The organism is Actinoplanes sp. NPDC051513 (assembly GCF_044454685.1).
GTDB lineage: Bacteria > Actinomycetota > Actinomycetes > Mycobacteriales > Micromonosporaceae > Actinoplanes.
In genome coordinates this window covers 486656-601240 of record NZ_JBITDW010000003.1, presented here as the reverse complement: position 1 = coordinate 601240, position 114585 = coordinate 486656, and the positions used below count along the sequence as shown (strand labels likewise).

Genomic DNA, 114585 nt, shown 5'->3' with positions numbered 1-114585 from the left:
GGCTCTTCTCTGTCAGCTCTGGCTCTGACCCGGCTCTGACCCCCGGCTCTGTTTCTGCTCGGACCGGGCGAAGGCCGAACTCAGGACGGTCTTCGTGCAGTTCAGAGGGCTGGTCGATGATGGGTCGGCAGGGGTCGGATCGAGGCAGGGCACGCCCGGCCGTCGCCCGGCCGCGTGAGGGCTGGGCCAGCCGCCGCTCGGCCTCGCCCGTGGTCCGGCCGGTAGTCACCCGGCCGGGATGGGCCGCCGGATCAGTCGTCGTCCGGCCGGGTCGGGGCGGCCCGGCGACGGCGGACGGGCTCGGGCGCGGCCGGCTCGATCGTTGCTGGGTTCGTAACGGTTCGGCGGCGACGGCGCTGCGCCGAGGCGGCGAGCAACTCGGCGGCCTCCTTCTGATAGCTCGACAGCCCCGACGAGGTCTCGACGGCGGTGGGTTTGGCGGCGGCCTTGGCCGGCTTGCTCCCAGTCGTCGAGCCGGGTTTGGCGGCGGTTGAGGCCGATCGCGCGGTGGTCGACGCCGATCGCGCGGTGGTCGACTTGGCAGGGGCCTTCGCCGCCGGTGCCGCCTTGGCCGCGCGGGCCGACTTCGCGGGTTCGGGCGAGCCTGCCGATCGGGCCGGGGCCGCCTTGGCTGCCCGGGTCGTCGTAGCGCCTTCGGCAGACTTCGCCCTGGTGGCACGGGTCTGCGTCGTCTTGGCCGGCTTGGCCTCTGCGTTCTCACCCTCACCGGCTGGGCCTGCGGTCGCCTCGGGATGGGCCTTGGCGGCGGCCTCAGCGCGGGCGGCCACGGTCTCGGCGGCCTTACGCCAGGCGGCGGGCGCCAGCCTTCCACCAAGCCCGGGGAGCCGACCGGCAAGGCCCGAGGCGGCGCCCTCCTGAGCGCCACTCGGATCGGCCGGCTTCCGCACGCCACCGGGAGTAGGCATCGGACGCTGCGCCAGCGGAAACTCCGGCACCTGGCCCGGCCGCTTCTCGGCCGATTCGGCCAGTCCCGCCGATTCAGCCAGTCCCGCCGATTTCGCCAGTCCCGCCGATTTCGCCAGTCCCGCCGATTTCGCCGGTCCCGCCGATTTCGCCAGTCTCGCCGATTTCACCGGTCCCGCCGGCCCCGCCGATTCGGCTGCTTCGCCTTCGCGGGCAGTTCCCCGGCCGCCCAACCCCGCCGAATCAACCAGCCCCGCTGACTCGGGTAGTCCGGCCAATTCGGCCGTGGGCCCAGCGGCGGTCGATCCACCGATGCGCTCGCCGCGAGCCATCGCGTGCATCACGGCGGACACCTCGGGCACGCCCGCGACCACCCGCATCTGCGGCGAGGTCACATCCGAGGTGATTCCCGACACCTGCGGCGCGACATTCGACTCGCCAGCCTCGACGGATGCCCTGATGGGCGCATTGGTCTTCGCGAGGTGCTCCGCCGAACTCTGCGCGTGCGTCTCGAGCGAGGCAGTTAGGGGCGCGTAGGTGGAGTCGCTCCCAGTCGCGGGCGCCGGCAGTGAGGCGTGCGAGTGGGTAGGCGCCGGCGGTGAAGCATGCGAACCGGTGGGCACTGATGGTGAGGCATGCGAGCCGGTGGGCACTGATGGTGAAGCGTTCGAGCCGGTGGGCGCCGGGGTTGAAGCCTGGGAGCCGACCGTGGTTCGGGCCGGGCCGGAAGGCTGCGCGGGAGCGGCCGTCCGGGCGGGGGCGGGAACTGCGGGCTGCCCGGAGGCCGACGACGGCCTTGGCGACGGCCGCTTGGTGGCATTCTTCGCCGCGCCCTCGGGCTCGGTGCTCTTGGTGCGGGTCGCCTCGTCGGGGGCCGCGCCGGAGGCGGCGATGATCGGGCTCAGCTTGGGAGCGGACACCGGACTGCGGTCTTCGCGACCTGTCCCGGTGTCCGCTCCCGCGGCCTGCCGCGCCCTACTGGCGGTTAGGGGCGGCTCGGCGCCGGCGCTCGCTGTCGTCGCGGAAACGGACGACACTGCGGAGGCTGCCGGCGTGGCGGGCTGTACCTTCTCGGGGCCGGCGGACATCGGGGGCGGGCCGGCCACGGGCGTCGCGAGAGAAGAAGCTGCCGTGGGTGACGAAGATTCCTCGCGTTGCACGCTAGTCCGTGCCGGGGCCGCCGTCCCAACGGATGGACCGAGTTCTGCGTCACCAGGCGCCCGCTCCTCGGCCGCGATGGACGCCCGGCCCAGCCCCAGAACCTTCGGGAAAGGCGCCGGTGTCTCCCCACCCGACCGCGCGGACGCCGCCGCCCGCGCGGACCGCGAACCAGGCCCGGCCCCGTTTGCCGAGGTCGCGAGCTCATCCTCGGAGGTGGCCGCCGTTACCGAGGCCGACCGCCCGGACCTCGGCCGCCCACCCGCCGGCCGGCCGGACCCTGGCCGCTCGGTGCTTGGCCTCTCGGTCCCGGGCCGCCCGGCCACCGCCGATTTGTCCGGCGTGGCCGCCGAGGCGCTAACCGACGAACCGGTCGCCCCGCCGTCGCCGGAGCCCGCGCCCGCGCCTGAGCCTGAGCCCGAGACCGAGCCGGAGCCGGAGCCGGAGCTGGAGCTGGAGCTGGAGCTGGAGCCGATCGTGACGCCCGCGTCGGTTCCGATCGCCGCCACGGCCCGGATCTCCTCGACAGGCTGACGTGCCGCGGCCGATTCGGTGGTAGCGGTGGGAGTCACGGTCGATGCGGGCTTGGCGATGGGCGGCTTCGAGGCCGCTCCGGTGTCACGGGGCTGAGCTGGGGACGGCGTCGAAGTCCGGGACCGGGCTCCCTGACCGCCGCCCGAGGACGTCTGCCGACCGACCCGGCGGGCGTCCGCCCGAGTCAGCCCGGTGGCGGCCCAATCGGTGGGCTGGGGGCCCGTGACCACGGTAACGCGCTGTCCGGCCGTACGCGGATCGCGTAGTGACATGGAGTCACGCCCAGCGGCAGTTGGGGTCCTGGCGGAAGTGCTCCCAGCCGGCTCGAGCTCGCCTCTCGCCGCGCGTGCGTCCGCCGCGCCCGCCTCGTAAGCGGCGGCCATCGCCCCATCGCCGGACGTCGCCGGACGGCCGCTGCCCGAGCCTCGCGGCGCGCCACGGTTGGCATCGGGCCGCTGCGGGAAGCCGGGGTCGACGTCGGAGCGCTGCGGGAAGCCACGGTTCGCTGCCGACGCCGGCGATTCGGGCGCTTCCTCGTCGCCGGCGGAGTTCTTGCGTGCCACCTCGGCCATGCGCGCGGCCGCGGTCGCTTCGGTCTCCCGCGCGCGCTCGGCGGCCGTCTCGGCGACCCATGCGTCGACCGCCGAGGCGTGGAACATCGGCAGGTCGCTCGGCTCGGGGTTGCGACGACGGCTACGCTCCCCACGCCGGCCGAAGATCGGGTCCTGCGCGGACGGTGGGTCACCGAGCGGCAGCGACACCGGCCCGCCCGCCGTCGCCGGCTGGATGAAGTTGAGCGGCTCCCCCGGCTTCGGCAGGGGCCCACCCGGCGCGCGCTCCTCGACAATCTCGGCGGAGGGCGCAACGGCCGCGCCCGAACCGGCGGAGGGAACAGCGATCGCGCCCGAACCGGCGGAAGGAGCAACGGCCGCGCCCGAAGCGGTGGACGATCCAGCGATCGCGCCCGAACCGGCGGAGGGCGCAACGACCGCGCCCGGGCCGGGTGTGGCGATGACCCGCCCCAGGACGGAGCCGTCCGCGAATCCCGCGGCGAAAGCCTCGTCAGCGTCCTCGAAGGAACGCCCGGACGAACGGCCCGGAATCGCCGTAGCCGCGGCGTACGCGGCCGCGTCCGGGGCGGCGCGCATCGCCACCGCCTCGGGGCCGGACAGCGCCGGCGTCCCCGCCGGGGGCCAGACGAACTGCGGCGCCGCCGGCGGCAGCGCCGCCATCTTCTGTGCGTCGGCCAGCGTTCGCGGCCGGTGCGCGCCGCCCGGCCGGCCGGCGGTGAGGGCGAGCGGCAGCGGCGCGCCGATGGCCGCCATGAGGTCGGGCACCTGGCTGGGCTCGACCACGTAGACCACCTCGCGCCGCCGGCCGGGCCAGGCCAGGACGATCAGGCCGCTCATCACGAGCAGCGTGCCGAGGGTGATCAGGCCCCACGTGCTGGAGTTCAGCCAGCCGGGGCGGATCTCGGCGGCCGCGGTCAGGCGCAGGCCGGGCTTCGCGCCCGGGTTCATCACGACCAGGCTGTACGGGCCGCCGGTCACCTCGCCGGGCGTCCAGGCGAGCTCGCCGTCGCCGGTGCGCAGCCAGAACGTGGCGCGGGCGGGGATCGTCTCGGGTGCGCGGCGGCCGCCGAGGATCGTGCTGGCGACGGGGAGGGCGCCCGTGCCGATGTCGACGTTCTCGATCGTGCTGTGCGGGACACCGTAGAGGTACTGGTCGACCGCCGCGGTGGGGGCGATGCCGACGAAGGCGGGCCCGTCCTGGGTGCCGGCCGTGATGCGGAGCTGGGTGTCGCCGATCCGGCTGAAGGGGGCGTCGGAGCGCAGCAGGCGGTCGACGTCGGGGACGACGACGGCGTACCCGGGGGTGATCAGCCGCTGGAGGTCGCCGCTGAACGCGCCGCCCTGGTCGCGGTGCTGCATGGCCGCCCACAGCGCCGCGCCGGCCAGCAGCGACGGCAGGCCGATGGTCAGCAGCAGCATTCCGAGGATGGTGCGGAACACCCGCATCAGCTTCTCCCCCTTCTCGGGCCGTACTGCGGAGACCATACAGATCCAAATAACCCCAAAGTGGTCAAATAGCCGCGAAATCCCTCATGGATATGAGAACGGCCCGGACCTCCTCCGAGGGCCGGGCCGTATGTGCGAAGAAATCAGGAGATGTTGGCGGTCAGCGTCAACGTCTGCTGATCGATGTCGCTCGTTCGAGCCGTGAACTTGAAGGTCCACTGCCCGGCGGAGGGCAGCGCGATGTCGCCGACCGCGTGGAAGTCGGTGATCCGCAGCAGCGGGATCTCGATCGGCTCGATCCCCTTGGCGGGCAGCGCCGCCGTCCCGGTCCACTCGACGACCGTCAGCGGCTTGTTGTCGGGCGTGTACGCGTACAGGTGAAGGGAATTGTTGCCCACCGTGGCCGGGAAGATGTCGACCTGGAGCGCCATCGTGCTGCTCGTCAGCGTCTGGCTCACCGTGGAGCTGGTCGAGCCGGTGTCGGCCGCCTGGGCCGTGCGCGGCGGCGCGATCTGCACGAGCGCGGCCGTCACCCCCAGCACCACCGCCGTGATCGCGAGCTCCACCCCGACCACCCGGCGCAGCCGCCCCGGCGACGACTCGGCCCGATGCGACCGCACCAGCCGCCGCGAATACCAGGCCACGCCGAGCACGCACGCCGCCAGCGCCACCTTCACCAGGATGAGCCGCCCGTAAGTGCTGTCGACCAGGCCGCTGAGCGTGGACACCTCGATCAGCGCCTGCACCACGCCGGCCAGGATCAGCGCGCTCACCGCCGTGGCCGCCCAGCGCGACCAGATCGGCAGGATCGCCTCGAGCTCGCGTTCGTTGGCCTCACGCAACAGGAAGCCGACCAGCATCACGAGCCCGCCCAGCCAGACCGACATGGCCGCCAGGTGAATGGCGTCGATCACCACCGAGACGCCGGCCACGGGAGATGCCGTCGGGTGCCCGGTGAGCGGCCAAGTGGCCAGTGCGGCCACGCCGAGCACTCCCAGCAGCGCGAGGTCGGTCTTGGACTCCCCCGACCCGTTGCCACGCAGCAGCGGCCGCAGCAGGAACGCCGCCGCCGCGAGCACGCCGAGCCGCACCAGCATGACCGCGCCGAACGTGCTGCCGAGCACGTCGCGCAGATCGCCGATGCGTACGTCGAACAGTCCCGTACCGAGCGTGTAGGGAACCTGGAGCCAGATCGCCATCAGCGTGCTGAACGTGACCAGCCCCATGCCCGTCCAGACCACCCGGGACGGCCCTCGGCGGCTCAGCCGGTGTGGCCACAGCAGGGCGAGCACCAGCGCCGGGCCCACGAGGAGCACCAGTCCCGCGTACCCGAGGTATTTGCCGACCGGGATGAGCGCCCGGACCACCGGGTCGACCTTGGTGTCGTCGATCGTCGCCGACGGCGGCGTCGACGCCGCGCCCACCGAATAGGTGATGCTGCCGCCGATCGGGTGACTGTCGGCGGAGATCACCCGGAAGCTGACCAGATAGGTGCCGCGGCCGCCGCCGGAGCGCAGCGGGATCGTGACCGTGTCGCCGTTCACCGTCGGGTCGCCCTGATCGGCGCGGGCGCCGTCGGGCCCGAGCACCTGGATCTTGCCGTTGACCAGCTGAACCGACTCGCTGAAAGTCAGGGTCACCTTGTTCGGCGCGTCGGGCACGATCGTGCCGTTGCCCGGATCGGTGGCCACGAGCGCGGCGTGCGCGCTGGCCGGCGAGGCCCCGAGCAGCACGCAGAAGAGCCCGATCAACAGGCCGGCGGCGCCCGCCAGCGCCCGGCGACGATCAAAGGTCATGCGCGCCATGCTCCACGATCCGGTCGGAAGTACCCACCGGCGGGTAGTCGCCGATGCGCCCCACATGGTTCCAGAAGCCTCCGACAATTCCGCTTCCCGTACCATCTCCGACCATGACCGAGGGTGAGAACACCACGGAGCTAGCCATACGGGCGGGCGCGGGGGACGCCGCCGCCCTGGCCGCGTTCGTCCGGGCCACCCAGTCCGAGGTGTGGCGCTTCACCGCCGCGCTGGTCGACACCGGCTCCGCCGACGACCTCACCCAGGAGACGTTCCTGCGGGCGTTCAAGGCTCTGCCCAGCTTCGAGGGCCGGTCCTCCGCCCGTACGTGGCTGCTGGGAATTGCCCGCCGTACCTGCGCCGACCACCTCCGCGCCGTCGTCCGCCGCCGGCGGCTCGACGCGCGCCTCGCCGCGCAGGCCTGCACCGACCTGCCCGCGCCCGACCCGGCACACCGGCTCGGCACCGCCGACCTGCTCGCCCGGCTCAGCGAGGAGCGGCGCACCGCGTTCGTGCTCACCCAGGTGCTCGGCCTCTCCTACGCCGAGGCGGCCGACGTCGAGGACGTGCCGGTCGGCACCATCCGGTCGAGAGTGGCGAGGGCACGCGACGAGCTGGTGACGGCCGTCGCACAGGCGCGCGCCGTTTAGGGCCTCTCCAGCCAGTTCCCAGACAAACCACAGGAGACTGAGGGAACCTCGGCAATGAGGATATCGACTAACAGGGCGTGACGATGGAAACGAGGCAGTTGTCTGCCCGGATGACGGCTGTCTGGCCATGGGTCTCCACGGTGGCCCGGCTCGGCCTCGCCGCGGTCTTCCTGACGGCGGGCCTGCTCAAGGTGGGTGACCTGGCCGCCTCGGGGCGCGCGGTGAACGCCTACCGGCTGTTCTCCTACGACACGGCCAAGGTGATCGGCGCGGTCCAGCCGTTCCTGGAGATCGCGCTCGGCCTGCTCCTGCTGATCGGCCTCGCCGTCCGGCTCAGCGCGGCGATCGCCGCGCTGCTCCTGGTGATTTTCATCGCCGGGATCGTGTCGGCGTGGGCCCGCGGGCTGCAGATCGACTGCGGCTGCTTCAGCAAGGGCGGCGACCTGGCCACCGGGCGCACCGCGCAGTACGGCCTGGAGATCCTGCGCGATGTCGGCTTCCTGGTCCTCGCCGGGATTCTGCTGGCCAAGCCGCGTACCCGGTTCTCGCTGGACGGCCTTTTGATGGGAGAACGATGAGCAAGGGCAATCGGGGGCGGGATCGAGCGGCCGCCCGCCGGATCGTCGAGCAGCAGAAGGTGGCCGCCAAGCGCCGTCAGGTGACGCTCTGGACGTCCGTGGCCGTGGTGGCGGTGCTGCTGATCGCGGGCCTGATCGGCTGGGGTGTCTACGCCAACCAGTCCAAGAACGACGCGAGCAGCGTGGTCACGCCGAGCGTCGCGGTCGACGACGGCACCGCGTTCGCGATCGGCACCGGGCCGGTCACGATCGACCTCTACGAAGACTTCATGTGCCCGATCTGCCACCAGTTCGAGGACGCCTCCGGTGACACGATCGCCCAGATGGTCACCGACAAGAAGGTCACCGTCCGCTACCACACGGTCGCGATCCTCGACGACGCGTCGAACGGCACGAAGTACTCCACCCGCTCGGCCGGCGCGGCGGCCGCGGCGGCCGTGGGCGGCAAGTTCAAGGAGTACCACGACGCCCTCTACGACAATCAGCCCGAGGAGAACAGCGACGGCCTCACCGACGCGAAGCTGATCGAGCTGGGCAAGAGCGTCGGGCTCGGCGACGATTTCGCCAAGGCGGTCACCGACAAGACGTACGACGCGTGGGTCGGCAAGGTCACCGACACGTTCTCGTCCCGCGACTTCAACGGCACGCCGACCGTCGTGGTCAACGGCAAGCAGGTGACCGGCGCCAACGGCGCGGTGCCCACCGCCGACGACCTGACCAAGGCCGTGGAGGCGGCCGAGGGGTGAGACGCCTCGCCCTCCTGGTGATCGTGGCCGGCGCGTTCCTCGCGCCGGCCACGCCCGCGTTCGCGCACGGCGGCGACGCTCCCGACGCGACCGCCTACCGCACGACGATCACCGGGGTCAGCACGCCCGAGAAGGGGCTGAGCGTCCGCACGGTCGAGGCCGGGGCGCGGCTCGAGCTCCGCAACGAAACGGGGCATTCCGTCGAGGTTCTCGGCTACTCCGGCGAGCCGTACCTCGACATCCGCCCCGACGGCACCTGGCAAAACGTCAACTCTCCATCGGCGTACATAAATGAGACATTGACCGGCGACAACCCGGTGCCCGCCTCGGCGGACTCCACCGCGCCACCCAGCTGGCGCAAGCTCTCGTCATCGACGACGGTGCGCTGGCACGATCAGCGCACCCACTGGCTCAGCGCGGGCCTTCCGCCGCAGGCGGCCGCCGACCCCTCCCGCGCGCATCGCCTCCGCTCGTGGACGGTTCCGCTGCGCGAACAGGTGCGCACCTTCGAGCTCCGGGGGACGCTCGACTGGGAGCCGCCGCCGCGCGCCTGGCTCTGGTGGGGCGTCGCGGCCCTCACGGGCCTGGCGGCGTTCGGCCTGCTCATGCGGTGGCCGGCGTCCGTGCGGCCGGTCGCGCTCGCCGGGGCTCTCGCACCTTTCGCGTACGCCCTGAGCACCGCCCTCGACGGCGGCGCCCCCTCCCTGGTGCTCGTCCTGGCCGGGCTGCTCCCGCTGGCGGCCGTGTTCCGCCATCCGCCGTTCTATCTGGCCCTCGCCGGCGCATGCCTGGCCCTGTTCGCCGGCTTCACCCAGGTCGGCGCCTTCGACGCCGCCGTGCTCCCCGCCGCCGGCCCCGCCTGGCTGTCCCGCGTCCTCGTGACGACGGCCCTCGGCGTGGGCGCCGCGATGGCCCTGACCGGCGTCTTCCGGCTACGCGCCGCCCTGCCTCCGCACAACCCGGATGCCCCGGCGGACCGGACTATCGTCATCGCATGACTGAGACCGCCCGACTCTCCGCCGGCGACGCCGCGCCCGAGTTCTCGCTGCCCACCGACAACGGCGACCGGCTCACCCTCAAAGACCTGCGCGGCCGCAAGGTCATCCTGTACGCGTACCCCGCGGCGATGACCCCCGGCTGCACCACCCAGGCGTGCGACTTCCGCGACAACCTGGCCTCGCTGCGGGCCGAGGGCTACGAGGTGGTCGGCATCTCGCCCGACGCCCCCGCCAAGCTGGCGAAGTTCCGCGAGCGTGACGCCATCACGTTCCCCCTGGTCAGCGACGAGGACAGGAGCGTCCTGACGGCGTACGGCGCGTTCGGGGAGAAGCAGAACTACGGCCGTACGATCATGGGCGTGATCCGTTCCACCTTCGTGATCGACGAGAACGGCGTCATCGAGAAGGCCTTCTACAACGTGAAGGCCACCGGTCACGTCGCCAAGCTGCGCCGCGACCTGGGAATCGACTGAGTTTTACGGCAGGGACTTTTCCCGCAGGTCCGCCTCCGACTTGCCGATCATTCCGGCAAGTCACACCGACCGACAGGTCCACCGTCCCACGGCGGCCGTCATGCGGCACAGATCCGCAAGGCGGCCGCCGTGCCGGGCGGGTGCCATCAACCCACGCCGTGACCATGGCTTGACCTGGAACCGTTTAGACTTTGCTCAACGGATTGCCTCGCGGGGCAAATCGGGCGGAAGTGGCGTAATTGGCAGCCGCGCTGGGTTTAGGTCCCAGTGTCCGAAAGGACGTAGGGGTTCGAGTCCCCTCTTCCGCACCGTGACTCATCTCCACACACGCAGTCAGGCCCGGTCTGCCGACCGGGCCTGACGCGTCGTAGGGGAGGTAGGGGATCGGCTCAGACGTCGCTCATTGTGACCGCGTCGACGAAGCCGTCGAATCGTCACTCTCAGTGCCCCACGGTGAAGCCCCCAGGCGTACGCCAGCCCGATGTACCGCCCCAGGCACTCTCGAGGCCCAGAACGAGTGAAGACCCCGACCACCCGATAGAGGACCGACAATCGTCCATAGTGCTCCGATGATCGGCTGAAAGTGATCGCGTCGCCTCGACGCCGCTCGAATCAGGCACCACCCTGTGAGCGCCCCGTCACCCGTCGATCAGGGAAACGTGATGACTTACCAGCCCGGACCCTACGGACCTCCGCCTCAGCACGGCCAGCAGCCGCCCGTGACACCCGGCCCCGGCTGGCCGCAGCAGCCGCCCGGGGGATTTCCTTTGCAGCCGGTGCCACCGAAGAAGCGCAGCCCGCTGCTTTGGGTTCTGGCCGCCGTGGGCGTGGTCGTGGTCCTGTGTCTCGGCATCGGCGTCATCGGGGCGATCGCCGGCGGCGGGAACGACTCTGCCGACATTGGAGCACCGGCGGCAACGGACGAGACCGGCGAGGCCGCACCGACCACCAAGGCTGCCACCAAGCCCGCTGCCACCAAGCCCGCTACGAAGGCGCCGGCCAAGAAGGCGCCGGGCATCGGCGACAAGGTCCGCGACGGCAAATTCGAGTTCACGGTCACCGGGATGGACTGCTCGAAGACCAAGGTCGGCGACCAGTATCTGAACACCGCCGCCCAGGGCAAATTCTGCGTCGTCGCGGTGAATGTGAAGAACATCGGCGATGAGCCGCAGACGTTCACGGGCGGCAACCAGAAGGCGTACGCCGGCAAGACCGAATTCAACAACGACAGCGAGGCCGAGCTCTACATCAACAGCGACGCGGCGACGTTCCTCGAGGAGATCAACCCCGGCAACAGCGTCAAGGGGAAGTTGGTCTTCGACGTGCCGAAATCAACCAAGCTGACCGAGGTCGAGCTGCACGACGGGTTCTTCTCGGGCGGTGTCCGCGTGGCCCTGTAGCCCCGACACGAACAAACGCGGGCCTCCGGCCTGTGGACGGTTTGTCCGCAGGCCGGGGGCCGTTCGCGCTAGTTCGGCGGACGGATTGCGGGGTCGAGCGGTCCGCGGCCGGTCTGCGTTGCAGGAACCACACTCGTGCTTGCAGACTTAACATCTCGGCCTGTTATATTCATCGTGAAATCGCGGTAGCAGCATCGGCAGCGGGGAGCTCGACAGCCCATGGTTCAGTCGTCAACGAGCGCCGGCGAGCCGCTCTGGGCCGGGGTCGACGTGGGCACCCAGAGCCTGCGCGTCGCCGTCGTCGACGCCGATGGCGGGCTCGCCGGGCAGGGGTCGGCCAAGCTCTCCAGCCGGCGGGCTCCGGGGCGCATCCACGAGCAGGATCCGGCTTCGTGGTGGCGGGCGCTCGGTGCGGCCGCCCGGGCCGCGCTCGACGGGCTGGCCGCCGAGCGGCTGCGCGGCGTCGCGCTCTGCAGCACCTCGGGGACGGTGCTGCTCACCGATGGGCACGGGGCCGCGCTCACGCCGGCGTTGATGTATGACGACGCCCGCGCCGAGGCCGAGGAGCGGCGGGCCGCCGAGGCGGGCGGGGCGCTGTGGGCGGCGCTGGGCCTGCCGATGCAGCGCTCGTGGGCGCTGCCCAAGGTGTTGTGGTTGCTGGGCCAGGCCGATGCGGCGACCCGGCAGGCCGCGGAGCGCGGGGGCGTGCGGCTCGCGCACTCCGCCGACTATCTCGCCGGGCGCCTGGTGGGTGCGCCGGTCGCGACCGATTTCAGTCACGCTCTCAAGACGGGGTACGACCTGAGCGCGCACCGCTGGCCCACCGAGGTGCTCGACCGGCTCGGCCTGCCCCTGTCGATGCTGCCCGATGTCGTGCGCCCGGGCAGCCGCCTCGGTGCGGTGAGCGCGCGGGCGGCCGGGGAGACCGGCTTCCCGGCCGGAACCCCGGTGCTCGCCGGCATGACCGACGGGTGCGCCGCGCAGGTCGCGGCGGGCGCGCTCAGCCCCGGCGACTGGAACTCGGTGCTGGGCACCACGCTCGTGCTCAAGGGCGTCACCACCGAACGGCTCAGCGACCCGGGCGGCGCGGTGTATTCGCATCGCCATCCGGACGGCGGCTGGCTGCCCGGCGGCGCCTCGAACGTGGGGGCGGGCTCGATTCCCCCGGAGTTCCGCGACGACCCGGCGGCGTTCGATGCGGCGGCCGAAGCGTTCGAGCCGGCCGGCGCGGTGGCCTACCCGCTCGTGTCGCGCGGCGAGCGGTTCCCGTTCGTGCGGCCGGACGCCCAGGGTTTCCTGCTCGGCCGGCCGCGGTCCCGGGCCGATCGGTACGCGGCGCTGCTTCAGGGCGTGGCCTTCGTCGAGAGGCTCTGTTACGCGTACGTGGAGACGCTGGGCGCCAAGGTCGACGGGCGGGTGATGGTGACCGGCGGCGGCAGCCGCAGCGCGTACTGGACGCAGCTGCGCGCCGACGTGCTGGGCCGGCCGCTGCACCGGCCCGCGCAGGCCGAGCCCGCGTTCGGCATGGCCGTGCTCGCCGCGGCCGGCAACGGCTCGCTGTCGGTCGCCGCGCGGCGCATGGTGCGGCTGGCCGGCGTGGTCGAGCCCCGCCCCGCGGCCGCCGAGCGGTTCGCCGAGCCGTACGCGAAGTTCCTCGGCGAACTGGTCCTTCTCGGATACATCGACGAGCGCCTGGCACGGTGTGCGGCATGACGGTCATCCATCTGGCCCGGCACGGACAGACGCCGTGGCACCGGCCCAACCGGTACACGGGCAGCTCCGACATCGACCTCGACGAGACCGGCGAGCGCCAGGCCGGGCAGCTGGCCGACTGGGCCGAGGGTGCCGGGCTGGCCGCGCTGGCCTGCTCCGATCTGGTCCGCGCCGTGCGCACCGCGGAGCCGGCGGCGGCCCGCACCGGGCTGACCCCGATCGTCGACAAGCGGCTGCGCGAGCTCGACTTCGGCTCGGCCGAGGGGCGCCTGCTGGCCGAGATGCCCGACGACGTGGTGGAGCGTTTCGTCCGCGACCCGGCCGCGAACCATTTCCCGGGCGGGGAGCACCCGCGCGATGCCGTCGAGCGGGCCTTGGCCGCTCTTGGCGCGCTCACGGAGGCGTACCCGGAAGGAAAGATTTTGATCGTCGCCCACAGCACGCTGATCCGTCTGATCGTGTGTGCGGTGCTCGGTGTGCCGCTCGGGGAGTACCGCCGGAAGCTGCCGGGGCTGAGCCCGGCCTCCCGCACCGACCTGCGATTCGTGGACGGGACGGCCGCGCTGCTGGCCTACAACGTGGAGCTCACTCCAGGATGTGCGGCATGACGACCCCGTCGGCCGAGCGCAGTCGGCCCGCCCAGCGCCAGACCGAGATCGCCGAGTACGTGGTGAGCCACGGCTCGATCTCCGCCACCGACCTCGCCGAGCAGTTCGGCGTCAGCCTCATGACGATCCACCGCGATCTCGACGAGCTGGAACGCCAGGGCGTCGTGCGCAAGCACCGCGGCGGGGTCAGCGCCCAGCCGTCGAGCGTGTTCGAGAGCAACGTCTCGTACCGGATGCAAGCGGCGCTCACCGAGAAGCAGGCGCTCGCCCGGCGGGCCCGCGAGCTGATCGAGCCGGGCATGGCCGTGATGCTCGACGACTCCACCTCGACCCTCGAGCTGGCCCGGTTGCTCGACGGCCTCTCCCCGCTCACCGTGGTGACGAACTTCCTCGAGACCGTCAAACTGCTCGCCGGCCGCCCCGGGATCCGCCTGCTCGCGCTCGGCGGCGAGTACCACCCGACCCACGACAGCTTCCTCGGCGTGCCGTGCATCGAGGCCATCGAGGCGCTGCGGGTCGACCTGCTCTTCGCCTCGACCTCCGCGATCGCCGACGGCTACGCGTACCACCAGGAGCAGGAGATCGTGCTGGTGAAGCGGGCGATGATGCGGGCCGCGCAGCGGTCGGTGCTGATGGTCGACCACACCAAACTGGGCCGGGCCGCGCTGCACCGGCTGGCGCCGCTGCGCGACTTCGAGCTCGTGCTCACCGACGCCCGGGCCAGCGGGGAGTCGCTCGCCGAGATGCGCGAGCACGGCGTACGCCACGAGGTGGTTACATGATCATTGGATTGGATGCGGGCACCACCGTCATCAAGGCCGTCGCCTTCGACGACGACGGCGTGCCGGTGGCCCGGGCGGCCGAGCGCGCGCGGCTGGACCGGGCCGGCCCCGGCCGTTACGAGCAGGACCCCGACGAGGTGTTCGCCGCCGCCGAGACGGTCCTCGGGCAACTGGCCGGGCACGGCCCGGTGGACGCGATCGGGGTCACCGGGCAGGGCGACGGCGTGTGGCTGAGCGACGCCGAGGGCAAGCCGGTGCGGCCGGCGGTGTCGTGGCTGGACGCGCGGGCCGGCGACATCCTGGCCCGCTGGCAGCGCGACGGGATCCTCGAGGCGCTGTTCCGGCGTACCGGATCGCTGCTGTTTCCCGGCGCCGCCGCGCCGATTCTCGCCGCCCTCGCCGAGCAGGAGCCAGCCGCCCTCGCGGCGGCCACCACCGCCGGCTACTGCAAGGACATGGTGGTGCAGCGGCTCACCGGCCTGCGCGCCACCGACCCGTCGGACGCGTCGGTGCCGTTCCTCGACCCGCGCACCGGCGACTACGCCGACGACCTTCTCGAGCTGTGCGGCCTGGCCGGCCACCGGCGGCTGCTGGCCCCCGTACGGCGTCCGCCGATGGCCCCGCGCGCCGATGGCACCCCCGTGGTGGCCGCACCCTACGACCTTCCCGCGTCCGCGTGGGGCGGCGGTGTCACCGAGGTCGGCGACGGTCTGCTCATCATCGGCACCACGCTCGCCTGCCAGGTGCTCACCGACACTGTGGACACCACCGGCGAGCCCTGCGGGCTCACCCTGGCCACCTGGACCGAGGGCCGCTGGCTGCGCGCCATGCCGGCGATGGTCGGCGCCGCCGCCCTCGACTGGGTGCTCGCGCTGGTCGGCGCGGGCGTCGGCGACCTGCCGGAGCTGCTCGCGGCGAGCCCGGCCGGGGCGAACGGCGTGACCGCGCTGCCGTTCTTCGCGGAGGCGGGCGAGCGTGCCCCATTCGTAGCGCCGCACGCGCGGGCGCGGCTCGACGGCCTGCACGTAGGGGTGGACCGGACCGACGTGGTGCGCGCCGTGGCCGAGGCGATCGCGTACGCCGCCCGGCATTGCCTCACCGCGGCCGGCCTCACCGGCGAGCTGGTGGTGTGCGGCGGCGGCGCGGCGAGCCGGCCGTGGCTGCAGATCTTCGCGGACGTGCTGGGCCGGCCGCTGCGCGCCCTCTCCGGCGACGAGGTCGGCGCCCGGGGCGCGGCCCTCGCGGCCCGCCAGGCGATCGGTCTTCCCGCGTGGGCGGCGCCGACCGGGGTGATCGTCGAGCCGGGCCCGGACGCGGCCCGCTACGCCGGCGGATTCGACCGTTACCTGCGGGCGGTGTCGCACGCGCGGGACTGGTGGGAGGAAGAACAGCAATGAGGATCCTGGTCGCGGGCGACCACTTCGTCACGCCGGAGCTGGTGCGGGCCGCGCTGCGGGAGCGGCTCGGCGACGGGTTGACGATCACCACGCTCACCTCGGCCTGGCCGTACCAGCCGTTCGGCAAGATCGGCGAGGTCGACGAGGCCTGCGGCGACGAGGACGAGCTGATCGCGGCGCTGGCCGGCGTCGAGGTCGCGATCACCCAGATGGCGCCGTTCACCGCTCGCGTCATCGCGGCCGCCGACGCCCTGCGTCTGATCGTGTGCACCCGCGGCGGTCCGGTCAACGTCAACGTGGCGGCGGCCGCCGAGCGCGGCATCGAGGTCCGCTCGACGCCGGGCCGTAACGCGCCGGCCGCCGCCGAGCACACCCTGGCGCTGATGCTGGCCGCCCTGCGCCGTCTCCCGGAGGTGCACCCCACGGTGCGGGCCGGCGAGTGGCGCAGCGATCTGTACGCGCTGTCCGCGGCCGGACGTGAGCTCTCCGGCGCCACGGTCGGCCTGGTCGGCTACGGCGCGATCGGGGCGCGGGTGGCCCGCATGCTGGCCGCCTTCGACGCGTCGGTGGTCGTCTACGACCCCTACGCCCCGGTCGAGTCGGTGTCCACACTGGACGAGCTGCTTTCCGTTTCCGATGTGGTGAGCCTGCACGCCCGCCTGACCGCCGAGACCCACCGCCTCATCGACGCGGCCGCCCTGGCCCGCATGCCGCGTGGCGCGGTCCTGGTGAACACGGCGCGCGGCGGCCTGGTGGACTACGACGCCGTGGTCGACGCGCTGGAGTCGGGACAGCTGGGGGCGGCCGCCTTCGACGTGTTCGACCCCGAGCCGATCCCGGCCGGCAGCCGCATCCTCACGGCGCCGAACGTGGTGCTCACGCCGCATCTGGCCGGCGCCACGGTGCAGACGGCCGAGCGGGCCGCGGCGCTGGCGGCCGAGGCCGTGGCCGCGTACGCCGCGGACGCCTGAGCGGCCTGGTCACCAGCGGAGGCGGACGGGGCCGAACAGCCCCGAGACCTTCTGCCCGTCGAACACGAAGTGGGTAGGGCTGATCGCGTCGAGGTACGGCGCGAGCGTGTTGTACACCAGCACTTCCAGCTCGTTCTCCCCTGGCCGCAGCGCGTCGCCCACCTCGAACGTGTACGGCGCGCAGACCCGCACCCCCAACGACCGTCCGTTGAGCGTCACCTCGGCCGTGCCGCGCACCCGGCCGAGGTCCACGATGGACGCCGCCGGAGACTGGAATCGGCGGCGGTAGCGGACCCCGCCGCTGTATTCCGGCAGACCCACCTCCTGCCAGTCGCCCAGCGAGATCGGGCCGGAGCCCACCTCGAAGGTGACCGGGCCGGCCAGGATCGCGCCGCGCGAGTAGCCGGGCCGCGTCACGACGCGCAGCGTGCACTCGCGCGGGCCGCCCAGGCCGTCCAGGTCGACGGTGAGCTCGACCGGGTCGCCGGCGCCCTTGGCCAGCTCGATGCCGTCCACGTGCACGACCACCTCGCCGTACGCCGACAGGGTGAGCGAGGTGGCGCCGGGCGGGACGACGAAGGAGAGCCATTGCGCCGCCGCCTGGCCGGGATCGGCCAGCACCACCGGCAGCACGGTGCCGTCGGCCGGAGTGTCCTCCAGCCAGTCGGTTCCCGGCAACGGGTGCGGGCGGCGCGGCAGGTGCAGGGCGGCCGGATCGCCGTACTGGCGGCGGCGCACGACGGTGTCGACCGGGCGGCCGCCGCGCGTCGCCGTCCAGTGCCGGCCGCTGCGGGCCGCGCCGTCGACCAGGATCGCGCCCTCGGTCAGCTCGACCGACAGCTCGCCGGCCGGGACCGGGTAGCGGCGGACCCGGGGCGTCTCCTGCTCGGCGTACGGCTCGAAGCCGCCCTGCCGGCCGACCTCGACGCCGTCGACCCGCACCACGCACCGGTCGCGGGCGGCCACCTGGATGGTGCCCGCTTCGACCACGGTGGAGAGCGTGACCGGGCCGCCACCCGTTCCGCCGGCCTCGATCCATTCCGGCCGCCGGAAGCGTGCGACGTCGCCGACCACGGCCACGTACGCCCGCAGGTCGAGCTCCTCGTCCGGGGTGAGGGAAAGCTCCAGCGTGTGCCGTCCGGCCGTCAGCCGCACCGGCGCGAACGCCAGATAGCCGTGGTCGCCGAAGATCAGCGGCTCGCCGTCGAGCTTGCCCCGCTTGGCGGCCGCCGCGCCCACGGCGAGCCATCCGTTCGTGCCGGCCGCCACGATGAGCTCGGTGCTCAGTCGCGCCGTCCGCCGGGCCTTGACGATGCCGAAGGCAAGGAACTCCTCGGGCACATGTCCCTTGGGCCCCAGCGTCTCCCGGTGGATCGGGTCCTTGCGGATGCCGCGCGAGGTGGAGTAGCTCAGCCCAGCCGCGTGTGGCCCGAAGGTGGCGTACGCCGGCTCCCACTCCTCGTCCTCGCCGGCGCGATGCCGCATCTCCCAGCGCTCCACCGCCACTTGCGCTCCGGCCGGACGCGCGAAGTCTCCCCACGTGTTGTCCAAAGTGGGCACGAGCTCCATGGCCCATCCGCCGTCGAGCTCAAGCTCCGCGGTAAGCGGTTTCTCGAGGCGAGCGGCGAGTCCGGCGGCGAGTCCGGCGGGCGGAAAGAGCAGCAGTGCCGCCGGGCCACGATCGAAGGGCACCCGCACGTCGACCGCGTCGCCGACCTGGGTGCACGGCAGTTCCCGCTGCCGGCCGCTGAGGGGATCGACCAGCACGGCGTACGCGGAAACGCCGCGGACCCGTACCGGAATGGTCTCGTGGTAGCGGCCGGGATCGAAGTCGTACGACGCGTCCAGCCACCCGAGCGAGATGCCGCGCTCCTCGGGCGCCCCCACCGAGACGTCGCTGGCGCGCGGCGCGGCCGCCGGCAGGAACACCATCCGGGTGCCGTCCACGTCTCGCACCAACGACGGCACCGGCGCGTCCACCGGCGGCGGAACGGCGGCCAGCACAGCACCCAGGTCTTCGGCGCTGCGCAGCAGATGGGCCCGCCCCGCGTCGAAGTGCGCCCGCAGCCCGGCGTCGGACGGCAGCGCTCCGATCGCGATCAGCAACCCACCCCCGGCCACGAAGGCGTCGAGTTGCCCGGCGACGCGATCCGCCAGGACCGTGCAGGCCGGCAGCACCACCACCCGGTAGGCCTCGTCGGCCACCCGCACCACCCCGCCGGCGACCGAGGCCCGCACGAGCGAGTCGTCGTCGATGACGTCGGCCTCGCGCCGCAGCCGGTCGAGCACCCCCGGCACGGTACGGAACCAGGTCATGTCCCCGACGATCTCCTGGTAGACCCGCTGGGCCTCGCGGGCGGCGGCGCCGACCGCCACCTCGTCGCCGAAGAGCGGAACCCCGGTCGCGGACTGGACGGTCGTCGTGGGCATGAGCACCGCCACGTCGCACACGTGCCGCCCCCGCGACAGGGTCTCGCACAGCCGCGCGACCGCCTCCGCGAAGACACGGTGATGCGCCCAGTACGGCTGTCGCCAGTCGGTGGCCGGCGGCGCCCACTCCCACCAGCCGCCCTTGGTCGAGTAGTAGGTGGCGTGCGGGTCGTACAGGGTGGCGCCCGCGCGCAGAAAGGGCAGCAGCCAGTCGTACGTCTCCTCCAGCGTGCCGCCCCACCCGCTGGAGTGGAACGCCTCCAGCCAGACCCGCCGATGCCCGTAGAGATGGGCGAGCGACGAGTGCAGCCGCGCGTCGCCGTGATGGTCGGCACCGGGCGCGCTGAACCACCGATGGGTACGCGCGTAGTCCGCGTACAGTCGCACGCCGCCCACCGGATCGCCGTTGCGCGCCGGATCCTGCTGGTCGCACCCGGACAGCAGCCCGTGCTTCTCGTGCCACGCCGCGTGCGGCCGGAAGAACGCCTCCTCGGCCAGCTCGGCCCGGGTCAGGTGGTAGTCGCGCCGCATCCGGTCGCCGGCCGGATTGTCGACGTCGTCCAGCAGACCGGGAGAGAGCGGATAGCCACGGCGTTCCTGGAAGGAAGCCGCGAAGGATGCCGACCACGTCGGCATGGCCGGCAACTCGTCCTGGAACGACCCGACGATGACATTCCCCAGCAGATGCCCCAGCCGCCGTTCGAACTCTCCGTGTACGGCGTCGAGCAGGGCGGCACATGCATCGGGCGACAGATAGTCGAAGCCGCTGGTGGTGACGCTGCCGTCCGGCATGAGCCACTGCCCCGCGAACGACGGATTCCGCTCCACGAGCCTTGCCGGCAGGTCGGCTCCGGAGAACCCGATCTGGTCGTAGAACCAGATCGAGATGTCGAGCTCGGCCGCGCACGCGCAGACGTACTCGAAGATGTTCCACCAATCGTCGGAGAAGAAGACCGGCGAGTCCGGGTCGCTACCGAACAGCGGCCCCGATGCGGCCAGGTTGATGACGACGAGGTTGTGCACGCCGCCCTCGCGATAGCGCCGCAACTGCCACCGCAGCCGCTCCCGCTCGAGTGGTTCCCCACTCCACCACCACAGGGCGGCCGGCGAGAAGTCCGGGCTCATCCCTTCAGCCCGCTCGCGAAGCCCTTGATGACATACCGCTGCAGCACCAGGAAGACCACCAGGATCGGGATGGCGCCGAGCACGAGCCCGGCGAAGACGAGGCCGTAGTCGGAGACGTACTGCCCGACGAACGCGAAGATGCGCACCGGCACCGTCTCGTGGTCGGAACCCGACAGGTAGAGCAGCGGGGTGAAGAAGTCGTTCCAGATGAAGACCGCGTTGAGGATCAGCACGGTCCCGGTGATCGGCCGCAACAGCGGAAAGACGATCCGGGTGTACGCCTGCCAGTGCGACGCCCCGTCGACGAGCGCTGCCGCCGCGTACTCCGCCGGCAGCGCCCGGATGAACCCGGTGTACAGGAAGATCGTGAAGGGCAGCTGGATGCCGCTGTAGAACATGATGATCGACTGGTAGCTGCCGAGCAGCTCGAGCCGGGAGAACAGGTTGTACAGCGGGATCATGCCGAGCTGGAACGGCAGCACGATGCCGAGCAGGAACAGCACGTACATCCCGTACCCGAGCCTGGTGTTGGTGCGGGCCAGGAAGTAGGCCGCGCACGAGCCGATGGCGATCAGCACCACCAGGCTGATCACGGTGACCAGGGTGCTGCTGAGCAGGGCGCCACCGAGCGAGGCGTCCGACCACGCCTCGGAGTAGTTGTGCAGCGTGGGCGGGCTGGGCAGGCCGAGCGGGCTGCCGGAGATCTGCTGGCTGTCCTTGAGCGAGAGCGTGATGAGCGCGTACACCGGGAAGAGGAACGCCACGCCGATCGCCACCATGAGCAGCTCGAGCAGGAACGTCCGCGGACGGTACCGGTTCACGTCTGGTCCTCCCGGGCGCGCAGGTAGCGGATCTGTACGAGGGACACGGCGGCGACGAACAGGGCCAGGACGAGCGCGACGGCGGTGCTGTAGCCGAACCGCCCGAAGACGAACGCCTGCTTGTAGAGCACGGTCGACAGGGTCTCGGTCGAGTACCCCGGGCCGCCGTTGGTGGCCGCGAAGATCTGGTCGAACAGCTTGAGCCCGCCGATGGTGGAGAGCATCAGGTTGATGGTGGTGGCCGGGGCGAGCAGCGGCCAGGTCACGTACCGGAAGCGGCTGAACCGGCCGGCGCCGTCGATGGTGGCGGCCTCGTGCAGGTCGGCGGGTACGCCCTCGAGCCCGGCCAGGAAGATCACCATGGAGTACCCGGCGTTCTGCCAGACCACCATGGCGGCCACCGACCACAGCGCCAGCGACGGGTTGCCGAGCCAGTCCTGCTGCCACGAGTCGAGCCCGATCGCGCCGAGCAGCCCGTTGAGGCCGGCGTCGGGCGCGGGGTTGTAGACGTACTTCCACAGGAACGCCACCATCACCGGGCTGACCACGACCGGTGCGAAGAACACGGCGCGCAGCAGGATCCGGCTCTTGATGCGGCTGTGCACGCCGAGCGCGAGCAGCAGGCCGATCCCGTTCTGCACCACCACGATCGCGACACTGAGCAGCAGCGTGTTCTTCAGCGCGCCGAGCGCCTGGTCGTCGTGGAAGAGCGTGTCGAAGTTCTTCAGCCCGACGAACGACCAGTCGCCGAGCCCGGACCAGTCGGTGAACGCGTACACGATCCCGGAGATGCTGGGATAGAGCACGATCGCCGCATACACGATCAGCCCGGGCAGCACGAAGAGCCAGGGCGGGCCCAGGCGGCTGCGCGCTCTCCGGCGTGCCGGTCGCGCCGGCGGCGCCGCCGGCGCCTGATCCGGTACGGCGTTCACGACGCTCGATGTGCTCACGATTTCTCCCCCTCGCGGTAGCGGGTCCGGTACTCGGCGAAGGTCTCATCCGGCGCCAGGTCGTCGTCCGGAATGGCGAGGAACCCGCCGTCCGGGTCACGGGCGATGGCCGCGAAGGTCTCGGCCTCGTCCGGCCCGCCCAGCGCCAGCGGCACGGTGTCGGTATCGAATCCGGCGCCGGCCAGCTCCGGGAAGTGGCCGGCGGCCCGCTCCCGCATGGCCAGCAACGGATCCCGGCTGTACACGTTGTACTCGCCGTGGTCGGCGCTGAGCACCACCACGGTGTCCGCCGGCACCTCGGCCAGGATCCGCGCGATCTGGGCGTCCACGAAGGACACACAGGCCAGGTAGTACGCCTGGATCAGCTGAAGGAGCCGCCGGTCCTCGCCACCGTCGCGGAACTTGTAGCCGGCCTCGGACAACGCGCCCATCAGGGTCGGGCGATCGGCCGGCATCGGGTATCCGTTGTCGTAGCAGCCGGTCTCGCCCGGCTCGGCGCCGAAGACGAGCGCGGCCCGGAGTTGGTCGCAGAAGAGCAGGAGCAGGTTGGTCATGCGGCCTTCTTGTAGACCTCGTCCATCTTCTTCAGGGCGTCGTCGACGGTGATCTTCTTGCCGAGCAGCTCCTGGATGACCGAGAAGTGGGTCGGCTGGACCTCGGCGTTCGGCCAGCGCTGGCCGACCGGCGCCACCCGGCCGCCGTCCAGCAGCGGCAGGAACGACTCGAGCGCCGGGTCGACCTTCGAGCTCGCGTCCCGCTTGATCGGGATGCCCGCCACCGCCTCACACCATTTGTTGATGTTCTCCTGCTGCCCCAGGAACTCGATGAACTTCAGGGCGGCGTCCTTGTTCTTGCTCTTCTCGTGCACGCCGATGCCGACGTTCGCGCCGCCCCAGGTGAAGACCTTGTCCTCGGTGTCGGCCGACGGGAACGGGAACATCGAGATGTCGTCCTTGTTCTTCGCGGCGTCGCGGAACGCGGGCAGCAGCGGCGCCACCTGCACCGCCATGGCCGCCTGCCCGTTCGCCACCATCGCGGTGGACTGCTCGAGCGTGGTGCCGTTCGGGTTGTCGTTGAAGAAGCCCCGGTCGCGCAGGTCCATGTACTGGGTCATGGACTGCTTCCACCCCGAGTCCAGGAAGGTCGCCTTGCCGGCGAGCATCTGGTCGTCGAAGTCCGGGGTGTCGCGGTAGACGTTCGAGGCGACGAAGGCGTACGTGACGAGCTGGGTGACCCACGGCGTCTGCGCGCCCAGGGCGAAGGGCACCTTGCCCGCCTTCTTGAGGGTCTCGCAGACGGTGATGAGGTCGTTGTAGGTCTTCGGGATCTGCACGCCGGCGGCCGAGAAGACGCTCTTGTTGTAGATGACCCCGATGACAGTGAGGCCGGAGGAGAACAGGTGCACCTTGCCGTCGTACGAGAACGAGGACTTGAGGTTCGCCGGGATCAGCGAGGTCCACGACTGGCCGCTCAGGTCGGCGAGCAAACCGGGCGTCCGGCCGATATCGCCGGTCGACATCGCGCTGCCGCTGCCCGGATAGAGCACGTGGATGTCCGGAGCGTTGCCGCCGTTCAGCTGGGTGCGCACCGAGGTCTGCACCTGGTCGGTCGGCGCGTACGAGGTCTTGAACGTGACCTTGGCGCCGCTGTCGGTGTAGGCCTTCGTCAGCAGGTCGAGCGGCGCCTTCTCGTCGGCCACACCGACAACGGTGAGGGTGGCCGAGCCGTCGCCGGAGGACCCGTCGCCGCACGCGGAGAGCAGACCCGCCGCGCCGGCGCCGGTCGCGAGGCCGCCGACCATACGCAGGAACTGGGCCCGGCTGAGCCCGTTTGATATCGCTGCCATACGTCCCTCATCCCGTCAGCTATGTGCTGGTGCCAATGTGATGGCTACTGTTAAAACTACGGAAAATCTTGTTAGCGGGAGCGTATGATCGCAGGATCGGCCTGTCAAGGATCGGATACTCCCTTGCCAGAATCGCCATCCAAGCTCAGTTACCGCAGCAAATCGGACGGTAGAAGCCTGGTGATATCTACGGCCGGTGGTGTTAAATCACTTCGTTACCAAGAGGTTTCGGAGGCGTCGTGACACTCATCCCCAAGCAGCGCCGCAAGGTCCGGATCGGGCTGGTCGCCGGCGGGCTCGGCACCTACTGGCCCCAGTTCCCGCATCTGCTGCCGCAGCTGGAGGAATCGGCCCGCTACGTGTCGGAGCGGTTCGCCGAGATGGATGCCGAGGTGACCGATGTCGGGTTCATCTCGGACGCGCAGGAGGGCGCGGTCGCGGCCGAGCGGTTGCGGCAAGCCGACTGCGACCTGATCGTCCTGTTCCTGACGACCTATCTGACCTCGTCGATGATCCTGCCGATCGCGCAGCGGGCGAACACACCGGTGCTGGTCATCGACCTGCAGCCGACCGAGAAGATGGACCACGCGAGCTTCGACACCGGGGCGTGGCTGGCCTACTGCGGGCAGTGTCCCGTGCCCGAGGTGGGCAACCTGTTCCGCCGGGCCGGCATCCCGTTCCGGTCGGTGACCGGCTGGCTGCGGCAGGAATCGGCGTGGCAGCGGATCGGCCGCTGGATCCAGGCGGCGCGGGTGCGGGCCGTGCTGCGCAACGCCCGGCACGGGCTGATGGGTCACCTCTATCCGGGCATGCTCGACGTCTCCACCGACCTCACGCTGCTGCCCACCACGTTCGGCTCGCACGTCGAGGTGCTCGAGTTCGACGACCTGCGGGAACGGGTCCTGACGGTCACCGACGCCGAGGTCGCCGACCGGATGGACCTGGCCCGCAAGATCTTCGTGCTCGACGACTCGGTCAACGACGAGGACTTCGCCTGGGGCGCCCGGGTCTCGGTCGGTCTCGACCGGCTGGCCGACGACTTCGACCTGGACAGCCTCGCCTACTACCACCGGGGGCTCAACGGCGAGCAGCACGAGCGGCTCGGCGCCGGCATGATCCTGGGCGCGTCGCTGCTCACCGCCCGGGGCATCCCGGCGACCGGCGAGTACGAGCTGCGCACCACGGTCGCCCAGCTCGCCACCCAGGTGGCCGGCGCGGGCGGCTCGTTCTGCGAGATCCAGGCGCTGAACTTCACCGACAACGTGGTCGAGATGGGCCACGACGGCCCGGCCCACCTCGCGGTCAGCGCGAAGCGGCCACTGCTGCGCGGCCTCGGCGTCTACCACGGCAAGCGGGGCTGGGGCGTCAGCGTCGAGTTCGACGTGCGGCACGGCCCGGTCACCCTGCTCGGCCTCGGCCAGGACCGCGACGGCGCGCTGTCGTTCATCGCGGCCGAGGGAACGGTCGTGGACGGCCCGCTGCTGGCCATCGGCAACACCACCAGCCGCGTCGACTTCGGCCGCGACCCCGGCGAATGGGTCGACGACTGGAGCGCCTCCGGCGTGGGGCACCACTGGTCGCTGTCCCTCGACCATCGGGCCGCCGACTACCAAGCGGCGGCCAGCCTGCTCGGCATCGACTTCCGCCAGGTCTAGCGGACCAGGACAGACCCTGGGTCAGCTCCCGGGCGAAGCCGTCCAGGAGCCAGCGCAGGCCGCGCTCGAAGTTGTCGTCCTGCAGTCCCTGCTGCGCCGGGCCGTGCCGGCTACGGCGTTCGCACAGAGCTTCGGGTGGGCGCTCGGCATCACGGCCGCGGCGCTGCTGCCGGCCCTGCTCATTCGCGATCAGGCCGCATAGAGGCGCACGAACAACGCGTACGCCTCATCGACCTCCTCCTGAGGAGCGCCCGCCAGCAGGTCCAGCAGCAGGCCACGGGAGACCGCGACGCCCAGGCGCAAGGCGGCCCGGTCGGGCTCCGCACCCAGGCGGCCGGCCACCGCGGCACCGTCGGTCAGCCAGGGCGCGGTGAGGCCGTCGGGCAGCGCGAACGAGGACCGGGTGGCCAGGGCGAACACTTCGAAGAACAGCCGCACGAAGGGGCGCAGTTCCGGGCTCGAGACCTGCTCCCACAGGGCGGTCATGACCTCGGCCGGGGTCTCGCCGGTCATCGCCGTCATCGCGGCGCGCTGCTGGGCCTCCATCGCCTCGACGATCGCCGCGAGCAGGCCCTCGCGCGAGCCGAAGTGGTAGATCAGCATGCGGTGGCTGGTGCCGGCGCTCGCGGCGATCTCGCGGAGGCTGCGGTCGGCCAGGCCGTCCTTCGCCGCGGTCGCCATGACCTTGGCGAGCAGGGCCTCGCGGGGTTCGATGGGCATGTACCAGATGGTACAGTCACCGTATGTATCGAGAGCACAGCACCGTCATCAACGCGCCGGCGTCGGTCGTCTGGCGCCTCACCACCGACGTCGCGAACTGGCCGTCCTTCATGCCGACCGTGCAGAGGGTCACGCTCCTCCAGCCCGGGGAGCTGCGGGTCGGCAGCTCGGCGCGGGTCAAGCAGCCGGGCCAGACCGCCGCGGTGTGGACCGTGACGCGCCTGTCGCCGACCACCGAGTTCACCTGGGAGACCAGGCGGATGGGCCTGCGCATGATCGGCCGCCATCTGCTGGCGCCCGACGGCGACCGCACCCGCAACACCGTGTCCATCGCGGTCACCGGCCGTGGCGCCGGGCTGTTCGCCGCGTTCTTCGGCGGCCTGATCGCCCGGGCGATCCAGCAGGAGAACGAGGCGTTCCAGAAGGCCGCGAGCCGGATCAGCGCGAGCTGAGCACGCGGACGAAGCCGGTGGCGGCGGTGACGTCGAGAACCGCCACGACGAGGGCGGCCATCGAGCCGTCGACGAAGGTCAGCTCCACCCGGCCCATCTCGAGGAACAGCCTGCTTCGGCGGCGGGCGGCCCGGATCGCCGGGCGCGGAACGGCGAAGTGCAGCCGGAAGCGCTGCGGGTCGATGCGGTAGTTGTCGAGCAGCAGCAGGCGGCGGTCGGTCACGGCCCAGTCCAGGCTGGTCACCGCATCGACCAGGGGCACCCGGGCACGATATCCCCGGCCGCTCACCGGCCGGGGAGCCGAGGCAGGATGGGCCGCATGTCTGTGGAGTTCGTGCTGGATCCCGACCTGACCGATGACCTGCGCGGGCGGATCGTGGCGCTCTGGGTGGAGGTCACCAACGCCGGCGGGGCGGTGGGGTTCGTCGCCCCGGTCACCGCCGGTGAGGTGCGGCCGGTGGCCGAGGCGGCGTTCGCGGGCGTGACCGAGGGCGTCGACCGGTTGATCGTCGGCCTTGACGGTGCGGAGGTCGTCGCGCTGCTGTTCGTCGTGGACAACCGGTTCGCGCTCAAGGACCACTGGCGGGTGCTCAAGCGGGTCATGGTGACGCCGAAAGCCCAGGGCAAGGGTTACGGGGTGGCGCTCATGCGGGAGGCCAAGGCGCTCGGCCGCGAGATGGGGCTGGCGGCGCTGCAGGTGACCGTGCGGGGCGGCGCGGGGATCGAGGGCTTCTACACCAGGCTCGGCTACCGCGAGGTGGGGCGGCTCCCGGGGGCCCTGCGGGTCGGGCCGGGCGACGACCGGGACGAGACATACATGTGGCTCGATCTACGCCCGTGAAACCGGCGGCCGCCGGGTCGGCGACGCCCTGGGGGTGACGGCGTCGCCGCCGGCGGCCGGCGGTCCGCGCGCAGCCGGGTGGGGCCCGGTGCGCGGCGGGGAGGTGGGGCGCGGAAGTCAGGAAGAAGCGGTCAGCCGCAGGACTGGGCGGCGCCGGCGGCGAGGTCGACCCCTTGCTCGGCGGGCGGCACCTCGACCTCCGTCGTCGGCGCGGCGACCTCGGTCGACTCGAGCGCGGGAGCGGCCGATGACGCGGCCGGGGCGGCGGCGGACGGCGAGGACGACGGGCTCGCCTTCTTCTTGGCGGGCGACGGCGACGACTTGGTGCTGCTGACGCCACCGCCGGCCAGGCGAGCGGAGGTCTTCTGCGTGGCGCCGGGCGACAGTTTCACACCACTGGCGACCGTGCTGTGGCCGTACGCGTCAGTGACCTTGACTTTGAAGGGACCGTTGCCCGCGCCGCCGTCTACAACCCAGTAGTTGTAGCTCTCGCGGTGGGTGGACTTGCCGTTCACGGTCACGGACTTCAGTCGGTTGCCGTGGTTGTCGATCAGCACGGCGAGCCAGTACTGCGACGAGCCCTCCTTGACCCGCACGCTGATCGGCCCGGCGCCGACGCCCGTGACGGTCTTGTACGTGATCGGGATGATCCCGGCGACCTCCGCGCCGATCTTCTTGAACGCGGTGCGGCTCAGGTCGAGATGGCCGGCCGGGCATTCGGGGCACGAGTCGATGACCTTGACCCGCACCTTGCCCTTGGGCCCGGTGACATCGAGGTACGTGCCGCAGGCCGCGCCCGCCGAGTACTGCTCGGGGCCGAGCGCCACGAACAGATCATCGGCGGGAGCGGACGGGAACGAGCAGTTGCCGGTGCCGCCGCCGAGGTCGTAGAAGGTCGCCTTGCCCGATTTGGCCGACGTGGACGGGGGCGCCGCGCAGGCCGAGCCGGAGTTCGTCAGCAGCAGCGCCACGCCGATCACCGCGGCGAGAATCACGGCGCCGCCGGCGGCGAGCCAGCGGGGCGAGAGCAGACGAGATCCGGTCACGCTGAGGGATCCTTCGCGGCGCGGCCGTCCCGGGCAACCTTCCTAAGACAGACCTAAGGCACATGCGGCCCGGTTCACCCGATCAACCGAATCTCGTCACCCACCGCGAGTGAACCCACCGCGCGTGAACCCACCGCGCGTGAACCCACCGCGCGTGAACCCAGCGCCAGCGGCGCCACGTTGATCGCGAAGAGCAACCCCTGGCCCACGCGCCGGAACTTGCCCAGCGTGCGCAGCGGCTCCTTGCCCTTCTCCCCGCTCTCCTGGTCGATCGTGGTGACCACGCAGCGTGGGCAGCCCGGCCCGGCCCGCAACACCACGTCACCGATCTGCAGCCGGGCCTCGTTCAACGACCACTCGTCCTCGGCCCAGGGCGCGGCGCCTTCCACGACGAGATTCGGCCGGAACCGGGTCATCGGGATCTCCTCCGGCAGCCAGCCGTTGAGCGCGTCCAGCGACGCCTCGTTGGCCAGCAGCAACGGCCATCCATCGGCGAAGCTAACCGGCTCACCCACCTCGTCGACGCCGCCGATCGCGCGGGACCCGGCGTCCGCCTGCCACACCAGCCGCGCCGGCCGCCCCAGGAACGCGCTGGTCCACTCGCTCTCCGCGATCCGGGCGGGGGTGGGCAGGTGGCTGCGGAACACCCGGACGAACTCCTTGGCGCCGTCCACCGGCTCGTCGATCGACAGGTCGGGCAGGCCCGGCGCGGAGAGCAGGAGGCCGCCCGGGCGCGGCGTCACCCGCAGCTGGGTGAGCAGCGGGTTGTCACGCTGGGTGAATGCGACGCCGTCGGCGTCGACCATCGCCCATCGGCGATCGCCGACGAGACCCCACGGCTCCACTCGCGCCACGTCGTGGTCGATCCGGTGACAACCCTTGACCGGGTACGTGTGAAGCGATGCGATCCGCATGGTCAAAGCCTCGCACGAGACCGAGTCGACCGGCCGATGCTCAGCGCCCGCGGTGGTGTGACCGTGGCGGCATGACCACCGAGCCAGATCGTGCTCGAGCCGGCCGCCCGCGCGGCGGTGGCCCAGGCGATCGCGGTGCTCACGCAGGCCCTCAGTGCGCCGCGCCGTGGCCCAGCAGGGTGCGGCGGGGGTGTTTGCTGACCTCCTCGGCCGATGACGAGTAGAGCAGGTGCGGCACGTCCCCGACCGGCTCGGCCGGCTGCTCGCCCGGGCCGGTCGGCTTCGCCGCGGCGGCGAACGGGCTGGGCGCGGCGCGGTCGGCGGCCGCCGGCTCGGCCAGGCTACGGATCCAGTCGGCCCAGTCCTGCTGCTCCTCGTCGGTGAAGACCTTGTACATCCGGCCGCCGAACGCCATCTGCTGCATGAACGGGCTGTCGTTGGGGTTGCCGGGAATCACCTGGCCGCTGTGCTGGAGCGTTTCCAGCAGCCGCGACGGTTCATCGAAGAGGTTGTTGGTCATCCCGGCGCCGGCGCCGCCATGGTTGAGCGCGCCGTACCGCTTCTTGTTCTCGATCATCTCGAGGATGCGGGTGCGGGCCCGGGACGGCTCGAGCAGCTTGTCGATCAGGTCCTGGCCGAGCGTGCCGGTGATCCGGAACGCCACGTAACCGTTCCAGATGCGCTGCCACTGCTGCTGGCGTACGTCCTCGTCGGCGAACCGCGACAGGTACCGCTTCACCGCGCGCTTGGCGATCGCGCCGTGCCCCACGTCGGCGTTGTCGATCGCCACGTGCAGGCGGTAGTACGTCGCGTCGATGTCGAAGTGCTCGAGGAGACGGGCCGTGGTGTCCAGCTCCACCGACTCCCACTCGAACATCATGGTCATGCCCAGCAGCTCGGGCAGGAACTGGTCGGTGAACTGCGAGACGACCAGCTGGAACAGGGGCAGCGTGAACGACGACTCGAGCAGGGTGGTGTCGTGCGCGTACTCCTTGCTCGTGATCGGCGCAGTGTTGATCCCGACGCTGGAGAGCGTCTGCGTGAAGATGTTCGCGTGGTTCTGCGCCGGGTTGCCGGCGCCCACCTCGTCCACCCAGATCTGGGTGAGGAAACCGGTGAGGTCGTCGATCGGCCCGATCGTGGCGATGTTGCGCAGCCACACGCCGTCGGTCTGGTTGAGCGGCCCGGACTGCCGCACCCGGTCGACCGCGTCGGCGTGGGTGCGGAACGACCGGTCCTTGGCCGGGTCGTAGGCCGCGACCCGGTCGACCAGGTCTTGATAGATGCTGTCCAGCCGGGCGTCGAAGGCCCGCTCCTCGTACGGGAACGGCTTGAGCTCGGTGTCAAGCAGCGGGTCGTGCTGGTAGGCCGCCGCCGTGTCGATGAACTCGCGGGCCAGCCGCCAGGCCGTCGGCAGGAAGTCCGGGTACTGGTGCAGATTCAGCATGATGTGGAAGTAGTCACGGTGCCGCAGGCCGGCGTAGGGCGCCCGCTCGGTCTCCACGAACACCCCGGTGTCGTTCCCGGCCGGCGTGACGAAGCCGAGCTGGGACCACTCGTTGACCATCTCGCGGTGCCTCCTGTCGAACCGTCGCCCCTCGCCCAGCGTGGTGGGTGGCGCGTCGCCGATGCCGCGGTCCCAGCGCCAGCGCGGGAACGCGGTCGTGTTGATCGGCCGGCGCGGCGAGTTCCCCTCGGGGAACAGCACCTCGACCACGGCCTCGTAGTCCTGGTCGACGATCACGTCGTCCGGGCGTTGCGCCGGCCACCAGAAGTGCCGGCAGTCGGTGAAGTCGGCCTGCCACGGCACGGCCATGTTCGCGGTCATGCAGCCCGGTTCCTGGCCGGGCCCCTCGGGCCGGAAGCGGAACGGCGCCACGTACCGGTCGGCCTCCCGGGCGAGACGGCTCATCTCGATGCCGGGGAAGAACGGGCCGCCGGTGCACGCCTCCAGGGCGGCCCGGTCGAGCGCCTCGGGCTCGGTCGCCGTCTCGTCGGGAGCGCCGGCGGTGAACTGGCCGTCGGCCCACTGGGCGAGGCGGCGGTACTGCAGTGGGGTGACCGTGAACCAGGTGCCCGGCTTGCCGGGGGTGGCGCTGCCGTCGTCGCCGGACAACTGCGGCATGAAGGCCGGCGTGGCCTGCTTCTTCCGGGTCGCTTCGTCCGCCTCGTCGTGCGGCTGGCGGATCACCGCGAAGACCCGGCGCCGCGCCTTCGCGCCGCGCTCGCCCGGATCGCGGAGCAGGGCCAGGTGGTCGGGCTCGAAGAAGTCGCCGACCCGCTCGGTGCCCTTGCCCATGTCGACGGCGCGGCGGTGGCCGCGGGTCGCGGACTGGTTGACCCACTGGTATCCCATGGCGCGGGCCAGCACCGGGACGATGTCGCGCTCGAACGAGACCTCCTTGCGCTCGGGCAGCAGGCCGCGCTCGACGGCGGCGTTCTCGGCCACGTCGTAGAGGGTGACCATGTTGCCGATCCCGGGCGCGAAGTCGGGCGGCGCGACGACCACCCACGCGAGCCGGACCCCGATCTCCGCGCCTTCCACGTGAACGGAAGCGGTGACCGGGCCGTCCGAGGTGTCGTCGTGCCAGCCCTCGTTGTCGGCGAAGCTGGGCAGGTCTTGATCTTCCGGGACCGAGGCGGAGTGGCCGGGGCCGCCGAGCACGATCAGCCGGCCCTCGTCGTCGGTGCGCAGCTCGCCCAGCGGCACCCGCTCGCCGAGGAAGGTTCCGGTGTCGAAGGGGTCGCTGCGCGCCTCGCGGCCGGTGACCGTTCGCGGGCCGGGATCGATGACCAGCGAGTCGCGATCGGTGACGGCGGCGTTGCGCGGGCCGCCACCGGTGAAACGGCCGGCGGCGCCTTTGCGGTTGACCAGGTGCACGGCCCACTCGATCGTGGCATCGTCGGCGGTCAGCTCCTTGATGAGGACGTCGCGGTCGTCGTACGCGAAAATGCGGAACCGCACCGCCTGGCGCTTCACCCGCCCGTTCTTGTCCTTGTAGGACGCGGGCGACTCCTCACCGCCGGGCTGCTCGGGACCGAGGAAGTACTCGTCGGGGCTGTCGCCCACCCGGGCCACACCGATGGCCGGGTGGATGGCGCAGTACGCGATCCGGCTCATGTCTCACACCTCAGTCGAAGGTACGGGCCGTGCGGGCTGAGAGATCTCTCAGTTCTGCGCCACGAAAACGCTTAGGGCGCGTTTGTTCCGAGCCAGCCGGACGGCCGCCGCCGCGTTCACCCGGCCGTAGCCGTAACGCGTGCTGTGCCCGTTCTCGTCGTACTCGTTCGGATTGTCGTCGATGCGGTCGGCCGACTCGCGCAGCAGGTCGCGGACCTCGTCCCAGCGCAGCTCGGGATCGGCGGCCAGGATCAGCGCCGCCACTCCGGCCACCCCCGGGCACGCGCTGGACGTGCCGCCGAACGAGTTGGTGTAGTCGCCCGCCGCGTCGCCGACCGAGTCGTCGCCGATGTTGTACCCCTCGCGGCCCCGCCGGTCGGTGGTCCAGATCCCGGGCGTGCGCGACGGGGAGCCGTTGCTGCTCGGGAAGCTGCACCAGATCGCCCGGCCGTGGTCGCTGTACCGGCTCTGCCGGCCCTGGTCGTTGCAGGCCGAAACCGCGATCACCTTGTCGTAGCTGGCGTAGCCGTCGTTGTCGACGCTCTCGGCGCCGTTACCGGCCGCCCAGGTGATCACGCAGCCCTTGCCGCCGCGGCCGCGCTCGATCGCGTAGTCGATCGCCAGCCGGGTGTTGTCCTGCAGCGGCACCACCTGACTGTGCACCGGGTCGGTCGGGTCCCACCAGTCCCCGTCGGACGGGCCCCAGCTGCACGAGATCACGTCGGCGCCGTGGTCGACGGCCCACTTGAACGCGTCGGCCTCGTCCTGCGAGCCCAGCCCCGACACCAGCCGCACCGGCATGAGCCGCGCCGCGGGCGCCACGCCGGACGCCTGGTCGACGCCGTCCGCGCAGGCGACGCCCGCGCAGGCGGTGCCATGGTTGTCGCCGTCGCCGGGCCGGGGGTCCTCACCGCGCGGCCGGCTCGCCGAGTACGGCGCGACCAGCTTGCCGGCCGACGCGAACTCGGGGTGCGTCACGTCCATGCCGTCGTCGATGATGCAGACGACGACGCCCTCGCCGCGCGTGTCGGTCCAGGCCTCCACCACGTTCGCGTGCGCCACCACGTCCTGCCCGTCGATCACGGCGGGACCCAGGTGCCACTGCTGCGGCGCCATCGCCCGGCGATTGACCTCGCGCACCAGCTCGGGGTGGCACAGGTCGACATCGTCGCGGTCGAGCAGCCGATCGGCCAGCGGGAAGACCTCGCGACCGGTGCCGGCCGGCGCGCCGGTGAAGTAGGCGTTGGGCGCGGTGCCGACGGCTCGCTTGATCGTCAGCCCGGCCTCGGCCAGCACCGCCGCGCACTGCTCGGGCGACAGGTCGTCGCGGAACTTCACGAAGACGTTCTCGGTGTAGACGACCGGGGCGCCGAACTGGTCGCGCAGGCCACGGCCCGCGAACTCGATCTCGGGGTCCTCGTTGAGCACGACGGCGATGTTGGGGGCGTCGCCGACCGGGGACGCGTACACGCCCACGCCGGCCTCGGGGAAGCCGAACAGCGGCGTGAGCCGGTCCTGAGCGCTGCGGCTGGGAGACGACAACGGAGAGACATCGTGCCGGACGCCCCGGCGAACTGACCGGACGACCACGAGGTCCTCGTTGTCCTCCAACTCCAGGCGGAACCCGGAGCTGCCCCCGAATCGGCAGCTGAGCATGGCACGCACTTCCTCTCCTTGGGTCTATATGCGACCACCCCGCCGTGGAAGGGGCAGCCTGGTTCGCGACAGACTGGCGAAGTGAAACCTGACCGGGTGGTGGTGCTCGGCTGCGGCCCGGCCGGCGCGGCGGCCGCGATCACGCTAGCCGCCCGCGGCATTTCCCCGGTCGTGATCGACCCACGACCATCCGTCGAGTGGGAGCCCGGCGAAGGGCTGCCGGCCGCGGCCACCCCGCTGCTGCGCAAGCTGGGCGTCTGGCCGGCCTTCCAAGCGAGCGGCCACCTCAGGAGCAGCGGCTTCCTCTCCTGCTGGGGATCGGACGAGCCGGCTTTCCGGCCCGCGCTGCTCGATCCGCGCGGGCCGTCCTGGCAGCTCGACCGGGCCGCGTTCAACGGCATCCTCCGCGATGCCGCCGGGACGCCGCTGACCAGGCGGGTCAATGACGTCCGCCGCCATGGTCCAGGATGGATGATCGATCGACTCGAGGCCGACTTCCTGATCGACGCCACCGGGCGGGCCGGCGCGCTGGCCCGGCTGCTCGGTGTGCCCCGGCGGGTGGACAGCCGGCTGGTCGGCATGGTCGCGCTGCTTCCCGATCCGTCGCCCGCCGAGGCGGCGAGCATCGTCGAGGCCGCGCGCGACGGCTGGTGGTACGCCTCCCGGGTTCCCGGCGACCGCCTGGTGGTGGCGCTGTTCACCGACGCATCCGTGGCGCGGGACATCTCCCCCGATCGCTGGATGTCGCTGCTCGAATCCACTGCGCACGCCGGTCCCCGCGCCGGTTCCGGCTTTCCGCCTCCCAAGATCAGGACAGTGGCGGCCGGAAGCTCCGCTCTTTCGCAATGCGCCGGTCCCGGCTGGGTCGCCGTCGGGGACGCGGCCTGCGCACACGATCCGCTCTCCTCCCGGGGTCTGCACGACGCGCTGTCCGAGGGCATCGCCGCGGCCGAGGCCGTCGCGCTGGGCGATCCTTCGGCAATTGACGCGTACGCCGCCCGCACGGCCGCCGAATACCGCGCCTACCTCGACGACCTGGCCTGGTACTACCGCCAGGAGACCCGGTTCCCGGATTCCGCCTTCTGGAAGGGCCGCTCAGGCCAGGTGTAGCCGGTGCGCTATCGCCGCCGCCTCGACCCTGTTCGCCGCGTTCAGCTTGGCCAGGATGTTCGACACGTGGACGCTCGCGGTGCTCTCGCTGATGAACAGCGTGCGGGCGATCTCGCGGTTGCGCCGGCCCTCCTTGAGCAGCGCCAGCACCTGGATCTCGCGCTCGGTGAGGTGGAACGGGTGCTCGGGCTCGGCGGCTGGCTCGTCGGGCGGGGCGCCCAGATCGAGCCGGGCACGGTCGGCCAGCGCGGTGATCTCGCGCAGCAGGGCGCGGGCCTCGAGCCGTTCGGCGGCCTCGCCGGCCGCGCGGAGCACCTCGGCGGCGCGCTGGTCACGCTTGCGTACGAGCTCTTCGGCCTCCCGCCAGCGGGCGTACGCCGCCGGGTAGGGACGGGCGAGCCGGTCCCAGCCGGCCGCGACCTCGCCCCAGGCCTCGGGGTGCGGCTCGCCGCCGAGCAGCCGGGCGAACTCGGCCTCGCCCATCGCGGCGTCGATCGCGGCCTCGGGGAACGACTTCTGCCGTGTGCCCATGCGCTCCCACAGCGATCGGGCCCGATCGCGCAAGGCCGTCCCGTGCCGCAGCACCTCGTCGGAGGCGCCGGCCCGGCCACGGGCACGGCGGCGCTCGGCTTCGTCGGCCTCGATCCGCAGGCCCAGCACGCAGAGCGCCACCGCCTGCTGGTCGTCGCCGTGGGCGCCGACCACCTCGAGACCCGCCTCCACCTCGGCGCGGGCCGTCTCGTAGTCCTCCTGCCACATCGCGAACGCCGCCGCGGCCGCGTGCACCAGGCCGTGGTCGAGCGGATCTTCGTCGTTCTTCAGCTGTTCCTGCGCCTGCTTGACCTGCTGGGCAGCCTCTTCCGGCCGGCCGCGCGCGGTGCCGAGCTCGCCCAGCACCACGAAGGTCATCAGGGCGCGCGCGGCCGCGTGGTGGCTGGCCAGCAGCCGGTCGGCGACCTCTTCCGCCTGCCGCCAGCGGCCGTTGCGGTAGAGCACCAGCACGATCGAGTCGAGCATGTCGATCATCGGCGGGAACATCAGGCCCAGGTCGACGCTCCAGCGCAGCGCCTCCTCGGCCGTGGCCACCGCGTCGGCCGACCAGCCGATGAAGTCGAGCGCGAGGCTCAGGTGGTTGTAGGTGAGACAGATGCCCTCGACGTCGTCCTCGTCGCGGGCGACCCGCAGCGCCTCCCGCATGCGGCCGACGCCGGTCTCGGGTTCGCCGTGCATGGCGAAATGCCACCCCGAGGTCTTGAGACCGAGCACCTCCTCGCGCTTGCGGCCGGCCCGGCGGGCCAGCGACAGCGTCTCTTCCCACAGCGGCGCCGAGTCGGGATAGAGGCCGCGGATCGACAGCGAGTTGGCGAGCGCGGCGGTCACCCGGGCCCGCTCGGCGAGCGCGTCGCTGGTGGCGAGCAGGTGGTAGGCCTTGGTGAAGGCGCGCAGCGCGCGGGCCCCGTCGATGCGATCCATGTAGGTGCCGAGGGCCTCGTACAGCAGCGCCCGGGCCACCACATCGTGGCGGGGCGTCGCCGTGAGGGCGTCTTCCACCAGGCGTACGGCGGTCTCGTGCTCGCCGGCGTCGTGGGCACAGCGGGCCGCGGCCGCGAGCAGGTCGGGCCGGGTCATGCCGGCGTCGGCTGCGTCGTCGACCTCGTCCCACAGGTCGAGCGCGCGGGTGAAGTAGGTGAGGCCCTCGCGGAACGCGCGCACCTCGGCGGCGGCCCGGCCCGCGGCGATCACGGCAGCGAGGGCCTTGGGCAGGTCGCCGGTGGCCTCCCAGTGATGGGCGACCACGGCGGTGGCGGTCGAGCGTGGCCGGTCGCCGAGCTGCGGGCGCTCGGCGAGGGCGGCGGCGACCCGGGCGTGCAGGCGGGCACGCTCGCCGGGGAGCAGATCGGAGTAGACCGCCTCTTGCGCGAGCGCGTGCCGGAAGCGGTAGGCGTTGCCGGTGTCGGCCTGCAGCACGCGGTTGGCGGCCAGCTCGCGCAGGGCGGCGAGCAGCGGCTTCTCGGGCAGCTCGGCGACGGTGGCGAGCAGCGGGTAGCCGATGCGGCGGCCGATCACCGCGCAGATCTGCAGCGCCGCCTGGGCATCGGCCGAGAAGGTGCCGACCCGGAGCAGAACCACATCGCGTACGCGTGCCGGCACCTCGTCTCCGATGCCCCTGGCCTCGAAAAGCTCCTCGGCGAAGTAAGCGTTGCCGCCGGAACGGTCGGCGATCTCGTCGACGACGGCGGTGGGTAGCGGATTGCCGGCCAGCTGGGAAAGCAGCACGCCAAGGTCGCCGGCGCCGAACGGGGCCAGCGGTAGGTGGGTCATGAAGACGCCGCGCAGCAGCTCGACCAGCGCGGCGGGCAGGGGGCCGGCGGCCGGCTCGTCGTCGCGGTAGGTCACCACCAGCAGCACCCGCTCGCGGCGCAGCGCCACGGTGAGGAAGCTCAGCAGGTCGAGCGTGGACTGTTCGGCCCAGTGCACGTCTTCGATCACCAGCAGCACCGGCGCCTGCTCGGCGAGCTGGCCGAGCAGCGCGAGGAAGACGTCGAACAGGCGGGCCTGGCGCAGGCTGGCGTCGCCGTCCGGCAACTCGGGCGCCTCGGTGGCCTCGGGCCAGAACATCTGGTCGAACATGGTGAACCGCGGCCCGGCGAGCTCGGCGAGCGACCCGGCGGCGCGGTCACGCAGGAGACGACGCAGGGCGTCGAGGAACGGGCCGTACGGCAGGCCGCCCGAGCTGATGCGGAACGAAGAGCCGGCCAGCACCTGACCGTCGCGCGCGAGCACCCGCTCGATGCATTCCTGCACGAGACGTGTTTTCCCGACGCCGGCCTCACCGGAAATCAAGAAGCCGGCGGCATGGCCCTGGCAGGCGTCGTCCCAAGCCGCACTGATCTCGGCGAGCTCAGCATGCCGCCCGACCAAGGGGGAGAGTCTTCTCCGCCGCACGCCGTGGAGTATGCCAGCGTGGGCCAAATCCGGACATCGACTTTCCCGGCCGGTGTAAGGGCGCGAGTCGGCAGATCTTAGGGGTTTGCCGGAGCCCTTAGGAGCGTGCAGGGGTCACTCTCGTTGTCGGAAACCCAACAGGGAGGTCCGTCATGATCGACCACATCGGGCAAACCGGTCCACGCCGGCGGCAGGTGGCCGTGCTCTTCGCCGACATCTGCGGCTTCACCCGGCTGGTCGAGAGCGTCGAACCGGAGACGGTCTACCGGATCATGCGTCCGCTGCTGGACGACCTGGTCGCCTGCGTGCACGAGCACGGCGGCGAGATCCAGCAGGTGCTCGGCGACGGGTTCATGGCCGTGTTCGGCCTGCGCCGCTCGCACGGCGACGAGACCGAGCGGGCGACGGCGACGGCCTGCGCGATGCTGCGCGGCGTGCGACCCGGCCATCCCGACGTTCACGTGGGCGTCGAGTGCGGTGAGGTATTGGTCACACGTTCGTGGGATCCGGCCTGTTTCGGGGTCTGGGGACGGGCGGTCAACCTGGCGCAGCGGATGTGCGGGGTGGCCGGGCCGGGCGAGCTGGTGCTGGGTCCGGCGGCGTACTCGGGGGCCGGGCACCTGGCGGGGCCGGCGACGCCGGCTCTCGTACGGGTGCGCGGCGTCGCCGACCTGGTGCCGGCTCACCGCTTCTCGATCCAGCCGGACGCTCCCCTTTCGCTGGCGGCGTGAGACCGTTTCACCGGCCCTTCCCGCCGGCGCGGGAGGCTCGCCAGGTTGGCGACCTCCCGCGTTCGCCCTGCTCGATCGTGCCCATGTGGCATCGGTAGTCAGTTCTTTCGCAACGGTCGTGGGCTGACCGAAGCCCGCCTGCGGCCCCTCCCTCGGATGATCTGCTCGGCCAGACGGACTTATCCAGGGAAGGTGCGAGATGGACCGATTTATGCGGACGTTTCTGACCACGGGCATCGGCCTGGTCACGGGCGCCGCCCTCGCGGCGGGCCCGGCCATGGCGGCCGGCGGCGCCGACCAGAACACGACACGGCCCGCGGACACGACGGCCGTCGCCAAACCCCGCGGCGACCGCACAGTGGGCTTTTTCCGCAGCGGCAAGATCTGCTTCCGCGTCGGCGCGAAGGGCGAGGCCCGCGGCTGGTGGGACGACTTCGATTGCGTGAAGATCAAGTGGGGCTTCTACCGCAAGAAGTTCGCCCTGGTCGTCAGCTATGACGATTGGGGTCACGGCTGGCCCGGGCAATTCCATGACCCGTGGGTCGGCCAGTGGTGGCCAGGCAACCCGGGATGGCCGAACCAGCCCAACCAACCGAACCAACCTCAGCAACCGAACCAACCGAACCAACCGAACCAGCCACAACAACCTCAGCAACCCCAACAACCGCAACAGCCTCAGCAACCGCAACAACCTCAGCAACCTCAGCAGCCCCAACAGCCCCAACAGCCCCAACAACCTCAGCAACCGCAACAACCCCAGCAGCCGCAGCAGCCGGCGGGACAGCCCGAACAGCCTGCCGGTCAGCCGCAGCAGCCGCCCAACGGCCAGCCTCAGCAGCCGCCCAACGGTCAGCCGGCGCAGCCCATCCAGGCGCCACCCGCGGGGGCTGGCATGCCGCCCGCGCCCCTGACCAGCTCCGACTTCTTCATCTGGCGAATGGGTTGATCCGCCAGCCATAGCTGAGCAAGCCCGAAGCGCCGCCCTGGATTCGGGGCGGCGCTTCCCGCCGTCCGCACATCGGATTCCGACCCAGGGGCCTCTTGTCTTGCGATGCCGGTACCGGGCAGGATCTTTCTGACATTTCCCGTTTTGGAGTCAATCGAAGTGGGAAGAGAGGGAGTGTTCCGGCCGCCCACGATGGGGCGACACGCAGGTGGAAAGCCTCTCGGGCGGGAGGCGCTGTCGACCGAACCGGTCAATCCCGTCGCCGCTAGCACATTGAGGCTGCCTGGTTGATGCCCTGCTGTGCCCGGCGCCCCGCATCGTGCCTGCATATATGCAGAAGTCATTTTGTTCACGATCGATCGTGGCTGGCGCAAGCGCGCATGTGCCCTTCTCACGGATGGTCTGCTCAGGCCGTAACCGAACTTATCTAGAGAAGGTGTGACATGGATCGATTTACGCGAAAGCTGCTCATGGTCGGCATCGGGCTGGCAACGGGTGCCGGATTCGCCTCGGGCCCCGCCGCGGCAAGCGCCCCGCAGGCTCAGCACTCAGCACGCGCCGGCGCGGCTTCGACCGAGGCCGGCCCGCACGGCGACCGCAAGGTGGGCTACTTCCGCAGCTCCAAGATCTGCAATCGGGTCGGCTCCACCGGCGAATTCAAGGGCTGGTGGGAGGCTTACGACTGCCTGAAAACCCAGAATGGCAACCACAAGAACAAGTATCTGCTCGTCGTGAGCTACAACGACTGGGGCCACGGCTGGACAGGGCTTCTCGATTCATGGGTCGGACAATGGTGGCCAGGCGGCGGAGGCGGCAACAACACAACCATCAACAACAACACGAATAACAACAATAACAACGGCAACAACAACGGCAACGGCAACGGCAACAACTCCGGTAACGGCTCCGGCAACAACAACGGAAACGGCAACGGCAACAACTCCGGTAACGGCTCCGGCAACAACAACGGAAACGGGAACGGCAACAACTCCGGTAACGGCTCCGGCAACAACAACGGAAACGGCAACGGCAACAACTCGGGCAACGGCTCCGGCAACAACAACGGAAACGGCAACGGCAACAACTCCGGCGACAACTCCGGCAACAACAACGGAAACGGCAACGGCAACAACTCCGGCGACAACTCCGGCAACGGCAACGGAAACGCCAACGGCAATGGTTCGGGTGATGGTTCCGGCAACGGAAACGGCAACGCGAACGGCAACGGCTCGGGCGACGGCTCCGGCAACAATAACGGAAACGGCAACGGCAACAACTCCGGCGACAACTCCGGCAACGGCAACGGAAACGGCAACGGCAACAACTCCGGCGACAACTCCGGCAACGGCAATGGGAACGGCAACGGTGGCGGTGGCGGAGACGCGGGCTGGGCCTCCGACTGGGGATCGTCCGACTGGGGCTCCACCGGCGGCGGCTGGCGCTCCAACGGCGGCGGCTCGACCCCTGACCGCGCACCGGTGTTCAGCACCAAGTTTCTTCGCGGGCTCTGAGCCTGGACCGCAAGTGATCATGCGGATGCGAACCGCATAGCAGGACCGGAAAGCGCCGCCCCGACGCCGGGGCGGCGCTTCTGGTTTGCGCCGCCCCGAAAGTGGCACCGGCCACCCCTGGCGCTCTGAAAGTTTTTATGCATAAGCTGCTCGCGTGAATGGAGATGCGGCGAGGGGTGTTCTCGACCTCTTCCATGGCGCGCGGCTCACGCCCACGCAGCGGCGCATCGCGCACAGCCTGGTCGAACACGCCGCCAAGGCCGCGTATCTCTCGGCTGCCGAGGTGGCCGAGCTCGCCGGGGTGAGTCAGCCGTCGGTGACCCGGTTCGCGATGGCGCTCGGCTACGAGGGCTATCCGGCTCTGCGCCGCCGGCTGCGCGAGCTCACCGGCGACGCGTCCGAGACCGGCGGCGCGACCGCCGCCGAGGGCAACGCCATGCAGCTCGCCGTGCGCGCCGAGACCGAACACCTGGCCCGCCTGCACGACCAGCTCGCCCGCCTCGACGATGTCCAGCGGGCCGCCGAGCTGCTGATCAACAGCCGGCCGCTGCCGGTGCTGGGCCTACGGGCCGCGGCGCCCCTCGCCGGCTACTTCGGGTACTTCGCGTCCAAGGTCCACCCGGATGTCCGGGTGCTCGACTCTGGCGGCACCCCGCTGCTCGACCGGATCGATCAGGCCCGCGCGGCCGGCGCCGGCGCGCTGCTCGCCGTGGTTCTTCCCCGCTACCCGCGCGAGTCGCTCGAGGCGATCGCGGAGGCGAAGCGGGCAGGGTACGCGGTGGTCGCGATCACCGACTCGGCGGTGAGCCCGGTGGCCGAGCGGGCCGACGTCGTGCTGCCCGCCGCGGTCGGCACGCAGCTCGTCTTCGACCTGCACACCGGCCCGATGGCGATGGCCATGGTGCTGCTGCAGGCGATGTGCGACGCGGCGCCCGAGCCGGTGCAGCAACGGCTGGAGGAATTCGAGGCAACGGCCGCCCGGCGGCACATTTTCATGGCATAGGAGGCGACGACGATGTCCGAGATCCGGGCCGCGCGCGGCACCGCGTACACGGCAATGGGGTGGCCGCAAGAGGCCGCCAAGCGGATGTTGATGAACAACCTTGACCCCGACGTGGCCGAAAGGCCGCAAGATCTGGTGGTGTACGGCGGAACCGGTCGCGCGGCACGCGACTGGCCGTCCTTCCATGCGATCGTGCGGGAGCTGGACACGCTCAAGAACGACGAGACGCTGCTGGTGCAGTCGGGCAAGCCGGTCGGCGTCTTCCGGACGCACGAGTGGGCGCCGCGCGTGCTGATCGCGAACTCGAACCTGGTGGGCGACTGGGCGACGTGGCCGGAGTTCCGCCGGCTCGAGAACCTGGGCCTGACCATGTACGGGCAGATGACCGCGGGCTCGTGGATCTACATCGGCACCCAGGGCATCCTGCAGGGGACGTACGAGACGTTTGCGGCGGTGGCCGCGAAGCGGTTCGGCGGCACCCTGGCCGGCACGCTCACGCTGACCGCGGGCTGCGGTGGCATGGGCGGCGCGCAGCCCCTCGCGGTGACCATGAACGGCGGCGTCTGCCTGGTCGTCGACGTGGACCGCACGCGGCTGCAGCGCCGGGTCGACACCCGCTACCTCGACGTCATCGCCGACAACGTCGATGACGCCATAAAGCAGGCGATAACCGCCAAATCCGAGAAGAAGCCGCTGTCGATCGGCGTCGTCGGCAACGCCGCGGTGATCTTTCCCGAGCTGCGCCTGAAAAACATCGGCATCGACATCGTCACCGACCAGACCAGCGCCCACGACCCGCTGAGCTACATCCCGATCGGCGTGGACATCACCGACGCCGCGGAGTTGGCCAGGTCTAAGCCGGAGGAGTTCACGGACCGGGCACGGGCATCCATGGCCCGCCACGTCGCGGCCATGGTCGGGTTCATGGACGACGGCGCCGAGGTCTTCGACTACGGCAACTCGATCCGCGGCGAGGCCAAGCTCGCCGGGTACGAGCGCGCCTTCGACTTCCCCGGCTTCGTTCCCGCGTACATCCGCCCGTTGTTCGCCGAGGGCAAGGGCCCGTTCCGCTGGGCCGCCCTCTCCGGCGACCCCAAGGACATCGCGGCCACCGACAAGGCGGTCCTCGACCTGTTCCCCGAGAACGAGGCGCTGGCTCGCTGGATCAAGATGGCCGGCGAGCGGGTCGCCTTCCAGGGCCTGCCCGCCCGCATCTGCTGGCTCGGCTACGGCGAACGCGACAAGGCCGGCGTCCGCTTCAACGACATGGTCGCGAGCGGCGAGATCAGCGCGCCTATCGTGATCGGCCGCGACCATCTCGACGCCGGCTCGGTCGCCTCCCCGTACCGGGAGACCGAGTCGATGCTCGACGGCTCCGACGCGATCGCCGACTGGCCGCTGCTCAACGCCCTGGTCAACACGGCGAGCGGCGCGTCCTGGGTGTCGATCCACCACGGCGGCGGCGTCGGCATCGGCCGCTCGATCCACGCCGGCCAGGTCTGCGTCGCCGACGGCACGCCGCTGGCCGGGGAGAAGATCGAGCGGGTCCTCACCAACGACCCGGGCATGGGAGTGATCCGGCACGTGGACGCGGGCTACAACTCCGCGGCGGCGGCCGGCGTGCACATCCCGATGAAGCGATGAGCGAGAAGGTCTTCTCAGCCCTGTGGGCCGAGATCGAGTCCATCGGCCGGGTGTCGAGCGGCGGCTACATGCGGTACGCCCTGGACGCGCCCGAGCTCGTGCTGCGCGACTGGTTCCGCAACCAGGCGGACCGGCGGGACATGCCGGTCACCGACGACGGCAACGGCAACCTGTTCGCCTGGTGGGGCGAGCCCTGGGGCCGCGGCGCGGTACTGACCGGCTCGCATTTCGACTCGGTCCCGCACGGCGGCGGCTACGACGGCCCGCTCGGCATCGTCAGCGCGTTCCTCGCCGTCGACCAGCTCCGGGCGGCCGGGCACACGCCGGAGGTGCCCCTCGCCGTGGTCGCGTTCGTCGAGGAGGAGGGTGGCCGGTTCGGGCTGCCCTGCCTCGGCTCGCGGCTGCTGAGCGGGGCGATCGATCCCGCGAAGGCGGCCGCGCTCACCGACCGTGACGGGGTCACCTTCGGTGAAGCACTCGGAGCGACGCCGGCCGGCGCGCTGCCGGGGCTCACCAACCGCATCGGCGCGTTGGTCGAGCTTCACATAGAGCAAGGACGGCAACTCGAGGTGCCCGTGGGGGTGGCCAGCGCGATCTGGCCGCACGGGCGCTGGCGGTTCGACTTCACCGGGCACGGCGACCACGCGGGGACGACCCGGATGGCCGACCGGCGCGACCCGATGCTGACCTTCGCATACACGGTGCTGGCCGCGAACAAGGAGGCGCGGCTGGCCGGGGCGCACGCGACGATGGCCCGGGTCGAGGTCGAGCCGAACGCCACGAACGCGATCCCGTCGCTGGTGCGGGGCTGGCTGGACGCGCGGGCCGCGGACACCGGCACGATGGACTCGGTGGTCGAGGCCGTGGTGAAGCGGGCGACCGAGCGGGCCGGCCGGGACGGCACCGAGGTGGCGGTCACCGCCGAGTCGCTGAGCGCAGAGGTCACCTTCGACACCGCGCTCGCCTCGCGGCTGTCGGCGATGCTGGGCGATGCGCCGATCCTGCCGACCGGCGCGGGCCACGATGCGGGCGTGCTGTCGGCGCAGGTCCCGACCGCGATGCTGTTCGTGCGCAACCCGACCGGGATCTCCCACTCGCCGGCCGAGCACGCCGAGCCCGCGGACTGCGCGGCGGGCGTGGACGCGCTGGCCACGGTCGTGCGGGAACTGACGTGACCGTCTATCACGCGGACCACGCGTGGATCGGCGGCTCGCTGAGGCGCGACGTCCGCATCGAGGTGCGCGACGGCGATTTCGCCGCGATCGACGCGGGGGGTTCGGGTGGCGGGGAGGGCATCCGCCTCGGCGGGCTCGTCCTGCCGGGCCTGGCCAACGCCCACTCGCACGCCTTCCACCGTGCTCTCCGCGGCCGGACCCACGGCGAGCGCGGCAGCTTCTGGACCTGGCGGGAGCAGATGTTCCGGGTGGCGGCCGCCCTCGATCCCGACAGCTACCTCGCGCTGGCCCGGGCGACCTACGCCGAGATGGCGATGGCCGGCATCACCGCGGTGGGCGAGTTCCACTACCTGCACCATGCCGCGGACGGGACGCCCTACCACGACCCCAACGCGATGGGCCACGCGCTGATCGAGGCGGCCCGCGACGCCGGCATCCGCATCACCCTGCTCGACACGCTCTACCTGCAGTCCGGTGTGGACGGTGCGCCCCTCGAGGGCGTCCAGCGCCGCTTCGGCGACCAGGACCCGCAACGCTGGGCCGAGCGGGTGGCCGATCTGGTTGCCGCGCCGCACGCCCGCATCGGCGCCGCCATTCATTCCGTACGCGCGGTGCCCGCACACCACCTCGGCGAGTTGGCCGGTCGCCGGCCCCTGCACCTCCACCTCTCCGAGCAACCGGCCGAGAACGAGCAGTGCCGGGCGGTCCATGGCCGCACGCCCACCGAGCTGCTCGACCACCACGGCGTTCTCGGCAAGCACACTACCGCCGTCCACGCCACCTACCTCACCGACCACGACGTGAAGACGCTGGGCCGCACCGGCACCGGGATCTGCATGTGTCCCACCACCGAGCGCGACCTGGCCGACGGCATCGGGCGCGCCCGCGACCTGGCGGACGCCGGCTCGCCGCTGAGCCTCGGCAGCGACAGTCACGCGGTCATCGACCCGTTCGAGGAGGCCCGCGCCCTGGAGATGAACGAGCGCCTCGCCACCCGGCAGCGCGGCCGGTTCACGGTCGCCGAGCTGATCGCGGCGGCGGCCGATCACCGCGCGATCGGCTGGAAGGATGCCGGCGAGATCGCGGTTGGCAAGCGGGCCGACCTGGTCTGCGTGCGCCTCGATTCGGTGCGCACGGCGGGCAGCGACCCGGCCGGCGCGATCCTCTCGGCCACGGCCGCCGATGTGACCGACGTGATCGTGGACGGACGGCACATCGTCTCCGGTGGCCGGCACACGCTGATCGACGTGCCCCGCGCGCTCGCCGAGGCGATCGGATGACCCTTCTCATCGACAACATCGGCGAGCTGCTCACCAACGACGGGCCGCCGCTGGAGAACGCCGCCGTGGTCGTCGACGGTGACCGGATCGGCTGGCTCGGCCCGGCCGCGCAGGCCCCGGCCGCCGATCGCCGGATCGACGCCGGTGGCGCGGCGGTGCTGCCGGGCTTCGTCGACAGCCACGCCCACCTGGTCTTCGCCGGGGACCGGGCGGCCGAGTTCGCGGCCCGGATGGCCGACGAGCCCTACACCGGCGGCGGCATCCGTACCACCGTGGCGGCCACCCGGGCGGCGAGCGACGAGGATCTTCGCCGATCGGCGACCCGGCTCGTCGCGGAGGCGAGAAGACAGGGCACCACGACCATCGAGATCAAGAGTGGGTACGGGCTGAGCGTCGACGACGAGGCCCGGTCGCTGCGGATAGCGCGGGAGCTGACCGAGGAGACGACCTTCCTCGGCGCGCACGTGGTTCCGGCCGGGGTCGACCCGGACGCCTACGTCGACCTGGTGCGGGGGCCGATGCTGGCGGCCTGCGCGCCGTACGCGAAATGGGTTGATGTCTTCATCGAACGCGGCGCGTTCGACGGTGAGCAGGCGCGGGAGATCCTGATCGCCGGCGCCGCGCGGGGACTCGGCCTGCGCGTGCACGCCAACCAGCTCACGGAGGGCCCGGGCGTGCGGCTCGCGGTCGAGCTCGGGGCCGCGAGCGCCGATCACTGCACCCACCTGAGCGACTCCGATGTGGACGCTCTGGCCGGCTCGGAGACGGTGGCCACCCTGCTGCCCGGCGCCGAGTTCTCGACCCGGTCGCCCTACCCGGACGCGCGGCGGCTGCTCGATGCCGGCGTGACCGTCGCCCTGGCCACCGACTGCAACCCGGGTTCGTCGTACACGTCGTCGATGGCGTTCTGCGTCGCTCTCGCCGTACGCGAAATGAGAATGACCCCCACCGAGGCCGTGCGCGCCGCCACGGCCGGCGGAGCACGCGCGCTGCGCCGCGATGACGTCGGGGTGCTGCGCGCCGGGGCGCGAGCCGACCTGATCGTCCTCGACGCGCCCTCCCACCTGCACCTGGCCTACCGGCCGGGCGTCCCTCTGATCCAAGCGGTTCTGCAAAACGGAACCATCCACCGCCCCGCTACCACCCTTGACCGGACTGAAGGCCAACCAAAATGATCGTCACCGTCCAGCCCACCGGCGTCACCCCCGCCGAGGTCAGCGCGGTCGCCCGCGGCGACGTCCGGGTCGAGCTCGCCCCCGCCACCGTCGAGGCGATGGCCACCAGCCGCGCCATCGTCGACACCATCGAGGAGTCCGGACGCCCGGTCTACGGCGTCACCACCGGCTTCGGCGCTCTCGCCGGCACCTTCGTCGCGCCCGCGCGGCGGGCCGAGCTGCAACACGCGCTGATCCGCTCGCATGCGGCCGGGATCGGCGCCCCGATGCCGCGCGAGGTCGTGCGGGCCATGATGCTGCTGCGGGTGCGCTCGCTCGCGCTCGGCCACTCGGGCGTGCGGCCGGCGCTCGCGCAGGGCCTGGTCGACCTGCTCAACCACGACATCACGCCGTGGGTCCCGGAGCACGGCTCGCTCGGCGCCTCCGGTGATCTCGCGCCGCTCGCGCACTGCGCGCTGGTGCTGCTCGGCGAGGGCTGGGTCGTCGGCAAGGACGGCGAACGCGTCACCGCGGCCGAGGCGCTGCGCGCCGCCGGGCTGGCGCCGCTCGACCTCGCCGCCAAGGAGGGCCTCGCGCTGATCAACGGCACCGACGGGATGCTCGGCATGCTGCTGCTCGCGATCGAGGACGCCCGGCACCTGTTCGCGATGGCCGACGTGACCGCGGCGCTCGCGATCGAGGCGATGCTGGGCTCGGAGCGACCGTTCCTGCCCGAGTTGCACGCGATCCGGCCGCACCCCGGCCAGGCCGACTCGGCCGCGAACATCCACAAGCTGCTCCAGGACTCGGCGATCATGGACTCGCACCGGGACGACCTGGCGCACGCGGTGCAGGACGCGTACTCGATGCGCTGCGCGCCGCAGGTGGCCGGCGCCGCCCGCGACACCCTCGCGTTCGTCGCCACCACCGCGGGCCGCGAGCTGGTCTCGGTCGTCGACAACCCGGTGGTGCTGCCGGACGGCCGGGTCGAGTCGACCGGCAACTTCCACGGCGAGCCGCTCGCCTTCGCCGCCGACTTCCTCGCCATCGCCGCGGCCGAGGTCGGCTCGATCGCCGAGCGCCGCGTCGACCGGCTGCTCGACGTCACCCGTTCCCGGGACCTGCCGCCGTTCCTCTCCCCCGACGCCGGCGTCAACTCGGGCCTGATGATCGCCCAGTACACGGCGGCCGGGATCGTCGCCGAGAACCGGCGGCTCGCCGTGCCCGCGTCGGCCGACTCGCTGCCGACCAGCGGCATGCAGGAGGACCACGTCTCGATGGGCTGGGCCGCCACCAAGAAGCTGCGCACGGTGCTCGACAACCTGACCAGCCTGCTCGCGGTCGAGCTGCTCAGCGCGGTGCGCGGGCTCCAGCTGCGCGCGCCGCTGCGTCCGTCGCCGGCCGGGCGGCTCGCGATCGCGGCGGTCGCACCGTTCGCCGGGCAGCCGGGGCCGGACATCTTCCTCGCGCCGGTCCTCGAGCAGGCCCGCGCGGTGATCGCCGATCCCTCCCTCCGGTCGGCGATCGAGGGGGAAGTGGGAGCTTTGCTGTAGTTCACGTGATCGGGGCCGGCTGGCGAGAAATCGGAGGCGGTCTCTGTCGTCCGGGAGCTAGCGTCCCCGGCATGACGTTCCGCGCCGATGAGGACCGGTGGCTGCCGGCGTGGGAGGGGCTGTTCGAGCCGTCCTCTCCCTCGCGGTACGTCGTGTCGATGTTCGCCTACCCGTCGGGCGATCTGCACATGGGGCACGCGGAGGCGTACGCGATCGGCGACGCCATCGCCCGATATTGGCGGCTGCGTGGCCATGAGGTGCTGCATCCGATCGGGTGGGACTCGTTCGGGCTGCCGGCCGAGAACGCCGCCATCAAGCGGGGCCTGCACCCGGCCACCTGGACCCACGAGAACATCGAGACGCAGGCGTCGTCGTTCCGGCGGTACGCGGTCTCGGTCGACTGGCGCACGCGGCTGCACACCAGCGATCCGTCGTACTACCGGTGGACGCAGTGGCTGTTCCTGCGGTTCTTCGAGCGGGGGCTGGCCTACCGGGCGGAATCGCAGGTCAACTGGTGCCCGGCCGACCAGACCGTGCTGGCCAACGAGCAGGTGGTCGGAGGCCGTTGCGAGCGCTGCGGCAGCGTGGTGACCGCACGCTCGCTGACCCAATGGTTCTTCAAAATCACCGCGTACGCGGACCGCCTGCTGGACGACATGTCGCAGCTGGAGGGGCGCTGGCCGCCGCACATCCTGACCATGCAGCGCAACTGGATCGGGCACGGACCGTCGCGACGCCTGCACGACTGGCTGATCTCCCGGCAACGGTACTGGGGTTGCCCGATTCCGATCGTGCACTGCGAGTCGTGCGGCCCGGTGCCGGTGCCCGACGATCAACTGCCGGTCGAGCTGCCGCCGCTGAGTGGCGCCGAGCTGGCGCCGCGCGGCGTCTCCCCGCTGGCCGCCGCGACGTCGTGGGTGTCGGTCGACTGCCCGTCGTGCGGCGGGCCCGCCTCCCGCGACACCGACACGATGGACACATTCGTCGACTCGTCGTGGTATTTCCTGCGCTACCCCAACGTGTCCTATGCGGACGGTCCGTTCGATCCCGCGCTGGTGCGCCAGGTCGACCACTACGTGGGTGGCAGCGAGCACGCGGTGCTGCACCTGCTGTACGCCCGCTTCTTCACCAAGGCCCTGTACGACATGGGTCTGGTCGACTTCGTCGAGCCGTTCCGGGCCCTGACCACGCAGGGACACGTGTTGCTGAACGGCGCCGCGATGAGCAAGTCCAAGGGCAACCTGGTCACCCTGGGCGAGCAGATGGACGAGCACGGCGTCGACGCGGTGCGGGTGGCGATGCTGTTCGCCGGCCCGCCCTCGGCGGACGTCGACTGGGCGGACGTCTCCCCCCGTGGCGCGAGCCGCTTCCTGTCGCGAGCCCTGTCGCTGACCGCCGGCGTCGCCGCTGCCGGCGTCGACGTTGCCGGCGTCGACGTTGCCGGCTCGGCCGGGGACAGCTCCCTGCGGCGGTCGGTCCGCCGTCTGTTGGGTGAGATCACCGCCGCGGTCGAGGGATGCCGGCTGAACGTCGCCCTGGCCCGCACGATGGAGCTGGTCAACGCCGCCCGGGCCGCGCCGCCCGGCGACCCGGCCTTGCGCGAGGCCGTCGAGGCGACAGCGGTCGTCCTGTCGCTCTTCGCCCCGTACACCGCCGAGGAGATGTGGCACCGCCTCGGCCACCCACCCGGCGTGGCGCTCGCCCGCTGGCCGGGGTGATCAGCGGGGCAGTTCCTTGGCGATCACCTTGGCCAGCTCGCGGAAAGCCTTGCCGCGGTGGCTGATCGCGTCTTTCTCGGCCGGGCTCAGCTCGGCGTTGGTGCGGGTCTGGCCGTCGCCCATGAAGATCGGGTCGTAGCCGAACCCGCCCTCGCCGCGCCGCGCCCGCAATATGCGGCCGCGCTGCTTGCCCTCGACGAGGTGCTCGCGGCCGTTCGGCAGGACCAGGGCCGCCGCGCACACGAACGCGCCGCCCCGGTGTTCCTCGGACACGTCGGAGATCTGCGCCAGCACCAGGTCGAGGTTGGCCGCGTCGTCGCCGTGCTTGCCGGACCAGCGGGCGCTGAACACCCCGGGCATGCCGTTGAGCGCGTCGATCGCGATGCCCGAATCGTCGGCGACCGTGGGGAGCCCGGTGCGCCTCGCGCCCTCGCGGGCCTTGATCAGCGCGTTCTCCCCGAAGGTCAGGCCGGTCTCGGGCACGTCGGGGTAGCCCTCGAATTCGGCGAGGCCGATCAGCGCGACGCGCTCGGCGCCGAGCGCGATGTCGAGGATGCGCTGAAGCTCGACGAGCTTCTTCTTGTTGGCCGTGGCCAGCAACAGTTTCGCGCTCATGAGGACAACGCCTTCTGCTGGGCGGCCGCGAGATCGGCGCAGCCGGCGAGGGCCAGGTCGAGCAGGGCGTCCATCTGGTCGCGGCGGAACACGCCGTTCTCGCCCGTGCCCTGCACCTCGACGAAGTCACCGTCGCCGGTGCACACCACGTTCATGTCGACCTCGGCGGCGACGTCCTCGAGATACATCAGGTCGAGGCGGGGCTCGCCCTCGATGATGCCGACACTGACCGCCTGGATCGAGCGGTGCATCACCTTGTCGACCTTGCCGGCCAGGGACTTGCGGCCGGCCAGCCAGGTCACCGCGTCGGTCAGCGCGACGTAGGCCCCGGTGATGGCCGCCGTGCGGGTGCCGCCGTCGGCTTGGAGCACGTCGCAGTCGAGGACGATCGAGTTCTCGCCCAGCGCCTTCAGGTCGATGCAGGCCCGCAGGCTGCGCCCGATCAGGCGGGAGATCTCGTGAGTGCGCCCGCCCACCTTGCCCTTGACGCTTTCGCGGTCGCCCCGGGTGTTGGTGGCGCGCGGGAGCATCGCGTATTCCGCGGTGACCCAGCCAAGGCCGGAGCCCTTGCGCCAACGGGGGACGCCCTCGGTGACGCTGGCGGTGCAGAGCACCCGGGTGTCGCCGAACTCGACGAGCACCGAGCCCTCGGGGTGGATACTCCACTTCCGCGTGAGGGTGACGGGTCGAAGCTGGTCGGCCGCTCGGCCGTCGGGTCGTGCCATGCCCCAAACCTTATTGGTTCGGCGCCGAGCCCGCTCAGCCCGCCCCGCCGCCTGTGGATAACCCCAGCGACCCGCCGCCGTTGGGCACCGCGGGACGCAGCACCGCGGCCGGCCGCTGGCGGGTGATCGAGACCGCGGCCGCGGCGGGCTCGAGCCCGTGCGCCCGCAGGAACCCGTCGACCGCCTGCTGCCACCCGAAACCCTCGGCGCGGGCGCGAGCCGTCTCGCGGCGGACCGAGGAGGGCCGCGCCATCAGTTCCTGCACCCCGTCGGCGAAGGCCTCCGGCGTCCCGGCGACGGCCACACCCGCGTCGCCCACGACCTCGGGCAGCGCGCTGCTCTCGTTGACCACCACGGGCGTGCCGCAGGCGAGAGCCTCGAGAGCGGCCAGCCCGAACGTCTCGACCGGGCCCGGCGCCACCACCACATCGGCGCTGGCCAGCAGCGCCGCGACCGCGGAGCGGTCGGCGATGTGCCCCGCGAACCGCACCGGCAGCCGCGCCGCGCGGTAGGCCAGCGACGTGCGCCGCGTGCCGTCCCCCGCCAGCACCAGCACCGCCGGCACCTTGGCGTTGCGCAGGGCCGCGACCGCGTCGACCGCGAGCTCGGGCCGCTTGGCCGCCGACAACCGGCTGCAGAACACCACGAGCAGCTCGCCGGGCCGCGCGTACCGCGCCCGCACGGCCGCGTCGGCGCGCCGCGGATGGAACGCGTCGAGGTCGACGCCGAGCGGCACCTCGACGAGGTTGGGCACGCCCAGACGGCGGAACTCGGCGGCCGCGAACGCCGTGGTGCAGACGATCGTGTCGAAGTTCTGCGCGGTCTTCAGGTTGAGCCGGTCGGCCAGCGAGTCGCGTTTCGGCATGCCCCAGACGCCGAGCAGGCCGGCCAGGCTCTCGTGGGAGACCATCATCGACCCGACGCCGCGCTGCCGCGCCCACGTGCCCGTCCAGCGCAGAGTGGCGCGGTCGGAGACCTCGATGCGGTCGGGCTCGAGCTCGTCGAGCAGCCGGGTCAGCTCACGCCGGCCGGCCATCACCCGGTAGCCGCCGGTGCGGGGCAGCGGAGAGCTGGGCAGCGTGATGACGCGGCCCTGGGAGGTCGTCGTGTCGGAGCGCTCGCGACCGGGAACGATCAGCACGGCCTCGTGGCCCGCCCGCTGGTATCCCTCGCCGAGATTGCGCAGAGCTGTCCGTAGGCCACCGGAATGAGTCGTCACGAAGTTGGCCAGGCGAACGATGCGCATGCAGCAACTCCAAGATCACGATCCGGTGGTGCAACGGTGCAGTCTTCGGCCCCAGCCCCCCGGTTCAGGCCTACAGATCGTACCGGGCGCCGGGGCGAACCACCTCAACCGGCCCCGCGTATGCGGCAGAGGCCGCATCCACAATAGATGCCTCAGAGAACCACGCAGGTATCAAATGGGTCAGTAATAGCCGTCCGACGTCGGCCTTGGTGGCGGCCTCCCCGGCCTCGCCGCCGGTGAGGTGCAGGCCGGGCGGGTTGTCCACGCCGTCGAGATAGCTGGCCTCACAGAGGAAGATGTCGGCGCCGGCGGCCAGCCGCAGCAGGGCCTCGCAGGGCGCGGTGTCGGCCGAGTACGTGATCACGTGCCCGCCGTGCTCGATGCGTACGCCATAGGTCTCGATCGGATGGTTGACCCGGTCCACGGTGATCGTGAACGGCCCGATCGGAAAGGTGCCCGGCTGCAGGCCGTAGAAGGTGTAGACGTCGTCGACCTGCTCGTTGTCGGAGCTGCACGCCGCGGAGATACGCTCGGCCGCACCCAGCGGCGCGTAGAGGGGAATGGGCGGCCGGGCCCCGGCCGGGTCGTAGCGGCGAACGATCACATACAGGCAGGCGTCGAGCATGTGGTCGCTGTGCAGGTGGGTCAGGATGATCGCATCGATGTCGTTCATGTCGGCCGTGTAGCGCTGGAGCGCGGACAGCGAGCCGGAACCGAAATCGATCAGCAGACGGAAGCCATCGGCCTCGACAAGATAGGCGGAACACGCCGACTCGGGGCCGGGAAAACTGCCGGCGCAGCCGAGAACGGTCAGTCGCATGCGGGTCCCTTTGGCTCACGCTGGGTCGTCGACGCCCCGCCGGACCGGTCCGTGGGAGAGTCGTCAGACCAGTCAATCACGGAGCGAAGCGTATCCCCGGACCTGCGCACCGTGTAAACGTCTGATCGATTTGTCGCTAAATCGACAACGTACATCACACCGCCCGTGACCTCGGTCATTAACGCAATTCCCGTTACGTCCGGTGAGTCGTTTGCGTTGCACAAAGTGAGGACTTCTACGGACGGAACAGACGGAGGCAGCGTGACCACGGTCGAGAAGAGCCGCAGCACGCGGACCGAGGCGGCGGAGATCATGCCGTTCGGTGGCTGGGAGAATACCCCGGCGCCCGCCGGGTTCGGTGACCGCGAGACCCTTTTCCGCTTTCCGGCGGCCGACGACCCAGCGCCGGCGCCGGCGCGCCTTCTGCTGATGTCGCTTTATGCCGCGGCACTCGGTCTCGCGGGCGTCGGGGTCGGTGTCCGCGCAATGGTCACGGTTATCGGCGGCACGGCGTTCTGGTACGTCCCGACGCTGTCCCTTTTCGGACTAGCGAGCGTGGCGCTGGTGGTCGGCACGTTCCTTTCGATCCACCGCCCGCTGCTGCCGTGGCTGCTATTGATGGCAGCCACGGTCCCGCTGGCGATCGACGTGCTGGTCGCGGCCCTCTATTAGGGCCTACGCCCAGAGCTGGCCTTCCAGGGCTTCTTCCGCGTCGTTGAGGGTGCCGCCATAGGCGCCGGTCGACAGGTACTTCCAGCCGCCGTCGGCGATCACGAAAGCGACGTCGGCCCGCTGACCGTCACGGACCGCCTCGTGGGCCACGGCCAGCGCCGCGTGCAGGATCGCACCGCTGGAGAATCCGGCGAAGATGCCCTCGACCTCGACCAGCTGCCGGGTGCGCAGCACGGCGTCCCGGGTGCCCACCGAGAAGCGGCGGTCCAGCACGGACGCGTCGTACAGCTCGGGCACGTAGCCCTCGTCGATGTTGCGCAGGCCGTACACCAGCTCGCCGTAGCGCGGCTCGGCCGCGACGATCCGGATGCCCTCGACCTTTTCCTTGAGGAACCGGCCGGTGCCCATGAGCGTGCCGGTGGTGCCCAGCCCGGCCACGAAGTGGGTGATCGTGGGCAGGTCGTGCAGCAGCTCGGGGCCGGTGGTCTCGTAGTGGGCGCGCGCGTTCGCCGGGTTGCCGTACTGGTAGAGCATCTTCCAGTCGGGGTGCTCGGCGGCGATCTGCTTGGCGGTGGCGACGGCCTGGTTGGACCCACCGGCGGCCGGCGAGAAGATGATCTCGGCGCCGTACATGCGGAGCAGCTGGATCCGCTCGGCCGAGACGTTCTCGGGCATCACGCAGACCAGGCGATAGCCCCGCAGTTTCGCCACCATGGCCAGCGCGATGCCGGTGTTGCCGCTGGTCGGTTCGAGGATCGTGTCGCCGGGGCGCAGGTGGCCGGACTCCTCGGCCTCGCGCACCATGAACAGCGCCGGCCGGTCCTTGACGCTGCCGGTCGGGTTGCGGTCTTCGAGCTTGGCCCAGAGCCGCACCGGCGGTGCCCCCTCGGGCACCGACGGTGAGAGGCGGGGCAGGCCGACCAGCGGCGTGCCCCCACAGGCGTCCAGCAGGCTCTCGTAGCGAGCCACGGAAATTAGCCTTCAGTCCGGCTGAGGGCGGCGGCGGGGCGGTGGGACGGGCGTCCGAGCAGGGCTGCGGCAGCGGCGAAGCCCAGGGCGCCGCCGGCGACGGCGGGCAGGATGGTGATCGAGTCGCCGTCCTTGACCTTGGCGTCGAGCGCGCCGAGGAAGCGCACGTCCTCGTCGTTGATGTAGATGTTGACGAAGCGGTGCAGCCCGCCCTCGGGCGTGATCAGCCGGCCCTTGAGGCCGCTGTGCTTGGCGTCGAGATCGTCGATCAGCGCGGTGAGCGTGTCGCCGGCGCCCTCGACGACCTTGGAACCACCGGTGTAGCTGCGCAGGATGGTGGGAACGCGAACTTCGATTGCCATGACGTGAATGCTCCTGTGTAAGGGTCGAACAACGGACGGGATCTACGACGGCGGTGTCGTCAGCGACACTCGTAGACCACCGACACCGGGCTCTGCCCGAACATGTACGACTGGACCCTGCTCACGTTCACGCGTCTACCGTCGCATCCGCGATGTTGATCTCTTCCTCGGTCACCACACCGTCCACGATGCGGAACGACCGGATCTCTTCCGCGTCCGGCTCGCGGGTCGAGACAAGCAGGTAATGCGCGTCCGGCCAGCCTGCGATGTCCGCATCGGTACGGGAGGGATAGGCCTCGGTGGCCGTATGCGAGTGGTAGATCACGACCGCTTCCTCGTCGTTGTCGTCCATCTCGCGCCAGACCTGGAGATATTCCATCGAGTCGAACTCGTAGAACGTCATCGACCGCGCCGCGTTGCCCATCGGGATGTGCCGGGTCGGCTTGTCGCTGCCGATCGGCCCGGCGACCACGCCACAGGCCTCGTCGGGGTGGTCCCGGCGGGCATGGGCGACGATCGCGTCGACGATCGCGCTGTCGATGGTCAGCACGCCGTTCACATTACCGTGAGATTTCCGCGGGCCCTCTATGGCTGTGGCCACACTCAGTCGATCTCCGGCAAGGCGTTCAGCAGGGACTCCTGCAGGTAGCCCAGGTAGGCGTAGACGCTGAGCTGGAACACCCGGCTCGAGCCCGGGTCGTGCACGACCGCGTGCTCGAGCTCCTCGCTCAGATCGGTGTCGGCGTGGATCTCCAGCCGGGTGCCCATGGCGAGCCGGGCGTCGTTGATCGCGCGCAGCCAGGCCTCGGCGGCCTCGCCGTCGAGGCGTACCTCTCCCTCGCCCTCGTCGGGCAGGGCCGCGAGAATCGCGCCGGCCTGGTCGATCTTGCCGGTCTTGAGCTCGCCCTCGGTGTAGAGGCGGAACTCGGCGGAGTCGTCGGGACGGTCGGGATAGATGTCGGGGAACAGGCGCGAGACCACCGGGTCGGTGTGGTCCATGCCGTCGGTCAGCAGCCCGACCACCTCGCCGGCGACCTTGCGCAGCACGCGCACCTCGTCGACCGCGAACGTGGCCACGCACTGGCTGCCGTTGCGTCGGAACATCTGCCCTCTCCCGCGTTGCTCAGGCCCGGTCGACCGTCGCCCAGAGACCGTAGCCATGCAGCTGGTTGGCGTCCATCTCCATGCGCTCGCGGGCGCCGGAGGAGACGACTGCCTTGCCCTTGTGATGCACGTCCAGCATCAGCGCTTCGGCCTTCTCGCGGCTGTAGCCGAAGAGCTTCTGAAAAACCCAGGTCACGTACGACATGAGGTTCACCGGATCGTCCCAGACGACAGTCACCCAGGGGCGATCGTCGGCCGGTGCTTCCTCGATCTCCGGTGCCTCGACGGGAGCGACCTGTGGCAACGCCATGCCACCATGTTGCCACCGGTTTTGCCGCATCGGTGAACCGGAACGCCGAACCGCAGGTCAACGCACCCTTCGTAAGGGCCGTTCACGCGCAATAGGGTGAGGGGGTGAACTCCTTCGCCCCCGCGCTGATGACCGACCAGTACGAGCTGACCATGGTCAGTGCCGCGCTCAAGGACGGCACGGCCGACCGTCACTGCGTGTTCGAGGTCTTCGCGCGCCGCCTGCCCACCGGCCGGCGCTACGGAGTGGTCGCCGGCCCGGGCCGGCTGGCCGAGCTGATCAGGGACTTCCGCTTCACCGAGGAGGAGATCGACTTCCTGCGCGGAGCGCAGATCGTCGACGAGAGCACGGCGGCCTGGCTGGCGGCTTATCGATTCACCGGCGACATCGAGGGGTACGCCGAGGGCGAGCTCTTCTTCCCCGGCTCGCCGATCATGACGGTGTCCGGCACCTTCGCCGAGTGCGTCGTGCTCGAGACGCTGATCCTGTCGGTGCTCAACCACGACTGCGCGATCGCCACGGGCGCCGCCCGCATGGTCACCGCCGCGAGGGGCCGCCCGATCATCGAGATGGGCTCACGCCGTACGCATGAGGATGCTGCCATCGCCGCGGCTCGCGCGGCCTATCTCGCCGGCTTCGCCTCGACCTCGAATCTTGCCGCAGGCAAGAGGTACGGCATCCCCACCACCGGCACCTCGGCGCACGCGTTCACGCTGCTGCACGACGACGAGCCGACCGCGTTCGCCTCCCAGGTCTCCGCGCTGGGCAAGAACACGACGCTGCTGGTCGACACGTACGACATCGCCCAGGGCATCCGCAACGCGATCGCCGTGGCCGGGCCCGACCTGCGCGCGATCCGCATCGACTCCGGCGACCTGTCGGTGCTGGCCCAGCACTCGCGCGAGCTGCTCGACTCGCTCGGCGCCACCGAAACAAAGATCATCGTTTCGGGTGACATGGACGAGTACGCGATCGCCACGCTCGCAGCCGAGCCGGTCGACATGTACGGCGCCGGCACCGCGGTGGTCACCGGCTCGGGCGCGCCCACCGCCGGCCTGGTCTACAAGCTGGTCGAGGTCGACGGCCGGCCCGTGGTGAAGCGCTCGGAGAACAAAGCGACCGTCGGCGGCCGCAAGACCGCGGTCCGCCGGCACAAGCCCACCGGCACCGCCACCGAGGAGATCATCGTCTCCATGGGCGTGCCCGACCACGCCGCGAACGACCGCCTGCTCCAGCACTCCTTCGTCACGAACGGCGAGGTCGCCGACGCACCAACCCTCCGCGAGTCGCGAGACCACCTCCGGCAGTGCCTGATCTCGATACCGTGGGAGGGTCTCAAGCTCTCGGCCGGCGACCCGGCCATTCCCGTCACCATCGTCCCGACCGCATAGGGGTTTGTCGTGGCACGAGCTCTGATCATCGTCGACGTCCAGAACGACTTCTGCGAGGGCGGCTCGCTGCCCGTGACCGGTGGCGCGGCCGTGGCGGCCGGCGTCTCGCTGGTGCTGGAGAGGAACGGTGACCGCTGGGAGCACGTGGTCGCGACCAAGGACTGGCATATCGATCCCGGTAACCACTTCAGCGATCACCCCGACTACCTCGACACCTGGCCGGCGCACTGCGTCGTCGGCTCCGGGGGCGCCGACTTCCATCCCTCGCTGGTCACCGACCGCATCGAGGCGGTCTTCCACAAGGGCGAGCACAAGGCGGCGTACTCGGGCTTCGAAGGTCACGCCGAGGACGGGTCCTCCCTGGCCTCGTGGCTTCGCGAGCGCGACGTCACCGAGGTCGAGGTCGTCGGAATCGCCACCGACCATTGCGTACGCGCCACCGCGCTCGACGCCCGGCGCGAGGGCTTCGACACGACGGTGCTGCTCAACCTGACCGCCGGGGTGGCGCAGGGCACCACCGACGCGGCCCTCGAGGAGTTCCGCACGGCATCGGTCGCCACGAGCGGCACGCCCATAGTCGCCTGAATTTGTGTGACGCCGCTTTCCCCGCAGCCCGATTTCGGGGCGATTGCCCGGTTTAGGCCCGGGAAAGCCGTTGGTTTTCTGTCATACCCCCGAGGCAGGATGTCGGGCGGAGGTCAGGAACCACATGCTGCTCAAGCCTTACCGAGAAACTCTCGCCCTGCCCGGTATCAAGTCGCTGCTGGCGGTGGCGACGCTGGCGCGCATACCCATCGCGGCCGGCGCCGTGGTCCTGACCCTGCACGTCGTCACCGATCTCGACCGCGGCTACGGCGCCGCCGGCCTGGTCGGCGCCGCCCTCACCATCGGTGGTTCGGTCGGCGCCCCGGTGATGGGCCGCCTGATCGACCGCCGAGGCCTGCGCCCCGTACTGGTCCTCACCACGGTTGCCGAGGTCATCTTCTGGAGCGTCGCCCAGGCCCTGCCCTATTGGCCGCTTCTGATCGTCGCCCTGTTCGGCGGCTTCCTGGCCCTGCCCGCGTTCTCGGTCGCCCGCCAGTCGATCGCCGCGCTCACCCCCGAGGCCCAGCGCCTGCCGGCGTTCGCCCTCGACTCGATCACCACCGAGATCTCCTTCATGGCCGGCCCCGCCCTCGGCGCGCTCATCGCCACCACCCACGGCGGGCGCCCGGCCATGCTCGCGATCGGGGCCGGCATCCTCGTCTCGGGCCTGGGGCTCTGGCTGCTGAACCCACCGATCCGGGCCGACCACGAGGCGCCCATCGCGGCCGGCGAGCGGGTGTCCCGCCGCACGTGGCTGCGCCCCCGCCTGGTCGCCATCCTGGCCGTCACCCTGGCGGCGACGCTGGTCCTCTCCGGCACCGACGTGACCATCGTGGCCGTCCTGCGAGAAAACGGCGAGCTGTCCTGGACGGGCTTCGTCATGTCGCTGTGGGCCTTCTACTCGCTGCTGGGCGGCTTCGCCTACGGCACGATGCACCGCCGCCTGCCCGCGGTCGTCCTGCTGACTCCCATGGCCATCCTGACCATGGCCGTCGCCCTGGGCGCCTCGCACTGGTGGCTCCTGGCCGTGCTGCTCATCCCGTGCGGCGCCTTGTGCGCCCCCACGATCACCGCCAGCGCCGACGCGGTGAGCCGCATGACCCCCGCCTCGGCCCGCGGCGAGGCGATGGGCCTCCACAACTCTTCCCTCACGGTCGGCGTGGCCCTGGGCGGCCCGTTGGCCGGTTTGGCCGCCGACACCATCTCCCCCGCGTGGGGCTTCGTAGCCGTCGGCGGCGTGGGCACGCTGATCGCGTTGGCCGTGATCCCCGCCGAGCTGCTGCACCGCCGCGCCCGAGCCAGCGAGCTCGCCGAGACCGCCGCAGCCGCCAAGACAACAGCGGCCGCCAAGACGACGCCGGCCTCGATGACGGTGCCCGAGACAACGCCCACCGAGACGCCGCCCGACACAGCGCCCGCCGAGACGGCGCCCGCCGAGATAGTGCCGACCGAGACGGCGCCCGCCGGCCCGCTTCTCACCGTGCCCACGCCCGCGCAGCGTGTCGACGACCTGCCTTTCGCCGACGACGCTCTGGCATCCGGCGCGGCGGGCCCGGCCGAGGCCTTCCCGAGCCCTGCCGGCCGCCCCTGATCCCGAAACACCGTTCGGCCGCGGTCGCCGCGCACCCGCGCCTCGCCGCTCCACCGAGATCCGGCACGCCGTCCGGCGGGGTGAGGCGACGTCTATCGGCAGCCGGACAGACGATGTGGGGCCTTCTCAAACCTCTTGTACGATCGTACTTGTACAGACGTACAAGAAGGGGTGCGGCAGTGGCCTACGTGTATCTGATCGGTGCCATCGCGGCGGAGATCTTGGCGACAAGCCTGATGAAGTCCACCGAGGGCTTCACCCGCCTGTGGCCCACGCTCGCGTGCCTGGCGGGCTATGCGGTCTCGCTGGTAGCCCTCTCCCAGGCAGTCAAGGGAGTCGAGGTAGGCGTCGCCTACGCCCTGTGGTCAGCCCTGGGAACCGCCGCGATCGTCGCCATTGGCGCCGCTTTCCTGGGCGAGCCCATTACCGTCGTCAAGGTGGCCGGCATAAGTCTGATCATCGCGGGAGTAGTCACCCTGAACCTCGGGGGCACCCATTGACGACCCCCGCCCCCGCATCGCCATCGACCCCCGCCCCCGCATCGCAAGCGGCCCCCGCCGCGAAAACGACCCCAGCCGACGCAGTGCAAACGACCCCGGCCCTCGCCGCGCAAGTGCGCAGCGGTGGCCGCCGCGCTCGCGACCCGCAAGCCAGGCGGGAAGCCCTGGCGGCGGCGACCATCGAGATCATCGCCGAGGCCGGAATCGGCCGGACGACGCATCGGGCCGTCGCCGCGCGCGCGGGGCTTCCGCTCGGGGCCACCACCTATTACTTCCCGACGCTGGACGCGCTGATCACCGCGGCTCTGCAGAAGGCCGCTGATGACCAGGAGGCCGACCTCGAGATCTGGGCCGAACGGCTCCGGGACGCCGCCGACCCCGCCGTGGCGCTGGTGGAACTGGTCGGCGAATACATGGCCGACCGCCGCACCGCCCGCATCGAGTTCGAGCTCTGTGCGGCCGCCGCCCGGGACGCAGCCTTGCGCCCCCTGGCCGAAGCGTGGCTACAGGGCCTGCACGAGCTGCTGCTCCCGCACGTGGGCGATGACGCGGCTCACGACATCTCCGCCCTGCTCGACGGCACGATGCTCCATCTCTTGGTGACCGGCGCACCCTTGAACGCGCCGGCCCTGACGGCAGCGATCCGCGCGCTGGTCAGCCGCTGATCACAGCCTTCGGCCCGTCCGCGCCGGCCGGCTCACCCCTGTCTCGGCGGATGGGCACAACTCGCCCGCCCCGGCGGATGGGCACAACTCGCCCCGCCCCGCCGGTGGACGCAACTCACCATGCCACGCGACCGATTCACGTGGCGCAGCCCAGCGGCCACCGCGACACGCAGCCCAACGGCCACCGCGACGCGCAGCCCAGCGGCCACCGCGACACGCAGCCCAACGGCCACCGCAACACGCAGCCCAGCGACCGGCCGATCCCATCGACCGCAAGCAACAAACAAAGCGGCCCGCCCCCAAAGAAAAGGGGCGGGCCGAAGCGAAGCGAAACTCAGTGTCCAGTGTCCTCGCGGTAGGTAGCCCCACCGTCAGACTCGACGGTCAGCACGCGTGCCCCGCCCTCGGGCGGACCCTCCAGCGAGTGCCCCGCGGCAAGCTCCGGGAACTTCGCGTCGAACGCCGGGCGCTCCGAGCGGATGCGCGGCATGCGGTCGAAGTTGCGCAGCGGCGGCGGCGAAGACGTGGCCCACTCGAGCGAGTTGCCGTGGCCCCACGGGTCGTCGACATTCACGACCTGGCCGACCTTGTACGACTTCCACACGTTGTAGATGAACGGCAGCGTCGACAGGCCGAGCACGAACGACCCGATCGTCGAGAACGTGTTCAGGAAGGTGAAGCCGTCGGACGGGAGGTAGTCGGCGTACCGGCGGGGCATGCCCTCGGTGCCCAGCCAGTGCTGCACTAGGAACGTGGCGTGGAAGCCGAGGAACGTCAGCCAGAAGTGGACCTTGCCGAGCCGGTCGTCGAGCATGCGTCCGAACATCTTCGGGAACCAGAAGTAGATGCCGGCGAATACCGCGAACACGATCGTGCCGAACAGCACATAGTGGAAGTGCGCGATCACGAAGTACGAGTCGGACACGTGGAAGTCGATGGGCGGGGCCGCCAGCAGCACCCCGGACAGTCCACCGAAGAGGAATGTCACGAGGAAGCCGATCGCGAACATCATCGGTGTCTCGAAGCTGATCTGGCCGCGCCACATCGTGCCGATCCACACGAAGAACTTCATGCCGGTGGGCACCGCGATGAGGAACGAAAGGAAGCTGAAGAAGGGCAGCAGCACCTGGCCGGTGACGAACATGTGGTGCGCCCACACCGACATGGACAGCGCGCCGATCAGCAGGGTCGCGGAGACCAGGCCTTTGTAGCCGAACACCGGCTTGCGGCTGAAGACCGGGATGACCTCGGTGATGATGCCGAAGAACGGCAGCGCCACGATGTACACCTCGGGGTGCCCGAAGAACCAGAACAGGTGCTGCCACAGCATCGGCCCGCCGGTGTCGACGTCGAAGACGTGTGCGCCGAGGATGCGGTCGGCGGCGAGGGCGAACAGCGCGGCGGCCAGGAACGGGAAGACCAGGATCACCAGCAGGCTGGTGACCAGGATGTTCCACGTCATGATCGGCATGCGGAACATGGTCATGCCGGGCGCGCGCAGGGTCAGGATCGTGGTGATCATGTTGACGCCACCGAGGATGGTGCCCAGACCACTGATGGCGAGGCCGACCACCCACATGTTGCCGCCGATGCCCGGCGAGTGCAGCGAGTCGCTCAGCGGCGTGTACGCGAACCAGCCGAAGTCGGCCGCGCCGCCGGGAGTGATGAAGCCGGCGACGGCGATCGTGCCGCCGAACAGGTACAGCCAGTACGCGAACGCGTTGAGCCGCGGGAACGACACATCGGGCGCGCCGATCTGGATCGGCACCACGAAGTTCGCGAAGGCGAACACGATCGGGGTGGCGAAGAACAGCAGCATGATCGTGCCGTGCATGGTGAACAACTGGTTGTACTGCTCGGGCGAGAGGATCTGCATGCCCGGCCGGGCGAGCTCGGCCCGCATCAGCAAGGCCATCAGGCCGCCCAGCATGAAGAACACGAAGGCGGTGATCATGTACATGATCCCGATCTGCTTCGCGTCCGTCGTGCGCAGGATTCGGGCCAGCGCCGAACCCTTGACCTGCCGCCGGACCGGATAAGGCCGGGTCACGATCGGCTTAGGCGCAACGGTCGTCACGAATAGCCTCCGTTGTCTCGTTCGTCCCGCTCAGTACGTCCCAAGGTTGAAAGGCGTACCTCGCAGGCAGAATAGTCCCCCACCGACCCCACGCACCCCGGGGGTTGCCTGTGACGGGATCAGGTCACGCGGGCGGTACGAGTGGACGGTAGTGCTCGGCGAAGATCCGCAGGCCGCGCCGACGAAGCATGGGATCACGCAGGGCCGGGGGCACATCGCGGGTGCGATCGCGCTCGCGGGTGCGGTCACGCACGACGCCGCATCGGGGCCTCCGGCGGATCTCGTACGCCCGCAGCGCCGCCACGACGTCCTCTCCGGAACGTTTCAGTTCCTCACCGAGCACGACGGCGTCCTCGAAAGACATGGCCGCGCCCTGAGCCAATGTGGGCGCCGTGGCGTGCGCGGCGTCGCCGACCAGCAGGACGGGGCCGCGGGACCAGCTGTCGAGGACCACCTCGTCGGTGCGGGCGACCGACACCTTGTCCATGGCGGCGAGGATCGCCGGCACTGGACCGCCGAAGGAGCCGAAGATGTTCCGCAGGTGGGCGCGGGGATCGGATGGGCTGGGCGCGTCGGGCGCGGTCTCGTCGATGTAGCAGTAGAGCCGCCGGCCGCCCATCGGCATGGCCACGAAGGAGGATCGGCGGCCGAGCAGCGCCGTCCAGTCGCTGAGCGGCGGCCCGCCGCTGACCACCGAGCGGTAGACGATCTGCCCGGTCGGTACGGCGGCCCCGCCGAGGCCGGCCTTGGCCCGGATCGTGGACCGGCGGCCGTCGGCGCCGATGACCAGGTCGTACTCGGCGACGCTGCCGTCGCCGAACTCGACCTTGGCGGTGGCGTCGAAGATCTCGAGCTCGCGAACGGACGTGTCGTAGCGCACCTCGCCGCCGACGCCGGTGAGCAGGACCTGCTGGAGGTCGGCCCGGGACAGGGCGCGGGACTCGCCGACGCCGGCCCAGAGCCCGGCCACGTCCATCTCGAACAGCGCACGGCCGCGGGCGTCGAGGAAGACCTGCCGGAAGATGAGGTCGCCGAGCGGGCGCAGCGGGGCATCGAGGCCGAGATGACGCAGTGCGCGGGACGCGTTTCCCGGGAGGTAGATGCCGGCGGCGGGCAACATGGTCGCCGGAAGCTCCTCGACCACGTCGGGGCGGTAACCGGCGAGCCGTAGCGCCCGGGTGGTGGACAACCCGGCAATTCCGGCGCCCACCACGAGGATGCGCAAGGTCATCGCGGCACTGCCTCCCAGCGGTCGGACACGCGTCGGAGCCAGAACACTACCCCTAGCCACCGGGTGGGGAAACCCTCGATCATCCTCACGTCCGATTTGTTCAAGACAGCTCCGGTAAGCACCCGTAGCGTCGGCGACATGGCACCGACACTCAACGGAATCGGCCTCGCGGTGGCCGACATGGCAACCTCCCTCACCTTCTACCGCCGTCTCGGCCTGGAGTTCCCGGCCGGGGCCGAGAACGAGCCGCACGCCGAGGCGGAACTGCCCGGTGGCGTCCGGCTGATGCTGGACACGCACGCGTCGATCTCATCGTTCGACCCCACCCACACGCCCGGGGGACCGGTGAAGGACGGCGCGAGCCTCGCCTTCCTCTGCGCCGACGCGCCCGAGGTGGACAGTCAGCACGCCGACCTGGTGGCGGCGGGCCACCACAGCGTCAGGCAACCATGGGACGCGCCGTGGGGTCAGCGCTACGCGATTCTGCGTGACCCCGATGGATACCAGATCGAGCTCTTCGCCGGGCTCAAGAACTGACCAGCGAACTGAGCGGAACGCCGGCCATGGCCCGCACCTCTCGAGCGAGGTGCGCCTGGTCGGCGTAGCCTGCCGAGGCCGACACCGCGGCGAACGGCGAACCTCGCCGGGCCAGCGCCACCGCCCGCTGCATGCGGAATATTCGTTCCAATGTCTTGGGGCCGTAGCCGAAGGCGGCATTGCTGCGCCGCTGGAGCTGCCGAGGGCTGAGCCCGCAGCGCGCGGCGATCACGGAAACCGGATCGCCGGCCCGGGCGGCGGCGGCCAGCGCCACCATCGGCCGATCGGGAGCGGCCCACCGCCGGGCGGCCTCGGCGGTCAGCGCGGCCAGCGGATCGTCGGCGGCCGACAGCCGCCGCACCACCGACGAGGGCCAGAGGGCATCGAGCGGCACCTGCCGATCGACCAACTCGGACGCCGGCAGCCCCAGCACGCCCGGCCCGGTGCCCGACCCGAAGCGCAGCGCGAAGAGCCGGCTGCCCGGCGCAGGCCGCCCGAGCTGGGCGGTCGTGTCGGGCCCGGCCACGAAGACCGTGCCGTCGCGCCAGATGATGTCGAGACAGCCGTCGGGAAGGATGCGTTTCGGCGGCGCGCCAGGCTCGGTGACGCTCCACCAGGCCACTACATGCGGCAACGCTGACGCCCGTTCCGAGTACATAGGAAGACCCTGGCACAGGGGTACGACAAGAATGAAGGGATGACCGACCGGCTCGGCGAGTACCGCCGCAAACGGGATGCCAAGAAGACACCGGAGCCCATCCCGGCGAAACATCCGGATGAAACCGGAGAAAACCGGTTCGTCATCCAGCAGCATCACGCCCGCGCGCTGCACTGGGACGTACGCCTCGAGCGCGACGGCGTCCTGGTGAGCTTCGCGGTCCCCCGGGGTCTCCCCCGCGACCGCACCAAGAACCACCTGGCCAAGCACACCGAGGACCACCCGCTGGAGTATCTCGACTTCCACGGCGAGATCCCGGCCGGCGAGTACGGCGGCGGCCAGATGAAGATCTTCGACCGGGGCGCGTACGAGACCCGCAAGTGGCGCGACGACGAGATCGAGGTCGTCTTCCACGGCGAGCGCGCCACCGGCCGGTACATCTTCTTCCAGACCGGCGGCGCCGACTGGATGGTCCGCCGGATGGACCCGCCCGAGCCCGGCTGGGAGCCCATGCCCGACGAGGTGACCCCCATGCTCGCGACGGCGGGAACAATCCCGGAAAAGGATGACGAGCAGTGGGCGTACGAGATGAATTGGGGTGGTTTGCGGGCCATCGCCTTTGTCGATGGCGGACGGGTGCGCCTGCACGGGGAAGAGGACATCACCCCGTGGTTTCCCGAGGTCAGGGGTCTGGGCCCGGCGCTCGCACCGATCGAGGCCGTGCTGGACGGCGAGCTCGTGGCCTTCGAGGGACCGCGACCGGAGACGAGGCTCGGCAAGAAACCGAGCGCCAAGAGGACCAACGTCCAGTACCTGGTCTACGACCTGCTGTGGCTGGAGGGACACGCGACCACCGAGAACATCGGGTACGCACAGCGCCGGGAGCTGCTGGAGGGCCTGTCGATCACCGGCGATCACTGGCAGACCCCGCCCTACTTCCCGGGCGGCGCATCGTTCGCCCTCGAAACGGCGCGCGCCCAAGGCATCGATGGACTAGTGGCCAAACGGCTCGATTCGCCCTACCTTCCGGGTCGCCGCAGCCCGCTCTGGCGAGCAATTCCAGCCGGCTGAGCGGCAATCCAAAGTGCTGAGCGGCCATCCAAGGTGCTGAGCGGCAATCCAAAGTTCAGCCCCGGTTCACTCCGGCCGATGAGTGATCTCGGGGAGTGGCGCACCTGCTGTCCGTGCCCGGACCGCAACGCACCGGTTCCCTCAACGGAGCCCGGCGAGGTTTGCCGATGAGAGCAGCGGAAAGGGTTTCTGATTAGATGCACGACGACCTGCCCCCGACCACTGCCGCGAAGACTGAGATGTCTGCCGAACTCTGGAACTCCGCCGTGCGCGTCCTCGAGACCAACTGGTCCGGCGATCACATGGTCCCCTCCCGCAAGCTGTATCCCCACCAGTGGAGCTGGGACGCCGCCTTCATCGCCATCGGCCTGGCCTACGTGAACCCGACCCGGGCGTGGCGCGACCTGCGCAGCCTGTTCGAGGCGCAATGGCCCGACGGCCGGGTGCCGCACATCGTCTTCGACCCGGCCACCGCCGAGGCCGACTACTTCCCGGGCCCCGGCTTCTGGGACGTGCCGGCGTACGCGAACCGCCCGGCCCGCGGCAGCACCGGCATCGTGCAGCCGCCCATGCACGCGATCGCCGCCTGGGACGTCTACCGCCACGCCGCGGCACACGGCGCGAACTGCGCGCAGGAGGCCCGCACCGAGCTCGAGTGGCTCTACCCCCGCCTGGTCGCGCAGCAGGAGTACCTGACCGGCCGGCGCAACGTGGGTGGCGGCGGCCTGGTCAGCATCGTGCATCCCTGGGAATCGGGCCTCGACAACAGCCCGGCCTGGGACGAGGCGATGGCGAACGTGCCGGCCGACCTGAGCCTGCTCACCACGTACAAGCGCCGCGACCTGGACGTCTCGGCCGCCGCGCACCGCCCCACCGACGTCGACTACGCCCGGTATGTGGGCCTCGTGCTCACCTACCGCGCCGAGGGGTACGACGACCACGACCTGCTCGACCGGCACGCGTTCGCGGTGGAGTGTCCGAGCTTCAACGCGATCATGGCCGGTGCCGAGCTGTCGCTGGCCCAGATCGCCGGGGTGCTGGGCCTGGCCGCCGAGGCCGCCGCGCACCGCGAGCGTGCGCAGCGGATCACCGCGGCGATCGTGAAGCGGCTGTGGAACCCGCAGTCCCGCACGTTCCACGCGCTCGACGTGAAGACCGGCAAGCTCAGCCCGGAGCACTGCGTGAGCGGCCTGATGCCGCTGATGCTGCCCGACCTGCCGGCCGAGCACGTCGAGGCGATCATGACGGAGGCCAGATCGTCGCGCTTCGGCCTGGAAGGACTGCCCGCGCCGAGCTACGACCGCACCGCGCCCGGCTTCGACACCATGCGCTACTGGCGCGGCCCGCTCTGGATCAACGTGAACTGGCTGCTGCGCCGCGGCCTGCTGGTGCACGGGTTCCGCGATGAGGCCGAGGACCTGCGCACGGCGATGGTGCGGCTGGTGCACCGCAACGACCACTTCGAGTACTTCCACCCGATCACCGGGGAGGGCCTCGGCGCGCCGGCCTTCAGCTGGACCGCGGCCCTCTCCCTGGATCTGCTGGCGGACCGGTCGGTGCCGGCCTACGCCCGCGCGGCGTAACGCCTAGAAAAGGACGACCGACCTGAGCACGCCGCCGGTGTGCATCTTGGCGAAGGCCTCCTCGACCTGGTCCAGCGCGATCTCCTCGGAGACGAACGCGTCCAGGTCGAGGCGGCCCTGCCGGTAGAGCGACACCAGCATCGGGAAGTCGCGGGTCGGCAGGCAGTCGCCGTACCAGCTGGATTTCAGGGCGCCGCCGCGCCCGAACACGTCGAGCAGCGGGAGCTCGATCGTCATCTCCGGCGTCGGCACGCCGACCAGCACGAGGGTTCCGGCAAGATCACGGGCATAGAACCCTTGCTTGTACGTTTCGGGGCGGCCGACCGCCTCGATCACGACATCCGCGCCGAACCCGCCGGTTAATTCCTGAATTTTCCCAACAACGTCGCTATTTCGGGCATTGACGGTATGGGTCGCGCCGAATCCTCGCGCCCACTCGAGCTTCTGATCATCAGTGTCCACGGCGATGATCGTGGAGGCGCCGGCCAGCGCGGCGCCCGCGATGGCTCCATCGCCCACCCCACCACAGCCGATCACCGCGACCGAATCGCCCCGCGTCACCCCGCCGGTGTTCAGCGCTGCTCCGATCCCCGCCATCACACCGCATCCGAGCAGTCCCACGGCGGCAGCGCGGGCCGAGGGGTCGACCTTGGTGCATTGCCCGGACGCGACCAGGGTCTTCTCGACAAATGCCCCAATCCCTAGCGCGGGCGACAAAACAGTTCCATCGGAAAGGGTCATCTTCTGCGTCGCGTTGTGCGTGGCGAAGCAGTACCACGGCTTGCCCCGCAGGCAGGCCCGGCAGTTCCCGCACACCGCCCGCCAGTTGAGCACCACGAAGTCACCCGGCGCCACGTCGGTCACTCCGTCGCCGACCGACTCGACCACGCCCGCGGCCTCGTGGCCGAGCAGGAACGGGAAGTCGTCGTTGATGCCGCCCTCGCGATAGTGCAGGTCGGTGTGGCACACCCCGCACGCCTTGATCGCGACGACCGCCTCGCCCGGCCCCGGGTCGGGAACGACGATCGTCGTCGTCTCGACCGGCGCGCCCTTGGCCCGGGCGATCACGCCCCGCACCCGCTGACTCATCCGCGCAGCTCCTCCGTGCGTTGGATCACAGAGTGCCAGCCTATTCGCCCGCGGGGCGCACCTCGACAGGACTTTCGAGGAGAGCGTCGGCGAGCTTGACCAACTGGCGCACCTGGCTCGGGGTGAGCCGGTCGAAAACCAGCTGCTGGACGGCCTCGGCGTGGCCCGGGGCGGAGTCGACCACCTTCTCGAACCCGCTGTCGGTGAGCACGGCGATCTGCACCCGGCCGTCCTCGGGGTCGCGCTCGCGTCGCACCCAGCCCTGTTCCTCGAGCCGGGCCACCACGTGCGACAACCGGGAGAGGGAGGCGGAGACGAGCTTGGCGAGCTTGCTCATCGGCAGCCGGCGGTCGGGACGCTCCGAGAGGGTGAACAGCACGATGTAGCCCATGTGGGTGAGGCTGGAATCGCGCTGCAACTGGGCCTCGAGGGCCGCCGGGACCTTGACCAGCACCTCGACGAAGCGGCGCCACGCCTGCTGCTGCTCGTCGGTCAGCCACCGGGGGTCGTCCATGGTGGAAGGTTAGTGGTTCGGCGGGCGAAGTATCTCAGTGGGGCAACGGGACGGTGACCATACGGGCACGCCGATCGATGGGAGTGGCGGGCCCCGAGTAGTGTGCCGCCCGGGGTTACGCCCCGCACGGCGCCGGGGACCGGCTGGCTGGGGGGCCTCGGCCGGTCCCGGCGACGTGTCAGGGTCACCCCTGCGGCGGCTCGTCCTTGCCGGCTTCTTCGAGGCGGTCCGCCTCCTGCTTCGTCTTGTGCACGGCGCCGTCCGCGTGCTCCGGCGGCCCGTACACGGTGTAGAGGACCAGCGGATTGGGGCCCGCGTTGACGAAGTTGTGCTTGTGACCGGCCGGCACCACGACCAGGTCGCCCTGGACGATGTTGCGCGGCTGGCCCGAGACGATGGCCTTGCCGACACCGCTGACGAAGGTGAGGATCTGGTCCACCTCGTGGACCTCCTCGCCGATCTCGCCGCCCGGCGGGATGGTCATCACGACGAGCTGGGTGTGCTTGCCGGTCCAGAGGACCCGGCGGAAATCGGGGTTCTGCTCCGCGACGGTGGCGATCGTGAAGTGCTCCATACTCCGTCGGATACCCAGGTCAGGCGCTGGGCAACCGTCCAGCCGGCAGCGGAGCGGGCTTGCCGATGAGGTAGCCCTGGACGTAGTCGACGCCCAGCTCGCGCAGCAGCCGCAGGGTGGGCTCGTCCTGCACGAACTCGGCGACGGTGTGGATCCCGTACGCCTGGCAGACCTGCACCAGCGCTCTCACCAGCACCTGGTCCTGCGGGTTGTCGACGAGATCCACCACGTACTCGCCATCGATCTTGACGAGGTCGATCGGGAAGATCCGCAGATAGCGGAACGACGCGTAGCCCGAGCCGAAGTCGTCGAGGGCCAGCTCGCAGCCCAGGTCGCGCACCCGGTCGGCGAAGCGGCGGGCCTCGCTGAGGTTGCCGATCAGCGCGGTCTCGGTGATCTCGAAGGTGAGCTGGGCCGGGTTCACCTCGTAGTGGGAGATCAGCCGCTCCACCTCGTCGGTGAGCCGCGGGTCGCCGACCGACCGGCCGGACAGGTTGATCTGGAGGCACTGGCCGGGCTGCTCGGCGGCGAGCTGCATGGCCCGCTCGACCACCCACAGGTCGATGTCGTAGACAGCGTCGAGCCGTTCGGCGGTGTCGAGCACCTGGGTCGGCGACTGCGGACCCTCGGACTCGTCGAGCACCCGCAGCAGCAACTCGTGCCGGGTGACCGCGTTGCTCTGCAGGTCGAGGATCGGCTGGGCGTACAGGGTGAACCGGTCGGTGCCGAGCGCGTCGGCGACCCGCGTGCGGTAGGAGCCGCGCCGGTCGCGGCGCGGCACCGGGTGCGCGACCAGGGTGAGCGGGCGGTCGCCGTCGCGGGACTCCCGCCAAGCGTGCTCGGCGTCGATGAGCACCTCGTGGCTGCCGGCCTCGGCGTCCGGTGTGAACCGCACGAGCCCGCCCCACGCGTTCGCCCGCAGCCAGCTGTCGGGCAGCACGAAGGTCTGCGAGCGCAGCGCGTCGACCAGCACCTCGGCCTCGCGCCGGGCCATCGGCCAGGACGTGCCCGGCAGCACCAGGCCGATCTCGCTGGGCCCGACCCGCCCGAGCAGCGCGCCCTCCTGCACGACGCCCTCGAGCACGCGGGCGGCCCGGTGCAGCAGGTCGGCGCCGAGCTCGGGGCGCAGGCCGTCGCCGTCCGCGGCCCGCGACGGCTGCACCCTGATGATCAGGATGGCCCCGCCGCCGCGGCGCTGCGCCCGGTCGATCTCGTCGACGAACCGGGCCCGGGTCAGCAGACCGGTGGCCGGGTCGGGGTCGACCAGGGAGGCCTGGACGGTCTCGCCGCGACGGGCCAGCCGGGCGAGCTCGCGTCGCTCGCGCTCGCGGGTCGAGACGTCGGTGACCGTGCCGCGGATGCCGCGGACCGTGCCGTCCGGGCTCTTGACCGGCTCGAGCCGGCAGTCCACGTCGAACCATCCGCCGTCGGCGCGCATCAGCCGCACGGTGGTGCGCACCGGCACCCGGGACGTCCACGCCTGGGTGATCGCGCCGAGCGCCTTGGCGTGGTCGTCGCGATGGACGTACCTGGTGAGGACCCGGCGGCTCACCTCGTTCTGGGTCGGCGCCTGACCGAGCATGTCGAGCAGGGGCTTGGACCAGGCGATCTGGTCACTCGAAGCGGTATAGGCGAACCAAGCGGGTCCGGGCTGGTCGTCGGCCGGTGGGCGCGGCGAAGGCGGGACAGACGGCATCGTCCGCCGCTCCTTCGGTGCGGCCATGCGCCGTCCACCTCCCCCCTGCACGTGCCCCGAGCCCCGACCTATTACCACCCGTCACGGGCTCGATATAACAGATCCCAGTTGCGTCATTGTTTTGCCAGACCGCCCGCCAAGGCCCTCAACTGCTGGTGTTCGCCCGATCAGAGGATTGATTCAACCGATCGGATGACCACTGCGCTGCGTAATTCTGGACCTAGATCACCGTCGAGAACATGACGGACAGTTACTGCTCGTGCTGGCGATGGAACCATGTGCGATTTCCTACCCCGCCTCGGCGACGACCATGCACGGACAGCTCCACCGGAGACGCGCCGCGTAACTGCATCCGGATACGACGGATATGGTGGCGATTGGACCCCGACGCGGAGCGAGGACGAGGCATGGGCATCATCCGGGACATGCAGCGGGCGCGCGCCACGCAGGTGGCCGCCGACCAGCGGGCGAACACCGCCGCCGCGCAGCAGCGCGATCTGATCAGGCGCAATGCCGATCACGCGATCGCCGCCGCGCAGCAGGCGGCGTCCGACATGGAGCGGCAGCGCGAGCGCCGGCGGCTGTATGTGGAGGCGCGCACGGCCGACGCAGCGGCCGCCAACGCCGAACTGCGCGCGCGGCTGAGCGATCTGGACGCGCTGCTGCTCTCCACCCTCGAGGTCGACGATCACATCGATCTCGACCAGTTCAAGAAACAGCTGACGGCGCCGCCGTTCGACCCGGGTCCGCTGGGCCGCCCACTGCCCGAGCCGAGCTGGCAGAGCTACGTGCCGCCGCAGCCGCGCGGAGTGGGCAAGTTGCTCGGGGGTCCGCTGCATCAGCAGCAGACGGCGAACGCCCGGCGCGCCTACGAGCAGGCGCGAGCCAGGTGGGTCGAGGCCGAGCAGCGGCGCAAAGGGCAGTTGCTGGCGCGCAAGAGGGCGTACGACGAGAGCAAGCGCAAGTACGAGGCGAAGATGACGGCCTACAACGCGGAGGTCGACCGGTTCGCGGCGGCGGTGGCCGACGCCGACCCGGCCTCGGTGGTCGAGTACTTCGCGATGGTGCTGGGCAACTCGGTCTACCCCGACGACTTCCCGCAGCACTTCCGCCTGGCCTACCTCCCCAAGCAGCGGCACCTCCTGATCGAGTACCACCTGCCCCCGATCGAGGTCGTGCCGATCGTGAAGGAGTACCGCTTCGACCGGCTGCGCGACGACCTGACCGCGATCCCGCGCGACGAGGGCGAGATCCGCCGCCGCTACGTGGACATCATCGCCCGGGTCACGCTGCGGACCATCCACGAGATCATCGAGGCGGACCGCGGCGGCCTCGTGCGGCAGGCGTCCTTCAACGGCATCGTCGACGCGATCGACCGGCGGACCGGCCGGTTCGTGCGCCCCTGCCTGGTGTCGGTGAAGACCGAGCGGGAGACGTTCGCCGCGATCAAGCTGCGCCGGGTCGACCCGGTCGCCTGCCTGCGGCATCTGCAGGGCGCGCTCTCCCCGGCGCCCGACGAGCTGGCCGGCGTCACCCCGAAGATCGACTTCGAGCGGGACGCCGACCGGGACTTCACCGAGGAGTTCAACGTGCTCGCCGACATCGACGAGCGGCCCAACCTGGTCACGCTCACCGACGTGGCGTGGGAGAAGCAGCTGACCGACCTGTTCGGGGTGATGGGCCTCGACATGGGCTCGGCCGAGCGCGCCGACAACGGCTCCCGCTGGCTGGCCACCGATCCGCGCCCGATCTTCGGCGGCCGGGTCGTGGTCCACGCGGGCCGCGGCGCGCCGGCCGGCGCGCCCGCCGTGCACGCCCTGGCGGGCGCGGTGACGGCGGCCGGCGCGACCAAGGGCATCCTGGTTTCGCTGGGCGGCATCGAGCCCGACGCGTACGAGGCCCTGGCCGGCCGCCCGCTCGAGCTGATCGACGGCACGGCCCTGGTGACGCTGCTGGCGAGCCACTGCCGCATCAAGGCCCGCATCGAGCTAATCCGATAGCCGCAGCGCGTAGAACAGTTTGTCCCAGCGCTGGTCGCCGACCGCGACGAAGCGCTCCAAACGTCCGTACTGACGGAAGCCGAGCGATTCGTAGAGCGCGGCGGCGCGGGTGTTGTCGCCGCGCTGGTCGAGGGTGAGCACCTCGATGCCGGCGTCGCGGGCCGCCGCGATGAGCTCGGTCATGATCTGCCGGCCGAGGCCGCGGCCCTGGTGGCCGGGGTCGACCGCGACCTTCTCGACGTCGGCGTGGGGCCGGTGGGTGGGCCGGGCGTAGCGCCGCCAGTAGCCCAGGCCGAGCAGACGCCCGTGCTCGCCGGCCACGACCAGCACCGCATCGTCGTCGGCGGCCACGCCGACGAGCAGGTCGTGGACCTCGCCGGCCGGCGGCGGATCGACCCAGCCCAGCGCGGCGCCGCCGGCGACCAGGGCCCGCAGCAGCCCGGCGGCGTCGTCGACCTCCCCGTCGGTGAGGTCGTGCGCGACCCGGCGGACCTCCATGATCGGCAGTCAACGCGGCCGCCGGCGTCGCCGTCAAGACGCCTGCGGGACAGTGCCGAGAAAGACTCGCGTATACCGTCGATACCGTGCCCGAGGTGAGCCCGCCCCCCGATCCTGGTCCCGCGCTGCCGCGGTATCCGCACCCGGCGACTGATCCCCCACCGCCCGGGTACGTGCTCGCGTATCCCGCCCCTTACGGCTACCCGGACCGGCCCGGCTATCCCCCGCCGCCCCCGCCCGACCCCGAGGAGGGCTGGAACGGTTTCGCCATCGCCGCGCTGGTCGCCGGCATTCTCGGCGGCGTCATGTTCAGCCTCGCCTTCGGCATCACCGCGCTCATCCAGCTCCGCCGCAGCGGGCAGCGCGGCCGCGGCCTGGCCATCGCCGGTCTGGCCTGCTCCGGCGTCTGGGTGCTGACGGTCGTCGTGCTGATCGTCAGCCTCATGGTGAGCGGAATCCGCTCCGACGTCACGGCCGGCAGCAGTTCCGACCGCGGCGGCGTCAGCGCCAGTAGCACCCGCGGCAGCGACCCGGCGGCCATCACCGCGACGGGCTACGCGCCCGGCGACTGCCTGGACGACGTCGACGACTACGACACCATGCGGAAGGTGAACTGCACGGTCGGGCACGACGGCGAGGTCTTCGCCGTCTTCAACCTGCCCAACCGGCCGTGGCCGGGCGAGTCCGAGGTCAGCGACGAAGCCGACGAGCGCTGCGGCAACTATCTCGACAGCTACGTCGAGCAGCCGTACGCCTTCGAGTACTTCTCGTACTACCCGAGCGAGGACCTCTGGCCGGGTGATCGCAGCGTCATCTGCATCGCCTACGACCAGGAGGGCCAGCTCTTCGGCTCAATCCACCACTGAGAACAGCGCGGGCACGAGTTTCGCCAGGACCGCCCGGTCGGCCGGGCGGTCCGGCTCGTACTCGGTGATCCCGATCCCCGCGAGCGGGAAGCGCGAGGTCAGCGACTGCACGGCCGCGACCAGCTGCTCCGGCGTGATCCCCTCCGGCTCGGGCGTGCCCACCGACGCGAACGTCTCGGGATCGAGCACGTCCAGGTCGATGTGGATGTAGAGGGCCCGGGCGGCCAGCCCGTCGACGACTGCGGCCAGCGACCCGATCGCGGCCGGCTCGACGTGCGCGATCCCGGCCTCCTCCACGTACTCCTTCTCGGCCGGGTCGAGCGCCCGCACGCCCGCGAGCACCACCTGCGACGCCCGAAGCGGACGCAATGGTGAAATTTCGGGATATCCGCTCCCGAGCAGAGTCCGCAGAACCATCCCATGGAAGGCCCCGGACGGCGACGAATCCGGCGTGTTCAGGTCGCCGTGCGCGTCGAACCAGACGACCACCAGCCCGTCACCATGAGCGGCCAGCGCCGCCTCGATCGGCCCGACCTCGACTCCGCAGTCCCCACCGACGATCACGTCCGGCCGGTCGGCCAGGGCGGAGCGCACAGCCGCGAGGTGGGATGCCAACAGCGAAACCGAAGGCGACTCGTCCGAAATGGACACCCGGACCCGCTTGTCGGCGGGAACCATCGAGGCGAGCGAGGCGGCCCCGGCCACGAGCCGGCGAGCGGTAGGCGACCCGGACCCCTGCCACTGCCCGATCTCCAGCACCGACCGCCGGGGCGCCGGCACGATCGCGAGCTCCTCGATGCGCTGCCACACCGGCCACATCGCGACCTCGGGCTCCCGCGCGAAAATGCTCCCCCGGATCCGGACGAAGACACAATTGCCCACGCGCTCGAGCACGGCCTGCCGGCGCATGTCGCTCTCCCACTGCTCCGGCCCGTGGTAGGTGTCGCCGTCGCACTCGATCGCGAGCCGCCGCCCGTCCGGCGCGTTCAGCACGAAATCGATCCGGTAGGCCCCGATCCGGAACTGCGGAATCGGCCGGAAACCCTTCGCGACCAGCCGCTTGAACACGTCCCTCTCGAAGTCGCTCTCGCAGAGCGCCAGATCGGCCGGGCTTTCAAGATCAAAGACATTGTTCGCGTACGTCAGCAGCAGAGCCCTCGCGTCATCGGCGAGGAGCGACCCGGCCCGCACCGAGTGGAAGATCCAGAGCTGGTCGCGGGCCCGGGACGCGGCCACATTGATCCGCCGGTGGTACTCCCGCTTGGTGAACGCCGCGACCCGCGGATCGTTGTCCGAGACCACCATCGACACCAGCACGACGTCCCGCTCGTCCCCCTGGAACGTGTACGCGTCGCCCACCCGCAGCCGCCGCGCCTGGATCTCGTCCTCGCCGATCTCCGCCCGCAGCAAACCCAATAGATAGACAGCCTGCCCGCTGGTGCTCAGCAGCGAGATCACCCCGAGCGTCCTGCCGTCGTACTCCGGGTCCTTCACGATCGCGGCGACCTGCCGGACGAGGGCATCGGCCTCGGCGGTGTTGACGTCGCCGAATCCGGCCAGCGGTTGCCGGACGCCGTCGGGCAGGAACACAGTCTTGATAGGCGCGAGCGCCGGCCGGTCCGCCCGCAGCGGCATGATCTTGCTGTCGTAGTAGTGCCGCGACGAGAACTCGATGATCTGCGGCACGCAGCGGAAGTGCTCGGTCAGCAGGATCCGCTCGGGCGACCGGCGCACCGCGTGGTCGTAGAGCGACGATTCCGGGTCGAAGTGCTCGGCCGACGGCACGTCCCCGAGATGGCTGTGGATCAGCCCCGACACCGAGCCCACGAACCCGAGTTGCGGCCCGATCTGCTGGTCGTCGCCGACCACCACGGCCCGCTCGGCGAGCGACAGCACCGGCAGCGCGAACAGATCGGCCTGCGACGCCTCGTCCACGATCACCACGTCGAAGTGGGCGCCGCCGGCGAACTGCTCGATCGCCCGGTCGACCGACATGACCCAGACCGGCACCGCCTCGACGGCCGACTCCATGTGCCGCTGCGCGTGCGCCTGCCAGGCCGCCGCCGTGCGCCCGGTGCCCTTGCCGATCTTGCGAAGGGCGGTGGTCCAGTCGGCGAGCGCGGCCTTGCGCCGGTCGTCGAGGCTGCGCGCCACCTCGAGCCAGGCGCTCGCCACCACGAGATCGGCCGTCCGGCGGCGGATCTTCTCGCGGGCGTTCTCGACGCGTTTGGCCAGCACCGCCGGGTCGACGCTGCCGATCACCTCGTCGAACCAGGTCTGCGCGCTGCGCCAGGCCCACGCGTCGAGGCAGGCCGGGCCGGAGACCGCGGGCACCTGGCCGGCCTCGATCATCGCCGCCCATTCCGGGGCTTCCCGGGCGAGGCGGTTGCGCAGCTCGACGTACCTCTCGACCCGCGGACGCAGCGCCTGCAGACGACGGACCTCGGCCACCGCGGAGTCCCAGCCCTCCAGCGTCGACCAGGCCTCGCCCAAGGACGGCCAGGGCCTCAGCCGCTCGGCGATCTCGCGCTCGGCCGTCCGCAGAACATCCAGCTCGAGGACCGCCGGGGCCTCGTCCAGCAGGGCCTCGACCTCGGCCAGCGCCGCAGGATCAAGATCAAGATCATGCTGCGGTACGAGCACAGCCAGGCGCTCGGCGAGAGCCGGCCAATAGCGTACGTCCCAATCGAGAGACTGACCCGCGTCGGACAGCAACGTGCCCGCCCAGATCTCCGGATCGCCGGTAGGCGTCTCGATCGCCAGGCGGTCGATCCACTCCTGCCAGTGACCACCCAGCCGCCTGCGGGCCTGGATCCGGCGCACCCAGGCCGCCACGACGTCGACGTCCTCGGTGGCGCGCAGCGGCTCGCCGTCGACCCGCACGTCATCGGCCAGCTTGAACAGCCCCGCCTGCAGCAGCCGGCTCAGCCCCCGGCCGGATGCGAATCGCTGATGAATCTCGGCGAGCTGGGCGAGCAGGCGTTTCGGCTCCTTCGCGTACGCCTCCGGCACCGTCACCCGATGACCGGCCAGCTCCCGGGTCAGCGTGGCCATCTCGGCCAGCAGCGCGTCGGTCGCGGCCACGTGATCGGCCCAGACGGCGCGCCAGTGCGGGTCGTTGAGCAGCCGTCCGAGCCGGTCGGTCCAGGCGCCTTCCCGGCGACGCAGCCAGGTCAGCGCGTCCCGAAGATCTTTGCGCACCGCGGCCAGATCGTCGTGCTCCGCGGGCCGGCCGGCTGCGCGTACGGAATCGAGGTCTAGACCTTGGGACGCCAGGCGCGACACAAGCTCTTCGAGTTTGGACCGCTCGGCCCGGGTGTTCGCCCCCTCGGCGGCGTCCGGGAGATCGCTGGTCTCGGGCAGCCGGCGCAGCGCCGCCACCCGGTCGTCGGGCGCCAGGCTGTGCGCGAACTCGAGCAGCGCGCCGAACTCCTCGGAGGTCAGCGGCGGCGCCGACGACACCGGATCCGGGATGCCGCTCTGCGTGCCGGCGCGTTCCCGCAGCCAGGCGCCCACCTCGACGGGCGTCTGCGGCACGCCGTCGATCGGGTAGGTGACCGCTTCGCTCTCGGCGATCGCCCGCAGTCCGCCCAGGGCCGTCGCCAGCTCGCGCTCGGCCTCCTCGAGCAGGATCGTCAGCCGCTCCACCCGGCGCGCCTCGGCCTCCTTGTCCAGGGTGGCGGCGCGGTCGGCCAGCTCGCGGGCCGCCAGCTGAAGCTGGACCAGCTGGTCGGTGGTGCGGCCCAGCACCGCGAGGCACAGCGCACGGATCCCCTCGGGCAGGCCGTCACGCAGCACCCGCAGCGGATCTTCCTTCTGCGCGACCACCAGGACCCGCTTGCCGTTCGCCATGAGATGGCAGATCAGGTTGCGGATCGTGTGGGTCTTGCCGGTGCCGGGCGGCCCCTGCACGGCGACGTTGCGATGTTGCGCGAGACGGCGGGCGATCGATTCCTGCGCCTCGTTGGTCGGCAGCGGCATGAGCAGGCGATCCCCGACCCGCCGCCATTCTTCCGGGTGGTCGTCGGGCATGCGCAGCTTCGACGGCTCGTGCGCGACGATCGCCGCCAGCGCGCCGACGCTGGTGGTGTCGCCGGCCAGGAGGCGGTCGCGCAGGCTCTCGAGAAAGCCCCGGAGGAGGCGCTGCTTCGGCCGGGCGAAGAGGACGCCGATGTCCTCGATGTGCGGCTTCGTGGTCTCGGTCGTGCCGTCGGTGATCAGCCGGTCGTAGCCGAGGCGGCCCAGCGCCCGCTCGAACAGCTCGCGGCGGTCGAGGTCGTTGCCAAGGTCGACCTCGAGGGTGCCGGCCGGGCCGGCGAGGGCGAGGAGCTGCGCGAGGTAGCGCTCGTCGAGGCCGGTGAGTGCGTCGGTCTGCAGCCGGCTCGGCCCGGCCGGCGAGACGGTGACCAGGGAATTGTCCGGTTCGTACTCGATCAGGACCGGGGTGGCGACCAGGGGGTAGCGGACGCGCTCGCCGTTGATGGTGGTGTGGAGCAGGCCGTGGCCCCAGACCAGCTCGGTGGTGGCGGCGGACATGTCGAGCTGGTGCATGAGGTCGAAGAGCTGCCGGTGCAGCACGCGGGTCTTCTCGGCCTCGGCGGTGGCGTGCGCCCAGGGCCGCCAGGCCCGATCCCGCCAGTCCGCGAAGTCATCCCCCGCGGCGGCCTGGTCTCGGCCGGCCGTCGCCTCCTCGCCCGTCTTCCCCTCTTCGACCGCTTTGTCGTCTTCGCCGTCGCCCTCTTTGCCCTCGCGCGCCCTCTCCTCTTCGCCCTCGCGGGCCTTGTCCCTGTCGTCCTCGCGCGCCTTGTCCCTGTCGCCCTCGGGCGCCTTCTCCCTGTCGCCGCCGCGCGCCTTCTCCCTGTCGCCGCCGCGTGCCGGTGTGTCGGGGGTGGGCTCGGCAGATGCGGTGATGTCGCCGCGCAGGCGGCGGCGAAGGGCGGCCGGGACGGCGACCGGTGGCGGCAGCTCGGGGAGACCGACCCGCAGCCACGAGGTGCCGTCGGCGGCCGGACCGGTCTGGCAGGCCGGATGATCAGGCAGCTCGTCGAGCCGGTGAGCGTCGGCCGGGATCGTGCGGGAGGGACGCTCCATCTGGGCCCGCACGGCGAGCAGATAGTCGGCGACCGCGACGGCCCGATCCCGGATCGTCGTGGGCGACTCCAACTGCTCGGACATCCTCCCGATTCTAGGGCGCGCTGTCCTCCGCCGCCGTCGGCGCGACCGGAGGCCATGCTGCGCCCGGGCCGTAACCTGAAGGCCCGGCCGCCCCGATAGGGTGTCGACGCTGATCTTGGACGAGAGCGGGATGACGTTGACCGAGAACCCCGGCACCTCCGACGACGACCGCCGTCCGCCGCCCGGTGAACACCCCGACCCGGCCGACCGGCCCCCAGCCGACCCATACGCGCAGCCGCCCGCTGACCCATACGCGCCGCCACCAGCCGACCCATACGCGGCGCCGCCGGCCGATCCTTTCGCCCGGCCACCGGCTGACCCGCTCGCGCAGCCGTCGGCCGAGCCTCCCGCGCGGCCACCGGCCGACCCCTTCGCGCACCCGCCGGCCGACCCGTTCGCGCACCCGCCGGCCGACCCGTTCGCCCAGCCGGCGCCGGGCGGCGATCCGTACCCGCCGCCGCCCGCCGACCCGTTCGGTCAGCCGCCGGTAGCCGGGGGCGGTCCCCTGCCGCCGGCCAGCGATCCGTTCGCGCCTTCCGGCCCGCCCACAGCGCCGCCACCCGCACACGGCGGCCCACCATCGCCCTTCGGGCAATCGCAGCCGTTGCCCGGACAAGGCGTCCCACCGCCCGCCTACGGCCCGCCTTCGTACGGCCCGCCGGGCTACGGGCCGCCTTCCCAAGGCCAGCCTCCCTACGGGCAGCCGGGTTACGGGCAGCCGGGTTACGGACAACCGGGTTACGGGCAGCCCGGCGGCGGCCAGCCGAACTACGGACAACCCGGCTACGGGCAGCCCGGCGGCGGCCAGCCGAACTACGGACAACCTGGCTACGGGCAACCCGGCTACGGGCAACCCGGCTACGGCCAGCCGGGTGGCGGTCCCCCGCCGGGCTACGGGCCACCGCCCGGCTACCCACCTGCCTACGGACAGCCCGACATGCCATACGGCACGCCGATGGCGCTGCCGCCCGAGTACTATGCCGGCCCCGACGACGCCCTGGTCAGCCGCGACTTCGCCGGCTGGTGGTCGCGCAGCTTCCGCCTGCTGCGCCTGGCCTGGCGCCCGATGCTCCTCATCCAGCTGATCGCCGTGCTCCCCTTGGCGATCCTGCTGTCCTGGCTGGACTTCGCCAGCGGCGACCAGCTCCGCCGGGCCGGCACCTCGGCCCTCACGCTGGACGAGCTCGTCGACCTCCTCCTGCCGTTCCTCGCGTTCATCGTGATCGTCGGCCTGCTCAGCCTCACCGTGAACCTGGCGACGCAGCGCATCCTCGTGCAGACCGCGACCGTTCGCCCGGCCTCGATCAGCACCGCCCTGCTGGACGGCCTGCGCCGGACGCCGGCCCTGCTCGGCTGGAGCATTCTGGCCGGCCTGATGATCCTGGTGGGCCTGGTCTTCTGCATCGTCCCCGGGATCTACCTCGCGGCCGTCTTCTCGATCCTGCCCGTGGTGGTCCTCCTCGAGCGGGGCAACGCGATCGGCCGCGTGTTCCAGCTGTTCCACGCCGGCTTCGGCGCCGCCGTGGGCCGGATCGCGACGTTCCTGGGCCTGACGGTCGCCTTCTTCCTGGTCGAGAGCGTGTTCACCAACGCACTGTTCCCCGGCGCGTCTTCCGGCGACATCTCCACCGCCGGCGCGGTCGCCTCCGAGCTGGTCTCCGCCGTCTTCTCGGTGGCGAGCAGCGTCGTTCTGGCCCCGATGCTGCTCACGGCGTACGCCGACATGCGCGCCCGCCACGAGCCCTTCTCGACCGCATACCTGGTCTCGACCGAGTAGGCCGCCCTAACCGCCCGGCGTCCCGACCAGCTCGGGCGTCGGCTCGTCGACCAGCTCGTGGATGGCTTCGGCTTCCGGCACGGCCGCCCCGCGCGGCCGGCGACGGTCGGCGAGCCATTTCTCGATGTCGTCGATCGACCAGATCTTGCCCTGGGCGAGGATCGCGACGGGTTTCGGGAAGTCCGGGCGGGCGGCGAGCTGGTAGACCCGCTGCCGGCTGACCCCGAGCAGATCGCGAACCTCATGCGCGCCGGCGAGACGCATAGCCTTCCATTCCATGCACACGACAATAGTCGTACGACTACCACCGCACACGGCCCCCGACGTGCCAACTCGCCGGAATCTCAGGCCTCTTCCGGGTCACGGCCGACCGCCGATCGTCCACCGTCGACCGGGATGGTCGCGCCGTTCACGAACGCCGCCTGCTCGGAGAGGAGAAAGGCCACCACGTCCGCGACCTCGCCCGGCATGCCCATCCGGCCGAGCGGCTGCAACAGGCGGATCTCACGGTCGAATCTCTCCCGCTCCTCGCCGCCGAGGGCCGCGACGTAGGCATCCGACCTCTCGGTGGCGATCGATCCCAGGGCAACGGCATTGACACGTACGCGAAAAGGCCCGTAATCGACCGCAAGCGCCCGTGTCACGCCCTCGATGGCGGCCTTCGCCGTCGCGTACGCGAAAGCGCCTCGAACCGCCCGCTGAGCCTGATGCGACGAGACGTTGACGATGGCCCCGCCATCGTCAGTCGGTCCGCGCTCTCCCACTCCCAAGAAATGCTTGATCGCCGCGGCGCAACCCACCACCACGGGGTCGAGGTTGAGCCCGACCAGCCCGAGCACCTCGCGCGCCGGCGCCTCGTGCAGCCAGGCGTCCCGGAAGATCGCCGCGTTGTTGACCCACCCACGCAACGGCGCGACGGCCGCCGCCTCGCCGGCCGCCCGCGCCGCAACCGCCTCGTCCGAGGCGTCGCCGATAACCGGCAGCAGCCGCCCGGCGGCCGGATGGTCGTCGATCCAGCTCAGCGCCCCCGGATCGCGCTCGACGATCGCCACGACGTCGTCGGCGCCCGCGAGCCGCTCGACGATCGCCCGTCCGACGCCGCGGCCACCCCCGGTCACCACATACGAAGCCGTCACTCCGCTCGGCGCCCGAGCGCCGCCCACACCTCCGCGACGTTCGAGAACGTCCGGCCTTCGGGCAGCCGGGCGAGGTCGTCGAGGATGTCGTCGGGCGCCTGCAGGTCCTGGGCGCTGCGCCGCAGCGCATCCCGGTCACCCGGCAGCGCCGACAGTCCGATGTATCGCCCGAACCGGCTGAACCGCTCGGATTCGTCGGCGTCGAGCAGCTCGGTGGTCTCGGGTTGGTCCTCGCCCGACGGCTCGGCGATCTCCCACTCCTCGGAGCGGCCACCCGGGTTGCCCTGGACCTCGCCGCGAACCTCTTCGCTCATCTGGTCGTCGACACGGGCGCCGTGTTTGCTGCTACCTCGTTCCATGACCGTTGCCTTCCCCGCGAGCCGGCGACCAAACGCTTCTCCGCACGTGAGGCGCCACGCCGCCACGCCGCGGATCACGGGCCAGGGCCTGTCCTGCCGATCACGCGGGAGCGAGGTGAGGTCGCAAGCCCTCGCGATCGGCAGGACAGGCCCTGGATGCGGCGATGCTCGGTGGCGGCCCTGGTCGGGGGCCGAAACGTGGGATCAGGGGAATTGCATGCGGCGGGGACGCGGAATCACCGGTGGTGGCAACGGCAGGTCGTCGAGGTGGCTCCAGTTGAGGTGCCCGTTGTCGCTGGATTTGATCTCGCCGAGGCACGCCCGCAGCAGTCCCAGGTGAGCGTCGCCGGCAAACCCGGCGATGACAACCTCGGGCTTCGGCTCGATCTTCGCGATCGCCGCACAGATCTTGGCGACCTCACGCTCGTCGATGGCGTCCAGCGGGAGCGGCGTCTCGGCCTGCGACCGCCGCCAGGGCGGTCCGTAGCGGCGCAGCAGCTCCCGGGCGAGCCGGCCGAACGAGCGCCCGACCTCGGCGTCACGCATGGACGTCTGGGCGGATTGCCCGTAGCACCACGGCACCACCACGTGCCCGTTGATCACGACGAGTTGGTAGACGGACTTGGGAACGCTGATGATCTCGGCGCCGGGGAGCGATCCGAGGAAGAGCACGAGCTCCTCGTAGGGAAGCGGCCATCGCGGATTCGCGAGCACTCGTTCCTGTGTCTGCGTCATAGCGGGGTGGGCGTTGACCTCACGGTCGATCGCGGTGCTCAACGCCTCGGGAACCCGGGTCCACAGTTCGCCGGCAACCTTGTCGCCGAACTGCTCGACCACCCACTCGCTCGGACCGACCAGAACGTCTGGGCGCATTCGTTACCACCACCGTCCGTGTCGCGGGCGTTACTGCTGGCTTAGAAGAGTTCCACTTCCGGTGATCGACTGGAAGGGTTCGCTTCCCACATCGCAGAAACGCTCATGAATGAAATACCGCGAGACGATCAAAACTCAGCCACGACGACGGAGCAGCAGGTCGAGACGCTGCGAAACATGCAACTTGCACGGCGAACCGCACGTGCAAGTTGCATGCCAGCCTCGCTTTTCAACCCGCCTCCACAGTGAATCACCGCGATATTTCATCGCGGTGACCACCATGCAAACATCCACTCACAGTGATGGCATGCGCCCTCACCAGCGCTTGCGGTTCCACCGCTCGCCGGCGCCCGGCTCCGGGAGATCCACATTGGCCGGACCGCCCCGAATCTCGTCCTGAATCCCCGCCGGGCCACCATCAAGCCCTCACCGCACCAGCTGTCAGATATCCGTCAGAAGCCGAACTAGCGGGGCGACATCATGGCATTTGCCGCTTAAGCCGGTTTCCTCATATCCCCCAGAACCCCCAAAACCGTCGCCGCGAACACCTGACAAAGCCGCAAGATCCCCAACCAAATACTGAGAACCCCACGCCTACGGCAAAGATCCACGACACCTTACGAACGAGTCGCTGTCAGAGGCCGGCGGCCAGGTCCCGGAGGTGGCCGAGGGCAGCCTCCCGACCGGCCATGTCCGCGCCGAAAGCCGTGTCCGCGGCTTCCACCACCTCGTCACGCAACAGCGCTCGCATCTCCCGCTCGGGGTCCGGACCGAAGTCTCCGAGGCCAAGCCACCCCAGGTTCTCGTCGACGATCTCCTGGAGCGATGCCCGGAGCTCGGGCTCCACCACACGCCCGGCAAGAAACTCGACCGTCCAGTCGAAGAGCCAGCCCGCAACCGACCAGCGCTTCTCGGGACTCAAGCTGATGGTTCCGGCCATCACTCTCCTAGGAGAAACACTTTCGAACCCCACTGATGGGCGTCGACGAAGTCGCGGACGAGTTGCTTCTGCTCGGGCGTGAACCCCGCGACATACACCGGGACCCGGTCGGCCTTCTCAACATGATCCAAGATGCGTGTCTGCAGATTCGGCCATTCGCGATCGAAGAACCTAGAGTCGAAGTTCCCGACCGCATCGTAGGTGTAGCCGTCCGAGCCGACCCAGTCGACGTCGCCGTTCGTTGCCCGCTCCAGCTCGATTCCCAGCTCCTCCTCGAGGCGAGCGGCGATCTCCTCCTCGCGCGGCCGGTGTCTGCCCGTGGCTGGATCGAATCCCAGGGCGTGGCGACGCTCGGCTTCAGCCTCCGGGTCCTGGTCCTTCGGCGGCGTGCTCTTCTTGCCCGAGCCGGCGCCGTCCCCACCGCCGCCCGAAGGCGCCTCGGAATGCCAGCGCTTGAGCGCCTCGATCAGCCGGCCGAGCCAGTCGCCCTCGGTGAGAAGCTTGCGGATGCTCGCGATCAGATCCCGCAACCAACTAGCGATCTTCGCGCCCCACGAGGCGCACAGCGTCGTCGCCTGCTCGACGACCAACGGCCCCGCCGCGCCCAACGTCGCGATCAGCTGGCCGGCGTAGACGATCAGTCTCGACACCACCGTCGCGACCGCGTCGCGGACCATCAGGCGGACCGTTCCGATCAGGACGCCGGCGCCCTCGGTCATCAGGGCCATCGTGTCCGCTGCCTGGGACAACGCCCGCAACGACTGCTCGCGGTCGCTCGCCCACCCGCGATAGGCCTCGCCCGCCGAGCCGATCCAGTCCGTCGTGTCCCAGCGGACCGCCCGCGCCAAGCCGTCGGCGTCCGTGGTCAGGGCCGCGGCGGCATTGCGCCAGGTCTGGGCGTGGGCGGCGATCTGCGCCGGGTCGCCGGCCAGCCAGTCCAGCGCCTCGGAGAGCGGCTTCACATGCTCGATCAGCCACGCGATGCCGTACTGCAGCAGCGCGCCCACCGGATCGGACACCAGGGCCAGCCCGTCCAGGCCGGCGCCGGCCACGCCGAGCGTGCCCGACACCCAGTCGCCGTTCTTGACGCCGGTGGCGATCTGCTCGATGTCCTCGGCGATCCAGACCCCGGCCCACGGGCGCGGCGAATCGGCGACGGCGGGCGCCACCAGCGGATTCGCCGCGACGGTCACTCGCCCGACCGGATCGCGGCGAACACCTCGGCTCGCCGTTGATCGGTGGCCGCATAGCTCTGCGCGGTGGTGCGCAGCCGCGTCGATGTCTCGCGCAGCGATTCCGCCGCCGAGTCGATGCCGCCGACCAGGACGTCCTGCAACGCACCGAGCATCATCGGGACCATCACACACAATTTTCCGTACGCGTCGGGGCCCGGCCGGACCGCACGACCGGCCTGCGCGGCGGTCGTGACCTGGTCGCCGATGGCCGAGACGGTCGCGGCATGCGTGATCAGGTCGGGGTGGCGCACCGACACCTGCTCGAACATCGCGGACTCACCTCTATCCACAGTAATCGCGTCAGCACACACAGTAGTTCCGCACGGCAAGTCGGACGGATCGGGCGTCACCCGGGCCGCAGCCGTAGGCCGGGCGGAATTGTCGGTGGCCCGCGCTACGGTGCCCGGGTGAATGCGATCCCGCCGGTCAGCCCGGCCGTCGAGGCGGCTCGCGTCATTGACGCCGTGCTGCGTGACCTGCGCGTCGGCGACCATCGCGGTGTCGTGGTCGACTCGCCGCCGGGCGCCGGCAAGTCGACGCTGGTGGTGCGGGCGGCGGGCGAGCTCGCCGCGTCCGGGCAGCCCTTGATGATCGTGGCGCAGACCAACGAGCAGGTCGACGATCTGATCGAGCGCCTCGGGGCACGATCGCCGCAGGTCATGGTGGGCCGGCTGTCGGCCGTCGATTACCAGCCCAGCGATCGCGTACGGGATCATCCAGCGTGCCGCGTCGGCGCGAAGGTGGCCGATCTCGGCTCGCCGGCCGTCACCATCGGCACGGCCGCGAAATGGGCGACCGTCGCCGAGGGCACGTGGCCCTGGGCGATCGTCGACGAGGCGTACCAGATGCGCTCCGATGCCCTGCTCCGCGTCGCGCCCCGGTTCGAGCGGGCTTTGTTCGTGGGCGACCCGGGCCAGCTCGACCCGTTCTCGACCGTCGAGGTCGACCGCTGGACGGGCCTGTCGTGGGACCCGATGCAGAGCGCGGTCGCGGTGCTGCTGCGGCACAATCCCGGCCTGCCCGTGCATCGCCTGCCGGTGTCGTGGCGCCTGCCGCATTCGGCGGCGTCCGTCGTGGCCGAGGCCTTCTACCCGTTCACCGGGTTCCGGTCCGGCACCGGGCCGGGCGAACGCACGCTCCTTTTCGGTACGCCGGCGGCAGATCCCCTTGACGAGGCGCTGGACGCGGCGGCGGCGACCGGCTGGGGGCTGCACGAGCTCGCGCCGCGGTTCACGATCCGCACCGACGCCGAGGCGGCCGCCGCCTGTGCGGCGCTGGCGGGGCGGGCGCTGGCCCGGGAGGCGGTCGCATCCTCCGAGTCGGGCGAGCAGCCGCTGACGCCCGCGCGCATCGCGATCGGCGCGGCCCACCGCGACCAGGCGGCGGCGATCCGGGCGCTGCTCCCGCCCGAGGCGGCCGGCGTCACGGTCGACACGGCCAACCGGCTGCAGGGCCGGGAATACGACCTGACGATCGTGCTGCACCCGCTCTCCGGCCGGCGCGACGCGACCGCGTTCCACCTGGAATCGGGGCGGCTGTGCGTGCTGACCTCGCGCCACCGGCATGCCTGCGTCGTGGTGGCCCGGGCCGGCATCGCCGAACTGCTCGACGAACATCCTTCCACCGAGCCGGTGCATCTCAACGTGCCGGTCAAGTTCCCCGACGGCTGGGAGGCAAATCAGGCGATACTTGCACATTTAAGTCGATGAGTGTCGCTTATCCGACACGAACCGCTACCGTAAGTAAATGGCGGTCTTCACGACGGCGGGCTCCATGCGGGACAGCGTCTACCGTCCCATCCTGCGCCCACGCCGGGGCGAGCTCACGGCCCTCAGTCACCTCGCGCCCGGGAACGCGGGCCGGGTCACCCCGATCCTCGAGCTCGAGCCGGGCCCGAGCATCGCGCCGCTGATCCGGCAGCTCCCGCCGCGCACGGGGGCCATCGCGATCGACTTCGGCGGACTGCCAGATCCGGCCGACCCGCTGGCGCTGCCGTCGCTCGACCTGGCCGAGGAACTGGCCGACCTGGGCGTGGCCATGATGCCGGTGCTCCGGGCGTACGACAATGGTCGTCGGCTGGCCGCCCACGGCCTTGCCGCGCGGATGCACCTGCGCCGTGCGGTGCTGCGGCTGCAGCCGCACGTCGACGCCGGGAATCCGGCGGAGGCGAACGCGGTCACCCAGCGGCTGCTGCTCGGCGCCGGGCTGGAGGCCGAAGAGGTCGACCTGCTGATCGACCTGGCCGAGACCGCCTGCGTGGCGCATGCCGACGCGGTCGAGGAGCAGTGCCGGCGGGTGTTGCGCTGGGCGCGCGAGATGCCGTGGCGCTCGGTGAGCGTGGCCTCGGGGTCGATGCCGCCCAACCTCGACGATCTGCCCACCGATCAGCCGGTCACGGTGGGACGGCTCGACGCGCGGGTGTGGACGCGGCTCGGCGTGCCCGGCGTCGGCTACTCGGATTACGGCGTGACCTCGCCGGTGCGGCGGCACGGCGTGCAGCGGCATCGGCAGCTTCCGACCTTGCGCTACACGGCCGAGCACAACTGGTGGATCTATCGCTGGGCGCGGCGCGGCGGACGCAGCGACGACCGCTGCCACGATCTGTGCCGCACGCTGGTGCGCTCGCCGCAGTGGCCGGCCACCGGCGCCCGCTTCTCGTGGGGCGACGCCGAGATCGCCCGGCGGGCCCGGACCGCGCGCGGCGCAGGCAGCTCGGCGAGCTGGATCTCGTGGAGCACTTCGCACCACATCGCCCATGTCCTGGAATCTCAGGCGGGACAGTAAACTGTCGTACGCTTGTCCTAATGTTGCTGACAGCCGCGTTGGCGTACGCCCGGCACGGGATCCCGGTCCTGCCGGTGCACACGCCTGACCCGCGCGGCGGCTGTTCCTGCGACAGAGGAATCCGATGCGACCATCCCGGCAAGCACCCCCGGCTGCGACACGGCCTCACCGAGGCCACCACCGACCCACGCCTGATCGAGGTGTGGTGGTCCCGCTGGCCCGAGGCGAATGTCGGGCTGCGCACCGGCGTAGCGATGGATGTGGCCGATATCGACTCGGCCGAGGGCTGGCACGGCCTGACCCACCTCCTCGGCGGCGAGCTGCCGCCCGGCCCCCGGGTGCGCACGGGCAGCGGCGGCTGGCATCTCTGGTTCCACACGATGGGGTTCGGCAATCGCGTGGGCCTGCTCCCGGGCCTGGATTGGCGGGGTGTGGGCGGCTACGTGGTGGCCCCGCCGTCCCGGCACGTCCGCGGCGACTATCGGTGGGTGCGCCGCCCGGGCGACGGCCTGCCGGCCGGCCCGGCCGTGCTGCGCGAGCTGATCGAGGGCCCGGTCGTGCCGCGCGACCTGATCGCGGGCTCGGCCTCGCCGCGCGACCTGATCGCGGGCCGGGCCGGGACGCGCGGCCTGGTCGAAGGCTCGGCCCTGCCGTCCTTCCGGCGCGCGATCGCCCACCCCGATCGGTACGGGCGGGCCGCGCTGGACGCCGAATCCGATCGGGTGGCGTCCGCGCCGGTGGGCACGCGCAACGACACGCTCAACCGGGCCGCGTTCGCGCTCGGCCGGCTCGTCGGCGCGGGCCTGCTCGACCCGGGCGACGTCGTACGTGAGCTCGACGCGGCGGCCCGGCGGGCCGGCCTGGGCCGCGCCGAGGTGCGGCGCACGATCCGGTCCGGGCTCACCGCGGGTCGACGGTCACCGATTGATCCCGAAGCAGGGCGACGCGTGGCGTGATCAATGGTTTGCCCCAATGATGGGGGCATGACCGATCAACACGGGCTGAAGCCGTACGACGTTGACGTCACCGTGGATGCGGGCCGCGACGAGGCCTGGGAGGCCGTCACGCAGCCCGCCGTGCTGCATCAGTGGTTCGGTTGGGACTACGACGGGCTGGACGCCGAGATCAGGCAGATCTTCGTCGACGAGGCAACCCTGTTGGCGCCCGAGCGGATGGGCTGGGCCGACGGGTCCTATCTGGAGGTGAGCGGCGACGACGACCGGGCGCGGGTGCGAGTGGCCCGCGAGGGCACGGGCCCGTCGAGCCCCGATCGGTACGACGCGATCGAGGAAGGTTGGCGCGCGTTCCTGCTCCAGCTGCGGTATCTGCTGAACGCCCGGCCACCGGGCCTGCGCCGGACGCTGTACCTGACCGGCGAGACCACGGGGTGGCAGGCGCTGTCGCTCGCCGAGGGTGGCTGGGAGCGTTCCGGCCCCCGCGTGGCCTGGACCGTGAACACCGACGGCCACCTCATCGTGGTGGCCGGGCGCGTTCCGCTGGACGACGCCAACGCGGCCCGCACCGAGGTGACGGTGTCCACGTTCGGCCTGGACGACGCGGCCTTCGAGGTCAGGCGAGAGGAGTGGACGAAGCGCTGGGCTCCCCTGGCCGCCAATGCCGAGGTGACGACGGCCGCCGACCCATCGCCCGACAACTGAGCCCGGCCCGGCATTGCGCGGCGACCCGACCCGGGTTTCCGCGGGGAGGCGATGCGTGCTCGGCCGCGAGCGGCTCGACACACGGCGGGCAGGCGGCTCGACACACGGCGGGCAGGCGGCTCGACACACGGCGGGCAGGCGGCTCGACACGCGGCGGGCAGGCGGCTCGACACGCGGCGGCCGGGCGGTCCGGCACTCGGTGGGCGAGCGTCCGGCACGCGGTGGGCGAGCGGTCCGGCACGTGAGCGTGGTCACGGAGACGGCGTTGCGACGCGCGGCTGGATGGTGGCATCCGGCCTCGAGCCGGAGCGCCGAGCCGGACTGCAGACCTAGCGCGAGCCAGAGGGGCAGGCGGGCCGCAGACCATGGCCAGGCAAGCCGCAGACCAGGGGCAGGCGGGCCGGAGACCAGAGGCAGGCGGGCCGCGAACCAGGGGGCGGTCTAGCAGCGAGCCAGGGGCGGGCGAGCCCCCCGGAGCCGGTGCGACGGGGCTGGTTGCGGGGTGGGGATGGGATGAACGGAGGGTCGATAGCGGGTTGCGGGGCCGGTAGCCTGTCAGGTCTGAGCGGCCGGGGGGCGACGTGCTGCGGGGAGACTTGGTCGAGACAGCGGGAGGCGTTCTCGTTGATCCGGAGCGCCTGCGGGCGGTTCGGCGGCTCGGGCTGGGTGCCCGGGCCGATGCGGCGTTCGACCGCATAGCGCTGCTGGTCGAGCGGCTTGTCGATGTTCCCGTCGCGCTGGTGACCGTGCTCGAGGACGATCGGCAATACCTGCCGGGGCAGGTGGGGCTGCCCGAGCAGCTTGCCAAGGCTCGCGAGATGCCGCTGAGCCATTCGCTCAGCCGGCACGTCGTGGAGGACGGGCGCGTGCTTGTCGTGCCGGACACCCAGGCCGATCCGCGGATGCGAGACCACCTCGCGGTGCACGAGCTGGGGGCGCGGGCGTTCGCGGGGGTGCCGCTCACCGACTCCGACGGGCACGTGCTCGGGACGCTCGCGGTGATGGATCGGGAGCCGCGCGCCTGGACCCGCAGCGAGATCGCGGTGCTGGTCGAGCTCGGCGAGGTCTGCTCCTCCGAGTTGCGGCTGCGGATCGCCCGGGAGATCGCGGACGAGGCCCGCCTGCGTGCGGAATCCGCGCACGACCAGCTCACCCTGCTCGGCGAGCTCACCGAGACGCTCTCGGCCACCATGGACATCGACGAGGCGCTGGGGCGGCTCGGCCGGATGGTCGCGGGACGTCTCGCCGACTGGTGCGTGGTCGCGCTGGCCGAGCCGTCCGGCACCGTGCGGCACGTGTCCGCGGCGCACCACGACCCGGCGTACGCGAAAGAAGCCGAACGTCTCGCCCAGCTCGCGGCCGCCGCGCCCGCGGAGATGAAATCGCTGGTCGCGGCGGTGCAGCGCACAGCGCTGCCGATCCGGGAGGACGCCGCCGACCCTCGGTCGCTGCGGGAGCGCATCAAGCCGGGCGAGATCGTCGAGATCGCCGAGCGGGTCGGGCTCGGCTCCTACCTCGTCGCGCCGATCACCGCGCCCGTGGGCCGGCGCATCGTCGGCGTGGTCATCCTGGTCAACGGGGCGGAGCGCGGGCCGTTCGGGGAGGCCGAGGAGCAGACCGCGGTGGAGATCGGGCGCCGGGCGGGGCTCGCGGTCGACAACAGCCGGCTCTACGGGCGGCAGCGCCACGTCGCCGAGGTGCTGCAGCACAGCATGCTGCCCCAGTTGCCCGAGATCCCGGGCATCGAGCTGCACGCCCGCTACCTGCCGGCCCAGGTCGGCACGGCCGTCGGCGGGGACTGGTACGACGCGTTCGTCCAGCCCGACGGCAGCGTCATGCTCGCGGTCGGCGACGTCTCCGGCCACGACATCGAGGCGGCCGCCACCATGGGGCAGGTCCGCAATCTGGTGCGCGGCGACGCCTACGGCCGCGACGACGAACCCGGCCCGCTGCTGGCCCAGCTCGACCGCGCCCTGCACGGGCTAGGCATGCCGGCCGCCGCGACCGCCGTCCTCGCCCGCCTGCGCCGGGACGCCGACGGGTACGACCTGACCTTCTCGAACGCCGGGCATCCGCCGCCGGTGCTGCTCCGCCCGGACGGCGAGGTCGAGGTCTGGTGGGAGGCGCCCGAGCCGCTGCTCGGCCTGCTCCCCCGCGAGGAACGCAGCACCCACCGCCGCCGGGTCCGGCCCGGCTCGACGCTCCTGCTCTACACCGACGGCCTGGTCGAACACCCCGCCCAGCTCATCGACGACGGCGTAGGCCGCATCCGCCGGGCCCTCCAGGGCAGCGCGGCCCTCCCGATCGACGACCTCTGCACCCGCCTCGTCAACACGGCCACCCGCCGCGACGACGACATCGCCCTCCTGGTGATCCGCCTACGCTGAGTCCGGCTCGGTCGAGGGCGGGCCACCGTGGGTCCAGGGAGTCTCGGCAGGATCGGGGAACGACGCACCCGGCCGGTAGGCCTCGCTCAATGTCGTCAGCAGCAGATTCTCGCCGATTGCCGGGACGCTGCCGGGCTCGGCCACCAGCTTGCGCCCCATCCCGCCGGAGAGCTCGAGCAGAACGTCGAACCCGGTGGCGGTCGGCGCGACCGAGATGACTTTGGCTTTCTGGGCCGGTCGTGCCGGAGATGTCAGCGTCGCCCCCGCCTCGACCCGGACGGTCTCGGTGGTGGCGACCATGATCCGCGGGCGGAGGACGGGCCGCTTGCCGGTGTCGTCGACGCGGTCCGGATTCGCCAGGGTCACGACGCCCCCGAAGGCCGCCCCGGCCAGGCGGTATTCGGCCATCACCAGGGGGTCGTCGAAGGCGCGCTGCACCGCGTACCGGGCCGCCGCGTTCTCGAGGCGCTGCAGGCGGGCGGCCGCGGCAACGGCGCCGTCCCGCCGCGGCTGGGGAGCACCGTCCTCGAGCAGATGCTGCACGTACGCGGAGTACACATCCCGGTCGCCATCCCAGCGGGAGGCGACCCGATCGCCCGACGGGAGGGCGCGGAGCAGGTCGAGCGAGCGCCACATCCGCTCCCACGTCGGCAGCAGCAGGTCGTGCAGGACCGCCGACAGCGCCGGGTCCGAGCCGGCGATCAGCGGCGCCAGCACGTGGTTGTCGAAATCGGGGTCGGTGGCCGGCCCGGCGACCGGCCCGCGCTCGGCCTGGCGGGCCGCCGCGGCGCCCGACTCGATCCAGGCCACGAGCGAGCCGAGGTGGTTGTCCTCGGCGCCGCTCTGCCCGGTCGCCCAGTGCAGCCCCAGCGCCTGCACGACGTTGACCAGCAGCGCCGAGCCCGGCATCTCGGACGCACCGGCGAGGAAGGTCAGCCACCGCCCGAGCACGGGCACCGACGACGGCACCGGGTGGTCGCCATCCGCCCGGCGGAAGCGGGTCGACCGCCCGAACAGCCGCAGGAAGTCGACGCCGCCGGTGTTCGGCACCCAGACCTGCGGCGCGTCGAGGTAGCGGTACCGCACGTCGCGTCCCCGGTCGACGGCCACCGCCTCCGTCTCGGTGGCGAACGACGTGAGGTACGGGACCAGGTAGGAGGCCAGCGAGGCGGCGAAGGCGAACCGCTCGTCCCGGTTGCGCGGCTGCGAGACGACCAGCAACCGCGGCGCCTCGAACGCGGTGCCGAGCATGGCGGCGAGCGGCGCGTTCGCCTCCCCCGCCATGGCCAGCGGGATCAGCACGAACGGCCGGTCGTGCACGTGCAGGTGCCGCACGGTGGCGATCGGCTGCGCCCGGCCCGCGGCGAACGCCTGCGCACGGGCGAGCGCGACCATCGTGCTCAAGAAAGGGCCTCATCTCGCAATCGAGCGGCCTGCCGCAACAGCGCGGCCGCCTCCGACTGCTCCGCCGCCGGCGCGGCCCCACCGGCCAGCGCGAGGGCCACCGAAATCTCGTCGATCCCGCCGAGCGCTTCGCGCACCGATCGCCCGAGCGCCGCCGTGGATCCAGACGCCTCATCCCGGCAATATACCGACATTTCGCAGGTAGACAGGCACTCGGGCACGTATCGGGCTGAGACCGCGGTCAGCGACGTGATCAGCGAGTCAACCGGCAGAGCCACGTCGAACGACACCGAGGACGGCAGCGAGTTGAACAGGTCGGAGACCGACGACAACCGCGACAACTGCCGCCGTAGCGTGGAGAGCTGCTTGCGGACATCCAGCACGACGGCAGCGGGCTGCAGCGAGAAATTGACCGGGCAGACGAGCACCACTTCGTGACTGACCCGGTCGTCCCCCAGCAACTGCCGCAGCGCCAGGACATAGACCGCCGCCTGCACCACGGCCGCCGAGACCGCCGCCGCGTCCGCCTGCCCGTCCACGATCGCAAACGACTTGATCTCGACGACCCGCAGCCGCCCCTCGCTCTGAAAAGCGATCAGATCGGGCTCGAGGTAGACCGTCTGCCCCGCCACCGAAAGCGTCAGCAACGGGTGGTCGATCAGCGCCGACCGCTCGGAGGCCAGCAGCTCACGGGTGCGCCCATGCCGGGCCCCCATCGTGTCGTCGGCGTCCTCACCCAGGTCGTGATACCCGACGACGCCGACATCGAGAACCGAGCGCAGCAGCGCGCAGTCATCCGCCTTCAGCATCGCCTCGAAGGCATTGCCGCGGGCAAGCGCGAATCGCGACTGCCCGAAGCTCCCCGGAAATCCGATCCGTTCGGCGAGCCGCACCTTGTCCACTCCGGCGGCATCCAGCACCGAGCGCCGCGAACACCCCGGATTCCCGGTGAGCGCCGCGATGGTCCGCGCATTGTGCCGCTTGGCCGGCGTGGATCCGCGCAGCCGGTCGAGGTGGCTCACCCTTTTCCTCGCTGATGGGGGACCGCCGGCACGCCGTACAGCTGCTGCCTCTCATCGAGCGTGGCGGCCCGCGCCACCAGTTCCTCCCGCGCCGGGGCCTCCGCCGCGATCTTGGCGACGAGAGCGGGGTCCGTCAGCGCGGCACGCGCGGCGTCGGCAAGATCAAGAGCCTCCACCCCATGCGGTACGCGCGCAGCCAGCTCCCGGAGCAACCGAAGGGAGGCCCGCCCCGGCGATATCGCCGCGAGTTCCGCCACCCGCACGATCATGGCCAGCTCGTCGGCCTGCCGAGTCGCAGGAGTGACTATTCGCCGCGAAAGGGGCCACTCCGCGAGCGCGACGAGCCCCGGCGCCGCGCTCAGATCATCCCGCAGGGCCGAGCACAACCCCGGCACCCGCTCCCGGGTCAGGGCCGCCACCGACAGGTCGCCATCGAACAGGGCCGCGTGCACATCTACCACGAGCCGGGCGCTCGCGGGCGCACCGAGCAGCAGCAGAGCGTGTCGTGCCTGCTCTCCGGTGGTCGGTAGCGTGCTCAGATGATTCACCGGGCCGCTCTCATGACGGGGGTCCTGTTGCGGATCGACTCTAGATCTTCATACACCGACGGGGCAATGTGGGGACGAGTCGCCACGTTTCACCCGCGATGGCGATTAATGTTCGCATATCGGACGCCCGACGTGTTCCGCGCTACCTTCGACCGTATGCCGAAGGCCATCTGGAACGACGAAGTTATCGCCGAGAGCGACGACACCGTGGTTGTCGAGGGCAACTACTACTTTCCCCGCGCGTCATTGCGCGAGGAAATGCTGGTGCCCTCGGACACCCACACCGTCTGCCCCTGGAAGGGCAAGGCGTCCTACTACACATTGTCTTCGAATGGGCACACCGCGCCGGACGCGGTGTGGTTCTATCCCGAGCCCAAGCCGGATGCCAAGGCCGTCCGCGACCGGGTCGCCTTCCGCAAAGACGTACGCGTAGAAGCCTGACAACGCCGCCCCAACCAGTGCGAGGCCCGCTCACGCGATGCGTGGGTGGGCCTCCTCGATAACCAAGACCTCCAGATAGTCGAGCATGTCCCGCTGCTCCTCCGGCTCGAGCGCGCCGAACGCCTCGTAGGCCGACGCCCGGGAGTGCGGGGTCTCGGCCGCGAGCAGCGCGATGATCGCCGACCAGGCCAGCGAGACCCGGTCGAACAGCCGCGCCCGCCGCAGCGAACTCAGCCGGCTCAGCATCGCCACCTTGGTCGCCGCGTCGTCGTCGTGCGCGATCCGGTCGGAGAGCTCGAAGAGCGCTTTGCCCCGGTACGGGTGCTCGGACTCGACCATTCGCGCCAGCTCGGCGTTGCTCATCCGGTCTACCGCAGGGGCCGGGCCGCGCCGGGGCAACTGGGGAACGTCACCGGGCACGGCTGTCCCTTCCACTCTCGTACCCGTTGCCGGGCGCCTGCTGCGGCAGGGTGGGCACATTCTGAAACGTTGGGAACGGCATCACGGGCATCGCGGGCTCGGCCGGCGCCGCCGCCTCGTCGATCGCCGCCGTGACCACGCCGTCGTCACCGGTCGCGGATGCGCTGAGCGCCGCGAGCCGATCCGCGAGATTTCCACCCGGCACAGTTTGTCCTCCGTTGCCGACTTTCATGCTGTTGGCGTCCTATGAGATCACGAGCACGCAACGACAGCATGCGCACCCGCCGCTCCGCCCGGCCGCCACCCACCCCGGCGACCACCGTAGCCTTGCCGCAATACATTGATTGTCACCACCGACCGGGAGAGGGGGTGTCGTGGACCGGACGACCGCCAACGACGTGGCGGAGTGGCAGTCGCCGATGGTCGACGTGTCCGGCATGTCCCTCGAGGAGCTGGCGTCCCACGACGGCGACACCGCCCTGGCCCACTGCCTGCGCCGCCTCGCCGCCGAGCTGGACGATCCCGCCGAGCCGACCGCCGGCTTCAACTCGGCCCTCTAGCGTGGTCGCCGCCGGCCCCGACGAGTCTCGGCCTACGCGTTTCCGCCTGACCGACGAGGACTTCGCCGCGCTCGCCGCCGGACGGCCCGGCCCGGCCACCGTCGACGATCTCCGGCGATCCCAGATCAGCCGCCATCTCCTCCTGCTTGCCGAAAACCTCAAAAACCCCGCATTCACCATCCCCACCTGGTACGCGCAGCCGGCCGTCACGCGCCGGGACGCCCTCGCCGATCCCATGCTCGCCCTGCACACGGCGGCCACCCTGGCCGCCCTACGCGCCGGCGCCGCCCTCCCGCCCGACCCCATCGCCTCCCCCCGCCGCATGACCGCCACCCACGACGGACTCACCCTGCGCGTCCGCCTCGAGGACACCGACCCCCTGCGCCCCCGCCTGGGCCTGACACCTTCCCGGCAGCTCACCGACGCCGAAGCCGCCCGTTGGCAGCACCTCCTCTCCGCCGCGTGGCAGATCCTCGTGACCCGCCACCGTGAGACCGCCACCGTCCTGGCCGCCGTGCTGCGCGTGATCGTCCCGATCGAGCCCGACCCCGGCGCGGCCGGCCTGAGCGCCACCTCCGCCGAGGCGTTCGGCGCGGTGGCCCTGTCTGCTCCCGCCGACGCGACGTCCTTCGCGGTGGGCCTGATCCACGAAACCCAGCACAGCCTCCTGAACGCCACCCGCACCCTGTTCGACCTGGTCCGACCGGGCGTGCCCCGCACCTACTCCCCCTGGCGGGAAGACCCGCGCCCGCCCTTCGGCCTCCTCCACGGCGCCTACGCCTACCAGTCGGTGACCCGCTTCTGGCGCGCCGAGGCCGGCCCGCTGGCCCGGTTCGAGTTCGCCCGCTGGCGAGCCGCCGTGGCCGATGCCGCCGATGCCCTGCTGGCGAACGGCGCCCTGACCGCCGCCGGCGTCCGTTTTGCCGAGGCCATGCGCGACGAGGTCTCGGCGTGGCGGGACGAGCCCGTCGACGCCGGTGTGAACCGCCTCGCCCTCGGCGCCAACGTCGAGCACCGAGTCAGGTGGCGCCTGCGAAACCTCGTCGTCCGGACTGACGGGTTCCTCGACGACTGGCGGGCCGGACGGGCGCCCCGCATCCCGGCGCCGGCCCTGCGCCCGGGAGGCGGCCGAGCCCTGGAGCGAAGCACGCGCCTCACCGCGGCCCATCGGCTGCTGCGCGACGGCACGACCGAGGGCCTGACCCTCGCCGACACGGCCTACCTGCGTGGGGACGCGGGCGCGGCGCTGACGGCGTACGCGAAAGGCTTGGAAAGCGGAACCCGCCCCACCGAGCCGGACCAACCGCCCGGCCCGCGGGAATCGGAGCTCTGGGCGGGAATCGCCCTGGTGTCGCCGTGGCGGTGCGTGCGCGAGCGGCCGGAAACCGTCCGCGCCGCCTTCGCATCGATCGAAGATGTCCCGCTCGCGGCCGTCGCCGAGTGGGTGGAAGGAAGCCTCATGTCGCCGCCGGTCTGAACCGATGGAAGGCGCGGAGGTGAGTCATGAGTTCCAGCAAGGCACTGGATCGGGTTCGTCGCGTCATCGACGAGGCCATGATCTTCGCGTCCTTGATGGTGCTGGCCTGGCCGATCGTCTTCGAGCGGCTCCACAACGAAGACCGTGGGGTGCTCGACTGGCTGCTGCCGACCGCCGTCGTGGTGGTGCTCAGCGCCGTGATCTCCAAACTGGCCGACCGCTGGCCGCTCGCGCAGTACGCGCCGGTCAGCGCGGCCATCGTGGTGGCGGGCCTGATCAACGCGGGCGACCGGAACACCCTCACCTGGCTGATCATCGCGGTGGCCGGCACGATCCTCGTGCGGCAGTTCCTCGGCGCCCGCACCAACCAGGGCCTCATGCGCGACCTCACCCGGCAGCGGGCCCAGCTCGCCCGGCAGGCGTTCCGCGACCCGCTCACCGGCCTCGGCAACCGGGCCATGTTCATGGACCACGCCCGGGACGCGCTCGCCGACGCCGACGACACCATGACCGCCGTGATCCTGCTCGATCTCGACGGGTTCAAGGGGGTCAACGACACCTACGGCCACGCGGCCGGCGACGCGCTGCTGCGGGTCACCGCCGAGCGGCTCAACGCGAACGTCCGCGCTAACGACACCGTCTCCCGGCTGGGCGGCGACGAGTTCGTGGTGCTGCTGCCGCGGCTCACCGACGACCAGATCGCCGACACCGTGGCCAACCGGATCCTGCGCGACCTGCTCCAGCCGCTCGTGGTCGGGGAGACCGTGCTGACGATCCGGGCGAGCGCCGGCATCGCGTTCACCCGCGGCTCGGGGCACGACGTCGACGCGATCCTGCGCGAGGCGGACGCCGCCCTCTACCAGGCCAAGGACGACGGCAAGGGGGTTGCCCGGCGGTTCGACCCGGCCCGCTTCGCCGAGGCGGAGCAGCGCCGGCATGACGAGGACGACCTGCGCCAGGCGCTCGCCGAGCGGCAGTTCGAGGTCCACTACCAGCCGATCGTCGACCTGGCCGGCGAGCACACCGTGGGCGTCGAGGCGCTGGTGCGCTGGCGGCACCCGTCCCGGGGACTGCTGCCGCCCGCGGCGTTCCTGGAGCTTGCCGAGGAGCTCGGCCTGATGCCGGAACTGGGCCTCTGGGTGCTCGAGCAGGCCTGCGAACAGGCCGTCGCGTGGCAGCGCGACAACCCGGACTTCGAGCTGAACGTCAACCTGTCCGCCTCCCAGCTGGGCAGCCCGCACCTGACCGATGACGTCCGCGCGGTGCTGGAGAGGACCGCCATCCCACCGCACCTGCTGGTGCTGGAGCTGACCGAGTCGGTGGCGCTGACCGATCTGGCCGAGTCGGCCCGGGTGCTGGGCTCGCTCAAGACGCTGGGCGTGCGGATCGCGCTCGACGACTTCGGCACCGGCTTCTCGTCGCTGAGCCACCTCGGCGCCCTGCCGGTGGACGTCGTGAAGATCGACCGGTCGTTCGTGCAGGCCATGCCGGAGTCCGCGACGGGCGCGTCGGTGGCCGAGGCGGTGCTGCAGATCGCCCGCACGTTCGGGCTGGCGCCGGTCGCCGAGGGCGTCGAGGACGCCGTGCAGGCGGCGCGGCTGCGCGACCTGGACTGCGCGCAGGCGCAGGGCTACCACTTCGCCAAGCCGATGCCGGCCGCCGGCGTCACCGACCTGCTCTGCACCCAGAGGGCCGCGATCTGAGTGTCTGTTGGAACGAGCCTCGCCGTGACGGCCGGAATGGTTTTCCGCCGCGAAAGAATGGCGCGAGAAGCCGTCGATAAAATGGCACCGGCGGCGGTGATATAGGGCAGATGCCGCGGGTCGCGTGGTGTGCGATCGCGTGGCCGGCACGCGCATGAGGCCGGGCCGCGGTGACGGTTCTTCCGCAACGACCCGGCGCGGCCAACCTGCTCCTCCGCGGAGGGGGTCGGCCTGCTCGGCCGGGGCGATTGGTCTTCCGCGGCGGGCTCGGCCTGCTCGGTGGGCACGGGCCCCGCGATCAGCTCGACCGCGGCGGGCTCGGCCTGCTTGGTGGGCACGGGCCCCGCGATCAGCTCGACCGCGGCGGGCTCGGCCTGCTCGGTGGGCTCGGCCAGTTCGGCGGGCTCGGGTGCAGCGATCGGCTCGGCCGCGGTGGGCTTGACAGGCAGAGCCGGGGTGGGCTGCGGGATCTGTTTGCCCGCCGGGCGCGCCACGACTCGCTGCTGCGGCGAGCCGAGGTCGTGGCTGGCGTGGGCGGACGACGCCATCGGCGGTGCGGGCTGTGCGGGTGTGCCCGGGTGGCTCGACCAGAGCCGACGCTCGGCTGCCGTCAAGGGTGAACCGTCGTCACCGCCGTGCAGGCGGCGCAGCTTACGAGCGTGCCGCTCGACAAGGCCCCACGCGCGCTGCCGGGCATGTTCGCGGCGGAACTCTTCACGCGCCGGCGAATAACGGCGGGACCGGGTGGGATCACGCATTTCCGCTAGCTGGGATTTGGTGAAGAAATCCATCTGCCGCACCCCAGAATTATCCCACCTCAAAGAATCCGGCGGTAAGCCCGGAACAGTTTCTGATCATGCCATTCTCACTCCGGTGTCGCTGTCGACAATGGTGATTTCCGGTCGGCTCCCGAAATGCCGGAGTGCCCCGTCCGCCGCCGCGACGGCCGGTGCCACCGCGACCAGGCAGGCGTCGGGCGATGGCATCCCTGCCCCGCCACCATCACACCGCAACCGGCCCGCAGTGCCGCGCCGCCCGGCCCGCAATGCCGCGCCGCCCGGCCCGCAATGCCGCGCCGCCCGGCCCGCAATGCCGCCCCGCCCGGCCCGCAATGCCGCGCCGCCCGGCCCGCAATGCCGCCCCGCCCGGCCTCGCGGCAACTCATCGACGATGAGTTGCGGTCTTTGTCGACCACCGACCTCAGCCCGGCGGTCGCGGCACCGGCTGGAGTTGCAGGCGGCTCGCGGAGCGCCGCGGGCCTGGCCCCGACTGCGGTTGTGGCCGGGCCGTCGCGCGTATCCGATAGATCTTGTTCGTCAGGTCTTGTTCGTTGAGGTCGCGCACCCGCCCAGCGCAGGCGACCGCTCTCAGGGCGTGACCTCGACGACCTCGAGCAGGCCGCTCAGCGCCAGGATCTGATGCACCGGCCGGCTCGGTCCGGACAGCCGGAACCGGATTCCTGTGTCGCGGGCGCGCTGGAAGCCGAAGATCAGCGCGCCCAGGCCGGTGGAGTCGATGAAGGTGAGCTCCCGCAGGTCGACCACGATCTCGCGGGGCCGCGCGGCCAGGGCTTCTTCCAGCGCCACCCGCACCTGGTCGACGGTGAGGACGTCCACTTCGCCGCGCAATGACACGGTTGTGGCGTCACGGTCCGTGTCGAGACTGGTCACAATCTCATCAGGCAACAGAGTCGTCCTTCTTCCACTGTCGTCACGTTTCCACGTACGGTAATCGGCATGCCGATCCTGGGCGGCCTCCCGCCACGTAACCCCGGTTTCGTGGGTCGCGAGGATCTCCTCTCCCGTCTGCACGGCCTGCTCACCGCGGGCCCTGTCGTGCTGCTCCCGGGCGAGGAACACCCGCTCGGCGGCACCGGACGTACCCAGCTGGCCGTCGAATATGTCTACCGGTACGCCGAAACGTACGATCTGGTGTGGTGGATCCCGTCCGAGCAGTCGGCCGGCGCGCGGCAGGCGCTGATCGGCCTCGCCCAACAGCTTGCCCTGCCCGAGGCCGGCGACATCAACCGCACGCTGGCCGCCGTGCGCGACGCGCTGAGCCGTGGCGAGCCGTACCGGAACTGGCTGGTCGTCTTCGAGGACGCCAACCGTCCTGAGGAGATCAAGTCGTACCTGCCGAGCGGCGCCGGGCATGTGCTGATCACCAGTCGCAACCCGCGCTGGCCGGCCGAGGTGGCGCAGTCGCTGCCGATCGGCGCGTTCGACCGGGCCGACAGCATCGACCTGCTGCGCCGCCGCGGCCCCGAGGTCACCGCCGCCGATGCCGAGCGCCTCGCGGAGCGGCTCGGCGACGTGCCGATGGCGCTCGATCTGGTCGCGGCGACGCGCGCCATGACCGGGTGGTCGGTCGAGGAGTATCTGACCCGATTCGGCGCCCAGCACGAAACGCTGGCGTTCCCCACCCCGATCCGGGTGGCGTGGGGACTCGCGGCCGACGCGCTGCGGGTCAACTCGCCGGCCGCCTATCAGCTGCTCGAGCTGGGTGCGTTCCTGGGCAGCGCGCCGGTCTCCTGGCGGCTGTTGTGGGGCGCCCGCATGCTTCCGCTCCCCGCCGAGCTGGCCCCGGCCGTACGGATAGAACGGAGGCTGAAGGCCGCGCTGCGCCTCATCGGCCGCTACGGCCTCGCCGAACTCGACCCGCCGGGCGAGCATCTGCTCGTGCACCCGCTGTCGCGCAGCATGCTCGGCCAGAGCCTCAGTTCCGAGCGGCACGCCGCGCTGCAGGCCACCGTGCGGGCGATGCTCGCCGCCGCCGACCCGGGCGACCCCGACGACCCGGCCGGCCGGCCGCGGTACGCCGAGCTCACCCCGCATTTGATCCACTCGGACGTGCTCGGCGCCGCCTCCGAGGAGATCCGGCAGCTGGTGATCAACTGCGTGCGGTTCCACTACGCCGCGGGCGACTACGACTCCAGCCGCGACCTGGCCGCCTCGGCCGTGGCCCGCTGGCGCGACACGCTTGGCGAGAACGACGAGCAGACCCTGCTCGCGTCGTTCCACCTGGCCAACGCCCTGCGCGCGCTCGGCCGCAGCGCCGAGGCCCGGGTGCTCAACGAGCAGACCCTGCGCTCGCAGCGGGCCGCGCTCGGTGGCGACGACGAGACCACCCTCGCCACCGCCAACAGCGTCGGCGCCGATCTGCGCATCCGCGGCCACTTCGGACAGGCCCGCCAGCTCGACAACGACAACATGCTGCGCTACCGGCGCGTCCTCGGCGACGGCTTCCCGACCGCGCTGCGCTGCGCCAACAACCTCGCGGCCGACCTGCGCCTGCTCGGCGACTTCCGGGGCGCCCGCGCGCTCGACGAGCAGGTCCTGCGGCAGCGGCAGGCGACGCTGGCCGACGGCCACCCCGAGATCATCTCGTCCCGGGCCGGACTCGCCTTCGACCTGTTCGGGCTGGGCGACTACGCGGGCGCGGCCGAGGTGCTGGCCGCCATCCGGGCCGGCGCGCTCCCCGACGACCACCCGTTCGCGCTCTGGGCCGCCCGGGTCGCGGCGATGGCGGCCCGGCGCCGCTGCCTCCCCGACGCGCGGGAGACGGCCGAGACGACCGTCGAGCTGTGCCGGCGCCGCTTCGGCGATCTGCACGTCGAGACGCTCGCGGCGATCGTCACGCTGGCGCACGCGGCGACCGCGGCCGGCGATCTCGGCCAGGCGCAAGACCTCCTGGAACGGGCCGTGGTGCGGTACCACTCGCTGCTCGGGGACGAGCATCCGTTCACGCTGTCGGCCTCGGCCGCGCTGGCGGGCGTGGTGCGCATCGCCGGCGGCCACGTCGAGGCCCGCCGGATCGACCAGGAGGCGCTGCACGGCCTGCGGCGCAGCGTCGGCGCCGACCACCCGTTCACGCTGGCCTGCGCCAACGGCTACGCGACCGATCTGTTCGGCCTGGGTGAGCGGCAGGAGGCCCAGCAGATCGCCGCCGACACCTGGCAACGGTCGCACCTGCTGCGCGGCGCCGAGCACCCCGACACCCTGGCCTGCGCGTGGAACGCGGTGGTCGACGGCGGCGACGAGGAGGCCCGGCTCCAGGTGACCGCGGCCCTTGCCAAGGTCTACGGCGAGGGCCATCCGCTGCTGGCCCGGGTGGCCGCGGGGGAGCGGCTGGAGACGGAAGTCGATCTTCCGCCGCTCTAGACTGGAGACTTTCGCGGTCAGGGTCTGATCGGCGCTGGCTGCGGCACGGCAGTCAGGGTGAGCGGGGCGCTTGCCGGCGTCGCCACCGAGCTCAGCCCGGCGGGCGCGGCACAGGCCGCGCCCCCCGCCTGGTTCGCGGTGTGCCAGGGCCGCGGGCCGACTGCGGTTGTGGCCGGGCCGCCGCTCGTATCGGAAAAGCAGTGCAGCCACCCGCCGAAGCGCGACAAATATGCAGCTGCCCCAGCTATGCCTTGGCCGCTGCGGGCGCCAGGCCGATGCCCGGTGCGATCGGCCTGAGGCGCTTGCCGGCGAAGAGCATCAGGCTCAGCAGGCTGGCGAGGATGGCCAGCGCGCCGGCGCCGTACCAGGCCGCGTTGTAGGTGCCCAACTGGTCGCGCAGCAGGCCGGCCGAGCTGGCCGCGATCGCGGCGCCGAACTGGTGCGAGGCGAACACCCAGCCGAAGACCACCGGGCCGCTTGCGCCGAAGTACTCCCGGCACAGGGTGACCGTCGGCGGCACGGTGGCCACCCAGTCGAGCCCGTAGAACAGGATGAACACCACCATGCTCGGGTGCGCGCTCGCCGCGAACAACGACGGCAGCACCAGCAGCGAGAGCCCGCGGCCGAAGTAGTAGACGCCGAGCAGGACCCGCGAGTCGACCCGGTCGGTGAGCCAGCCCGAGACGATCGTGCCGGCGATGTCGAACAAGCCGACCAGCGCCAGCAGGCTCGCGGCCGTGGTCTCGGCCATGCCGTGGTCGTGCGCGGCCGGGATGAAGTGGGTGCCGACCAGGCCGTTGGTGGTGGCGCCGCAGATCGCGAAGCCGCCGGCCAGCAGCCAGAACGGGCGGGTGCGGGCGGCCTGCCGGAGCGCGCGCAGGGCCGTGCGGGCGGCGCCGGCGGGGGCGATCGGCTTCGGCTCCTCGTAAGAACCGCCGAGCGGGCCGATGCCGAGCTCGGCCGGGTGGTCGCGCAGCTTCCACCAGACCAGCGGCACGACCAGCAGCGCCATGCCGGCCACGGTGAGCGCCGCGAAACGCCAGCCCTGGCTCTCGGTGAGGTTGGCCAGCACCGGCAGGAAGACCAGGTTGCCGGCCGCGCCGCCGGCGGTGAGCACGCCGGTGACCAGGCCGCGGTGCTTGACGAACCAGCGGTTGGCGATGACGGCCACGAAGCCGAGCGCCATCGAGCCGGTGCCGAGCCCGACCAGCACGCCCCAGCAGAGGATGAGCTGCCAGCTCTGCTGCATGAACACGGTCAGCCCGGAGCCCGCCGAGACCAGCAGCAGCGCGCCCATGACCACGCGCCGGATGCCGAGGCGCTCCATGAGGGCGGCCGCGAACGGCGCGGTGAGCCCGTAGAGCAGCAGGTTGACCGAGACGGCGGCCGAAATCGTACCGAGCGACCAGCCGAACTCGTCGTGCAGCGGACGAAGCATGACCGACGGCGTCGCTCGGAATCCGGCGGCGCCTACCAACGCGATGAAAGCGATGAAGGCCACAAACCAGGCTGGATGAATTCTGTACGTCTTCTGCACGTGACCAATAGTGGGCGACCGCACCCGATCAGACGAGTGGCCGGGAGGCCATCATGCGCAAGAATTGGGCCATGCAGCAGCACGTGATCGCGATCCTGGCATTGGAGCACGTCGTCCCGTTCGACCTCGGCACGGCGACACAGATCTTTCGAGCCGCCCGCGATGCCGATGAGCAGCGCCTCTACGACGTGCGTGTCTGTGGCCCCGGTCCGATCCGCAGCCACGCCGGCTTCACCGTCGTGCCCGACCACGGGCTGGCGGAGCTGGCGACGGCCGACACCATTGTGGTGCCGGGGGTCGACGGCGGCAGCACAGTGACCGACGGCACACTCCGGCCGGAGGTCAAGGCGGCCCTGCTCGCCGCCGCCGAGCGCGGCGCCCGGATCGTCTCGATCTGCACCGGCGCCTCGGTGCTGGCCGCGGCCGGCCTGCTCGACGGCCGCCCGGCCGCCACCCACTGGGCCTGGGCCGATTGCATCCCGGGGCTGTATCCGCAGGTCAAGTGGAACCTCGACGTGCTGTTCGTGGACGACGGCGACATCCTCACCTCGGCCGGAGTCGGCGCCGGCATCGATCTCTGTCTGCACATCGTGCGCAACGACCACGGCGCCGAGGTGGCCAACCGGGCGGCCCGGCGCTGCGTGGTGCCACCCTTCCGGGACGGCGGGCAGGCGCAGTACATCGAGCGGCCGGTGCCGCAGAGCGCGGGCGCGGGCACCGAGCCGACCCGGGCCTGGGCGCTGGACCGGCTGGCCGAGCCGGTCAGCCTCGAAGACATGGCCGAGCACGCCCGGATGAGCGTGCGCACGTTCACCCGGCGCTTCCGGGACGAGACCGGGATGAGCCCGCGGCAGTGGCTGCTGCGCCAGCGGGTCACGCACGCTCAGCTTCTGCTGGAATCGACCGATCTCGGGGTCGACACGGTGGCCCGGCGCTCGGGCCTGGGCAGCGCCACGGCCCTGCGGCAGCACCTCCAGGCCACGATCGGGGTGGCGCCGAGCGCGTACCGGAAGACGTTCCGGCGCCCGGTGCGGTGAGGGTTATTCAGGGCGGTGGAGACCAAGCCGATGACGTGCGGCTAGGTGCAGCTCAAGGTATGCCCTGAATAACCCTCAATCTGTCTGATAGGCCCTCAGCTCGGCGGACGTTTGTCCGATCGTCTGGGTCATGGACCAGACCTTCCGCCCGCTGCTCGACGCGCTCAAGCAGATCGGTGTCGATCCGCGCGCCGTCGACGCGGCGGCGGACGAGGCCCAGCGCAGCGGCCGGTCGGTCCGCGCCGTCCTGATCAACGACAATGTCGTCACCGAGGAACAGCTGACCGCCGCGGCCGCGCAGGCCTTCGGCATCAACACGCTCGACCTGGCCGGCTTCATCCCCGACCCGCAGGCGCTCAAGCGCATCCCGCTCCCAGTCGTGCTCCGCCACCGCGTGCTCGGCCTGTCGATGGCCGACGGCGAGCTCACGGTCGGCGTGACCGACCCCGGCGACGTGGTCGCGCTCGACGACGTCCGCGCGGCCACCGGCATGACCGTACGCCCGGTGGTGGTGGCCCGCTCCGAGGTCCGCCGGATCATCGAGAAGCTCCAGCGGGAGTCGAGCGACCTCGGCGAGCTCGCCGAGGTCGAGCAGGACGACCAGGCCGGGATGGCCGCCCAGGCCACCAGCGTGGACGACGCGCCGATCGTGCGCTACGTGAACAACCTGATCGAGCAGGCCGTCATGAACCGCGCCTCCGACCTGCACCTCGAGCCGACCGAGGACGACATGCGGGTGCGGTACCGGATCGACGGTGTGCTGCACGAGGTCGACCTGGTGCCCAAGGGCGTCATGGCCGCGCTCACCTCACGCATCAAGATCATGTCGGGCGTCGACATCACCGAGAAGCGGGTGCCGCAGAACGGCCGCATCACCGCGATGATCCGCGACCGCACGGTCGACCTGCGTACCGCCACGCTGCCGACGGTGTGGGGCGAGAAGATCGTCCTGCGGGTGCTCGACACCGGCGGCATCGACCTCGACTTGAACAAGCTGGGCTTCACCCAGCACAACCTCGACCGCTTCGCGTCCTCGTTCACCAAGCCGCACGGCATGGTCCTGGTCACCGGCCCCACCGGCTCCGGCAAATCCACGACTCTGTACGCCACGCTGGGCCGTATCAGCAAGCCGGAGATCAACGTGATCACGGTCGAGGACCCGGTCGAGTACCGCCTGCGCGGGGTCAACCAGGTGCAGGTCAACGCCAAGGCCGGGCTGACCTTCGCGGCCGTGCTGCCGGCCATCCTGCGGTCCGACCCGGACGTGGTGCTGATCGGTGAGATCCGGGACAGCCACACCGCCCAGATCGCGGTCGAGGCGTCGCTCACCGGCCACCTCGTGCTCTCCACCCTGCACACCAACGACGCGCCCGGCGCGGTCACCCGCCTCACCGAGATGGGCATCGAGCCGTTCCTGGTCGGGTCGTCGCTGGACTGCGTGCTCGCCCAGCGACTTTCCCGGCGGCTGTGCGACTGGTGCAAGGAGGCGTACCAGCCGACCGAGGAGGAGCTGGTCGGCGCGAGCTGGCCGTTCGAGGACCTGATCGTGCCGGAGGCGCTGTACCGGCCGGTGGGCTGCCGGAACTGCGCCAACACGGGGTACCGCGGCCGGATCGCGATCCACGAGGTCATGCCGATCTCGCCGGAGATCGAGTCGCTGACCATCCGGCGGGCCTCGTCCAACGAGATCCGCGAGGTGGCCCTCGACCAGGGCATGTACGACCTGCGAGCGGACGGGCTGGCCAAGGCGGCGGGCGGGCTCACGTCCGTACGCGAGGTCTCCCGCATCGCGATCTAAGCAATTCCCGAAATCGTCCGATAGGGGAGCTGATGTATACGACCGACCAGCAGGTGCCGCACCAGGCGGCGCCGGTAGAGCCGCCCGCGTCCGCGCAGGGCGACCTGGCCGTGCTCAACCAGATGCTCGTGACGCTCGTCGAGTCGGGCGGCTCCGACCTGCACCTGACCGTCGGCACCCCGCCGATGATCCGGGTGAACGGCTCACTGGGACCGCTGCCGGGCTACGGCAACCTCAACTCGTCCGACACCGCGCTGCTGGCCCGCGCCGCGATCTCGCCGGCACAGTGGCAGACGTTCCAGGACTGCCAGGAGCTGGACTTCGCGCACAGCATCGTGGGCGTCTCCCGCTTCCGCGGCAACCTCTACGTGCAGCGCAACTCGTGTGGCGCGGTCTTCCGGGCCATCCCCCACAAGATCAAACCGCTGGACGAGCTGGGCATGCCGGCCTCGGTGGCCCGCTTCGCCCACCTCCCCCGCGGTCTCGTGCTGGTCACCGGCCCCACCGGCTCCGGCAAGACCACCACGCTGGCCTCGATCCTCGACCTGGCAAACCGCAGCCGCGCCGCGCACATCATCACCATCGAGGACCCCATCGAGTTCCTCCACCCGCACAAGCGCAGCGTGGTGAACCAGCGCGAGGTCGGCACGGACACCGACGACTTCGCCAGCGCGCTCAAGCACGCGCTGCGTCAGGACCCGGACATCATCCTGGTCGGCGAGCTGCGCGACCTGGAGACCACCTCGACCGCGCTGACCGCGGCCGAGACCGGTCACCTGGTGCTGGCCACCCTGCACACGCAGAGCGCCACCCAGACCATCGACCGCGTCATCGACATCTTCCCGCCGCACCAGCAACTGCAGATCCGCGCGCAGCTGGCCGCGTCGCTGCAGGGCGTGGTCACCCAGGCGCTGGCGCCCACCGCGGACGGCAAGGGCCGGGTGGTGGTCGCCGAGATCCTCACCGCCACCCCGGCCATCCGCAGCCTCATCCGTGAGGGCAAGTCGCACCAGATCCCCTCGTTCATGCAGGCCGGCGGCTCCGAAGGCATGCTCGCCTTCGATCAGAACCTGGCCGAGAAGGTCCGCGAGGGCCAGGTCACCCTGCAGGTCGCCCTCGAGCTCTGCCACTCGCAGGAAGAACTCAAGAGATTGATCGGCCGGATGTGATGCCATGCCCGTGACCAAGACGTTCCACTACAGCAGCATCGACGCCAACGGGCGCAAGTCGAAGGGCACCGTGGAGGCGGCCAGCGAGGCCGCCGCCACGCAGATGCTGCGGCAGCGCGGCGAGGTGCCGCTCGAGGTGACCGGCGCCGGCCATGGTCTCAATCAGGAGTTGAAGATCCCGGGCCTGGGCGGCCGGACGAAGATGAAGGACCTCGCGATCTTCGCCCGGCAGTTCGCCACGATGACGTCCTCGGGCATGTCGTTGCTGCGCTCGCTGTCGATCATGGAGGAACAGACCTCGGTGGCCTCGCTCAAGGCCGCGATCGGCGAGACCCGCACCGACGTGGCCGGCGGCGTCTCGCTCTCGGCGGCGATGGCCAAGCACGACAAGATCTTCCCGCGCCTGATGATCGCGATGGTCCGGGCCGGCGAGACCGGCGGCATGATCGACCGGGCCCTCGAGCAGATCGCGGCGAGCCTCGAGAAGGACACCGCGCTCCGCGGCAAGATCAAGAGCGCGCTGACCTATCCGGCGATCGTGCTCGGCTTCACGTTCGTGCTGATCGCGGCCGTGTTGATCTTCATCGTCCCGATCTTCGAGGCGATGTTCAAGAGCCTCGGCGGCGAACTGCCGGCGATCACCCAGTTCCTCGTCGACGCCAGCCACAACATGTGGTGGATCGGCCCGCTGATCCTGATCGTGCTCATCGGCGGTTCGGTCACCTACAAGCGGCAGATGCGGGCGAGCGCCGACTTCCGGCTGACCGTGGACAAACTCAAGATCCGCATGCCGGTCTTCGGCTCGCTCTTCCAGAAGCTCGCGATGAGCCGTTTCTCACGCAACCTCGGCCTGCTGCTCAACGTGGGCGTGCCGATCATGCAGGCGCTCGCCGTGGTCGGCGAGACGACCGGCAACGAGGTCATCAACGTCGCGATGAAGGACGTCCAGGGCGCCGTACGAGACGGGCAGCCCATGTCGTCCGCCATGCGACACCACAAGATCTTCCCCGAGATGGTCACCCAGATGATCGAAGTGGGGGAAGAAAGCGGTCAGATCAGTCAGATGCTCGACAAGGTTGCCGATTTCTACGACAGGGAAGTCGACAGCGCCGCCGAATCCCTGACCGCCTCCATCGAACCCATCATGGTGCTCGTGATGGGTGCGGTGGTCGGCGGAATGGTGGTCTGTCTGTACCTCCCGATGTTCACGATCTACCAGAACATCCAGAGCAACTGAGCCTCAAGTACCGCCGCGAACGACCGAACTGAGGTCGACCCTGCACCACCCCCTTCCCCGCCCCACCCCCACAGCCTCGGAGGCGTCCCCAATGCACGAGACCATCAACCGGCTCCGCGCCAAGAAGGGCGACGAGGGCTTCACCCTCATCGAGCTCCTCGTCGTCGTCGTCATCATCGGCGTCCTGGTCGCAATCGCCGTACCGGTCTACCTGAACTACCGCAAGGGCGCGGCCGACAAGTCGGCCCAGAGCGACGTCCGCGGCGCCGTCAGCGCGGTCGAGCAGTTCTACACCGACAACGGCAACAACTACCCGCTCGACGTCGACGGCGTGAACAGCGGCGCCTCGGGCGGCGTCGCCTCGCTCGGCCTCAAGGCCACGAGCGCCGGCACCGCCACCCAGACCATCACGCTGTCCGACAAGACCGAGCTCGGCTACGTCAACAAGGGCTCGTACTACCTGCTCTGCGGCCACAACACCGGCGGCAGCGACAAGTGGTACGTCTACGACAGCTCGGCCGGCGGCTCGGTCAAGGCCTCGACCGTGACGATCGCAGCCCGCAACACCTGCGTCTGATTCACCGCGGTGGGGGCGGCCGCCCCCGGCCCCCCCCCCCCCCCCCCCCCACGAGCCGGGGGGGCCGGCCCATCCCCCGGCATTTATGTACTGCGTGGTCGGCCGCCGCGGCGTCGCCGGCGGGTAGT

The 114585-nt window shown here is 71.2% G+C and carries 97 protein-coding genes, 1 tRNA gene and 2 pseudogenes; 53 read left to right on the top strand and 47 right to left on the bottom strand.

Annotated elements, in window-relative coordinates; all coding sequences use genetic code 11:
* Nucleotides 1–251: 251 nt before the first annotated feature.
* Both ACIA5D_RS12810 and ACIA5D_RS12805 read right to left on the bottom strand, forming a co-directional pair.
* Nucleotides 252–4673, bottom strand: a complete 4422-nt coding sequence (locus tag ACIA5D_RS12810; protein ID WP_396030032.1) for a hypothetical protein — start codon at nucleotides 4671–4673, stop codon at nucleotides 252–254.
* Nucleotides 4674–4777: 104 nt separating this feature from the next.
* A complete protein-coding gene (locus ACIA5D_RS12805) occupies nucleotides 4778–6439 on the bottom strand; it encodes a copper resistance CopC/CopD family protein (protein ID WP_396030031.1) in 1662 nt (553 codons plus the stop codon).
* 104 nt (nucleotides 6440–6543) lie between these two features.
* Between ACIA5D_RS12805 and ACIA5D_RS12800 the strand changes: the two genes are divergently transcribed.
* The 12 genes from ACIA5D_RS12800 (at nucleotide 6544) to ACIA5D_RS12745 (ending at nucleotide 16746) form a co-directional block, all read left to right on the top strand.
* Entirely contained in the window at nucleotides 6544–7080 is a 537-nt protein-coding gene (locus tag ACIA5D_RS12800) for a sigma-70 family RNA polymerase sigma factor (protein ID WP_396030030.1), read from the top strand.
* Between the two features lie 83 nt (nucleotides 7081–7163).
* Nucleotides 7164–7658 (top strand): MauE/DoxX family redox-associated membrane protein, encoded by a 495-nt coding sequence (locus tag ACIA5D_RS12795; protein ID WP_396030029.1) that lies wholly within the window; start codon nucleotides 7164–7166, stop codon nucleotides 7656–7658.
* A complete protein-coding gene (locus tag ACIA5D_RS12790; protein ID WP_396030028.1) occupies nucleotides 7655–8404 on the top strand; it encodes a DsbA family protein in 750 nt (249 codons plus the stop codon). The genes ACIA5D_RS12795 and ACIA5D_RS12790 overlap by 4 nt, the downstream gene beginning before the upstream one ends.
* On the top strand, nucleotides 8401–9402 hold the full coding sequence (locus ACIA5D_RS12785) for a hypothetical protein (protein WP_396030027.1): 1002 nt from the start codon (nucleotides 8401–8403) through the stop codon (nucleotides 9400–9402). The genes ACIA5D_RS12790 and ACIA5D_RS12785 overlap by 4 nt, the downstream gene beginning before the upstream one ends.
* Nucleotides 9399–9875, top strand: coding sequence for a thioredoxin-dependent thiol peroxidase (bcp, locus tag ACIA5D_RS12780; RefSeq protein WP_396030026.1), 477 nt, complete (start codon nucleotides 9399–9401; stop codon nucleotides 9873–9875). The genes ACIA5D_RS12785 and bcp overlap by 4 nt, the downstream gene beginning before the upstream one ends.
* Nucleotides 9876–10099: 224 nt before the next feature.
* A tRNA-Leu gene (locus tag ACIA5D_RS12775) sits at nucleotides 10100–10183 on the top strand.
* 468 nt (nucleotides 10184–10651) lie between these two features.
* Complete coding sequence (locus ACIA5D_RS12770; protein WP_396030025.1) at nucleotides 10652–11275, top strand: DUF4352 domain-containing protein; 624 nt, start codon at nucleotides 10652–10654, stop codon at nucleotides 11273–11275.
* A 219-nt stretch (nucleotides 11276–11494) separates the two neighbouring features.
* On the top strand, nucleotides 11495–12988 hold the full coding sequence (locus ACIA5D_RS12765) for an FGGY-family carbohydrate kinase (RefSeq protein ID WP_396030024.1): 1494 nt from the start codon (nucleotides 11495–11497) through the stop codon (nucleotides 12986–12988).
* A complete protein-coding gene (locus tag ACIA5D_RS12760) occupies nucleotides 12985–13596 on the top strand; it encodes a histidine phosphatase family protein (RefSeq protein WP_396030023.1) in 612 nt (203 codons plus the stop codon). The genes ACIA5D_RS12765 and ACIA5D_RS12760 overlap by 4 nt, the downstream gene beginning before the upstream one ends.
* Nucleotides 13593–14378 carry a DeoR/GlpR family DNA-binding transcription regulator gene (locus tag ACIA5D_RS12755; RefSeq protein WP_396030022.1) on the top strand — a complete coding sequence of 262 codons (786 nt, stop codon included), beginning with the start codon at nucleotides 13593–13595 and terminating at the stop codon, nucleotides 14376–14378. Before ACIA5D_RS12760 ends, ACIA5D_RS12755 begins: the two co-directional genes overlap by 4 nt.
* Entirely contained in the window at nucleotides 14375–15775 is a 1401-nt protein-coding gene (locus ACIA5D_RS12750) for an FGGY family carbohydrate kinase (RefSeq protein ID WP_396030021.1), read from the top strand. The genes ACIA5D_RS12755 and ACIA5D_RS12750 overlap by 4 nt, the downstream gene beginning before the upstream one ends.
* A complete protein-coding gene (locus ACIA5D_RS12745) occupies nucleotides 15772–16746 on the top strand; it encodes a 2-hydroxyacid dehydrogenase (RefSeq protein WP_396030020.1) in 975 nt (324 codons plus the stop codon). Before ACIA5D_RS12750 ends, ACIA5D_RS12745 begins: the two co-directional genes overlap by 4 nt.
* 9 nt (nucleotides 16747–16755) lie before the next feature.
* Here the strand turns inward: ACIA5D_RS12745 and ACIA5D_RS12740 are convergent, their stop codons facing one another.
* Genes ACIA5D_RS12740 through ACIA5D_RS12720 form a run of 5 tightly spaced genes read right to left on the bottom strand, consistent with a single transcriptional unit; the run spans nucleotide 16756 to nucleotide 23918 of the window.
* A complete protein-coding gene (locus ACIA5D_RS12740) occupies nucleotides 16756–20301 on the bottom strand; it encodes a hypothetical protein (RefSeq protein ID WP_396030019.1) in 3546 nt (1181 codons plus the stop codon).
* Nucleotides 20298–21122 (bottom strand): carbohydrate ABC transporter permease, encoded by an 825-nt coding sequence (locus ACIA5D_RS12735; RefSeq protein ID WP_396030018.1) that lies wholly within the window; start codon nucleotides 21120–21122, stop codon nucleotides 20298–20300. Before ACIA5D_RS12735 ends, ACIA5D_RS12740 begins: the two co-directional genes overlap by 4 nt.
* Entirely contained in the window at nucleotides 21119–22072 is a 954-nt protein-coding gene (locus tag ACIA5D_RS12730) for a carbohydrate ABC transporter permease (RefSeq protein WP_396030017.1), read from the bottom strand. Before ACIA5D_RS12730 ends, ACIA5D_RS12735 begins: the two co-directional genes overlap by 4 nt.
* Nucleotides 22069–22626 carry a hypothetical protein gene (locus tag ACIA5D_RS12725; RefSeq protein ID WP_396030016.1) on the bottom strand — a complete coding sequence of 186 codons (558 nt, stop codon included), beginning with the start codon at nucleotides 22624–22626 and terminating at the stop codon, nucleotides 22069–22071. The genes ACIA5D_RS12730 and ACIA5D_RS12725 overlap by 4 nt, the downstream gene beginning before the upstream one ends.
* Complete coding sequence (locus tag ACIA5D_RS12720; RefSeq protein ID WP_396030015.1) at nucleotides 22623–23918, bottom strand: ABC transporter substrate-binding protein; 1296 nt, start codon at nucleotides 23916–23918, stop codon at nucleotides 22623–22625. The genes ACIA5D_RS12725 and ACIA5D_RS12720 overlap by 4 nt, the downstream gene beginning before the upstream one ends.
* Nucleotides 23919–24157: 239 nt before the next feature.
* Between ACIA5D_RS12720 and ACIA5D_RS12715 the strand changes: the two genes are divergently transcribed.
* Nucleotides 24158–25573 carry an arabinose isomerase gene (locus ACIA5D_RS12715; protein WP_396030014.1) on the top strand — a complete coding sequence of 472 codons (1416 nt, stop codon included), beginning with the start codon at nucleotides 24158–24160 and terminating at the stop codon, nucleotides 25571–25573.
* Nucleotides 25574–25762: 189 nt separating this feature from the next.
* On the opposite strand, the gene ACIA5D_RS12710 is transcribed toward ACIA5D_RS12715, so the two are convergent.
* On the bottom strand, nucleotides 25763–26293 hold the full coding sequence (locus ACIA5D_RS12710) for a TetR/AcrR family transcriptional regulator (RefSeq protein ID WP_396030013.1): 531 nt from the start codon (nucleotides 26291–26293) through the stop codon (nucleotides 25763–25765).
* Nucleotides 26294–26316: 23 nt separating this feature from the next.
* Between ACIA5D_RS12710 and ACIA5D_RS12705 the strand changes: the two genes are divergently transcribed.
* On the top strand, nucleotides 26317–26745 hold the full coding sequence (locus tag ACIA5D_RS12705) for an SRPBCC family protein (protein WP_396030012.1): 429 nt from the start codon (nucleotides 26317–26319) through the stop codon (nucleotides 26743–26745).
* Here ACIA5D_RS12705 and ACIA5D_RS12700 read toward each other — a convergent pair.
* Nucleotides 26732–27007 carry a hypothetical protein gene (locus ACIA5D_RS12700; RefSeq protein ID WP_396030011.1) on the bottom strand — a complete coding sequence of 92 codons (276 nt, stop codon included), beginning with the start codon at nucleotides 27005–27007 and terminating at the stop codon, nucleotides 26732–26734. The genes ACIA5D_RS12705 and ACIA5D_RS12700 overlap by 14 nt on opposite strands.
* A 57-nt stretch (nucleotides 27008–27064) precedes the next feature.
* Here ACIA5D_RS12700 and ACIA5D_RS12695 point away from each other — a divergent pair, with 57 nt between their 5' ends.
* Nucleotides 27065–27586, top strand: a complete 522-nt coding sequence (locus ACIA5D_RS12695; RefSeq protein WP_396030010.1) for a GNAT family N-acetyltransferase — start codon at nucleotides 27065–27067, stop codon at nucleotides 27584–27586.
* Between the two features lie 131 nt (nucleotides 27587–27717).
* Here the strand turns inward: ACIA5D_RS12695 and ACIA5D_RS12690 are convergent, their stop codons facing one another.
* The 4 genes from ACIA5D_RS12690 to ACIA5D_RS12675 all read right to left on the bottom strand — a co-directional run bounded on the left by ACIA5D_RS12690 (nucleotide 27718) and on the right by ACIA5D_RS12675 (nucleotide 34323).
* Nucleotides 27718–28632 (bottom strand): expansin EXLX1 family cellulose-binding protein, encoded by a 915-nt coding sequence (locus tag ACIA5D_RS12690; protein WP_396030009.1) that lies wholly within the window; start codon nucleotides 28630–28632, stop codon nucleotides 27718–27720.
* 74 nt (nucleotides 28633–28706) lie between these two features.
* On the bottom strand, nucleotides 28707–29546 hold the full coding sequence (locus ACIA5D_RS12685; RefSeq protein WP_396030008.1) for an MOSC domain-containing protein: 840 nt from the start codon (nucleotides 29544–29546) through the stop codon (nucleotides 28707–28709).
* A 151-nt stretch (nucleotides 29547–29697) separates the two neighbouring features.
* A complete protein-coding gene (locus ACIA5D_RS12680; RefSeq protein ID WP_396030007.1) occupies nucleotides 29698–32667 on the bottom strand; it encodes a LodA/GoxA family CTQ-dependent oxidase in 2970 nt (989 codons plus the stop codon).
* A gap of 48 nt (nucleotides 32668–32715) precedes the next feature.
* Entirely contained in the window at nucleotides 32716–34323 is a 1608-nt protein-coding gene (locus ACIA5D_RS12675; protein ID WP_396030351.1) for a S8 family peptidase, read from the bottom strand.
* 81 nt (nucleotides 34324–34404) lie between these two features.
* Between ACIA5D_RS12675 and ACIA5D_RS12670 the strand changes: the two genes are divergently transcribed.
* The gene (locus ACIA5D_RS12670) at nucleotides 34405–35433 is read left to right on the top strand and encodes a tryptophan 7-halogenase (protein WP_396030006.1); all 1029 of its coding nucleotides are present in this window, start codon (nucleotides 34405–34407) and stop codon (nucleotides 35431–35433) included.
* On the opposite strand, the gene ACIA5D_RS12665 is transcribed toward ACIA5D_RS12670, so the two are convergent.
* Nucleotides 35419–38379: an AAA family ATPase gene (locus ACIA5D_RS12665; RefSeq protein WP_396030005.1), complete on the bottom strand. Its 2961-nt coding sequence runs from the start codon at nucleotides 38377–38379 to the stop codon at nucleotides 35419–35421. The two genes, ACIA5D_RS12670 and ACIA5D_RS12665, sit on opposite strands and share 15 nt — an antisense overlap.
* Before the next feature lie 152 nt (nucleotides 38380–38531).
* On the opposite strand from ACIA5D_RS12665, the gene ACIA5D_RS12660 reads away from it, so the two are divergent.
* From ACIA5D_RS12660 to ACIA5D_RS12615, 10 genes are all read left to right on the top strand, one after another.
* Complete coding sequence (locus ACIA5D_RS12660) at nucleotides 38532–39110, top strand: adenylate/guanylate cyclase domain-containing protein (RefSeq protein ID WP_396030004.1); 579 nt, start codon at nucleotides 38532–38534, stop codon at nucleotides 39108–39110.
* A gap of 211 nt (nucleotides 39111–39321) precedes the next feature.
* Nucleotides 39322–40056 (top strand): hypothetical protein, encoded by a 735-nt coding sequence (locus ACIA5D_RS12655; protein ID WP_396030003.1) that lies wholly within the window; start codon nucleotides 39322–39324, stop codon nucleotides 40054–40056.
* A 443-nt stretch (nucleotides 40057–40499) separates the two neighbouring features.
* Entirely contained in the window at nucleotides 40500–41567 is a 1068-nt protein-coding gene (locus tag ACIA5D_RS12650; protein ID WP_396030002.1) for a hypothetical protein, read from the top strand.
* A gap of 154 nt (nucleotides 41568–41721) precedes the next feature.
* Entirely contained in the window at nucleotides 41722–42570 is an 849-nt protein-coding gene (locus tag ACIA5D_RS12645) for a MurR/RpiR family transcriptional regulator (RefSeq protein WP_396030001.1), read from the top strand.
* A gap of 12 nt (nucleotides 42571–42582) precedes the next feature.
* The gene (gene hutU, locus ACIA5D_RS12640) at nucleotides 42583–44214 is read left to right on the top strand and encodes a urocanate hydratase (RefSeq protein WP_396030000.1); all 1632 of its coding nucleotides are present in this window, start codon (nucleotides 42583–42585) and stop codon (nucleotides 44212–44214) included.
* Nucleotides 44211–45389: an allantoate amidohydrolase gene (locus ACIA5D_RS12635; RefSeq protein ID WP_396029999.1), complete on the top strand. Its 1179-nt coding sequence runs from the start codon at nucleotides 44211–44213 to the stop codon at nucleotides 45387–45389. Before hutU ends, ACIA5D_RS12635 begins: the two co-directional genes overlap by 4 nt.
* Entirely contained in the window at nucleotides 45386–46669 is a 1284-nt protein-coding gene (locus ACIA5D_RS12630) for a formimidoylglutamate deiminase (RefSeq protein WP_396029998.1), read from the top strand. Before ACIA5D_RS12635 ends, ACIA5D_RS12630 begins: the two co-directional genes overlap by 4 nt.
* The gene (gene hutI, locus ACIA5D_RS12625) at nucleotides 46666–47844 is read left to right on the top strand and encodes an imidazolonepropionase (RefSeq protein WP_396029997.1); all 1179 of its coding nucleotides are present in this window, start codon (nucleotides 46666–46668) and stop codon (nucleotides 47842–47844) included. The genes ACIA5D_RS12630 and hutI overlap by 4 nt, the downstream gene beginning before the upstream one ends.
* Nucleotides 47841–49376, top strand: a complete 1536-nt coding sequence (hutH, locus tag ACIA5D_RS12620) for a histidine ammonia-lyase (protein WP_396029996.1) — start codon at nucleotides 47841–47843, stop codon at nucleotides 49374–49376. The genes hutI and hutH overlap by 4 nt, the downstream gene beginning before the upstream one ends.
* Nucleotides 49377–49447: 71 nt before the next feature.
* Nucleotides 49448–51094 (top strand): class I tRNA ligase family protein, encoded by a 1647-nt coding sequence (locus ACIA5D_RS12615; protein ID WP_396029995.1) that lies wholly within the window; start codon nucleotides 49448–49450, stop codon nucleotides 51092–51094.
* On the opposite strand, the gene rdgB is transcribed toward ACIA5D_RS12615, so the two are convergent.
* From rdgB to ACIA5D_RS12595, 4 genes are all read right to left on the bottom strand, one after another.
* On the bottom strand, nucleotides 51095–51709 hold the full coding sequence (rdgB, locus tag ACIA5D_RS12610; protein ID WP_396029994.1) for an RdgB/HAM1 family non-canonical purine NTP pyrophosphatase: 615 nt from the start codon (nucleotides 51707–51709) through the stop codon (nucleotides 51095–51097).
* Nucleotides 51706–52434: a ribonuclease PH gene (gene rph / locus ACIA5D_RS12605; protein WP_396029993.1), complete on the bottom strand. Its 729-nt coding sequence runs from the start codon at nucleotides 52432–52434 to the stop codon at nucleotides 51706–51708. The genes rdgB and rph overlap by 4 nt, the downstream gene beginning before the upstream one ends.
* A 34-nt stretch (nucleotides 52435–52468) precedes the next feature.
* The gene (locus tag ACIA5D_RS12600; protein WP_396029992.1) at nucleotides 52469–53680 is read right to left on the bottom strand and encodes a glycosyltransferase; all 1212 of its coding nucleotides are present in this window, start codon (nucleotides 53678–53680) and stop codon (nucleotides 52469–52471) included.
* A gap of 70 nt (nucleotides 53681–53750) precedes the next feature.
* On the bottom strand, nucleotides 53751–54500 hold the full coding sequence (locus ACIA5D_RS12595; RefSeq protein ID WP_396029991.1) for an MBL fold metallo-hydrolase: 750 nt from the start codon (nucleotides 54498–54500) through the stop codon (nucleotides 53751–53753).
* A gap of 261 nt (nucleotides 54501–54761) precedes the next feature.
* On the opposite strand from ACIA5D_RS12595, the gene ACIA5D_RS12590 reads away from it, so the two are divergent.
* Entirely contained in the window at nucleotides 54762–55172 is a 411-nt protein-coding gene (locus ACIA5D_RS12590; protein ID WP_396029990.1) for a hypothetical protein, read from the top strand.
* A 3-nt stretch (nucleotides 55173–55175) separates the two neighbouring features.
* Here the strand turns inward: ACIA5D_RS12590 and ACIA5D_RS12585 are convergent, their stop codons facing one another.
* The 5 genes and pseudogenes from ACIA5D_RS12585 to clpS form a co-directional block, all read right to left on the bottom strand.
* Nucleotides 55176–56141: a PLP-dependent cysteine synthase family protein gene (locus ACIA5D_RS12585; RefSeq protein ID WP_396029989.1), complete on the bottom strand. Its 966-nt coding sequence runs from the start codon at nucleotides 56139–56141 to the stop codon at nucleotides 55176–55178.
* A 5-nt stretch (nucleotides 56142–56146) separates the two neighbouring features.
* A complete protein-coding gene (locus ACIA5D_RS12580) occupies nucleotides 56147–56503 on the bottom strand; it encodes a MoaD/ThiS family protein (protein WP_396029988.1) in 357 nt (118 codons plus the stop codon).
* A 59-nt stretch (nucleotides 56504–56562) separates the two neighbouring features.
* Nucleotides 56563–57053 (bottom strand): annotated as a pseudogene (locus tag ACIA5D_RS12575) (Mov34/MPN/PAD-1 family protein).
* Nucleotides 57054–57106: 53 nt separating this feature from the next.
* The gene (locus ACIA5D_RS12570; RefSeq protein ID WP_396029987.1) at nucleotides 57107–57607 is read right to left on the bottom strand and encodes a DUF2017 domain-containing protein; all 501 of its coding nucleotides are present in this window, start codon (nucleotides 57605–57607) and stop codon (nucleotides 57107–57109) included.
* A gap of 19 nt (nucleotides 57608–57626) precedes the next feature.
* Nucleotides 57627–57917: an ATP-dependent Clp protease adapter ClpS gene (clpS, locus tag ACIA5D_RS12565; RefSeq protein ID WP_378975276.1), complete on the bottom strand. Its 291-nt coding sequence runs from the start codon at nucleotides 57915–57917 to the stop codon at nucleotides 57627–57629.
* Nucleotides 57918–58021: 104 nt separating this feature from the next.
* Here clpS and ACIA5D_RS12560 point away from each other — a divergent pair, with 104 nt between their 5' ends.
* From ACIA5D_RS12560 to ACIA5D_RS12540, 5 genes and pseudogenes are all read left to right on the top strand, one after another.
* Entirely contained in the window at nucleotides 58022–59308 is a 1287-nt protein-coding gene (locus tag ACIA5D_RS12560; RefSeq protein WP_396029986.1) for a nicotinate phosphoribosyltransferase, read from the top strand.
* Between the two features lie 9 nt (nucleotides 59309–59317).
* Nucleotides 59318–59893, top strand: a complete 576-nt coding sequence (locus tag ACIA5D_RS12555) for an isochorismatase family protein (protein ID WP_396029985.1) — start codon at nucleotides 59318–59320, stop codon at nucleotides 59891–59893.
* 124 nt (nucleotides 59894–60017) lie between these two features.
* Nucleotides 60018–61191: pseudogene (locus ACIA5D_RS12550) on the top strand (MFS transporter); the annotation flags it as partial.
* A 472-nt stretch (nucleotides 61192–61663) separates the two neighbouring features.
* On the top strand, nucleotides 61664–61984 hold the full coding sequence (locus ACIA5D_RS12545; protein ID WP_396029984.1) for a DMT family transporter: 321 nt from the start codon (nucleotides 61664–61666) through the stop codon (nucleotides 61982–61984).
* Between the two features lie 83 nt (nucleotides 61985–62067).
* The gene (locus tag ACIA5D_RS12540; protein ID WP_396029983.1) at nucleotides 62068–62649 is read left to right on the top strand and encodes a TetR/AcrR family transcriptional regulator; all 582 of its coding nucleotides are present in this window, start codon (nucleotides 62068–62070) and stop codon (nucleotides 62647–62649) included.
* 334 nt (nucleotides 62650–62983) lie between these two features.
* On the opposite strand, the gene ctaD is transcribed toward ACIA5D_RS12540, so the two are convergent.
* Nucleotides 62984–64726 (bottom strand): cytochrome c oxidase subunit I, encoded by a 1743-nt coding sequence (ctaD, locus tag ACIA5D_RS12535; RefSeq protein WP_396029982.1) that lies wholly within the window; start codon nucleotides 64724–64726, stop codon nucleotides 62984–62986.
* Nucleotides 64727–64850: 124 nt separating this feature from the next.
* Nucleotides 64851–65957: an FAD-dependent monooxygenase gene (locus ACIA5D_RS12530; RefSeq protein WP_396029981.1), complete on the bottom strand. Its 1107-nt coding sequence runs from the start codon at nucleotides 65955–65957 to the stop codon at nucleotides 64851–64853.
* Between the two features lie 138 nt (nucleotides 65958–66095).
* Here ACIA5D_RS12530 and ACIA5D_RS12525 point away from each other — a divergent pair, with 138 nt between their 5' ends.
* Nucleotides 66096–66494 (top strand): VOC family protein, encoded by a 399-nt coding sequence (locus ACIA5D_RS12525; protein WP_396029980.1) that lies wholly within the window; start codon nucleotides 66096–66098, stop codon nucleotides 66492–66494.
* Here the strand turns inward: ACIA5D_RS12525 and ACIA5D_RS12520 are convergent.
* The gene (locus tag ACIA5D_RS12520) at nucleotides 66484–67152 is read right to left on the bottom strand and encodes a helix-turn-helix domain-containing protein (protein ID WP_396029979.1); all 669 of its coding nucleotides are present in this window, start codon (nucleotides 67150–67152) and stop codon (nucleotides 66484–66486) included. The two genes, ACIA5D_RS12525 and ACIA5D_RS12520, sit on opposite strands and share 11 nt — an antisense overlap.
* A gap of 39 nt (nucleotides 67153–67191) precedes the next feature.
* Between ACIA5D_RS12520 and ACIA5D_RS12515 the strand changes: the two genes are divergently transcribed.
* Both ACIA5D_RS12515 and ACIA5D_RS12510 read left to right on the top strand, forming a co-directional pair.
* Complete coding sequence (locus ACIA5D_RS12515; RefSeq protein ID WP_396029978.1) at nucleotides 67192–68223, top strand: DNA polymerase ligase N-terminal domain-containing protein; 1032 nt, start codon at nucleotides 67192–67194, stop codon at nucleotides 68221–68223.
* Between the two features lie 239 nt (nucleotides 68224–68462).
* A complete protein-coding gene (locus tag ACIA5D_RS12510) occupies nucleotides 68463–69806 on the top strand; it encodes an MGH1-like glycoside hydrolase domain-containing protein (RefSeq protein WP_396029977.1) in 1344 nt (447 codons plus the stop codon).
* Nucleotides 69807–69809: 3 nt separating this feature from the next.
* On the opposite strand, the gene ACIA5D_RS12505 is transcribed toward ACIA5D_RS12510, so the two are convergent.
* From ACIA5D_RS12505 to ACIA5D_RS12490, 4 genes are all read right to left on the bottom strand, one after another.
* The gene (locus tag ACIA5D_RS12505) at nucleotides 69810–70895 is read right to left on the bottom strand and encodes an S-(hydroxymethyl)mycothiol dehydrogenase (protein WP_396029976.1); all 1086 of its coding nucleotides are present in this window, start codon (nucleotides 70893–70895) and stop codon (nucleotides 69810–69812) included.
* A 40-nt stretch (nucleotides 70896–70935) separates the two neighbouring features.
* Nucleotides 70936–71409, bottom strand: coding sequence for a MarR family winged helix-turn-helix transcriptional regulator (locus ACIA5D_RS12500; RefSeq protein ID WP_396029975.1), 474 nt, complete (start codon nucleotides 71407–71409; stop codon nucleotides 70936–70938).
* Between the two features lie 184 nt (nucleotides 71410–71593).
* The gene (locus tag ACIA5D_RS12495; protein ID WP_396029974.1) at nucleotides 71594–71983 is read right to left on the bottom strand and encodes a cupin domain-containing protein; all 390 of its coding nucleotides are present in this window, start codon (nucleotides 71981–71983) and stop codon (nucleotides 71594–71596) included.
* A 19-nt stretch (nucleotides 71984–72002) separates the two neighbouring features.
* Nucleotides 72003–73706 carry an EAL domain-containing protein gene (locus ACIA5D_RS12490; protein ID WP_396029973.1) on the bottom strand — a complete coding sequence of 568 codons (1704 nt, stop codon included), beginning with the start codon at nucleotides 73704–73706 and terminating at the stop codon, nucleotides 72003–72005.
* Between the two features lie 380 nt (nucleotides 73707–74086).
* Between ACIA5D_RS12490 and ACIA5D_RS12485 the strand changes: the two genes are divergently transcribed.
* Complete coding sequence (locus tag ACIA5D_RS12485) at nucleotides 74087–75679, top strand: restriction endonuclease (protein ID WP_396029972.1); 1593 nt, start codon at nucleotides 74087–74089, stop codon at nucleotides 75677–75679.
* Here ACIA5D_RS12485 and ACIA5D_RS12480 read toward each other — a convergent pair.
* A complete protein-coding gene (locus tag ACIA5D_RS12480; protein WP_396029971.1) occupies nucleotides 75668–76177 on the bottom strand; it encodes a GNAT family N-acetyltransferase in 510 nt (169 codons plus the stop codon). The two genes, ACIA5D_RS12485 and ACIA5D_RS12480, sit on opposite strands and share 12 nt — an antisense overlap.
* 95 nt (nucleotides 76178–76272) lie before the next feature.
* Between ACIA5D_RS12480 and ACIA5D_RS12475 the strand changes: the two genes are divergently transcribed.
* A complete protein-coding gene (locus tag ACIA5D_RS12475; protein WP_396029970.1) occupies nucleotides 76273–77043 on the top strand; it encodes a DUF4190 domain-containing protein in 771 nt (256 codons plus the stop codon).
* Here ACIA5D_RS12475 and ACIA5D_RS12470 read toward each other — a convergent pair.
* The gene (locus ACIA5D_RS12470; protein ID WP_396029969.1) at nucleotides 77029–82218 is read right to left on the bottom strand and encodes an arginase family protein; all 5190 of its coding nucleotides are present in this window, start codon (nucleotides 82216–82218) and stop codon (nucleotides 77029–77031) included. The two genes, ACIA5D_RS12475 and ACIA5D_RS12470, sit on opposite strands and share 15 nt — an antisense overlap.
* A 130-nt stretch (nucleotides 82219–82348) precedes the next feature.
* On the opposite strand from ACIA5D_RS12470, the gene ACIA5D_RS12465 reads away from it, so the two are divergent.
* On the top strand, nucleotides 82349–83995 hold the full coding sequence (locus tag ACIA5D_RS12465; RefSeq protein WP_396029968.1) for a hypothetical protein: 1647 nt from the start codon (nucleotides 82349–82351) through the stop codon (nucleotides 83993–83995).
* Nucleotides 83996–84001: 6 nt separating this feature from the next.
* Here the strand turns inward: ACIA5D_RS12465 and ACIA5D_RS12460 are convergent, their stop codons facing one another.
* The 7 genes from ACIA5D_RS12460 to ACIA5D_RS12430 form a co-directional block, all read right to left on the bottom strand.
* Entirely contained in the window at nucleotides 84002–84274 is a 273-nt protein-coding gene (locus ACIA5D_RS12460) for a helix-turn-helix transcriptional regulator (protein WP_396029967.1), read from the bottom strand.
* 65 nt (nucleotides 84275–84339) lie between these two features.
* Nucleotides 84340–85131: an SDR family NAD(P)-dependent oxidoreductase gene (locus ACIA5D_RS12455; RefSeq protein ID WP_396029966.1), complete on the bottom strand. Its 792-nt coding sequence runs from the start codon at nucleotides 85129–85131 to the stop codon at nucleotides 84340–84342.
* A complete protein-coding gene (locus ACIA5D_RS12450; protein ID WP_396029965.1) occupies nucleotides 85128–85490 on the bottom strand; it encodes a DUF2795 domain-containing protein in 363 nt (120 codons plus the stop codon). The genes ACIA5D_RS12455 and ACIA5D_RS12450 overlap by 4 nt, the downstream gene beginning before the upstream one ends.
* 204 nt (nucleotides 85491–85694) lie before the next feature.
* A complete protein-coding gene (locus ACIA5D_RS12445; protein WP_396029964.1) occupies nucleotides 85695–86363 on the bottom strand; it encodes a hypothetical protein in 669 nt (222 codons plus the stop codon).
* A 634-nt stretch (nucleotides 86364–86997) separates the two neighbouring features.
* Entirely contained in the window at nucleotides 86998–87303 is a 306-nt protein-coding gene (locus ACIA5D_RS12440) for a hypothetical protein (protein ID WP_396029963.1), read from the bottom strand.
* Nucleotides 87303–88496, bottom strand: a complete 1194-nt coding sequence (locus ACIA5D_RS12435) for a WXG100 family type VII secretion target (protein WP_396029962.1) — start codon at nucleotides 88494–88496, stop codon at nucleotides 87303–87305. The genes ACIA5D_RS12440 and ACIA5D_RS12435 overlap by 1 nt, the downstream gene beginning before the upstream one ends.
* Nucleotides 88493–88807: a type VII secretion target gene (locus ACIA5D_RS12430; protein ID WP_396029961.1), complete on the bottom strand. Its 315-nt coding sequence runs from the start codon at nucleotides 88805–88807 to the stop codon at nucleotides 88493–88495. Before ACIA5D_RS12430 ends, ACIA5D_RS12435 begins: the two co-directional genes overlap by 4 nt.
* Nucleotides 88808–88945: 138 nt before the next feature.
* Between ACIA5D_RS12430 and ACIA5D_RS12425 the strand changes: the two genes are divergently transcribed.
* The 5 genes from ACIA5D_RS12425 (at nucleotide 88946) to ACIA5D_RS12405 (ending at nucleotide 95367) form a co-directional block, all read left to right on the top strand.
* Nucleotides 88946–90247: an AAA family ATPase gene (locus ACIA5D_RS12425; RefSeq protein WP_396029960.1), complete on the top strand. Its 1302-nt coding sequence runs from the start codon at nucleotides 88946–88948 to the stop codon at nucleotides 90245–90247.
* A gap of 37 nt (nucleotides 90248–90284) precedes the next feature.
* On the top strand, nucleotides 90285–91322 hold the full coding sequence (locus ACIA5D_RS12420; RefSeq protein ID WP_396029959.1) for a beta family protein: 1038 nt from the start codon (nucleotides 90285–90287) through the stop codon (nucleotides 91320–91322).
* Nucleotides 91323–91342: 20 nt separating this feature from the next.
* Nucleotides 91343–92278 carry a bifunctional DNA primase/polymerase gene (locus ACIA5D_RS12415; protein WP_396029958.1) on the top strand — a complete coding sequence of 312 codons (936 nt, stop codon included), beginning with the start codon at nucleotides 91343–91345 and terminating at the stop codon, nucleotides 92276–92278.
* Nucleotides 92279–92305: 27 nt separating this feature from the next.
* Nucleotides 92306–92980 carry an activator of HSP90 ATPase gene (locus ACIA5D_RS12410; RefSeq protein ID WP_396029957.1) on the top strand — a complete coding sequence of 225 codons (675 nt, stop codon included), beginning with the start codon at nucleotides 92306–92308 and terminating at the stop codon, nucleotides 92978–92980.
* Nucleotides 92981–93576: 596 nt separating this feature from the next.
* The gene (locus tag ACIA5D_RS12405) at nucleotides 93577–95367 is read left to right on the top strand and encodes a SpoIIE family protein phosphatase (RefSeq protein WP_396029956.1); all 1791 of its coding nucleotides are present in this window, start codon (nucleotides 93577–93579) and stop codon (nucleotides 95365–95367) included.
* Here ACIA5D_RS12405 and ACIA5D_RS12400 read toward each other — a convergent pair.
* From ACIA5D_RS12400 to ACIA5D_RS12390, 3 genes are read right to left on the bottom strand one after another with little or no spacing between them, the layout of a single operon-like run.
* Entirely contained in the window at nucleotides 95359–96771 is a 1413-nt protein-coding gene (locus tag ACIA5D_RS12400) for a hypothetical protein (protein WP_396029955.1), read from the bottom strand. The genes ACIA5D_RS12405 and ACIA5D_RS12400 overlap by 9 nt on opposite strands.
* Complete coding sequence (locus ACIA5D_RS12395) at nucleotides 96768–97793, bottom strand: hypothetical protein (RefSeq protein WP_396029954.1); 1026 nt, start codon at nucleotides 97791–97793, stop codon at nucleotides 96768–96770. Before ACIA5D_RS12395 ends, ACIA5D_RS12400 begins: the two co-directional genes overlap by 4 nt.
* Nucleotides 97790–98341 (bottom strand): hypothetical protein, encoded by a 552-nt coding sequence (locus ACIA5D_RS12390; RefSeq protein WP_396029953.1) that lies wholly within the window; start codon nucleotides 98339–98341, stop codon nucleotides 97790–97792. Before ACIA5D_RS12390 ends, ACIA5D_RS12395 begins: the two co-directional genes overlap by 4 nt.
* 156 nt (nucleotides 98342–98497) lie before the next feature.
* Here ACIA5D_RS12390 and ACIA5D_RS12385 point away from each other — a divergent pair, with 156 nt between their 5' ends.
* The gene (locus ACIA5D_RS12385; RefSeq protein ID WP_396029952.1) at nucleotides 98498–98782 is read left to right on the top strand and encodes a DUF427 domain-containing protein; all 285 of its coding nucleotides are present in this window, start codon (nucleotides 98498–98500) and stop codon (nucleotides 98780–98782) included.
* Between the two features lie 30 nt (nucleotides 98783–98812).
* Here the strand turns inward: ACIA5D_RS12385 and ACIA5D_RS12380 are convergent, their stop codons facing one another.
* Nucleotides 98813–99145, bottom strand: a complete 333-nt coding sequence (locus ACIA5D_RS12380; protein WP_396029951.1) for a hypothetical protein — start codon at nucleotides 99143–99145, stop codon at nucleotides 98813–98815.
* 46 nt (nucleotides 99146–99191) lie between these two features.
* Nucleotides 99192–99434, bottom strand: a complete 243-nt coding sequence (locus ACIA5D_RS12375) for a hypothetical protein (protein WP_396029950.1) — start codon at nucleotides 99432–99434, stop codon at nucleotides 99192–99194.
* 142 nt (nucleotides 99435–99576) lie between these two features.
* Between ACIA5D_RS12375 and fxsA the strand changes: the two genes are divergently transcribed.
* The 3 genes from fxsA to ACIA5D_RS12360 are packed head-to-tail and all read left to right on the top strand — an operon-like array spanning nucleotide 99577 to nucleotide 102942.
* On the top strand, nucleotides 99577–99762 hold the full coding sequence (gene fxsA, locus ACIA5D_RS12370) for an FxSxx-COOH cyclophane-containing RiPP peptide (protein WP_396029949.1): 186 nt from the start codon (nucleotides 99577–99579) through the stop codon (nucleotides 99760–99762).
* A 1-nt stretch (nucleotide 99763) separates the two neighbouring features.
* Complete coding sequence (locus tag ACIA5D_RS12365; RefSeq protein WP_396029948.1) at nucleotides 99764–101239, top strand: aKG-HExxH-type peptide beta-hydroxylase; 1476 nt, start codon at nucleotides 99764–99766, stop codon at nucleotides 101237–101239.
* 26 nt (nucleotides 101240–101265) lie between these two features.
* A complete protein-coding gene (locus tag ACIA5D_RS12360) occupies nucleotides 101266–102942 on the top strand; it encodes a putative bifunctional diguanylate cyclase/phosphodiesterase (protein WP_396029947.1) in 1677 nt (558 codons plus the stop codon).
* Here ACIA5D_RS12360 and ACIA5D_RS12355 read toward each other — a convergent pair.
* Nucleotides 102870–103733: a hypothetical protein gene (locus tag ACIA5D_RS12355; protein ID WP_396029946.1), complete on the bottom strand. Its 864-nt coding sequence runs from the start codon at nucleotides 103731–103733 to the stop codon at nucleotides 102870–102872. The genes ACIA5D_RS12360 and ACIA5D_RS12355 overlap by 73 nt on opposite strands.
* A 576-nt stretch (nucleotides 103734–104309) precedes the next feature.
* On the bottom strand, nucleotides 104310–104627 hold the full coding sequence (locus tag ACIA5D_RS12350; protein WP_396029945.1) for an STAS domain-containing protein: 318 nt from the start codon (nucleotides 104625–104627) through the stop codon (nucleotides 104310–104312).
* A gap of 51 nt (nucleotides 104628–104678) precedes the next feature.
* Between ACIA5D_RS12350 and fxsT the strand changes: the two genes are divergently transcribed.
* Complete coding sequence (gene fxsT / locus ACIA5D_RS12345; protein WP_396029944.1) at nucleotides 104679–107102, top strand: FxSxx-COOH system tetratricopeptide repeat protein; 2424 nt, start codon at nucleotides 104679–104681, stop codon at nucleotides 107100–107102.
* A 244-nt stretch (nucleotides 107103–107346) separates the two neighbouring features.
* Here fxsT and ACIA5D_RS12340 read toward each other — a convergent pair whose 3' ends face one another.
* Entirely contained in the window at nucleotides 107347–108540 is a 1194-nt protein-coding gene (locus ACIA5D_RS12340) for an MFS transporter (RefSeq protein WP_396029943.1), read from the bottom strand.
* Between the two features lie 152 nt (nucleotides 108541–108692).
* Between ACIA5D_RS12340 and ACIA5D_RS12335 the strand changes: the two genes are divergently transcribed.
* The 5 genes from ACIA5D_RS12335 to ACIA5D_RS12315 all read left to right on the top strand — a co-directional run bounded on the left by ACIA5D_RS12335 (nucleotide 108693) and on the right by ACIA5D_RS12315 (nucleotide 114457).
* On the top strand, nucleotides 108693–109676 hold the full coding sequence (locus ACIA5D_RS12335) for a GlxA family transcriptional regulator (RefSeq protein ID WP_396029942.1): 984 nt from the start codon (nucleotides 108693–108695) through the stop codon (nucleotides 109674–109676).
* Between the two features lie 130 nt (nucleotides 109677–109806).
* Nucleotides 109807–111474, top strand: coding sequence for a GspE/PulE family protein (locus tag ACIA5D_RS12330; protein ID WP_396029941.1), 1668 nt, complete (start codon nucleotides 109807–109809; stop codon nucleotides 111472–111474).
* Nucleotides 111475–111506: 32 nt separating this feature from the next.
* On the top strand, nucleotides 111507–112643 hold the full coding sequence (locus ACIA5D_RS12325) for a type IV pilus twitching motility protein PilT (RefSeq protein WP_396029940.1): 1137 nt from the start codon (nucleotides 111507–111509) through the stop codon (nucleotides 112641–112643).
* Nucleotides 112644–112647: 4 nt separating this feature from the next.
* Nucleotides 112648–113880: a type II secretion system F family protein gene (locus ACIA5D_RS12320; RefSeq protein ID WP_396029939.1), complete on the top strand. Its 1233-nt coding sequence runs from the start codon at nucleotides 112648–112650 to the stop codon at nucleotides 113878–113880.
* Nucleotides 113881–113971: 91 nt separating this feature from the next.
* A complete protein-coding gene (locus ACIA5D_RS12315; protein ID WP_396029938.1) occupies nucleotides 113972–114457 on the top strand; it encodes a type II secretion system protein in 486 nt (161 codons plus the stop codon).
* Nucleotides 114458–114585: the final 128 nt, after the last annotated feature.

What these genes read in the sequence shown, in the direction of transcription:
- ACIA5D_RS12810 (WP_396030032.1), bottom strand. Translation starts at nt 4,673, where the DNA reads ATGGTCTCCGCAGTACGGCCCGAGAAGGGGGAGAAGCTGATGCGGGTG.
- ACIA5D_RS12805 (WP_396030031.1), bottom strand. Translation starts at nt 6,439, where the DNA reads ATGGCGCGCATGACCTTTGATCGTCGCCGGGCGCTGGCGGGCGCCGCC.
- ACIA5D_RS12800 (WP_396030030.1), top strand. Translation starts at nt 6,544, where the DNA reads ATGACCGAGGGTGAGAACACCACGGAGCTAGCCATACGGGCGGGCGCG.
- ACIA5D_RS12795 (WP_396030029.1), top strand. Translation starts at nt 7,164, where the DNA reads ATGGAAACGAGGCAGTTGTCTGCCCGGATGACGGCTGTCTGGCCATGG.
- ACIA5D_RS12790 (WP_396030028.1), top strand. Translation starts at nt 7,655, where the DNA reads ATGAGCAAGGGCAATCGGGGGCGGGATCGAGCGGCCGCCCGCCGGATC.
- bcp (WP_396030026.1), top strand. Translation starts at nt 9,399, where the DNA reads ATGACTGAGACCGCCCGACTCTCCGCCGGCGACGCCGCGCCCGAGTTC.
- ACIA5D_RS12765 (WP_396030024.1), top strand. Translation starts at nt 11,495, where the DNA reads ATGGTTCAGTCGTCAACGAGCGCCGGCGAGCCGCTCTGGGCCGGGGTC.
- ACIA5D_RS12760 (WP_396030023.1), top strand. Translation starts at nt 12,985, where the DNA reads ATGACGGTCATCCATCTGGCCCGGCACGGACAGACGCCGTGGCACCGG.
- ACIA5D_RS12755 (WP_396030022.1), top strand. Translation starts at nt 13,593, where the DNA reads ATGACGACCCCGTCGGCCGAGCGCAGTCGGCCCGCCCAGCGCCAGACC.
- ACIA5D_RS12750 (WP_396030021.1), top strand. Translation starts at nt 14,375, where the DNA reads ATGATCATTGGATTGGATGCGGGCACCACCGTCATCAAGGCCGTCGCC.
- ACIA5D_RS12745 (WP_396030020.1), top strand. Translation starts at nt 15,772, where the DNA reads ATGAGGATCCTGGTCGCGGGCGACCACTTCGTCACGCCGGAGCTGGTG.
- ACIA5D_RS12740 (WP_396030019.1), bottom strand. Translation starts at nt 20,301, where the DNA reads ATGAGCCCGGACTTCTCGCCGGCCGCCCTGTGGTGGTGGAGTGGGGAA.
- ACIA5D_RS12725 (WP_396030016.1), bottom strand. Translation starts at nt 22,626, where the DNA reads ATGACCAACCTGCTCCTGCTCTTCTGCGACCAACTCCGGGCCGCGCTC.
- ACIA5D_RS12720 (WP_396030015.1), bottom strand. Translation starts at nt 23,918, where the DNA reads ATGGCAGCGATATCAAACGGGCTCAGCCGGGCCCAGTTCCTGCGTATG.
- ACIA5D_RS12710 (WP_396030013.1), bottom strand. Translation starts at nt 26,293, where the DNA reads ATGCCCATCGAACCCCGCGAGGCCCTGCTCGCCAAGGTCATGGCGACC.
- ACIA5D_RS12705 (WP_396030012.1), top strand. Translation starts at nt 26,317, where the DNA reads ATGTATCGAGAGCACAGCACCGTCATCAACGCGCCGGCGTCGGTCGTC.
- ACIA5D_RS12695 (WP_396030010.1), top strand. Translation starts at nt 27,065, where the DNA reads ATGTCTGTGGAGTTCGTGCTGGATCCCGACCTGACCGATGACCTGCGC.
- ACIA5D_RS12685 (WP_396030008.1), bottom strand. Translation starts at nt 29,546, where the DNA reads ATGCGGATCGCATCGCTTCACACGTACCCGGTCAAGGGTTGTCACCGG.
- ACIA5D_RS12680 (WP_396030007.1), bottom strand. Translation starts at nt 32,667, where the DNA reads ATGAGCCGGATCGCGTACTGCGCCATCCACCCGGCCATCGGTGTGGCC.
- ACIA5D_RS12675 (WP_396030351.1), bottom strand. Translation starts at nt 34,323, where the DNA reads ATGCTCAGCTGCCGATTCGGGGGCAGCTCCGGGTTCCGCCTGGAGTTG.
- ACIA5D_RS12660 (WP_396030004.1), top strand. Translation starts at nt 38,532, where the DNA reads ATGATCGACCACATCGGGCAAACCGGTCCACGCCGGCGGCAGGTGGCC.
- ACIA5D_RS12655 (WP_396030003.1), top strand. Translation starts at nt 39,322, where the DNA reads ATGCGGACGTTTCTGACCACGGGCATCGGCCTGGTCACGGGCGCCGCC.
- ACIA5D_RS12650 (WP_396030002.1), top strand. Translation starts at nt 40,500, where the DNA reads ATGGATCGATTTACGCGAAAGCTGCTCATGGTCGGCATCGGGCTGGCA.
- hutU (WP_396030000.1), top strand. Translation starts at nt 42,583, where the DNA reads ATGTCCGAGATCCGGGCCGCGCGCGGCACCGCGTACACGGCAATGGGG.
- ACIA5D_RS12635 (WP_396029999.1), top strand. Translation starts at nt 44,211, where the DNA reads ATGAGCGAGAAGGTCTTCTCAGCCCTGTGGGCCGAGATCGAGTCCATC.
- hutI (WP_396029997.1), top strand. Translation starts at nt 46,666, where the DNA reads ATGACCCTTCTCATCGACAACATCGGCGAGCTGCTCACCAACGACGGG.
- hutH (WP_396029996.1), top strand. Translation starts at nt 47,841, where the DNA reads ATGATCGTCACCGTCCAGCCCACCGGCGTCACCCCCGCCGAGGTCAGC.
- ACIA5D_RS12615 (WP_396029995.1), top strand. Translation starts at nt 49,448, where the DNA reads ATGACGTTCCGCGCCGATGAGGACCGGTGGCTGCCGGCGTGGGAGGGG.
- rdgB (WP_396029994.1), bottom strand. Translation starts at nt 51,709, where the DNA reads ATGAGCGCGAAACTGTTGCTGGCCACGGCCAACAAGAAGAAGCTCGTC.
- rph (WP_396029993.1), bottom strand. Translation starts at nt 52,434, where the DNA reads ATGGCACGACCCGACGGCCGAGCGGCCGACCAGCTTCGACCCGTCACC.
- ACIA5D_RS12600 (WP_396029992.1), bottom strand. Translation starts at nt 53,680, where the DNA reads ATGCGCATCGTTCGCCTGGCCAACTTCGTGACGACTCATTCCGGTGGC.
- ACIA5D_RS12595 (WP_396029991.1), bottom strand. Translation starts at nt 54,500, where the DNA reads ATGCGACTGACCGTTCTCGGCTGCGCCGGCAGTTTTCCCGGCCCCGAG.
- ACIA5D_RS12580 (WP_396029988.1), bottom strand. Translation starts at nt 56,503, where the DNA reads ATGGCAATCGAAGTTCGCGTTCCCACCATCCTGCGCAGCTACACCGGT.
- ACIA5D_RS12570 (WP_396029987.1), bottom strand. Translation starts at nt 57,607, where the DNA reads ATGTTCCGACGCAACGGCAGCCAGTGCGTGGCCACGTTCGCGGTCGAC.
- clpS (WP_378975276.1), bottom strand. Translation starts at nt 57,917, where the DNA reads ATGGCGTTGCCACAGGTCGCTCCCGTCGAGGCACCGGAGATCGAGGAA.
- ACIA5D_RS12530 (WP_396029981.1), bottom strand. Translation starts at nt 65,957, where the DNA reads ATGACCTTGCGCATCCTCGTGGTGGGCGCCGGAATTGCCGGGTTGTCC.
- ACIA5D_RS12525 (WP_396029980.1), top strand. Translation starts at nt 66,096, where the DNA reads ATGGCACCGACACTCAACGGAATCGGCCTCGCGGTGGCCGACATGGCA.
- ACIA5D_RS12520 (WP_396029979.1), bottom strand. Translation starts at nt 67,152, where the DNA reads ATGTACTCGGAACGGGCGTCAGCGTTGCCGCATGTAGTGGCCTGGTGG.
- ACIA5D_RS12515 (WP_396029978.1), top strand. Translation starts at nt 67,192, where the DNA reads ATGACCGACCGGCTCGGCGAGTACCGCCGCAAACGGGATGCCAAGAAG.
- ACIA5D_RS12510 (WP_396029977.1), top strand. Translation starts at nt 68,463, where the DNA reads ATGTCTGCCGAACTCTGGAACTCCGCCGTGCGCGTCCTCGAGACCAAC.
- ACIA5D_RS12505 (WP_396029976.1), bottom strand. Translation starts at nt 70,895, where the DNA reads ATGAGTCAGCGGGTGCGGGGCGTGATCGCCCGGGCCAAGGGCGCGCCG.
- ACIA5D_RS12500 (WP_396029975.1), bottom strand. Translation starts at nt 71,409, where the DNA reads ATGGACGACCCCCGGTGGCTGACCGACGAGCAGCAGCAGGCGTGGCGC.
- ACIA5D_RS12495 (WP_396029974.1), bottom strand. Translation starts at nt 71,983, where the DNA reads ATGGAGCACTTCACGATCGCCACCGTCGCGGAGCAGAACCCCGATTTC.
- ACIA5D_RS12490 (WP_396029973.1), bottom strand. Translation starts at nt 73,706, where the DNA reads ATGGCCGCACCGAAGGAGCGGCGGACGATGCCGTCTGTCCCGCCTTCG.
- ACIA5D_RS12485 (WP_396029972.1), top strand. Translation starts at nt 74,087, where the DNA reads ATGGGCATCATCCGGGACATGCAGCGGGCGCGCGCCACGCAGGTGGCC.
- ACIA5D_RS12480 (WP_396029971.1), bottom strand. Translation starts at nt 76,177, where the DNA reads ATGGAGGTCCGCCGGGTCGCGCACGACCTCACCGACGGGGAGGTCGAC.
- ACIA5D_RS12470 (WP_396029969.1), bottom strand. Translation starts at nt 82,218, where the DNA reads ATGTCCGAGCAGTTGGAGTCGCCCACGACGATCCGGGATCGGGCCGTC.
- ACIA5D_RS12465 (WP_396029968.1), top strand. Translation starts at nt 82,349, where the DNA reads ATGACGTTGACCGAGAACCCCGGCACCTCCGACGACGACCGCCGTCCG.
- ACIA5D_RS12460 (WP_396029967.1), bottom strand. Translation starts at nt 84,274, where the DNA reads ATGGAATGGAAGGCTATGCGTCTCGCCGGCGCGCATGAGGTTCGCGAT.
- ACIA5D_RS12450 (WP_396029965.1), bottom strand. Translation starts at nt 85,490, where the DNA reads ATGGAACGAGGTAGCAGCAAACACGGCGCCCGTGTCGACGACCAGATG.
- ACIA5D_RS12445 (WP_396029964.1), bottom strand. Translation starts at nt 86,363, where the DNA reads ATGCGCCCAGACGTTCTGGTCGGTCCGAGCGAGTGGGTGGTCGAGCAG.
- ACIA5D_RS12440 (WP_396029963.1), bottom strand. Translation starts at nt 87,303, where the DNA reads ATGGCCGGAACCATCAGCTTGAGTCCCGAGAAGCGCTGGTCGGTTGCG.
- ACIA5D_RS12430 (WP_396029961.1), bottom strand. Translation starts at nt 88,807, where the DNA reads ATGTTCGAGCAGGTGTCGGTGCGCCACCCCGACCTGATCACGCATGCC.
- ACIA5D_RS12420 (WP_396029959.1), top strand. Translation starts at nt 90,285, where the DNA reads ATGGCGGTCTTCACGACGGCGGGCTCCATGCGGGACAGCGTCTACCGT.
- ACIA5D_RS12415 (WP_396029958.1), top strand. Translation starts at nt 91,343, where the DNA reads ATGTTGCTGACAGCCGCGTTGGCGTACGCCCGGCACGGGATCCCGGTC.
- ACIA5D_RS12410 (WP_396029957.1), top strand. Translation starts at nt 92,306, where the DNA reads ATGACCGATCAACACGGGCTGAAGCCGTACGACGTTGACGTCACCGTG.
- ACIA5D_RS12385 (WP_396029952.1), top strand. Translation starts at nt 98,498, where the DNA reads ATGCCGAAGGCCATCTGGAACGACGAAGTTATCGCCGAGAGCGACGAC.
- ACIA5D_RS12380 (WP_396029951.1), bottom strand. Translation starts at nt 99,145, where the DNA reads ATGAGCAACGCCGAGCTGGCGCGAATGGTCGAGTCCGAGCACCCGTAC.
- ACIA5D_RS12375 (WP_396029950.1), bottom strand. Translation starts at nt 99,434, where the DNA reads ATGAAAGTCGGCAACGGAGGACAAACTGTGCCGGGTGGAAATCTCGCG.
- ACIA5D_RS12360 (WP_396029947.1), top strand. Translation starts at nt 101,266, where the DNA reads ATGAGTTCCAGCAAGGCACTGGATCGGGTTCGTCGCGTCATCGACGAG.
- ACIA5D_RS12355 (WP_396029946.1), bottom strand. Translation starts at nt 103,733, where the DNA reads ATGGATTTCTTCACCAAATCCCAGCTAGCGGAAATGCGTGATCCCACC.
- fxsT (WP_396029944.1), top strand. Translation starts at nt 104,679, where the DNA reads ATGCCGATCCTGGGCGGCCTCCCGCCACGTAACCCCGGTTTCGTGGGT.
- ACIA5D_RS12340 (WP_396029943.1), bottom strand. Translation starts at nt 108,540, where the DNA reads ATGCTTCGTCCGCTGCACGACGAGTTCGGCTGGTCGCTCGGTACGATT.
- ACIA5D_RS12335 (WP_396029942.1), top strand. Translation starts at nt 108,693, where the DNA reads ATGCGCAAGAATTGGGCCATGCAGCAGCACGTGATCGCGATCCTGGCA.
- ACIA5D_RS12330 (WP_396029941.1), top strand. Translation starts at nt 109,807, where the DNA reads ATGGACCAGACCTTCCGCCCGCTGCTCGACGCGCTCAAGCAGATCGGT.
- ACIA5D_RS12325 (WP_396029940.1), top strand. Translation starts at nt 111,507, where the DNA reads ATGTATACGACCGACCAGCAGGTGCCGCACCAGGCGGCGCCGGTAGAG.
- ACIA5D_RS12320 (WP_396029939.1), top strand. Translation starts at nt 112,648, where the DNA reads ATGCCCGTGACCAAGACGTTCCACTACAGCAGCATCGACGCCAACGGG.
- ACIA5D_RS12315 (WP_396029938.1), top strand. Translation starts at nt 113,972, where the DNA reads ATGCACGAGACCATCAACCGGCTCCGCGCCAAGAAGGGCGACGAGGGC.